Origin of the sequence: Rhodococcus sp. NyZ502, assembly GCF_041464245.1 — a bacterium.
GTDB lineage: Bacteria > Actinomycetota > Actinomycetes > Mycobacteriales > Mycobacteriaceae > Rhodococcus_F > Rhodococcus_F qingshengii.
In genome coordinates, this window is record NZ_CP167155.1 from 1,506,022 (window position 1) to 1,618,933 (window position 112,912).

A 112,912-nucleotide genomic window follows, 5' to 3' on the forward strand; every position below is an offset into this window, starting at 1 on the left:
CTCGGCGGACAGGATCAGGTCGGTGCGGACGGCGCCCGAAACCACTGCTTCTTCGTCGCGAGGATGCTCGTCAGCGGCCTCGTGGTGGTCACCGTGGCCGAAGATTGCACCCCAGATCTTGTGAACCGCTTCGTAGCTGAGGTAACAGCCGCCGACCATCAACAGTGGCGTCAGCAGCCAGGGGAGGAACTGACTCAGCAGCAGAGCGATCGGAAGGATGATCAGCAGCTTGTTGCGCAGCGATCCGATGGCGATGCGCTTGATGATGGGCAACTCGCGTTCGGCTGCGAGCCCACGGACGTACTGCGGCGTGACGGCTGCGTCGTCGATGACCACGCCGGCAGCTTTGGCGGTCGCCTTACCGGTTGCGGCGGCAACGTCGTCGATCGAGGCGGCAGCCATACGAGCCAGGGCTGCGACGTCGTCGAGCAGGGCGAAGAGTCCGCCGGCCATCACAGACCTCCAGTGGAATCAGTGGAAAAAGGTGGCCGGACCGAACCGGTGACGCAGTTACTTGATCGCACGAGGTCTCTATCCATGATCGTCGTAGGTGAGGTCAGGTCACCTGGAACGATACCGGGGGCATCCGTCAGGGACGACCTCGCGAGGTCGGTTGCCCTTCGTCACGAAAGGTCTTCCCGACCCGGTGCTCGCGTGTAAGACTGCACAGAAGATCGATCGAACGGGGCACTATGCGTGAACCAGACACTGCACAGGTCGCCAAGACTTTCGACGCAATGGCGGCGCACTACGACCGACAGATCGGGCGCTTCGAACGCTTTGTGCTCGGTGACGCCCGGAAATGGGCCGTGGACCAGGCGCATGGCCGCGTGGTCGAGATCGCCGTGGGTACCGGACTGAACCTGCCTCTCTACGGAGACGACGTCGATTACGTCATCGGCGTGGACATCTCGACTGCGATGCTCGATCAGGCCAGGCTCAAGGTCTCCGAGGGAGTGAAGACCGAAGTCGACCTACGACTCGGAGACGTGCAAGCACTCGATGTTCCCGACGAGTGCGTGGACACGTTGGTCTCGACCTACGCCTTTTGCACGATCCCCGATCCGGACCGAGTTGCGAACGAAGCATTTCGAGTCCTGGTACCCGGTGGTCGATTCGTCCTCGCCGAGCACGGACCGAGCAAGAACGTTGTTGCTCGTACGTTGATGAAGGTCGTCGAACCGCTTTTTGTTCGGTTCGGTGCCGATCATCTCACCCGTGAACCGGTTGAATACCTCGAAAACGCCGGTTTCCTGATCGACGAGGTGCAGCGCAGCGGCCGGGGCGGAATCGTGTTTCGGGTCGTTGCGCGCAAGCCGGATCCCGAATGGACGGCACTCGGTCACTGATGTCGGAATGCCGTCCATCGGGGATTGCTCAGCCCAGGCGCTCCAGGATGGTCGCGTTGGCCAACCCACCTGCCTCACACATGGTCTGGAGTCCGTAGCGCGCGCCGCGCTGCTCCATCGCGTTGACCAGGGTGGTCATGATCCGCGTTCCGCTGCCGCCCAGTGGGTGGCCGAGCGCGATGGCGCCGCCGTGGACGTTGACCTTGGACAGGTCGACGCCGGTGTCCGCTGCCCACGAGAGGACCACTGGGGCAAAGGCCTCGTTGACCTCGAACAGATCTATGTCCGAGACCGTCAATCCCGCACGGGCCAGGACCTTCTGCGTAGCCGGGATGACCGCGGTGAGCATGTAGAGCGGATCGTCGCCGGCAACTGCGAAGCTGTGCAATCGTGCCTTCGGGGTGAGGCCGAGTTTCGCGGCGATCTCACTGGTCGTGATCATCACCGCCGAACTGCCGTCCGAAAGCGGGCTGCTGTTGCCCGCGGTGATGGACCAGTCGATCTGTGGGAATCGCTGTGCGTAGTAGTCGGATTCGAAGGCGGTCCGTAGGCCGGCCAGGGTCTCGACCGTGGTGCCGGGGCGGATGGCCTCGTCGACCGACAGCTGCGGGAGCGTGGCGAGTTCCTTGGTGAAGTAACCACTCTCGGTTGCCAGCGCGGCTTTCCGATGGCTCGACGCCGAGAACTCGTCGAGTTGGGTGCGGCTCAGTCCCCACTTGGCGGCGATCAATTCGGCGCTGATGCCCTGCGGTACCAGACCGTCCGGATAGCGCTCTTCGAAACCCACGCCGAGTGATTCGCGCCCGATGCTGCTCGAGCCCATAGGGACTCGGCTCATCGACTCGACTCCGGCAGCGACAACGATGTCGTACGCACCGGCAATGACGCCCTGAGCGGCAAAATGAACTGCTTGTTGGCTACTTCCACACTGTCGGTCGACGGTGGTTCCCGGTACCGACTCAGGGTAGCCTGCGGCGAGAAGGGCAGTGCGAGTGACATTCTGGCTCTGTTCACCGACTTGGCTTACCGCTCCACCGATGACGTCGTCGATCAATGCTGCATCGATTCCAGTGCGTTCGACTACCGCCTTGAGGCTGTGGGCGAGGAGGTCGACGGCGTTGATGCCGTGCAGGGCGCCGTTCGCCTTTCCCTTGCCGATCGGAGTGCGAACGGCTTCGACGATAACTGCGTCTCTCATGACAAATTCCTTTCAGGGATGGCGGATTCAGCAGGGACAACCGGGGTGGGTGTGGTCGCAGGCGTCATTCCCAGTGATGCCAGGGCAGACACAAGCGCGACGGCAAAGATCACCCACCAGGCCTGGCGGAAGGTGTCGTAGTCGACAGCAGAGCCGAGAACCGCGATCAGAACGCTCACGCCGAGAACGGTTCCGATCTGTCGGCTCATGCTGACGATTGCGCTACCGGTGGCCGATCTGGCAGGTGCCAGATCCGCCGTGGCCTGCGACAGAATGGTCGGCAGGGCAAGACCGACACCGATCCCGGCGATGATCCAGCCTGGTAGGAGTCCGGTCGCGTAGTTGGGCGTCGTATCAACCGAGACGAGAACGAGTACGGTTCCGACTGCCCACAGAAGGCTGCCGAGTGCGGCGACGCGTCCCGCCGAGTACCTGCGCGTCAGCGATCCGCCGGCGATGGCGAACAGCGGAACGAGAAGTGGACCCGGTGAGACGGCGAAACCGGTTCGCAGAGCCGAGTATCCCCAGGCTTCCTGGAGCCACAGGATGTTCGAGAGAAGACCCGCGGCGAATGCTGCGCTGAACAGGATGGCGGTGACGTTGGACCAGGCAAACGAGCGGATCTTCAGAAGATCCGGAGCAATCAACGGAGTCCGGTGACGAGAGTTGCTCCACCAGAACGAGAGTAGTGTCACGGCGGCCACGGCGAAGGCGATCAGAACGCGATTGTCGGTCCATCCCCAGTCCGGACCCTGGACGAGTGCCAGGGCGAGAGAGCCGATTCCGACGGTGAGGAGGGCAGCGCCGACGAAGTCGATACCGGCATCGGGGTCCTTGTGTGTTGTATCCGGTACGAGTCGGACTGCGAAGTAGAGCAACACGATGCCCACTGGAACATTGATCAGGAAGACCCAGCGCCACGAGGCCTCTACGAGGATGCCGCCCACGACAGGGCCGAATGCAGCTGCTGCAGCGCCGGCGGCTGCCCAGATGCGAACGCCGGATTGACGTTTCGCGGCGGGAAGCGCATTGATCAGAAGCCCGAGGCTGGCCGGGGTGAGCGCAGCGGCGCCGACTGCCTGGACGATACGGAAGGCCACCAGTGCCCACAAGGACGGGCTGAAGGCACAGGCGGCGCTGGCGAGGGTGAACAGTGCGAGGCCGGCGATGAAGGCGCGCTTGTGCCCGATCCTGTCCGCCCAGCGTCCGAGGGGTATCAACAGTGCGGCGTAGACGATCGCGTAGCTGTTGAGGATCCAACTGAACTCGCCGAGCGAGTGACCCGGGTAGCTCTTGGCGATGTCGCCGAAGGCCACGTTGACCACAAAAAGATCGAGGCTGGCGACAAACGGCGCCCCCGACAGTATCGCGAGCAGGGGTCCGGTCCGCACCGGCTGGCTATGAAGTTCCATAGTCAGCAATCTAGACTCTGGCTATGGTTATGGCAAGCCAGGGGGTATGGTGAATTGCATGGACGCTGTACGACTGACCGGAGTGCTCGAAGATCGCGACGCCTGGCGGGCCACGCACTGTTCGATCGGGCGGGCCATGGAAGTGGTCGGCACTCGATCCGCGATGCTCATTCTGCGAGAGGCCTATTACGGCACAACGCGTTTCGACGACTTCGCGTCGCGAGTCGGCATCACCGAGGCGGTTGCGTCGGCGAGGCTGAAAGAACTCACTGAGGCGGGACTGTTCGAGCGTGTGCCGTACAAGGAGCCTGGAAAGCGGACGCGGCACGAGTACGTGCTCACCGAGAAGGGCCGTGACCTGCTGCCGGCGGTTCTCGCGCTGATGCAGTGGGGCGACAAGTATCTGCACGGCGGAAAAGGTGGACCGTTGGAGGTGGCCGACGACGCTACTGGTGAGCGCGTTCGCGTCGAGGTGCGCAGTGAGTCGGGTCGTGAAGTGCCTTTGGGGGAGTTGCGAGTCTCTGTCAACGAATCGCGTCGGCGGTTGCGCGAATAGCGATGCATCTCAACAGCTCTCGAGTGTAGGTCTTCTTGAAGTTGTCCGGTTTGTCTCTGGTTATCGAAAGTATGTTCGATTAAACTTTGAGCATGGACAGTCGGGAAGCGTGGCAGCTGGATGGCGAGGACCTCAAGAGTGAGGTTCTGGGTCTGGTGCGCGCCCGACACGAGTTGCAGTCGCGGATGGTGTTGCTGATCGTGGAGATGTTTTCCCGTGAGGTTCTCGGTGGGAAGGGTTTTCGGGCGATCGCGCAGTGGTTGCATGGTTCGACGAATCTGGAGATCGGTGAGTGCAGTCTGCTGGTCGGGTTGGCGCGGTTGTTGATGCTCGAACCTGTTGTCGCGGATGCGTTTCATCGTGGTGACGTGGATGCGTTGAAGGCGCGGCAGGTGGCGTCGTTTTGTCAGCATCCGCCGAAGAACATGACCCTGGCGGATGTGGACAAGGCCCGAGGGATCTTGTTGTGGTTGGCGTCGAAGAACATTGCTGATTGTGATGCGGTGCGGGCGGCGATTCGGCGGATCGAGAAGCAGTACGGCAAGCGCGAGGACGGCGTCCCGGTCGGCGAGGATTCGGAGCGTAACGAGTTCTACGCGTCGAAAGGCCTGTACGGCAGAGTAACTGTGAAGGGTGATCTGGATGCTGTGAACGGGGCCCGGTTGATGACGTTGTTGTCGAGTCTGTCGGCGCCGACGCCGGAGAAGGACGGCGTCAAAGACACGCGTACGCCGGCATTACGGCGGGCGGACGGGTTTTGCGAATTGTTGCGGCGGTACGAGCGGGCGGGGTTGGGTCCGATCGAAGGCGGGGTGAAACCGCACATCACGGTCACCGCGTCCGCGAAAGACATGACGGATCTGCAGGCTTTGAAAGACCTCCTGCCGTCCACCGAGGAACTGGGTTTCGCGTGGGCGGATTGGGTGGGCCCCATCAGTATCGATACCGCGCGGATGTTGGCGTGCGACTGCACCGTGACGCGGATTTTGTTGGACGAGAATGGTGTTCCGCTCGACTGCGGCAAGGAAGCGAGAACGGCGACGGTTCCGCAGCGGCGGGCGTTGGCGGTTCGTGATGGTGGTTGCGCGTTTCCGGGGTGCGGGACACCGTCGGGGTGGTGCGATGCCCATCATATTGTTCACTGGAACGATGGTGGCCCAAGAGATCTCGACAATCTGATCTTGTTGTGCGGTCATCATCATCGAACGCTGCACCACACCGAATGGCGGGTCGAGATCGGCCCCGACCGAAAAACAGTGTTCTATCCACCGATGTCGATTGATCCGTTCCAGCGGCCCATCGGCGGGAACAGTCCGCCCACCGCGGCGTGAATCGCGACAACTGAAGACGTGAGCACCGGGGCACAACCATGCCCCGGTGCTCGAGCTCGCGTTTGGGAGTCCCCGAGTTTGGGAGTTTTGTGGCAGGGCGTCAGCTCAGTGACTTCTTGAACCCGACATGGGAGGCCACAAATCCGAGTCGCTCGTAGAAGTCGTGAGCTTCCTTGCGAGTTTGATCCGAGGTGAGCTGCGCCAGAAACGCGCCGCGCCGGGCACCTTCTTCGCAGGCCCATCGGATCATCGAACTGCCGATGCCTTTACTTCGGTAGTCCTCGTGGACGCGAACAGCTTCGATCTGCAGTCGCGTGGCACCCATCCGGCTCATACCCGGAATGAAGGTCAATTGCATTGTGCCGATTACCGCGTCGCCGACCAGAACGGTGACGAGAAGTTGAGCCGGATCCTCGTCGATTCGCTTGAACGCGTCCTCGTAGATCGTTCGGGCTTCGGGGTTGGTCGTCTCCCGGGTGCTGCCGATCGGGTCGTCGGCGAGCAAGTCGATCAGTGCCTCCACGTGTCGAATCTCGGCCCGCGTGAGGGTGTACTCCACTCCGCCGGACTGAAATGACGTCGCAATCATCGATGCTCCCCTGAAGAAGAATGAATGTCTGAAATGTCAGACTCTCACGAGTCTCCTCCAGCGCACTCGATCACGTCCAAAAACGCATGAGGGCGTTACCGAGCATGGCGTAGTAGTCGGACACACCGCTCAATTCGAAGATCCAGTAGATCGCGTCGAAGAAGACGACATTGATCTGTGGGACGAACAGGAGCGCAACCAGCAGGAGCAGTCCGTACGGCTTGAACTGGTCGAGTTGGTGCCGTGTATTGGGTGCGAGGTAGGGCTCCAGCGCGTTGTAACCGTCCAGACCCGGGACTGGGAGCAGGTTCAAAACTGTTGCCATGACCTGCAAGAAAGCCAGGAAACTGAGGCCGGCCCAGAACGTCAGATGCTCGGCCGATGAGCCGTACGTACGTATGACGACGAGGAGGATCACGGCGGCGACGGCATTCGTGAACGGACCGGCGAGCGATATTCGGGCCTGCACCTTGGGCGGGAACATCCCGGTGCGCAGGTACACGGCGCCGCCGGGAAGCCCGATGCCGCCCAATGCGATGAACAGCACCGGCAGACCGATCGAGAGCATCGGATGGCTGTACTTGAGCGGGTTGAGCGTCAGGTAGCCACGAGCCTCGACGTCGGTGTCTCCATGACGCCACGCCAGATAGGCATGCGCGAATTCGTGCAAGCAGAGCGTGACCACCCAGCCGGCAACCACGAGGACAAAAACACCCGCGCGGCCCGCGATGGAACCCCACGTCGAGTTCCAAGCGACGATTCCGGCGATGACAGTGATCGCAACTACGCCGAGGAAGACAGGGCTCGGCCGAACCGCCGACCGTGCTGCTCCGGTTCTCACCTGACCAACAACCAAGTCTTGTCGTGCCGGTAGAAGGTCGAACGCTTGAGATCGCGTGGGTTGGCCACCCCGTCGCGAACCAGTCGCGCTGCCGGCGAGCCCAGTTGAATGGCTCGGCCTTCCAGCCAGCGTCGCCCGCTCCAGCGGCTCTTGCGGTCGACTGATGCCTTGATCCCGGGGAGCTTGGGGCTCGGCACTATCCGGATGCCGGGGACTGTGCCGGAGAACAGCTTGTTGTCGTCGACGTAGGCCTCGCCGATCAGTTCGTCTGCATCCGCCGGACCCGTGACAGTTGCTGCACCTACCAGCGCGATTCCAGCGTCGTCGCGAATGAGCGGCACGGTGTGGACTGTGCCTTTCAAGGCCGCGCGCGCAGCTCTTGCACCGGTCGCGAGTTTGTACGCGTCGGTTGCGTCGGACCTGTTCTCGGTGACGTAGGCGAGTTCGACGTTGAGTCGCTCCAATCGCATCAACCGCGTCAATGCCGCGGCAAACGCGCCGTCGTTACCCACGACGATCAAGCGAGGCTCCGTCACGACCTGCAGTTGGGACAGGGCCTCGTCGAAGTCTTGCTTCTCCGGAAGTTCAGGGACGGTGAACGACGTGAGTTCACCCAGGGGGAGTGGAACCGGCGAATCGCCACATTTGAGCACCACAGGGGTCAAAGCCACTCCTAGCTCGATCAAGACTTCTTCACGGGTAGTGGGACCTCGCCACCCTTCCCCGAAATGGCCGTCCGAATCACTGCCGACGATCTTAGTGCGAGTCTCTGTGTCGACTCGCAATCGTGATGGTCACCGGCCAAATTCTGGACCGTCAGGTCTGGTCTGATGCTCTGGGCTAGACTGCTCCTTCGGTCACTGCAACAGTTCGGCGCTGCATCATGTGCGCGGAAGCCAGGCAGTACCAATGCGGCGGGACAACTGCTGCACGTCGACCGTAGGAGACAACGTCATGCCGGCAATCGTCCTGATCGGCGCCCAGTGGGGCGACGAAGGTAAGGGCAAAGCTACAGATCTACTGGGCGAGCAGCTTCAGTGGGTCGTGCGATACCAGGGCGGTAACAACGCCGGACACACCGTGGTTCTGCCGAACGGTGACAAGTTCGCACTGCACCTCATCCCGTCCGGAATCCTCACCCCCGCCGTCAACAACGTCATCGGTAACGGTGTCGTCGTCGACCCGGGTGTGTTGTTGACCGAATTGGCAGGCCTGGAAGAGCGCGGCGTGGACACGTCCCGCCTGCTGCTTTCTGCTGATGCGCACCTGATCATGCCGTACCACGTGGCCATCGACAAGGTCACCGAACGCTTCCTGGGAGCGAAGAAGATCGGCACGACCGGCCGCGGTATCGGCCCGTGCTACCAGGACAAGATCGCCCGTGTCGGTGTTCGTGCCGCGGACGTCCTTGACGAGAAGATCCTGACCCAGAAGGTCGAAGCAGCACTCGAATTCAAGAACCAGGTGCTGGTCAAGATCTACAACCGCAAGGCACTCGACCCGCAGCAGGTCGTCGAAGAAGTACTGACGCAGGCCGAGGGTTTCAAGCACCGCATCTCGGACACGCGCCTGGAACTCAACCTCGCCCTCGAGCGCGGCGAGACCGTTCTGCTCGAAGGTTCGCAGGGCACTCTGCTGGACGTCGACCACGGCACGTACCCGTACGTGACCTCGTCCAACCCCACTTCGGGTGGTGCGGCGGTCGGTTCGGGAATCGGTCCCACCAAGATCACCACAGTGCTCGGCATCCTGAAGGCGTACACGACGCGTGTCGGTTCCGGTCCGTTCCCGACGGAGCTGTTCGACGATCACGGCGCATACCTGGCGAAGCAGGGCGGCGAGGTCGGTGTCACCACCGGACGCGCTCGTCGTACGGGATGGTTCGACGCTGTCATCGCGCGCTACGCGACGCGCGTCAACGGCATCACCGACTACTTCCTCACCAAGCTGGACGTGCTGAGCAGCCTCGACACTGTGCCGATCTGTGTCGCGTACGAGGTGGACGGTGTCCGCCACGACGAAATGCCGATGTCACAGAGCGATATTCACCACGCCAAGCCCATCTACGAAGAGATGCCCGGCTGGTGGGAAGACATCTCGGAGGCTCGCACCTTCGAGGAACTGCCGCAGAATGCGCAGAACTACGTGCTTAGGCTCGAAGAGCTTTCGGGTGCGTTCATCTCCTGCATCGGTGTCGGCCCCGGCCGCGACGAGACGATCGTCCGGCGCGAGATCGTCCGCTAGTTCGTTCCCTCGAAATCCCCGCTCATGCAAGCATGAGCGGGGATTTCGTGTTTCAAGCCAGCTTCGACAAGTGCGCGGTGACGGTCATCCAGTCGGGAAACTTGGTGCTGCCGAACTTGATCCACTCGCCCTCGAATCGATCTGCTCCGTTTGCTCCGCGGTCGTCGACGAGGTAGTCGCCCCGATTGAGGTGTTTGTGGTGCGAGAGGATCAGACGTTTGTACGCGACGCTGCCTTCCTCCATTCCGAGGTGCTCTTGTACCCACAGAACCTTGTCGTGCCAGGCTGTGGCGTTCTTCCACGGCGCTGTCGAGAGGATGTAGGTGTCGAACTGCTGTGCCAGTTGGTGGTAGGCGTCGATAGCGCCGTCGAGAGGATCCATGCGAGAGAAGATGTGCGGCGCTTCGTCGAGGTCGTTCTTGTACTTCTCTCGGACGCCGTCGGTCAGGCGATCGATGCCCGACTGGAAGTTGACCAAGGTGTTGTCGAGATCGACGTAGAGAATCTTTTTGGAAGCCGGCATGGGAACCCTCTCTGGAGACTTTCTGAGTGCGAAAAGAGTCCAGTTTTACGCAACTGGACTGAGATCAGTGAATTCTTCCCCCTGATCACAATCGCACGGGGGTCTGACAGCGTCGTTCTCGCGGTCTGAAGTCTTGTCGTGGAAGATGCCGCCGAGGGGTACTGCCAGGCGAAACTGCTCCAAACGAATGTATGTACCTTCACCTTCGGCGGGCGCGAAGAAGTAGACGAGTGCCACGAAGAGTCCGATGCCGATCAGGGTTGCGAAGGTAGTCATGGACATATGATCAACTCGACTGGTATTGAGTTACATAGCCAAGTTGTCGATACTGGACTGCATGATGACTCGAGTTCTCGGTGCCCGTTCGCTTGCGCGCGATCTGGGATCCTGGCAGGAAGAGTCCGGACGCAGGCCCGCGTACCGTGCGCTTGCCGACGGTATCCGCCTGCTCGTGCACGACGGTCGCGTTCCGCTGGGAGTCGCACTGCCGAGTGAGCGTGAACTTGCGGCGGTACTCGAACTCAGTCGAACCACGATCACGTCGTCGTACTCGGTGCTGCGAGACGAGGGGTACCTGATCAGCCGGCAGGGTTCGCGAAGCACCGTGGCATTACCTGCCGGCGCGCGGCCGAACGGGTTGATGTTCCGCTCCCATCAACCCGGGCCGAGTGGACCCGTCGTCGACCTCAGTTACGCGGCGATGGCAGCTCCCGCCGCTCAGGTCGAACTGGCGTATGCGTCTGCGCTGCAGGAACTTCCGAACTTCCTTCCCACACACGGGATGGAACCGGTCGGGATCGCCGACTTGCGTGACGTGATCGCGCAGCGCTACACGGCGCGGGGTCTTCCCACCACCGCCGAACAGATCATGGTGACCTCGGGTGCGCAGCACGCGCTTCGATTGTTGCTGTCGGTGCTCACCTCACCCGGCGAGCGAGTGCTGGTCGATCATCCGACGTACCCCAATGCGCTGGAAGCGATTCGGCGAAACGGCGCTCGGCCCGTACCGGTTCCGGTCCGACCGGAGTTCGCGGCCGCCGGAGCCTGGGATCTCGACGGGATTCGTAGTGCAGCAAGGCAAACCGCTGCCAGAATGGCATACCTGATCCCCGACTTTCACAACCCGACCGGCCTCTGCATGGACTCTTCCGGCCGCGCCGAGCTTGCGAAGATTGCGCACGAAACGCGAATGACTCTGGTCGTCGACGAGACGATGGTGGATCTGTGGCTCGACGCACCACCGCCGGCGCCGGTCGCCTCACATGGGCGAGGCGCAGCGAAAACCGAAGTGGTGACGCTCGGTTCGACCGCGAAGTCGCTGTGGGGCGGGCTACGTGTCGGTTGGATTCGCGCCGATGCCGCGCTCATCACCCAGTTGGTGGGGGCGCGTGCCGCGGTCGACCTCGGTACTCCCGTCATGGATCAGTTGGCAGCCGCTTACTTGCTCGCCGACGACCGCTCGTTGCTCGAACAGCGTCGCGAAGTTCTGCGAGAACAGCGTGCGGTACTCCTCGGTGCGGTGGCCGAGCATCTGCCGGACTGGCGTCCCACCATCGGTTCCGGCGGAATGTCGGTCTGGATGCGAATGTCCGCGCCCGTCTCGACGGCGTTGGCGGCGGTGGCACCCAACTTCGGCGTACTCCTTGCCGCCGGCCCCCGTTTCGGCGTGGAAGGTGCGTTCGAACGATTCATCCGCGTGCCGTACGCACGTTCTCCCGAGGACCTCATTCGCGGCGTTGCATCCATCGCCGCTGCGTACGACACTCTCGCGACGGATCGCGACACGGCAGACCAACGAATGGTCGTCGTCTGAGAACTGGGTACACACCCTGAAAGTGGTGTGAAACCAGGAGGTAGGGCATGACGGCGGTAGACGGTACAGGCGCAGCGGGAACCAGTGCGGCGGAAGCGCTCGCAGAACGATTGTTCGCGGCCACGCTCGGGGCATCGGAGCTGCAGGCCGTGTATCTGGGCGACCGGTTGGGCTGGTACCGCGCGCTGAGCGATCACGGCCCGCTCACGTCGACGGAGCTGGCGGACCGGACAGGGACCGTCGAAAGATATGCGCGGGAGTGGCTCGAGCAGCAGGCCGTCGCCGGTTATGTGGACGTCAATTCGGATGCCGATCGCCGGTACAGCCTGCCGCAGGCTCACGCCGATGTTCTGGTCGACGACGAGAACCTACTTTTCCTGGCGCCGCTGGCGAGGCTGTTCGTCGCGACGACGTCGTCGATGCCACGTCTACTCGACGCTTATCGTCACGGTGGGGGAGTCACGTGGGAATCGATGGGCCCCGATGCTCGCGAGGGTCAGGCGCTACTGAATCGGCCGATGTATCTTCATCAGCTCTGTCAGCAGTTTCTGCCGGTAGTCACCGACCTGCACGCCACACTTTCGGACGGCGGGCAGGTCGCTGATCTCGGGATGGGGGAGGGCTGGTCGTCGATCGCGCTCGCCCTCGGATACCCGAAGATCGAAGTGCACGGCTTCGACGTCGACGCGGCGTCGGTGAACGCTGCCCGTCGTAACGCTCATGATCGGGGGGTGGACGACCGCGTGCATTTCTCGTTGGTCGACGTCGCCGGACAGGCTCCTGAGGCCGGGCGAGCCGATGCCGGGACCTACGACGCCGTCTTCGCTTTCGAGTGCCTTCACGACGTTCCGGATCCGGTGGGTTTTCTGTCCACGGCTCGGGCGATTGCCCAGCCGGGCGCTCCGGTGATCGTGATGGACGAACGAACGGCGGATGAGTTCGATCCCGAGGCGGGTCCGATCGAGCAATTGCTGTACGGATTTTCGCTGACCTGCTGCTTACCGGACAGTCTTTCGCATCCGGGAAGCATTGCCACCGGGACGGTGATGAGGCACTCGACACTCGAAAGCTATGCCAAGGCGGCAGGTTTCGAGCGGGTGGACGTGCTGCCGATCGAGCACGAGATGTTCAGGTTCTACAGGTTGGGCTGACGCCCCGTGCGCCTTTTTGGTTGCAGTAACTACCAAAAAGGCGCACAGGGGCCGAAGGCCCTAGGTCCAGACCGTATCGATATCCGTCGCCTCACGCGCCGGCGCAGCAGGCGTCGTGGTGGGCGTGCGCGAGAAGCGCGGTGCGGGAGCATGCTGGGTGACGCCGTCCAGTTCGATGAGCGAACCGCGAGCCGCGATGTGTTCGTTGGACGGAGCCTCGGCGAAAGTCAGGACAGGGGAGACGCAGGCGTCGGTGCCGAGGAAGATCTTGGCCCACTCGTCGCGAGTCTTGGACAGGAACTTTTCGGTGAAGAGCTTCTTCATGTCGTCCCACTTGGACGTGTCCATCTGGTGAGGGAGCGTCGCGGGATCGAGTTCGAGGCCCTCGAGCAGCAATGCGTAGAACTGGGGTTCGATGGATCCGACGGCCATGTACTTGCCGTCGGAGGTCTCGTAGGTGTCGTAGAACGGAGCGCCGGTGTCGAGGAGATTGACGCCGCGCTCGTCGGACCAGACGCCGCGACCGCGGAATGCCCACATCATGTGGGAGAGCGCGAGGGTTCCGTCGACCATTGCCGCGTCGACGACCTGGCCCTTACCGGACGTCGAGCGCTCGACGAGAGCCGACAGAATGCCGAAGATCAGGAACATGGAACCGCCGCCGAAATCGCCGACCATGTTGAGCGGCGGGACGGGACGTTCACCCTTGCGTCCGATGGCGTTGAGGACACCGGTCAGTGAGATGTAGTTGATGTCGTGACCGGCGGCGTTGGCGAGCGGTCCTTCCTGTCCCCAGCCCGTCATACGGGCGTAGACGAGGCGCGGATTGCGCTCCGAGACCACGTCGGGTCCGAGTCCCATGCGTTCCATGACGCCGGGGCGGAAACCCTCGATGAGGACGTCGGCGCGGTCCAGGAGATCGAGCACTTTCGCGACGTCGGCCGGGTCCTTCAGGTTGGCCTCGACGATGCGGCGGCCGCGCTTGATCTGGTCGGTTGCGTTCGAGTCCTGCGGAATCTGCCCTGCGCGCTGCACGATGACGATGTCGGCGCCCATGTCCGCCAACAGTGTCGCGGCGTGCGGGCCCGGTCCCAATCCAGCGAATTCCACGATCCGAATGCCCGCGAGCGGGCCCTTCTTCTCCACAGCTTCTGCAGACACACGCACTCCCAATTCAGACGGTGACAACACTTCTGACCCGACGGTAACGTGTCGAATCGATCAGGTGTGCTCCGGGGCACTGTGTCCACCGAGGGAGGCGCCGATCACTAGACGGCGGCACCCTCGAACTGAGCGTTGTAGAGACGGAAGTACGCGCCCGCCGCTGCGATGAGTTCGTCGTGTGTGCCCTGCTCGACGATCTTGCCCGACTCCATCACGACGATCAGATCGGCGTTACGGATGGTGGAGAGCCGGTGCGCGATGATGAAGCTGGTCCGCCCGACGCGCAACGCGGACATTGCTTGCTGCACAAGCTGTTCCGTACGTGTGTCGACTGAGCTGGTCGCCTCGTCGAGAATCAGCAGCGACGGCTCCGACAGGAATGCTCGGGCAATCGTGATGAGCTGCTTCTCGCCGGAGCTGATGTTCGACGCCTCCTCGTCCAGCACGGTGTCGTAACCGTCCGGGAGCGTGTGGATGAAGCGGTCGACGAAGGCAGCGCGTGCGGCTTCGTGAATCTCGTATTCGCTGGCGTCGAGTCGGCCGTATGCGATGTTGTCGCGGATCGTGCCGCCGAAGAGCCAGGTGTCCTGCAGAACCATGCCGACGTGCTTGCGCAAGTCGGAGCGGCGCATCTGCGAGATGTCGACGTCGTCGAGAGTGATTCGGCCGGAGTCGACTTCGTAGAAGCGCATGAGCAGGTTGACCAAGGTGGTCTTGCCGGCACCGGTGGGCCCGACGATGGCGACCATCTGCCCGGGCCGGGCCGTGAGGTACACGTTCTCTATCAACGGCTTGTCCGGCTCGTACCGGAACGAGACGTTCTCGAACTCGATGTGACCGACGTTGCGATGACGTCCGGCGGGCTCGGGGAGAAGCGGCACGTCGATGTCGGGCGACTGCTCGGGTTCGTCGAGAAGCTCGAAGACCCGCTCCGCCGACGCGGCTCCGGACTGCAGGCTGGTCGACATGGACGCGATCTGCGTCAGTGGCTGGCTGAACTGACGCGAATAGACGATGAAGGCCTGAACGTCACCGAGTGACATGTTGCCGCTGGCGACCTTGAGAGCGCCGACCACAGCGAGCAGCACGTAGGTGATGTTTCCGACGAAGTTCATGACCGGCATGATCAGGCTGGAGAGGAACTGTGCGCCGAAGGACGCGTCGAGGAGCTTCTTGTTCTGCTCGGCGAATTCACGCTCGGCTTCGGCCTGATGCCCGTACACGCGTACCAGGTCGCGACCGCTGTAGTTCTCCTCGATCTGCGCGTTGATCTTGCCCGTCTCGGTCCACTGAGCCTTGTACAACACCTGTGCTCGCTTGGCGACCCTGGCAACGAGGAGCACCGATACCGGCACCGCGATCAGTGCGATCAGGGCGAGCATCGGAGAGATGACGAACATCATCGTCAGGACGCCGAGGACGGTGAGCACCGACGTCAGGAGCGAGGTCAACGTCGACGACAGCGTCGACGAGATGTTGTCGATGTCGTTGGTGACGCGGCTGAGGATCTCGCCGCGCGGTGTCTTGTCGAAATACGGAAGGGGGAGACGGTGGAGCTTCGCCTCCACCGAGGCACGCAGGTTGTAGATGGTCTTCTGGACGATGATGTTGAGGAGGAATGCTTCCAACCAGGCAAGCAGCGACGAGAGCAAGTACACGCCGATCGCGAGCATGACGACCTTGCCGATGGCGTCGAAGTTCAGACCCACACCGGGAACGACGTCGGTCGAGTTGGCGACAAGATCGGCGAACGTCGAATTCCCTGATGCCCGGATGGCGTCTGCGGCCTGCTCGCGGGTCAGTCCGGCGTGCAGGCTCTTGCCGATGAACCCGGCGAAGATGAGGTCTGTCGCGTGACCGAGGATTTTCGGCACTGCGACCGACAGCGCGATGCTGGCGATCGTCGCAACGACGACACAGAAGACCGCAAACTTGTGCGGCTGCAGAAGCGAGAGAAGCCGCTTCATCGTCGCCTTGAAGTGGCGAGGTTTGGTGTCAGTCGCGGTCAGCGCGGGCTTCGGCTCTTTGTCGGGGGTCTCGGGGTTACTCGACTTCGCATCCCCGTCCGCGGATTCAGGTTCGCTCGGGATCTTGGCGAACACCACCGTCGGGGCATCGTCGAAGTACTGGCTGTTGGGGCCGCCCCATGTCGGGTCCTGCGGGCTGGTCATGCGCTCATCTCCGCGGGAATCTGGGAAGCCACGATCTCTTGGTACGTCGGACAGTTGGCCAGAAGGAACTGATGGTCGCCGAGGCCGACCGGCGCACCGTCTTCGAGGACCATGATCTGGTCGGCATCGATGATGGATGCGACGCGCTGAGCCACGATGATGACCGTCGAATGAGTCGAAACCGTCCGGAGTTCGCGTCGGACCGCGGCGTCCGTATGCATGTCGAGAGCGGAGAACGAATCGTCGAAGACGAAGATCCGGGGTCTGCGGACCACCGCTCTGGCGATGGCGAGACGTTGTTTTTGTCCGCCCGAGAGATTGCCGCCGCCCTGGGCGATCGGTGACTCGAGACCGTCGGACAGCTCCCGGACGAAGTCGTCTGCCTGGGCGATGGTGAGGGCTGCCCAGATGTCGTCGTCGGTGGCGGTCGGGTTTCCGTAGCGGATATTGCTCGCGATCGTGCCGGCGAACAGATAGGCCTTCTGGGGCACATATCCGAAGTTGGCGAAGAGTTCGTCCTGATCCCAGCCACGGACGTCCAAGCCGTCGACCAAGACGGCGCCGGCCGTGACGTCGAACAGTCGGGGGATGAGTGAGACGAGGGTCGATTTGCCACTACCGGTACTGCCGACGATCGCGGTGACCGTGCCTGGCATGCATCGCATCGAAACATTCGACAGAACCGGCGTTTCTGCTCCTGGATACGTGAATCCGGCTCCACCGAACTCGACCACGCCGTATGGGCTGGTCGGGCGAAGGGGCTGGGCCGGCGCGGGCACGGTCGCCTCGGTGTCGAGTACTTCGGTGATGCGGTCGGCGCACACGGCGGCGCGGGGGATCACGACGGCCAACATGGTCGCCATGACCACCGACATCAGGATCTGCATGACGTAGGCGAGGAAGGCGCTGATCTGTCCGATCTGCATGTCCCCGGTGTCGACCAGATGCGCGCCGAACCACAGGACCGCCACGCTCGACAGGTTGGCGATCAACATGACGGTGGGCAGCAGAACCGCCTGGTACCGGCCGATGAGGAGCGAAGTGTCGGTCAGTTCCTTGTTGGCCTTGTCGAAGCGGATCGTCTCGTCGGGTTCGCGAACGAAGGCGCGAATGACACGCATACCGGTGAGCTGTTCGCGCAGTGATCGATTGATGTTGTCGATGCGCGTCTGCATCGTCCGGAAATGCGGGATCAGCTTGGCCACCACGACCGAGACGGTGATGCCGAGCAGTGGCACCGAAATCGTCAGGAGCCAGGACATCTGCAGGTTCTCGCGCAGAGCCATGACGATGCCGCCGATGCACATAAGTGGGGCGCTGACGAGCATCGAGGACGTCAGCATGACCAGGGCCTGGATCTGCAGGACGTCGTTGGTGTTGCGTGTGATCAGCGTCGGCGCACCGAAACTGTTGAATTCGCGATCCGAGAAACTGCCGACTGCCTTGTAAAAGGCGCCTCGAACGTCGTGGCCGAAGCCCATCGACGATTTTGCAGCCAGATAGGTCGATGCGACCGACGCGATGATCGACGCAAGCGAGACCAGGAGCATGATCCCGCCGGTGGACATGATGAATCCGGTGTCGCCTCGGGCGACGCCGTCGTCGATGATCCGCGCGTTGAGTGTGGGGAGGACCAACGACGCGATGGCCCCGAAGAGTTGCAGTGCGAGGACCCCGGCAAGCAACCAGCGGTACGGCGGCAGGTACGTCTTGAGGAGTTTTGCTAGCACGACGGTTCCCGGTGAGTTGCCTCGGTTGCCGCTCGTTCGCGATTGATCACACGCACACGGTATGACAGATCGCGGTCGAGGTTGGCACCGACTCTGACGATTGCATCCTTTTGTCCTAATTGACTGTGATCTCGAACACACTCGAATTCGAGATTGGATTCAGGTCACAGCACCTGAACTGCAGGTTTACATATTCATCCAATGTGTCACGTTTTCGCTTGGACAGAAACAAACTGGACGTACGTATTTAGCTTGGCTACAAAGACGTGGAGCGAACAAAACGTGCGCCGCGTCATAGATATTCATGCAAGGAGTCACATATGGGATCCCTCGGAAACCTCCTCAAGGCCAACGGTATGGGCTGGGGCATTCTCCAGCTTCTGCCCCTGGTCAACATGCTCAAAACCCTTCAGGGGCTGGACACCGCGAGCTCGAACTCCTGACGTTCGACCTCGAGAAATCTTCCGAAACAACACAGGAGTAGTCGCATGACCTCGATTCAGAATCTCGACGCCTTCCTCAAGAGCGTTCTTGCATTCGTGACCAAGTTGAACGCGGGATCGGCAGACGGCTCGGGTTCGGCCGGTTCGGCCGCCGAGTAGTTCTCGGTCCTCACTTCACCTCAACTGCATTCCGACAAAAGGAGGCCCGACATGGGTTCATTCGAAGACTTCAGCGGCGTCGTCAAGACGTTCATTCCGGTGCTCAAGGACCTGTTCACGGCACTCGGTGGTGGCTCTCTCACCCCTGGGACGGGATCGGCGGCCGATAAGTAAGTCCAGTTTGTCCGAAAGTGTGGCTCGCAGTTGTCTGCGGGTCACACTTTTCGGCTTTTCACTGTGAGCTAAATCACATTATGGGACATTCTAGAGGGTGAATTTGCGCTTTGAACTGCAATTATCCGTAAAGGTGTGACCGAAAGTCCGCATTGATAGCTATTAGGTAGCTAGACAAGTGTGAAAAGCCGGTCTATAAATGCAGGCAGCGCCAAGTAAGTGCGCTACATCACAGCTCGGGATGTTGTTCGGGGGGCGGTTCAGCCATCCGTGCGGCAGAAGTTCCCGAACCATCTCGGCCACCGCCTGCGGCCGGAATGGCGCTGGAACATCACACCACCTCACATACAGGAGAACCTCCTATGTTCGGATCACTCAGCACCCTCGGACCCCTGCTCACCGCGCTCGGAGCTTTCCTCAAGTCCGTTCCCACCGAATCGCTGTCCGGCAAGGGCGAGGGCTCGTCCACCGGTTCACTCTCGGGTCTGTCCAGCGGATCCGCCGAGTAGTCATCCCTTCCGGCAGGTCCATTCGGCTCTGCCGATCGGATTGCATGCAGGTGCCCTCTGTCCACTGTCGTGGCCGGAGGGCACTCGCGTTTGCGGAGATGGTCGCAGCTGCCGTTTTGGCATGTGAACACAGAACTGCGAGTGGCAGCACCTGCGTACGATGGTTCGACGACATCGGCATACGGTCACCGCGACGTCCGGTGCTCCCGAATTCAGAGGTAGCCGACCGCGAGGTGACGCATGGTAGGGACGAGTCGCTTTCTGCGCCTTCTCCTAGTGCTGGCCGTCGTACTTGCGGCATCGTTGATCGGCATCCTCACGCGCCCACCAGGTTTGCTCGCGACATTCTGGTGCGCCAACGCCATTCTGCTGGGAATGATGGTCAGATGGCCGGTCCTGATCGAATGGCGGACGTGGATCGCCGCGGCCGTCGGATACGTCTGCGCTGACCTGATTACGGGCAACTCGCTGTCGCTTGCCCTGCAGCTGAACGGGGCCAACCTCGCCGGAGTGACGCTCGGTGTTCTCGTTCTGTACTACTTGAAGCGCACACCGTTCCGATTGGTCGATTCGCAGTCGCTGGTATGGATGGTCTTCGTTTCGTTCGTCGCGGCGACTGGTACCGCGGCCACGGCCGGCGCCTTGGACCGGCTCTTACGCGGTCAGTCCTTTGCCGACACGTTTTTCCACTGGGGTGCCACCGAGGTCATGGCGTACCTGCTGGTCCTTCCTCTCATTCTCACTCTCACCATCCCATCGAGTCTTGCCGAGTTCCGCAGGAAACTGACCGCCAGAACTGTCGCCGCTCTGAGCGTTCCGCTACTCGCCACTGCAGCCTGCGTGCCGATCGCCCTCAGTATCGAAGGGCCGATTGCGCTGGTCTTGCCGATTCCAGCTCTCCTCTGGTGTGCCACTCGCATCTCGGTTCCGAGCACTGCCTTCGTTTCAGTGGTCTGGTCGGTGTGGTCACTCATGATGGCGGGTAGCGGTCGACTCGACATCGGAGATCAAGCCGCCTCGACGTGGAACGAGGACGTCATCACATCCATAGCGGTCACCCTGATCGCGTTGGGGCCGATAGCGGTTGCCTGTGCGACCGAGGAACGCCGTGCTGCCGAGCGTGAGCTCTTCCTTGCCGTCGAATTCGACCATCTGACCGGGGTCCTCTCGCGCGGTGCGTTCCTCGGCCACGCGGAAGCGGAACTTGCCGACGCGACTCGCACACAATCTCCGGTCGGCCTGCTGATGCTCGACCTGGACCACTTCAAGAGCATCAACGACACGCATGGACATATGACCGGTGACAGCGTTCTCGCGAACTTCGCCGAGCGGGCCGCTGACCGATTGTCGGACGGCGATCTGATCGGAAGGCTCGGCGGCGAGGAGTTCGCCGTTCTGCTTCCGGACTGCAGCTACGCGCGAGCAATCGATGTCGCCGAGGCGGTCCGCGGCGCGCAAGTCGAGTACTCGGCCGAATCAGATGTGACGAGCACCGTCAGCGTCGGCGTCGCGTGGGTCGATCATGCGACGCCGGCGCTGTCGACCCTCATGAGCGTCGCAGACGAGGCTCTGTACGACGCCAAGCGTGCTGGGCGCAACCTCGTGAAAGTGCACCGCGTCGGCAACGACACCGTGCCGCAACGGAATTCCGAGCCGGACACTGCCACCCACACCTATCGCAAACCTGCGCTACCCCGAACGATCCGGCGAGGATTTGGCCGCGAAGGTGTGGTGGACGGCCGATAACCGCGCTGACCTGCATCGGGATTGGCATATAGTCGCACCCATGCAGCTTGATTCGACGCCTTCGCCCCTGCCGACGCTTCCGCTCCGATTCGGAACCCCACTGACCGAGAACTCCATCCGCGTGATGATGTTGGGATCAGGCGAGTTGGGTAAGGAAGTTGTCATCGCGCTGCAGCGTCTGGGCGTCGAAGTGATTGCGGTGGATCGGTATCCCGATGCCCCTGGGCACCAGGTGGCTCATCGTGCTCATACCGTCGACATGACCGATCCGGAAGCACTGCTTGCCGTCATCGAGTTGGAAAAGCCTCACTTCGTGGTTCCCGAGATCGAGGCCATCGCGACGGATGCGCTTGCACTCGTCGAAGAACGCGGGGGTGCGGTGGTCATTCCGACCGCCCGAGCCACCCAGCTCACGATGAACCGTGAGGGAATCCGTCGGCTCGCGGCCGAGGAGTTGGGCCTGCCCACTTCGCCGTACGCTTTCGCGGACTCGCTTGCCGAAGTGCAGGCAGCGACAGACCGAATCGGTTTCCCGTGCGTCATCAAGCCAGTCATGTCCTCGTCGGGGAAGGGACAGTCGACGGTTCGATCCGCCGAAGATCTCGACGCCGCATGGGATTACGCGATGGCCGGAGGTCGTGTGAATCACGGCCGGGTGATCGTCGAAGGCTTTGTCGATTTCGATTACGAGATAACGCAATTGACAGTTCGAGCCGTCGGTGAGAGCGGTCAGGTCGAGACGTCGTTCTGCGAACCGATCGGGCACCTGCAGGAGGCCGGAGACTACATCGAATCGTGGCAGCCGCAGCAGATGTCCGCGGTTGCGCTCGCCTCGGCCCGAGACGTCGCCGAGAAGGTGACCACGGCTCTGGGCGGGCGAGGCATCTTCGGCGTCGAGCTATTCGTGAAGGGCGACGACGTCTTCTTCTCCGAAGTGAGCCCACGGCCGCACGACACCGGATTGGTGACTCTGCGGACGCAGCGACTTTCGGAGTTCGAACTGCATGCCCGCGCGATCCTGGGCTTGCCGGTCGACACGACGCTCACGTCTCCGGGAGCATCGGCAGTGATCTACGGCGGAGTGGAGGCAAAGGGGATCGGATTCGACGGCGTCGCCGAGGCGCTCGCGGTTCCCGAGACGGACCTGCGGCTCTTCGGCAAGCCGGAGAGCTTCACGCGTCGTCGCATGGGTGTTGCAGTGTCGACGGCCGCCGATGTGCCTACTGCACGCGACCGTGCTCGCGAGGCTGCGTCGAAGGTGCGTCCCGTCGGATGAGTCCAGCGGCCGAGGTCCTCGTCGGGCTGGTCATCCTGGTCGGTCTGATCGGTGTCGTCGTTCCGATTCTCCCGGGGACGCTTCTCGTTTTCGGTGCAATTCTGGTGTGGGCGATCATGACCGGTGGTGCCACGGCGTGGACGGTGTTCGCGCTGTCCACGCTGGCACTGGTGGTCACCGGGATCGTGAAGTACACGTGGCCGGGCAAGCGGATGAAGTCCGGGGGAGTGCCCAACCTGTCGGTGGTGGTCGGCGGCGTCGTCGGCATCATCGGGTTCTTCGTGATTCCGGTCGTGGGGTTGTTCCTCGGATTCATCGTTGGAACGTATTTCGCGGAACTAGCGCGGCTGCGCCGTTACGACATCGCTTGGTCGTCGACGCTTCACGCGGTGAAGGCAGTCGGATTGTCCATGCTGGTGGAACTGTTCGGAGCGCTGATCGCGGCGGGGCTGTGGCTGGGAGCCGTTGCGTTCACCTGAGCGCAGCGGTACCAGGAGCGGGCGTTGTCGCACATGACCGCGGGCAGGTCGTCGCCGACAGCGTCGGCGATCACGTCCAGGTCGTGGACCTCGAACGCTCGACGTGCCCGTGTACCGGGTAGATCGGTGCCGAACATCAGCGCAGCGGGATTGACCGCGTGGATCTGGCGCAGCACATCGCTGACGTCGGAGATGGTGGTGCGGCCGAACCCGGTGGCTTTGACGCGCACTCCGCGGTCGACGAGGTTGAGGAGATACGGCAGTCCGCGGGTGGACATTCCCAAGTGGTCGATGCTCACCGCGGGCAATTTGGCGAAGACCGGTTCCAACGACAGCAACAGCGTGGCATCGACGTAGAACTCGGCGTGCCAGCCGACCAGATCGAATGCGCGGTTGGCGAGATCGGCGAGCAGACGCAGGTCGGTGGCGCCGCGGCGCAGGTTGAACCGGACGGCACGTACTCCCAGTGCGTCCAGGGCAACGATGTCTTCATCCGTCGCATCGAGCGGCAAAGCAGTGACGCCCACCCAGCCTTCGCCGAGTTCGGACAAGGCAGCTTTCAGGTATTCCTGGTCATTGCCCTGGTACGACGCGGTCACCACCGCGCCGCCGTCAACGCTGAGGCCCTTCAGCGAGGCAATCCGGGCCCGGTAATCGGCCACGGTGAAGGGCTCAGGCAGGTACCCGTGATTCTCGACCAGCGGGAAGCGCGGGTCGATGATATGCACATGGGCGTCAAACACGGGGTCTATTTTGCCCTGTTGCCCTGGGTCCCTGCACACACCACCGGCCCGATGTGACCTGGGTCGCGTCGGGCCGGTGGAGGGCTTCTGTTCAGTTACTTCCGCGCACTCAGTTCGCGCGGTCGGGCTCGGATGCCTTCAGCATGTCGTGACGCTCGACGACCTTGATGCGCTCACGGCCCTCGGGCTCGCCCAGGCTGCGCTCGTGCGCGTCGAGGCGGTACCAGCCCTGCCAGGTCGTGTACGGAACCTGCTTGCCTTCGAGGAACTCGATGACTGCGTTCTCGTCGGGGTTCGCGGCGCCCGCGAAGTCGACGGAATCCTCGAGAAGATTCGCGACGGTTTCGTTGGCGTCGCCCTTGGTGTGGCCGATGAGGCCGACGGGGCCGCGCTTGATCCAGCCGGTGACGTAGGTGGCCGGCATGAACCGGGCTGCGCCCTCGGCGTTGTCGTCGGCGACGACGCGTCCGGCGTCGTTGGGGACGGTGCCGGCCTGGTCGTCGAACGGCAACTGCGTGATGTTCTGCGAGAGGTAACCGACGGCGCGGTACACGGCCTGGACATCCCAGTCCTTGTACGTGCCGGTGCCCTTGACGTTGCCGGTGCCGTCGAGCTGAGTGCGCTCGGTGCGCAGGCCGACGACCTTGCCGTCTTGACCGAGGATCTCCGTGGGAGATTCGAAGAAGTGCAGGAACAGCTTGTGAGGACGGGCTCCGACGTCGCGAATTGCCCAGTCCTGCAGCGTATTCGCAACCATGTCGACCTGCTTGGAGTTGCGGCGAGCCTGCTCGGAACCCTCGTCGTAGTCGATGTCCTCGGGGTCGACGATGACCTCGATGGTCGGCGAGTGGTCGAGTTCGCGCAGTTCGAGAGGGGTGAACTTGGCCTGGGCCGGGCCGCGGCGTCCGAAGACGTGAACCTCGACGGCCTTGTTGTTCTTGAGGCCCTCGTAGACGTTGGCGGGGATCTCGGTCGGCAGCAGTTCGTCGCCGGTCTTGGCGAGAACGCGGGCGATGTCGAGCGCAACGTTGCCGACGCCGAGGACGGCGACCTTCTCGGCTTCGAGCGGCCACGTACGCGGTACGTCGGGGTGGCCGTCGTACCAGGAGACGAAGTCGGCCGCGCCGTAGCTGCCGTCGAGTTCGATACCCGGGATGCCGAGCGCACGGTCGGCGTTGGCGCCGGTGGAGAAGATGACCGCGTCGTAGAACGACTGCAGGTCGTCGAGGGTGATGTCGGTGCCGTAGTCGATGTTGCCGAGCAGGCGTACCTGAGGCTTGTCGAGCACCTTGTGCAGGGCGGTGATGATGCCCTTGATGCGCGGATGATCAGGCGCGACGCCGTAACGAATCAGGCCGAAGGGCGCGGGCATGCGCTCGAAGAGGTCGATGCTGACGCCGCGGCCGGAAACTGCGGTGTCGGATTTCATGAGGGCGTCGGCGGCGTAGATGCCGGCGGGGCCGGCGCCGACGATCGCGACCCGGAGTGGGCGGTTGGAGTCAGTCATCGTGAGGACAGCTACCTTCTTCGAAGTTCGGACAACATATCGACAAGTATCCAATTTAGCCGAACCTAAGCACAGTGCCTCGGTTGCGGCCGAACGGATCCACACTCTCACTCGATCGGTTGTGGGTAAACCTATTCTTTCCTCCCATTCTCCTGTTGTCTCGGGTATCCGGGGTAGGGGCCTGATCCTTGACGGGCCACAATTTCAAGTTGTGGGGGACTATTGGCGTTATGAGTGACGAGCTGCGCGAATCCGACAACATCGATGGCAAGAAGGCGTCTGCGGGGCCGTTCCTCTTGGCTGTCGCCATCGTCGCCTTGATCCTGGGTGGAATCTTCGTCGCATCGTGGATCTCGCCGGCCGAGGAGAACGTCACCGAGTCGGACCGCGTGAGCCGCTCCGTCACCGACTACGTCGATGCCGAGAATCGGAATGACGCGGAGACGATCAAGACCCTGACCTGCGCGAGCTTCAATTCGAGCAACGGTCCGATGGCCGGCGTCGACGGGACGGTCGAGCTGAAGGGTGTGGACGGGGTCGCGGTCAACGGCGATCGCGCCCGGGCCGACGTGACGATCACCGGTGGCGGAGCGGGCGAGCGAGTCTCGACCTGGGCCCTGACCCGTGACGGCAACCGTTGGGTCGTCTGCAACTGACGGCCCGCTCAGGCGCTCACGGCAGTCTTGTGAAAACATGGACTACGTGAGTTACGCAGGCGATCTGACGCCGGAGCAAGCCTGGGAGCTGCTCCGCGAAAACCCCGACGCCGTGCTGGTCGACGTGCGGACCGATGCGGAGTGGAAGTACGTCGGTGTCCCCGATGTGTCCTCCCTCGGCAAGCAGGCCGCACTGATCGAATGGGTGAGCCACCCGACCGGCGCGCGCAATGACAACTTCGTCGACCAGTTGAAGGAAGCCGGCATCACTGCTGATTCCTCCGGGTCGGAGCGTCCGGTGATTTTCCTGTGTCGATCCGGACAACGTTCCATCGGTGCGGCGGAAGCTGCGACTGCGGCGGGCATCGGCCCGTCGTACAACGTGCTCGACGGGTTCGAAGGCGCATTGGGTGCCGACGGACATCGCGGACTTGTAGGTTGGCGGGCCATCGGCTTGCCATGGAGGCAGCAGTGAGCGGAATTCCCCAGGGTGGCGCATTTCAACGAGCGCTGCCGGACGACGTCGGTCTCGGCACTCTCGGAGTTCGCGGCGGACTGATGCGTACCGGGTTCGAGGAGACTTCCGAAGCGCTGTTCCTCAACTCCGGATTCGTCTACGAGAGTGCAGAAGCCGCCGAACAAGCCTTCACCGGCGAGGTGGATCATTTTGTCTACTCCCGCTACGGCAACCCGACGGTCAAGATGTTCGAAGAGCGCCTGCGTCTCATCGAAGGTGCAGAAGCGTGCTTTGCGACGGCCAGCGGAATGTCGGCAGTCTTCACGGCGTTGGGCGCACTGTTGGCCAACGGCGACCGATTGGTCGCCGCGCGCAGCCTCTTCGGATCCTGCTTCGTGGTGTGCAACGAGATCCTTCCGCGCTGGGGGGTCGAGGTTGTTTTCGTCGACGGTGAGGACAACGCGCAGTGGGAAGAGGCGCTGTCCGTGCCTACCACGGCAGTGTTCTTCGAGACTCCGTCCAACCCGATGCAATCTCTCGTCGACGTTCGACGGGTGTCGGAGCTTGCTCATGCAGCCGGTGCAAAGGTAGTGCTGGACAACGTCTTCGCGACGCCGCTTCTGCAGCGCAGCCTCGATCTGGGTGCCGACGTCGTGGTGTACTCCGGCACCAAGCACATCGACGGTCAGGGCCGCGTGCTTGGTGGCGCGATCCTCGGTACCGAGGAATACATCAGCGGTCCCGTCCGAGAACTGATGCGGCACACCGGTCCTGCGCTCAGTCCATTCAATGCGTGGACTCTGCTCAAGGGCCTGGAGACGATGCCGGTCCGTATTCGGCACTCCGTGGCTTCGGCACTCGAGATCGCCGAATTCCTCGAAGGACACTCCGGCGTCAAGTGGGTCAAGTATCCGTACCTGACGTCGCATCCGCAGCACGAGCTCGCGAAGTCTCAGATGAGCGGTGGCGGAACGGTTGTCACGTTCGAGCTCGATGCGCCTGACGGAGAGGGCAAGAAGCGGGCGTTCGAGGTTCTCAACGGTCTGCGCGTCATCGACATCTCCAACAACTTGGGAGATTCCAAGTCGTTGATCACTCACCCCGCCACGACAACGCACCGGGCCATGGGTCCGGAAGGCCGTGCAGCAGTGGGTCTTACAGACGGCGTTGTCCGTCTGTCCGTCGGTCTCGAAGACACGGCTGATCTGTTGGCTGATCTGAAGCGAGCACTCGGCTGAATCGCTGGAGCGCCTTGCCTCGAACTTCCGACGGCAAGGCGTTCTACGGTGCGGGCGTGAGACCCAGTTGTTTGACGTCGATCGTCAACGCCGTCGTATTCAGTGTGAGACCTGAGCTTGTCGTGTCGGTGGGGTAGATCGTGAACAACACCTGCGCCGTCAGATTGGTGTTGTTCAGGGCCGACGTGACCGCGATGAGGTTCGGCGTCGGTGCTGTGCTGTCGTACAGCAGATTGTTGCTCTGATCCGTGACGTACGTGCGAAGGTCGATGTTGGCGGCCGCGAGCCCGCCGCTCAACTTGGTCTTGTCGACTGTCACGTTCGCTTTCAGACGTGGGCCGGTGGCCATCACCTTCGAATCGCAGAAATACGTGTAGTTGAATCCGGGCTTGAGCCGGTAGGTAGTGATGTCCGGGATATATACGAGTGGATTCGGATTGGTGGGCGCGTTGACGTAGACCTGCGAATACCAGCCCCCGCCGCTCGTGGTCACGCACGCTCCCAGATCCAGGGTCCCGGACTGGACAGCGGCGCTTGTCAGGGTCGCACTGTCGGTCCACTTCGCCAATGTGCCCGAACCGCCGAGCAATACGGCTCCGGCCGCGGCAACTGCCATGGCAGCTTTCGTTGTCTTTCTCATCACGGCACCAGCGCCTTGATCTCGTCCGGCAGTTCGCTCGGGGCAGGAGATTCGGCCCAGACTCCCGTTGACGTGTCGATGACGGTGACTCCGGAAGGGGTGATTACGTATAGCTGATCGGTACCGGTGAGCCAATGCAGGACAGCGTCGCTGTCGACGGTACCTCGATAGACTTCAGTACCTGATGAATTCGACACGGACACAACGGTTCCAGTGGAAGTCGAGAGCTTCTGTGCACTGTGACCGGTCGTGGTCACCGGGGTGCCGACGGGGGCCTCGCTCGGAGTGGTCGTGACTGGTGGCACCGTTGTCGTTGTCGTTGTCGTTGTCGTTGTCGTTGTCGTTGTGGGCGGCGGCGTAGTTGTAGTCTGTGACGAGGTGGTTGTCGACGGTGCAGTTGTGCTGGTGGTTGTCGACGGTGCAGTTGTGCTGGTGGTTGTCACAGCCGGCGCCAATGTCGTGGTGGGCGTGGTGGATGAGGCGGTCGTGGAAGTGACGGCCGTAGTAGGAGTGCTCGGAGCGTCTGCCGCCAGTGCCGGCGCTGCCGATCGACTGAGAGCAGATGTCCCGCTGATCGGACCGCCACACGAGTAGAGCAGGCCGACGAGAATGCTGAATTGGTAGCCGGAGTACGACGGCGTGACCGACGTGCCGCTCAGTCCATGGATTTCGATGTTGTAGGTGCCGACTATGAGCGGGAACGCGACTGTTGTACCGCCCGAGCCGTATCTCATGGAGCCTGTAGTAGACATTGCGGTGTAGTCATTCGATCCCAACAAGGATCCGTTGCTATCGCGGGCAATTAGACGGTATGAGCTTCCGACAGTCGCGGGCCAGGTGATTGTCACCGCGACCGGAACAACGAGCGCAAAATTCACCGCGCAACTGGCTGTGCTTGGCGACGTGGGAAAGGTTGCAGCAGTGCCGAACTGAATGCTTGTTGCCGTGGCTGTGTCGGTGTACCCCGCCTTGGTACCACCGATCTGGGACACACCGACCACCGTGAGACCGACCGTAGCCAAGGCGACGATGGCCTTGAGGGCATGGGAGTCGCCGCGTATGTCCTGACGATCCCGCTGAGGTTCCTCCGCGTCGGAAGCCTCACGTCGACGGAACGCGATGTACAGGAGCCCGCCGACGGCAATCGCACCAAGCACAAGCCCACTCGGTCCGGACAGCCAGACTGCCACGTATCCGAGGCGGTTGATGCTGAAGAAGACGCGATCGGCTTCGGTGATGACGTAGGGATCGGGATCGGCGATCGGATTTGCATCACCACGCAGTTGTGCGACGGCAAGGTTGTTGCCCTGCTGATCTATTGATTCCACACGATGGGTGATGCGCGTGCCTTGGCTGTCGGAGACGCTGACGATGTCACCGACCAGCACTTCCGAAGCAGGCACGGTGCGCGCGAATGCGAGAGCACCGGTATCGATCGTGGGTGACATCGATCCACTCCGAAAGATCAGCGGGGTGATACCGAAAGCCAGACCGGCGATGAAAATGATGATGGATACCAAGCCTGCGAGGGCTCCCAGACTGAGCAGGACTTCCCGTACCCGGTTCGGCATCGAGGCCTTTGCATGTTTTTTCGTGTGTCGAGCCATTGCCATCACACCTTTGCCGTGAAGGTCAGGACGATGTTCGACGTGCTGTTCGTCGGCGGTGTCGGTGTTGTCGGAAGCTGCACCGAGACACATAAATTCTCGGTAGCCCCTACCGCCAGTGGGCGGTCGGGGCTACCGATGGCTTGATTCGCGGTGAGTGTCAGTGCGAGCGAGGACACCACGTTGGTGCCGTCAGTGCACTTGTTGGCAACAGTTCCGTTAGAGGAAACCGTCATTCGTAGAGAAGTCGTCAACGCACCATCACTCGTAGACGTGATGGTGTACTTCAGTGGGACAGTTGCCCCTGTGCCGAGGTTGTTGACCTTGATCAGAGCGGTATTCGAATCACCGGGAATCATTCCGGACTTGCCAAGCTCACTGAAATTCAGGGACTTGGTCAGGGTGGGCTGGGCAATGCTGTTCAACTGCAGATTGATCGACCCGGTCGTGATGTTTCCCGAAGTCGCAGTCGCGGAAGACGTCCAGGCCGCGAGCGTGGTCACACCGCCGACGCCAAGCACCATCCCCAGTGCGAGCAGCGCGCGAAAACGCGTGCTGGTCAACAGGTGACGAATCCGGTGGGCCGGACGGTCAGGGCGCGAGGGCATCGTGCTGGCCTTTCTCGATCTGGGCGGAGTCTGCGGGCGCGAAAGTTGCAGGGTCAGGAGCGAATCGGGCTCGAGCTCGCTCCTTCCGGCCGTCACGGATGCCGCTGATCATCATGTACGACGCGTACAGCAGTAGAGCGGTCACTACGATCACCACGATCACGGTGCGCTGCTCTCCCGTCAGCCAGGTGTTCACGTAACCGAGATAAGGCAGGCTGTACCAGACCTTTCCCCGGATCTGCACCGGCCGCACTTCCTTCTCGTCAGGCTCACCGTTCGCATCGCCCTGGGTGATGAAAGTTCTTTCACCCTTCTGGTTTTCACTTGTGGCGATGATCCGGTGCGTGACGACGGTCGGCTGACCGGATTCCAGTTGGTACGTAATAGGTGTACCGATCCCCAGTTCGGACGGATCGACAGGTTTGACGACTACCAGTGATCCAGGGTTGTACGTCGGGCGCATCGAACCGGTCAGAATCGTGAAGCGCTGTGCTCCGGCAAAGAAGGGAACGACAATGGTTGCGACGATGACTGCCGAAATTGCCAGCAGCAGTGTCCAACTGACGATAGAGGTGATCCACCAGAGTGGGCCGGTGCGATCGGTGCGCTTCGTGGAGTGTTTTGTCATACCGGACCTGCCTGGAAGGTCAAGGTCGTGGTGCTTGTTGCACCTGAGACCGCCCCGACGCCTACCGTGAGTCGCAAGCACAGAATGTACGTACCGCCTGAGACCAGCGGACTCGGCATGTACGCCGGTGAAACCGGGTACTGCAGCGATGCATCCATCGATCCGGACGTCAGTGGGGTCACTGCCGGAGCCGCGGTGTTGACGCCGGCAGGGCAGGCGCCTTCGTTGGCGACTCCGTACGTGGTCAACGTGAATCCCGTAAATGCGGTCGTCGACTGCATTCGCCATTGCAGAGGATCAGTCCCCGAATTCTTGACGGTGAGCGGTGCTTGCACCGTGTTTCCCGGGACAACGGGCGTCGCGGCCGTCGTCAAGTTCGCCAGGGTGTACGCCGCACTGGTTCCGGCAGTTGTACCAACCGTGAGATTGACGCTGGCGGCTGTCGCCGTACCGCCATTCGCGCTCGCCGAATCGGACCACAGCGCGAGCGACTGCTGCGACGATGCGAACACCGCTACAGCAGCCACCGCGACTGCGATCGCTCCCCAGACCTTTTTCCTCATGAAATTACGGGGCCGGTGTCAGTGCTGTCTGAGTGACGACCAACTTCATCGCCGACAAGTTCAGCGACTGGTTCTGCGCGACCTGATTGGCCACCTCGTTGAAGTTCAGCCGGACTCCGACGTGGACGATCGTTCCGTTCTGGGCTTTGGTGATCTGCGAAATCGGGTTGCCGCCAGTGTCCTTGATTGTCGTCACGGGCACGACAGCAGCGGCAAGCTCGGCGCTGTTCGCACCCGGAACGATTCCGGCCGTATCAGCGGTCAGAACAGCCGCGAGACGATCGCCCACTGCGGTCACAGTGACGTCGCAGGTGTATTCGATGCTTTCGGTCGTGACGATGCGGTAGGCCGAAATGTTGGTGATCGCGGTCTTCGTCGGGTTGAGGGAGTTCCAACCCCCGCCGACCGGTGCGCAAGAGCTCAGGTCGAGGGCGCCGGACGTGACGGGCCCGCCGCCACTGACGTCGGCCGAATCGCTCCAGACTGCGAGCGAGCCGGCACCGCCGAGGAGGAGGGCACCGGCCGCCGCAGCAGCGATCGCACCCTTGGTCTGCTTCTTCATGAAAATCTCATTTCATGTCTGGGACCCGAAATGGGGCCATTCAGACATGAGTATCAGACACGGCAAACGATTCGTTACCACTTTTCGAAAAATCAATTTTACGACTGGAGTCCAACTGTCACTCGGTGTCGAAATGATCTTTGACCTGCGTCTAACTACTCGTTTGTAAGTTTGGTGCGAATAAAACCGTTGGTTTGTTCAGTTGGACAAAGCGGACGAGTCGGAACCTGGCAAATCTGCTGTTTTTTACCAGTTAATTACCGAGTTTCGGTTTTGTTTTGCAATTTGAATCAATTGTTTGTGTTGCTACGGAATGGATCGGTTGTTGTTCCCACAAGATCGGCGACCGACTCGAGGACGATGGTCGGGCGGTAGGGATAGAGCTCTACCGACGCGCGGGTCGAGATCCCGGTCATCACCAGAATCGTCTGCAGTCCGGCTTCGAGGCCACAGACGATGTCGGTGTCCATGCGGTCGCCGATCATCAACGTATTGGCGGAATGAGCGCCGATGGACCGCAGGGCTGAGCGCATCATCAAGGCGTTGGGCTTGCCGACGTAGTAGGGATCGCGACCGGTCGCTTTGGTGATGAGTGCCGCGACAGAGCCGGTGGCCGGCAGCGAGCCGTCTCGCGACGGTCCGGTGGCGTCCGGGTTGGTGGCGATGAACCGCGATCCACGCTCGACCAGGCGAATGGCGGTGGTGATTGCCTCGAAGGAGTACGTTCGCGTCTCGCCGAGGACGACGTAGTCGGGGTCGCTGTCCGTCAGGACGTAACCGATGTCGTGCAGGGCAGTGGTCAGGCCCGATTCGCCGACCACGTAGGCGCTGCCGCCCGGCCGCTGGTTGGCCAGGAACGTCGCGGTTGCGAGCGCTGACGTCCAGATCGACTTCTCCGGGATGTCGAGTCCCGAATTGAGCAGGCGTGCTCGCAGGTCACGCGGGGTGCGGATGGAGTTGTTGGTGAGCACCATGTACGGGATGTCGTTCGACGCCAGCTCTGCCAGGAACGTGTCCGCTCCAGGTATCAAGTGCTCCTCGTGGACGAGAACCCCGTCCATGTCCATGAGGTAGGTCCAACCGGTCTGATCTTCTGTACTGGTCATTACTCCAGTATGTGCGGGTGGCGCCCGATGTGGGCGGTCAAGCGAGAAGGCGCCACAGTCCGATCAGGCCGACGACGACAATCGTGTAGCGCAATGCAGTGGGGGACAGGCGCCGTCCGTAGCGGGCACCGAGAACGCCACCACCGAGTGAGCCGACGGCGATCAAACCGGCTGCTGCCCAATTGATCTGATCGAATGCCAGAGTGATGTACATCCCTGCTGCAACGATGTTGACGAGCAGCGACAGCAGGTTCTTCGCGCCGTTCATGCGCTGGAGGGTTTCCGGGAGGATGGCACCCATCACACCGATGAGAAGGATGCCCTGCGCGGCAGTGAAGTATCCGCCGTAAATGCCGACTGCAAAAGTGCCGGCGGTCAGGAGCATCAGCCTCTTGGTGGACAGCGTCGTTTCTTCGGTGGAACGCTTCTTGGCCCACGCCTGGATGCGTGGTTGGAGGAGGACGAGCGCGAGAGCGAGGACCAAGAGCACCGGAACGATGGTCTCGAACAGTTTCTCGGGTAGGTGCATGAGCAACCACGAACCGAGTAGTGCTCCGGCGAGGGACGCCGGAATCTGCCACTTCAGTCGGTCCCACTGTCCGGACAGCTCACGTCGGTAGCCCCAGGTACCCGAAACTCCGCCGGCGACGAGCCCGACCGCGTTGGACATGGTTGCGGTCACGGGCGGCATGCCGAAGGCGACCAGGGTGGGAAACGTGATCAGCGTTCCACTGCCGACCACGGCGTTGATCGCGCCCGCGCCGATACCGGCCAACAAGATGAAGAAAGCGTCGAGTCCACTCACTCCGCAGACGGTACGGCAGAGGAAAAGTCAGTCCGGACGGCGGTCCCGGTCTTCATTCGAACGCTCCATTCAACACGCCGAACGCGGCTTCGGACACCGTTGAAATCAATGCGATTTCAACATCGTAGACACTTCATTTCCCTTGCAGTGCAGGGAAATACAATATTTGACGACTCGACATTTCGCGTCTAGTCTTTGCTCACCATCCAGAGCGACCGAGAGACCTGGCTCGTCGACGTCGCAGCAACCCCCCGAGTGATCGGGAGCGGGTGCTACCGCCAGGACCGATGGAAGGCATCACATGGGTACCACTTCGCACGCTGCGCACAAGCGACGTCACATCGATCTGTGCCGCACCGCTTCGTGTCACTGTCGCTGACCGAACTCTCGTCGTCTTCGCAACTCGAGCGCACCAACTCGAGGACACAGCTGCGTTCCCATTTCCCCGAAAGGTCTATTCGTGATGTCCACTCCGTCAGGTAGCGCGCCGTGAGCGCGCCCACCGATGTCCGCCCCGAAAAGTCGGTGTCCGAGTCGCAACTACCCGACTCGGAGCTTGTCGTCGCTCGCACCTGGCACCCGCTGCGCTGGGTGATCAGTGCGGTCGTGCTGGTCCTGCTTGCTCAGTTCATCCACGGGCTCGTCGTCAACCCCGGCTGGGACTGGCCGACGTTCGCGCAGTACTTCACCGCGAAATCAGTGCTCGCCGCGCTGTGGATGACGATCAAACTGACCCTGTGGGGGACGATCCTCGGATTCGGTCTCGGTGTTTTCCTGGCACTCGGTCGGTTGTCGAAAAACCCGGTCCTGCAGGTGATCGCCTGGACCTACATCTGGGCCTTCCGCTCGATTCCACTCATCGTGCAGCTGCTCTTCTGGTTCAACATCACATACCTGTACCAGACGCTTTCTCTCGGAATACCTTTCGGGCCCGAGTTCTTCACCTTCCAGGTCAGCGGTGTGATCGGCGGATTCACCGCAGCAGTCATCGGTTTGGCGCTGCACCAGGCTGCATACTCGGCCGAGATCATCCGCTCCGGAATCATCTCGGTGGATCACGGTCAGATCGAAGCTGCTCACTCGCTCGGTATTCCGCGCAGTCGCCAGTTCTTCAAGATCGTTCTCCCGCAGGCAATGCGAGCGATCCTCCCCAACGCCGCCAACGAGGTCATCGGACTCTTCAAGGGAACGTCGATCGTCTCCACCATGGCAATCGCCGAACTGTTCTACCAGGTGCAGGTCATCTTCGGCCGCAACGGACGAGTCGTGCCCCTGCTGATGGTCGCCACGATCTGGTACATCATCCTCACGACGTTGCTCTCGATCGGTCAGTACTACGTGGAGCGCCACTATGCACGAGGATCCGCCCGTGCGCTTCCGTTGACTCCGGTACAGAAGGCGCGCAAGAAGTTCGAAGAGATTCGCGATGCGCGTCTCGATATTCCGAGAGGTGCGACCCGATGACCGCAGAACTGGCCGAAGAGACGGTGTATGCCGTCGAAGCGCGCGGAATTCACAAGTCCTTCGGTGCCTTGGAAGTACTTGCCGGCGTTGATCTCCTGGTCCGCAAGGGCGAAGTGACCGTCATTCTCGGTCCGTCGGGTTCCGGTAAATCCACCTTGCTGCGAACCCTCAATCACCTCGAGAAGGTCGACCGCGGAACCGTACGGATCGACGGAGAGCTGATCGGATACCGGCGCAAGGGAAATCGACTCCACGAACTGCGTGACCGCGAGATCCTGAAACAGCGTTCGCACATCGGATTCGTGTTCCAGAACTTCAACCTGTTTCCGCACCTGACCGCGTTGGAAAACGTGGTGGAAGCGCCGCTCTCGGCCCAGAAGCGTGATCGTGACGAGGTGTACCGCGAGGCCCGCGCGCTGCTCGAGCGAGTGGGGGTAGGCGACAAGGCGGACGAGTATCCGCGCCAACTCTCCGGTGGCCAGCAACAGCGCGTCGCGATAGCGCGAGCGCTGGCACTGCGGCCGGCGGTCATTCTCTTCGACGAGCCGACGTCGGCGCTCGACCCGGAACTGGTGGGCGAGGTTCTCGAAGTCCTCGCTCAGCTGGCCCGTGACGGCGCCACCTTGGTGATCGTCACACACGAGGTCGGATTTGCTCGGGAAGTGGCGGACACTGCGGTCTTCATGGACGGCGGCGTCATCGTCGAACAGGGCCCGCCTTCGCAGGTGATCGACAATCCGGTCCACGAACGGACCAAAGCCTTTCTCTCCCGCGTCCTCTGACGCGACCCAGACTCATTCCCGGAAGGAAAAATTGATGTTCTCCACATCCCGTCGCGCGACTTTTCTGATCTCGGCGCTTGCCACCGTCGGATTGCTCAGCGCTGCATGCAGCAGCGCGGACGCCGAGTCCGACGGCGCCCAGGTCACCGCTGCTGCGGGTTACAACCTCACGGCCGATCAGAACCGCATCACCACCGACAAGGTGGATTCCATCGCCGCCGAGCTACCTCAGGACATCCGCGATCGTGGCACGCTGCGCGTCACCGGTAGTGCCGGTTCCGCTCCGCCGCTCCGTTTCTACGCCGACGACGACACCACCCTCATCGGTTCCGAGACCGACTTCGCCTATCTGATCGGTGACGTTCTCGGCTTGAAGGTCGACCTGCAGACAGCAGATTGGGCACAGAACTTCGTCCGGATCGACTCCGGTGAGGCCGACGCCTTCCTCTCCAATGTGACTGTCACAGAAGAGCGTAAGGAGAAGTACGACTTCGCGACCTACCGTCTCGACACCCTCGCCTTCGAAGCCAAGAAGGGTGCCGGAATCTCCATCAAGGAACCCAAGGACGTCGCGGGCAAGAAGATCGCCGTCTCCTCGGGCACCAATCAGGAAGCGCTGCTGGTCAAGTGGAGTGAGCAGAACGTCGCGGCCGGCCTGGCGCCTACCGACATCTCTTACTACCAGAACACCACCGACTACTACCTCCCGCTGCAGTCCGGCCGGATCGACGCCTACTTCGGCCCGAACCCGTCGTCGCAGTTCCACGCCAAGCAGTCGGGGGAGACCGAGGTTGTCGGTGAGTTCTCCGGGGCCGGCGACACCCTGCAGGGGCAGATCGCGGTGCTGGTGAAGAAGGACAACGGCCTGATCAAGGCGATCAACGACGCGATCAACCACACGATCGAGAACGGCACGTACCAGCAGATCCTCGAGCGCTGGAACATCACCAGCGAAGCCGTCGACACGTCCCTGATCAACCCGCCCGGCCTTCCGAAGACCAAGTGAGCTCTCGTCCATGAGTGAGATTCTCGATGTGATCGTCATCGGCGGAGGACTCGTCGGGTCCTCCGCCGCATGGCGGCTCGCGGCACGCGGACGTAGCGTCGTTCAGCTGGAACAGTTCGGGCCGAGTCACAAGCACGGTGCGTCGCACGGTACTTCGCGTATCTACCGGCAGGCGTACGACAATCACCTGTACACAGGTTTGGCGGCCGACGCGCTGCCGCTGTGGCGGGAGTTGGAGACCACGACGGACATCGGGTTCCTGGAACTCACCGGTGCCGTCGATCACGGCCTGCCGCAGGCAGTGCAGTCCAAGGCGAAGATACTTCGCGAGGCGGGCATCAAGGGTGAGATCCTCACCCCTGCCGAGGCGTCCGCCCGTTGGCCGGGGCTGCGATTCGACACCACGGTGCTCCATCACCCCGACGCAGGCCGGTTGCACGCGGACCGCGCCGTGACCGCTCTGAAGGCGGGAGCGGTGTTTGCCGGTGCCGAGGTCCGTCACGATGTTCGGGTGTTGGCACTCGCGCGAGCGTCCCACGGCGTGGACGTGGTGACGGACAGTGGAACGCTCGCAGCTCGTCAGGTCGTGATCGCGGCCGGTGCGTGGACTGCGGACCTGATCGCAGACAGCGGTCTCGGCTCCGAGATCGTATTGCCGACACTGCGCACGACACAGGAACAACCAGCACACTTCGCACCGCTCGATCCCGGAGTCGAGTGGCCGAGTTTCGTTCACCACACCGGCGCAGAATTGGAGACCGCGGGGATCTACGGGCTCGGTTCCGAGGACGGGATCAAGATCGGCGAACACGCGACCGGGCCGGTGGTGACTCCGCAGACCCGTGACTACACCCCTGACGTCGACGGAGAGCGGCGATTGGCCCAGTACGCCGAGTCGTGGTTGCCCGGCGTCGATTCCACCCGTGTCGAGTCGATCACGTGCCTGTACACGAGCACGCCGGACAGTAACTTCGTCATCGACCGAGTCGGCGCCGTCACGGTGGCGGCGGGATTCTCGGGGCACGGGTTCAAGTTCGGTCCGGCCTTGGGTGAACTTGTGGCGGACCTCGTCGACGGAACCACCCTCGCTCCGGAAGTTTTCAGGCTGGGGGAGCGTTGACCAGATTCATGGAGGAAAGTGTTGTGGCACTGGAGCTCGGAACTCGACAGCTCGAGGGTGTCGGAGCGGTAGAGGTCTATTCGGTATCGCAGGACGATCCCTTGGCAGCTCCACTGATCGCGGAGTTGGCACTCGAATACAGTTCGCGTTACGGCGGGACTCGCGAAGCGATGCTCGATGATCTCACGACGTATCCGGCAGAAGAATTTGCCTACCCGCAGGGTGCGCTTCTGGTGCTCACCCACGACGGTCTGCCGATCGCCGGTGGTGCGTTTCGTCAATTCGATTCCACCACTGCCGAACTGAAGAGAATCTGGACGTCGGTCGACTATCGGAAGCGCGGCCTCGGCAAGGCCGTCGTTCGCGAGTTGGAACGAGAGATCGAACTTCGTGGATACAACCGTGTGTTTCTCACGACGGGTCCTCGGCAGCCGGAGGCCGTCGCGCTGTATCTGTCCAGTGGATACACACCGCTTTACGACGCTTCACTCTCGCCCGAAGAGGTGGGCGTCCACCCGTTCGAGAAACAACTTCGGGTGCTCGAAAATGTGACTCGAGCAGCAATTCCTACCGACCGGGTTGACAACACCCGGGTTTGACCTCGTACACTTGCGAACGACCATCCAGAGCGACCGAGAGACCTGGCTCATTGAAGTCGCAGCAACCCCCCGAGTGATCGGGTGCGGGTGCTACCGCCAGGACCGATGGAGGAACACGAAATGAAGGCAGTCGAAGGCGGTTTCGATACCGCCTGGTCGCGTCGTCACGTAGACCTGTGCCGCACCGCGGGATCTTTCTGTACCAACTGACCTCTCGGTCAGTCATTCACACTCAGGCGAGTCGTCGACAAGTCTGTTTTCTCTTCTCTCACAAGTGATTCGTGCTCGATCGCCTTTTTCGTCTCAGGCGACGGGTGCGCTCTTCGGCATGCCTCTTTAGGAGTTCTTGGTGTCTTCGCCCTCATTCGGTGCCCGCAAACGCGCGACCGTAATCGCCGGTATCGGTGCTGTCTCGGTTCTCGGCACCGTCCTCGCCGGCTGCAGCAGCGGGAGTGACAGTGCTGCCGACGCAGGCCCCGCCCAGTCCGGCGGAACCCTTCGCTACGGTCTGTCGCAGGCGCCGACGTGCGCCGATCCGGCCCAGGCCGGCAGTAACCAGACCGTGTATGTCACTCGGACAGTGGTGGATTCGCTTACCGATCAAAATCCCGACACCGGAGAGATCACCCCGTGGCTCGCCAAGAGTTGGGAGATCAGCCCCGACGCCGCTAGCTTCACGTTCGTCCTTCGCGACGACGCCACCTTCAGTGACGGCACACCGGTGACGGCGGATTCGGTGAAGAAGACCTTCGACTCGGTCAAGAACCTGGGACCGAACGCGTCGTTGGCGAAGAGTTACCTGTCCTCGTACACCGGTACCGACGTCGTAGATGCTCACACGGCGAAGATCAATTTCTCCGGACCCAATGTTCAGTTCCTGCAAGCAACTTCGACGCCACAGCTCGGAATCCTCGCCGATTCCACCACCGCGCTGGCATCCGAGCAGCGCTGCCCCGGTGCAGCGGTGATCGCCTCCGGACCGTTCGTGTACACCGACTGGCAGCAGGACAAGAGCGTCAAGATCGCCAAGCGTGCGGGATACAACTGGGCCTCGGATGCGGTCGCGCATCAGGGCGAGGCGTACCTCGACGGCGTCGACTTCACGGTGGTTCCCGAATCCGGTGTGCGGGCGGGCAGCGTGGCCTCCGGCCAGCTCGATGCGGTCAGCGATGCGCTTCCGCAGGATGCGCCGCAAATCGAGGGCGCGGGTGGACGAATCCTCACAAGGCCGAACCCGGGTGTGAGCTTCTTCTTCCAGCCCAACGTCAGTCGCGGCGTTCTCGCTGATCAGGCTGTTCGTCAGGCCATCATTCCCGCGATCAACCGCCAAGAACTCGTCGACACCGTTCTGGATCCGTCGTTCTTCCCGGCCACGAGCCCGCTGGCTCACACCACTCCGCTCTACAGCGACGAATCCAGTGTCGTGACGTACGACGCCGACAAGTCGGCGAAACTCCTCGACGCGGCTGGTTGGAAGACCGGCAGCGACGGTATCCGCGAGAAGGACGGGCAGAAGCTCACTTTCAGCGTCACCTTCAGTCCGGTGTTCTCGGGTAACCAGGCCATCCTCGAGCTCGTGCAGCAGCAGCTCAAGAAGGTCGGCGTCGACCTGCAGCTCAACTTGGTCTCGAACGGTGAATGGACCGAGAAGGGAGTATCGGGTGATTACGATTCGCTGTATTACAACAGCACTCGCGCGGACGCCGACATCTTGCGGGCATCGTTCAGCACCGAAGGCCGCAACCTGAACCGTCGCGGCGCAGATCCGGAGCTCGACAAGGTACTCACAGACCAGCTTGCAGCCACGGACAACGGCCAACGCGGCGAACTGGTATCCACCGCACAGGAATTGATCCTCGACCGTGGACTCTCCATCCCCACCATCGAGCTCTCGCAGGCCATCGGCGCCGGATCGAGTGTGCAGGACCTGAACTTCGAAGCCTCCTCGCGCCTGCAGTTCTACGACGCATGGTTGTCGGGTAAGTAATCATGACTCGATACGCACTCACCCGACTGGGCCAGGCCGCAGTGGTTCTGTGGGCCGCCTTCACCATCTCGTTCGTGATTCTGTTCCTCCTGCCGAGTGATCCCGTCAGCATGGCTGCCGACTCGTCCGGTCAGGGTGTTGCAGTGGATCAGGCTGCGCTCGATCAGCTTCGGGCACGGTACGGCTTGGACCAGTCGGTGTGGGTGCAGTACTGGACGTCGCTGACGAATGCTCTTCGCGGCGATTTCGGTACGTCCATCTCCACCGGTCAGTCGGTGACGGATGCCATCTTCTCGGCGCTGCCGAGCACTCTGGTCTTGGCAACCACCGCTTTGGTTCTGGCCGTGTTGTTCGGAGTGGCGATCGCGTTCTTCGCTACCTACACCCGCAAGCGGTGGCTCGCGAATCTGTTGTTCTCGCTGCCGCCGCTGGGTGTGGCAGTGCCCACTTTCTGGGTGGGCCTGATTCTTCTGCAACTCTTCTCGTTCCGTCTGCACATCTTCCCGGCATTCGGAGACAAGGGATTCGCAACGGTGATTCTTCCGGCGATCACCTTGGCGATCCCGACCGGCGCGGTGATCGCGCAGGTACTCACGACCAGCCTGCAGTCGACGCTGCGTTCGCCGCACGTGGAGACTGCGTATGCCAAGGGCGCCAGCCGCTGGCGCGTGCAGACCCGTCATGCGTTGCGACTGGCGAGCATTCCGGCATTCACCATCGCCGGTGTACTGGTCGGCACGCTGCTGGCGGGCTCGGTGGTTGTGGAAACGGTGTTCTCTCGCGCGGGCGTCGGCCGTCTGACACAGACGTCGGTGATGGCGCAGGACATCCCGGTGGTGCAGGGAGTCGTTGTGTTCGCCTCTCTCGTGTTCGTGCTCGTCAACCTCGCGGTCGACCTCTTCTACCCCTTGATAGATCCACGGATCATCCAGACGAAGAAGAGTCACACCGAAAAGTCGAATACCGAAAGCTCGACCGATCTGGAGCCGGCTCATGTCTGACACATTGATCGAACCCCTACTCCTCGATCCGAGCGTCGAGGCGAAGACACCTGTTGTTTCGCGCCGAAAGTCCACGGCCATCGGCTGGATCCGAAAGCCCGGCTTGGTGATTCCGGTGTTGATCGTGTTGCTTGCCATCGGCTTTGCCGTCGCACCCGGATTCTTTGCCAGCGGCGATCCGTTGTCCGGTGTCCCGGCGGACAAACTGCAGGGCCCGAGCCTGGCTCACTGGTTCGGAACCGACAATCTCGGGCGTGACCTCTACACACGGTTCGTGCACGGTGCCGCGCTGTCCCTGACCGCAACCTTGGTGGCGGTCGGAATCGCACTGGTGGCGGGATCGATAATCGGTTTGCTTGCGGGCTTTGTCGGTGGCGTCGTCGACGCCGTGCTGATGCGCATCGTCGACGTGCTGCTGTCCATTCCGGCGCTGCTGCTCTCGTTGGCACTGGTGACCGCACTCGGCTTCGGCACCATCAACGTCGCCATCGCGGTCGGCGTCAGTATGGTCGCGAACTTTGCGCGAGTGATGCGTGCCGAAGTGATGCGGGTGCGCGGCGCTCAGTACGTCGAGGCCGCGTTCGGTTCGGGTGTGCAGTGGCTCGGTGTCCTGCGTCGGCACGTGCTTCCCAACTCGTACGCGCCCGTGGTCGCGCTGTCCGCAGTCGAGTTCGGGCAGGCAGTTCTTGCAGTGTCGGCACTGAGCTTCTTGGGATTCGGCGCGGTACCGCCTACCCCGGAATGGGGATCGCTGGTATCCGAGGGGCGTAACTTCCTCGCCAATGCCTGGTGGATGACAACACTTCCCGGTCTCGCGATTGTCGCCGTGGTCATCTCGGCACACCGTATCGGCCACGAGATCGAAAGGAACAACCGGCGATGAGCACGACCGAAGAACAGCTGCTTTCCGTCACCGACTTACAGATCGCCTACGGCGCCGAGCCCGCGGTATCCGGTGTGAGCTTCACCGTCGGTCGGGGCGAAGTAGTTGCGGTGGTCGGGGAATCGGGTTCCGGTAAGTCGACCACGGCTCACGCGATATTGGGTCTGCTCGCCGGCAGTGGCCACGTCACCGGCGGGACCGTCGAGTTCGAGGGTGAACAGATCGACTCGTATTCCGACCGTGCGTGGCAGCGAATCCGCGGCGCGCGTATCGGTTTGGTGCCGCAGGATCCGACGACCTCGCTCAACCCGGTGACCCGGATCGGCGACCAGGTTGCAGAAGTCCTGCGGATCCATGGCCTCGCAGACCGCCGCAAAGCCCGGTTGGACGCCGTCGAGGTGCTCGAGCGTGCGGGTATCGACCGGCCGGAAATCCGAGCACGCCAGTACCCACACGAGCTCTCCGGCGGTATGCGGCAACGAGTTCTGATCGGTATCGCGCTTGTCGCGAACCCGGCCCTCGTCATCGCCGACGAGCCGACCAGTGCTCTGGACGTCACGGTTCAACGACGCATCCTCGACCACTTGGACGAGCGAATCGCCGAATCCGGTGCCGCCGTGCTTCTGATCACGCACGACCTGGGTGTGGCCGCAGACCGCGCGGACCGGATCCTGGTGATGCAGGGCGGCATGATCGTCGAATCCGGCCGCACCGCGGATATTCTGGACAACCCGCGAGACGAGTACACGAAGAAACTTCTGAGCTCTGCGCCGAGCCTGTCCTCGGGACCAGTCGTTCGCCCGGTCCGCCAGGACACCAGCCCGCTGCTGACCCTGACGGGAATCACCAAGCACTTCAACGTCGGACGCGGGAGTTCGATCACCGCGGTGAACGAAGTGTCGCTGACTGTTCCGAGGGGTCAGACGGTGTCGTTGGTGGGGGAGTCGGGCTCCGGCAAGTCGACCACCGCACGCATTGCCGTGCGATTGGAGCAGGCGGACACAGGCACCATCACCTTCGACGGCCAGGACATCACGAAGGTCAAGGGCAGCGACCTGCGTGAGCTGCGCCGAAGGGTCCAGCTCGTGTATCAGAACCCCTATGCATCACTCGACCCGAAATTGTCCGTCCAGGACATCGTTGCGGAGCCGCTGCGGGCCTTCAAGGTTGGTGGACGCAGCCAGCAGCAGACTCGTGCGGCAGAGTTGCTCGATCAGGTTGCACTTCCCGAGCAGTTCCTGAGCCGCAAACCGGCCGAACTCTCGGGCGGCCAGCGTCAACGGGTGGCGATCGCTCGTGCGCTCGCGTTGAAGCCGGACCTGCTCGTTCTCGACGAGCCCGTCTCCGCTCTCGATGTCTCGGTGCAAGCGCAGATTCTGGCGCTACTCGACGAGTTGCAGCGAGAACTGGGCTTGACCTATCTCTTCATTTCCCACGATCTGGCGGTTGTTCGCCAGATCAGCGACGTCGTCGGCGTCATGCAGGCCGGGCGATTGCTCGAAATCGGCACTACCACCGAGATTTTCGACAATCCCCGAAACGAGTACACACGCACACTTCTCGACGCGATCCCCGGGCGGGATCATTCGACACGAAAGGCCGAACATGTCCGAGCGTAGTTCCGGAGCATTCCTGGTCGGTCTCGAATTCGAGGGCACCGGAGCTCATCCGTACTCCTGGCGACGCGAGGACTCACGCGCCGAAGATCTGTTCACACCGTCGTACTGGGTGGACCTGGTGACCACCGCGGATCGGGGTGGGGTGGATCTGGCGTTCCTCCCTGACTCGTTCGGACTGCAATCCGAAGGCCGGCACGCAGTGCGCGGGAGATTGGAGGCGGTGGCAACTGCGGCGCGGCTGAGTGCCGTGACCTCGCGCATCGGTCTGATCCCCACTGCGACAGTCACGCACACCGAGCCGTTCCACATTTCCAAGGCCGTCGCGAGTATCGACTACTCGTCTGCTGGGCGGGCCGGTTGGCAGGTCGCGGTGTCCGACACCGCCGAGCAGGCGGCGTTGTTCGGCCGAAAGACAGTGCAGGGTCCTGAGTCTGCGTGGGAGGAAGCGTCCGAGGCTGTCGAGGTGGTCAGTCGGCTGTGGGACAGCTGGGAGGACGACGCCGAGATACGTGACGCTGCGAGCGGACGATTCATCGATCGGGACAAGCTGCACTACATCGACTTCGAGGGAAAGAACTTTTCCGTCAAGGGCCCGTCCATCACGCCGCGCTCCCCGCAGGGGCAGCCGCTGATCGCCGTCGACGCGAGCAGGCCGGAGGCACGCGAGCTCGCTGTTGCGCGCGGAGATCTGATTCGGATCTCGGCAACCGATCTCGCCGAGGCCAAAACTACGGCCAAGCTGGTCCACGCGAGTGCCGCCGCCCTCGGGCGCAGCGTGCGGGTTCTCCTCGACGTCGACGTGCTCCTCGGCGCCGATCGCGGTGCCGCCGACGACGCTTTGGCGGAACTCGAGGAATGGGCGGGAGCGCCGTATGCCCCGCACTCGCTGTTCTATCGCGGTGACAGCGCGGGTTTGACTGCGCTGCTGCGTGAGATCGGTGGGCTCGCCGGGATCGACGGTGTGGTTCTGCGTCCACTGGCGCTGGCCGCCGCCGTGGAGAAGATCGCGACGGACGTAGTGCCAACTCTCAATCCGCGACCGAGTACCGCCCCGACGCTGCGCGAGCGGTTGGGCTTCCAGTTGCCCGTCAATCAGTTCGCGTAGCGCGAGTAGAGAACAGGAACACCGATGACACAGAACAGGATTCGCAAGCAAGTCCATCTGGGCGCTCACTTTCCCGGCGTGAACAACACCACGGTGTGGACCGATCCGGCGTCCAAGAGTCAGATCGAGTTCAGCTCGTTCGAGCATCTCGCCCGCAGTGCCGAACGCGGATTGTTCGACTTCTTCTTCCTCGCAGAGGGTTTGCGCCTACGCGAGCATCAGGGCAAAATTCACGACCTCGACGTAGTCGGTCGCCCGGACACCTTCAGCATTCTCAATGCGGTTGCCGGTGTGACAACGCATCTCGGCCTGGCCGGGACGATCAACACCACATTCAACGAACCGTACGAGTTGGCCAAGCAGTTCTCGACGCTCGATCATCTCTCCGACGGCCGCGCCGCCTGGAACCTGGTCACCTCCTCGGACGCCTTCACCGGCGAGAACTTCCGCCGCGGTGGCTATCTGGAGCATTCCGAGCGGTATGCACGCGCCAACGAGTTGGTCGACGCAGTACGGACGCTGTGGGACAGCTGGAGCGTCGACCGTCCGATCGTCGACCGTGAGCGCGGTGTTTTCGCCACCGACCAGCAGGTCGGCCAGTTCCAGCACTCCGGTAAGCAGTTCGACATCGCCGGACGCTTCGAAGTTCCACGGAGTCCGCAGGGGCACCCAGTTCTGTTGCAGGCCGGTGACTCCGACGAAGGACGCGAGTTCGGCGCGGCCAAGGCCGATGCCATCTTCACCGGGCACGGAACGCTCGAAGCAGGCAAGGCGTTCTACGCCGACGTGAAGGGACGCTTGGCCAAGTACGGACGCACGCACGCAGACCTCAAGATCCTCCCCGCCGCCACCTTCGTCCTCGGTGACAACGCCGCGGACGCACAGGAGAAGGCATATCACATCCGGCGGCAGCAGGTCGGACCCCAGACTGCCATCGCTTTTCTCGAACAGGTTTGGGGCAGAGACCTTTCCCAGTACGACGCCGACGGCCCGTTGCCGAAGGAAGATCCGTCGGACGACGTCAACATCACCCGTGGACGCGTCCGCCACGTCAAGGATCCACGAGCGGTCGCAGATCAGTGGCGTGCCAAGGCCGAGGCCGAAAACCTCAGCATCCGTGAACTCATCATCGAAGTGACTGCCCGCCAACAGTTCGTGGGTAGCGCCGCCGAGGTCGCTGCCGAGATCGACAGCTACGTCCAGGGCGACGCAAGCGACGGATTCATCCTCGTTCCCCACATCACCCCCGCGGGCCTCGACGAGTTCATCGACACCGTCGTACCGGAACTTCAGGACCGCGGCAGTTTCCGGACCGAGTACTCAGGAACCACCCTGCGCAGCCATCTCGGGCTGCGCCACCCGCACGAGCAGGCTGAAGGAGTCCGCGCATCATGACCGTTACCGACACTTCCACCAGTACCTTCACCGGCGATTGGAATGCCTGGCACGCCTCGCGCGACGCCACCTTCGGCGAACCCCTCGGCTGGCTGAGCCTGACTGCGTTGCATTGGCTGGTGGACACCGATTCCACCTTCGCAGACCTACCTGGTGCATGGCGCGCCGACGCGAATGCCGTGGTCGTCACAGCAACGGCGGCAGACGATCTCTCGATCGACGGAGTCGCAGTGGACGGTTCAGCCACTCTGAATCCGATCGAGGGGGCGCCGGGACTGATCGTCAAGCAGGGCGCACGGTTGGTCGAGGTCATCCGCCGCACCGGCGAGGTGGCTCTGCGGATCCACGATTCGTCGGCCCCGGCATTGGCGCAGTTCAGTGGTATCCCGACCTTCGAGCCGAACCCGCAGTGGCGCATCGAGGGTGTCTTCACAGCTTTCGAGGAGGCTCGCACGGTGACGACGGGCGCGGTCGTCGAGCGCCTCGAGCATCATCACGACGCCCTAGGAACCATCAGCTTCGAACACGACGGTGCAACGTATACGCTGATTGCGTTCGCGGGCAAGGACAACGGCTTTCACATCCTGTTCACCGACGCGACCAGTGGTGTGTCCACCTACCCGGCCGCACGCTCGCTGCACGTGAGCGCACCTGAACCCGGTGGCGCGGTAGTCCTCGATTTCAATCGGGCGTCGAACCTGCCCTGCGCGTTCACCGATTACGCGACGTGCCCGGTGGCCCCCGCCGAGAACCGCCTGGCGTTCGCGGTGGAAGCCGGCGAGAAGACACCGGACACCCGCTACGAAAGCGGACCGAGGTGAGCGCGCCGCTGTCCGTACTCGACCTCTCGCCGATCAGTGAGGGCGGAACGGCCCGCCAGGCTTTGCGGAACTCGCTGGACCTCGCTCGTTCTGCCGAAGCGTGGGGATACAAGCGTTACTGGGTCGCCGAACACCACTTCGTCGGCGTTGCCTCTTCGTCGCCAGCAGTGCTTGTCGGGCTGATCGCGGCCGCCACCAACACCATTCGTGTCGGCTCGGCCGCCGTGCTGCTGGGCAACAACACGGCGGCTCAGGTGGTCGAGGCCTTCGGTACCGTCGAAGCGTTGTATCCGGGTCGTATCGATCTCGGTATCGGGCGCAGCGGACAGCGTCGGGTGGAGGCACTTCGCGCCGTCGCTGCCGGAACGCCTGCGCCGGCAGAATCGAAGCGAGAGAACGTCGTACGCGACGGCGTCGTGATCCCGGCAACCTTCGATCCAACCGGTCTTCTCACGTCACCGCGGTTGCAGGCGTCGTTCGAGGCATTGGCGTTTCCGGGCGCGCAGGCGCCCGATTTCAAGCAGCAGGTCGACGACATACGCTCGCTCCTGAACGGTACCTACAGAACCCGCGACGGCATCGAATTGCACGCCAGTCCCGGCGAGAATGCCGACGTCGAACTGTGGGTGTTCGGAAGCAGTGCGGGCCCCAGTGCCGAGCTCGCCGGACGACTCGGATTGCCGTTCGGTGCGAATTACCATGTGGCGCCCTCGAGTACGCTCGATGCCGTCGAGGCATACCGTGCAGCATTCCGACCGTCGGCAGTTCTGTCGGAGCCGTATGTCGTCGTCTCCGCGGATGTTGTTGCTGCGGAAGACGATGCGACGGCGAGAGAGTTGGCGTCTACGTTCGGGCACTGGACGCACAGCATTCGCAGCGGACACGGCGCCATCCCGTACCCCGATCCCGCGACAGCGCTCCCACTTTCCGACGCCGACAAAGCAGTGGTGGAGGATCGGCTGATCACGCAGTTCGTCGGTTCACCGTCTACCGTCGCCGACAGGCTCGACAGTTTGCAGAAGCTCACCGGAGCGGACGAATTGGTAATCACCGGGGTGACCCATCGGCACGAGGATCGTCTGCGCTCGTACGAGCTGCTTGCCAAGGAATGGGGACTACCCGCACTACTGGCAGCGTGAGTTTGCCTTGGTCCATTAGTGTCGAGTGATGTTTTCACCTCGAGATGCCCTTGCGGTTGCTCTTGACGTAGCGCGTGAGGGCATGGAGCTCGGGGAGATGCCGATCGGCGCAGTCGTGTTCGACGACGACCGTGTGCTCGGGCGGGCGTATACGCAAGAACGGGCACTCGGCCGACGGGTAGTCCATGCGGACCTTCAAGCGCTCTTGCAGGCCGACGAGGCTCTCGGATTCACTCGCGCGTCCGGTGAATTGACATTGGCGGTCAATCTCGAACCATGTCTCATGTGTATGGGTGCCGCGATCACGCTCGGCGTGACCCGGGTGTGGTTCGCTCTCGAATCCCCGAACGACGGTGCGGCGGAACTCGTGCAGCTGTGGGCGCCGCCTGTGGAACTTCCGTTTTTCTGTAAGCCGCGTGAAGTCCTCGGCGGCATCCGCCGTGACGAAGCGCGAAATCTGTTCGCTGAATACGCCACCGGCACTGGCCCCGCCGGGATGCGGGACTGGGCGCGCAGTCTCACCTGACGCCATGGCTTGTAAGGAGGGCCGTGAGGCTCACGCCCCGATAGCGCCCGCGATCATCGGCCACGACGCGCGCATGTCGGCTTCGAAGAGCCCCCAGGTGTGGGTGCCTTCGGGTCGGAAGCTGAACGTCGCGGGAATGCCGAGCTGACCGAATCGCCCCTGCAGGGCAGCGGTGCACATGTTGGTGATGCCTTCGAGGACCGCGCCGGGAACGACGCCGGCGGCCATCGCCAGCGAGTTGATTCCGTCCACCGGGCCGGGGAGGCCGTTGCCGGTCGAGATGAACAGCGCTGTGCCACGCAGTTTCTCGGCGTTGATCAACGGGTCGTGCGCCGCCCACTGCGGGCTACCCCACGGCCCCCACATGTTGGCCGCGTTGCCGCCGCCGAGTATCTCGACCATCGAGCGCACCGCGGCCTGGCCGAGCGGGTCGCCGGCGCGCGGACAGCCGCTGTACGAGCCGACTGCGCGGTAGGTGCCCGGCGACTGGATCGCGAGGTCCAGAACCGGTCCGCCGGCCATCGACACACCGCCGAGTGCGTTGACACCGGTCGTGTTGTACCGAGCGTTGACCGCCGCCGGTAGTTCCTTGGTGAGGTACGTCTGCCACTTGTTACGGCCCAGCACCGGATCGTCGGCGTTCCAGTCGGTGTACATGCTGAACTTGCCGCCGACCGGCATGACCACGTTGACGTGTTTGTCGTCGAAGAAGTCACGAACTCCGGTGTTGTTGAACCACGAGATCCCGTCCTCGCCGCCGCCGACACCGGTCAACAGATAGAAGGTCGGGGCCGGGCCTCCTCCGGCCGGCGAAATCACGTCGTTGGCGATCCAGCGGTCCATCGAGGGGGAGTAGACGTCGATGCGACTGACCACGGAATCCGCGCTCGCGGTCGGCGCGCTGAGGCCGAGAAAGCCGGCGGCCATGGCCACCGCCATCGTCAGCCGAACCGTGAAACGACGTGTCTTCATATTTCCCCCCAGGCGCAAGCCGGACAGCGTATTTGTGCCTTCCAACAGTGGCACAATGCGAAGAGGAGTGACGAATGTCCGGGTAACAGTCGTATAAGAAGATGGAGACAATTGCGTGGGATCGCAGTCGCACCACCCCGAATCCGACGTGATTCGGCTGGCCTTCGGGCTGGCCGCGATCACGGCTGGTGCGGCGCGCAGAACCGCTGGTCTCGCACTTGATTCCGTGCAGCGGATCCCTGTCGTCGGTGACGCACTCGACGGCGCGATCACCCAGGTCACCACTCGCGGCACGGAAGCGATGCACTCGACCGTGGAGTTCGCCGACTCGACCTTGCGGACGGTGATCAAAGCTGTCGTCGACGCTGCTCTGTCCGAAGTCGACATCACCAAGATCGTCGTCGACCACGTGGACATCGACAAGATCGCCGAGAACATCGACGTGGACAAGATTGCCGAACGGGTCTCGCTCGAACCGATCATCGACCGGGTCGACGTGGACGAGATCGCAAGCCGCCTCGACGTCAAAGCGGTGATCGATCGCCTCGATCTCGACGGGATAGTCGACACGGTCGACCTCGAACGCCAGGTCAACCGCATCGACCTCGTCAAGATCGCCGACCAGGTCATCGAGGGCGTCGACCTGCCCCAGATGATTCGTGAATCGACCGGTTCACTCTCCACGGAAGCCGTGCACGGAGCTCGAGTGCAGGGCATGCAGGCGGACGACGCTGTCGCCGGCTTCGTCGGGCGACTCTTCGGCCGCGACAACGCACCGTCATCAGATAAACCGTCACCAGAAAAACCGTCGACAGAGACCGATCCGAAGACGAACGCAGGCGAACGCTAGTGGCCCAGGAGAGTTCCGGCCCAGCCGGCATCGTCACCCGTGGACTCGCCGGACTGATCGACCTGGGCGTCGTCCTGCTCCTGATGGGTTCCGTGTACGTGGGCTTCGCCTTCGTCCGACTGCTCTTCTCGCCACAGAGCTTCACTTTCTCGGAACCGGGAATCTTCCTGTCCACGACGGCATTTCTCGGTGTCTCGGTGGCGTATCTGACCGCCTGCTGGGCGACCACCGGTCGGACCGTCGGGTCCCTCGTGATGGGGCTGCGGGTGATCACGTCCGGGCATCGCCTCGTGCGCTGGCCGTTGGCCTTCATCCGTGCGGTGCTCTGCGTGCTCTTCGCCTTCGGATTGCTGTGGTCGGCGGTCGATCGACGACGACGTTCGTTGCAGGACATCGTTCTGCGCACCGAGGTCGTCTACGACTGGCGTCAGGACCCGGATCTGGTGGCACCGCACGGAGGTGAGCACGCATGAGTGAACCGAACCGCCCGGACGAGCGCTTCACCCTTGCCAGCGAGCGCACCTTCCTCGCCTGGATGCGTAGCTCACTCGCCCTGCTGGCCGGAGGCATCGCCGTCGTCCAATTGGTACCGGAATGGAGTACCGGGTGGGTTCGCACGACTCTCGGTCTGACCCTGATCGCACTCGCGGCGGCAGCCGCACTGGTAGGTATGCGACGCTGGCTACAGGTGAAGAAGGCGCTCGAGGACGGAGCGGCGATGCCGGAACCGCACGCATTGTGGCTGTTTGCACTGGCACTGGCCGGGGTTGCCGTCGCAGCCGGCGTGGCAACGGTGGTCACCAGCCTCGCTCGCTGAGATACGCAGAGAAGTCCCAGCGGTGTCTGGATAGTCTGCAAAGAACGTGAAGCATGTCAGAGAAGTAAACGAAACAGACGACAAGGGAGTGCACGGTGGCGCAGGAACTCAAGCTCGGATACAAGGCATCGGCTGAGCAATTCGGCCCTCGCGAACTGGTAGAGCTGGCAGTTCTGGCAGAGCAGCACGGCATGGATTCCGTTGCGGTGAGCGATCATTTCCAGCCGTGGCGCCACAACGGTGGCCACGCACCGTTCTCGCTCGCCTGGATGACCGCCGTCGGTGAGCGCACCGAGCGCGTGCAGATCGGCACGTCCGTGATGACGCCGACGTTCCGCTACAACCCGGCAGTCATCGCTCAGGCGTTCGCGACGATGGGATGTCTCTACCCGGGACGCATCATGCTCGGCGTCGGCAGCGGTGAGGCTCTCAACGAGATCGCCACCGGCTTCCAGGGCGAGTGGCCCGAGTTCAAGGAACGCTTCGCGCGGCTGCGTGAGTCCGTGCGGTTGATGCGTGAGCTGTGGCTGGGCGATCGTGTCGACTTCGAAGGCGAGTACTTCACCACTCGGGGCGCGTCGATCTACGACGTTCCCGAGGGCGGCATTCCCGTGTACATCGCGGCCGGCGGACCCGTTGTCGCCCGGTACGCGGGACGTGCCGGTGACGGCTTCATCTGCACCTCCGGAAAAGGCATGGAGCTCTACACCGAGAAGCTGCTTCCAGCCGTTGCCGAGGGCGCAGCCAAGGCCGAGCGCGACGTCGCCGACATCGACAAGATGATCGAGATCAAGATCAGCTACGACACCGATCCGGAGGCTGCGCTCGAGAACACCCGCTTCTGGGCTCCGCTGTCCCTGACGCCGGAGCAGAAGCACAGCATCGAGGATCCGATCGAAATGGAAGCCGCTGCCGACGCTCTGCCCATCGAGCAGGTGGCCAAGCGCTGGATCGTCGCTTCCGATCCGGACGACGCCGTCGAGCAGGTCAAGGCCTACGTCGATGCCGGTCTCAATCACCTGGTGTTCCACGCACCGGGCCATGATCAGCGCCGGTTCCTCGAACTGTTCGAGCGTGACCTCGCGCCTCGCTTGCGTGCTCTGGGCTGATCCTCGAGATCAACTGAACGGTGTCTGCCACTCGACGTGTGGCAGGCACCGTTCGTCTTTCTCGTAGCCGCCGGTTGTCGGCACGAGCGTGAGCGTGACCACGATCAGTGGCAAGGTGGGCGGCGGCCCACACTAGGCTGTTGGGCATGCCAGAAGCGCCCGCTGCCGTGTCGAGTGTCTACGTTGCCTCTCCTGAAGGTGACACCGGAAAATCCACCATCGCGCTTGGCGTGCTGCAGATGCTGTGCGCGACCGTCGCCCGGGTCGGTGTCTTCCGCCCGATCGCCCGCTCTACCGAGGAAACCGACTATATCCTCGAACTGCTGCTCGAGCACACCACCGCCGATCTCTCCTACGCCGACGCACTCGGCGTCACCTACGAGCAGGTTCACGCCGATCCTGAAGCCGCGCTGGCCGACATCGTCGCGAAGTACCACACCGTGGCCGAGCAGTGCGACGCCGTCGTCATCATCGGAAGTGACTACACCGACGTAGCAAGCCCGAGCGAGCTGAGCTTCAACGCCCGCATCGCCGTGAACCTCGGCGCGCCGGTTCTGCTGGCGGTACGCGGCGCTCGGCGCAGTGTCGAGGAGGTCGCCCAGCTCGCGCATCTATGCGCCGCCGAGTTGGCCGCCAACCACGCTCATCTGCTCGCGGTCGTCGCCAATCGTTGCGATCCCGACAAGCTCGACGAGGTCACCGCAGCGCTGTCCGACATCGGTGTTCCGACGTGGAGCCTGCCGGAGATTCCGTTGCTCGTCTCGCCCACGATGGCCGAGTTGATGGAGGCCACCGGCGGCGAGTTGTATTCGGGTGACCCGGAACTGCTGCACCGCGAAGCGCTGAAGGTGATGGTGGGCGGCATGACCGCCGAGCACATCCTCGAGCGTCTGGTCGAGGGCATGGTCGTCATCGCACCGGGTGACCGCTCGGACGTGCTGCTCGCGTTGCTCAATGCGCATGAGGCGGAGGGATTTCCGTCGCTCGCGGGCATCATCATGAATGGCGGGATCACGCCGCACCCGGCCATCGCGGCGTTGATGGCCGGCCTCAAACAGCGTCTTCCGATTCTCACGACAACCCTCGGCACTTTCGACACCGCAAGCGCCGCAGCCCAAACCCGCGGACGCGTGGCAGTCGGTTCGCAGCGCAAGGTGGACACCGCGTTGAGCTTGATGGAACAGCGCGTCGACGCCGACGTCCTGATGGACCGACTGGCACTGCCGATCCCGTCCGTCGTGACCCCACAGATGTTCGAGTACAAGCTGATCGACCGCGCTCGACGCGATCGCAAGCACATCGTCCTGCCTGAGGGTGACGACGACCGGATCCTGCGCGCGGCCGGCCGGTTGCTGCAGCGCCAGGTTGCCGACCTGACGATCCTCGGTGACGAACCCAGTGTGCGTCGACGCGCAGCGGAACTCGGCGTCGACATCAGTGGCGCGCAGGTACTCGCACCCGCGCAGTCCGAGTACACCGAGCGCTTCGCACAGGAATACACCGCGCTGCGTGCTCACAAGGGCATGACCATCGAGCGGGCCCGCGAGGTGATCGCCGACATCTCGTACTTCGGAACGATGATGGTGCACTTGGGAATTGCCGACGGCATGGTGTCCGGCGCTGCACACACCACCGCTCACACGATTCGACCCTCGTTCGAGATCATCAAGACCGCCCCCGGTGTCTCGACGGTCTCGAGCATCTTCCTGATGTGCCTGGCCGACCGCGTTCTCTCCTACGGTGACTGCGCCGTGGTTCCGGACCCGACGTCGGAGCAGTTGGCGGACATCGCGATCTCGTCCGCACAGACGGCGTCGCAGTTCGGGATCGATCCGCGCATCGCGATGCTCTCTTACTCCACCGGGGATTCGGGCAGCGGAGCCGACGTCGACAAGGTTCGCACCGCGACCGCTTTGGTGCGCGAGCGTCGACCGGATCTGTTGGTGGAAGGGCCCATTCAGTACGACGCCGCCGTCGAGCAGAGTGTCGCCGACAAGAAGATGCCGGATTCGCTGGTGGCGGGCAAAGCAACGGTGTTCGTGTTCCCGGACCTGAACACCGGCAACAACACGTACAAGGCAGTGCAGCGTAGCGCCGGTGCTATCGCCGTCGGGCCGGTTCTGCAGGGACTGAACAAGCCGGTCAACGACCTCTCGCGTGGAGCGTTGGTCCAGGACATCGTCAACACCGTGGCTATCACGGCAATACAGGCACAGGGAGCGCAAGCGTGAGCGACGGCACCGTACTGGTCATCAATTCCGGCTCGTCATCCATCAAATTTCAACTCGTGCATCCGGATACGGCGGAATCGGTGGCGCACGGTCTCATCGAGCGCATCGGTGAGCCCGACGGCCACATCGTCTACAACCACCGCACCGGAGTCGAAGACCGGAGCCTTCCGATCGCCGATCACCGCGCAGGTCTGAAGATGGTGCTCGACATCGTCGCCGAGGTCGGGCGGCCGCTGAGTGAGGCCGGAATCATCGCAGTCGGTCACCGAGTCGTGCACGGTGGTGACATCTTCTATTCGCCGACTCTCATCGACGACGGCGTCGTGAAAGCCATCGCGGATTTGTCGAACCTTGCGCCGCTGCACAATCCGGCCAACGTGATCGGTATCGAGGTGGCGCGCGAAGAACTGCCAGACGTTCCGCACGTAGCAGTGTTCGACACCGCCTTCTTTCACACACTGCCCGCGGCGGCGTCCACCTATGCGATCGATCGGGATGTGGCCAAGGCCAACCAGATTCGCCGGTACGGCTTCCACGGGACCTCACACGAATACGTGTCTGGACGGGTCGCGGAGTTCCTCGGCAAGGATCCGGCCGAGCTGAATCAGATAGTCCTGCACCTCGGAAACGGCGCTTCGGCCTCGGCAATCAAGGGCGGCAAGGCCATCGACACCACGATGGGCCTCACCCCGCTCGAGGGTCTTGTCATGGGCACCCGCAGCGGCGACATCGATCCAGGCATCATCTTGCACCTCAACCGCAACTCGGGAATGAAGGTCGACGAGATCGACGACCTCCTCAACCGGCGCTCCGGTTTGAAGGGACTGTCGGGAGTCAACGATTTCCGTGCCTTGCTCGCACTGATCGAGGGCGGCGACCAAGACGCACAACTTGCGTACGACGTTTACGTGCACATGCTCCGTAAGTACATCGGTGCCTTCATCGTTCAACTCGGTGGCGTCGACGTCATCACCTTCACCGGTGGCGTCGGGGAGAACAACATCGACGTACGACGCGACAGCCTGGCCGGGCTTTCCCGTCTCGGTATCGAGGTCGATCCGGCTCTCAACGAGGCGAAGAGTCGCGACGAGCGTCGTATCTCCGCATCCACGTCAGCCGTCGAGGTGCTGGTGGTCCCCACCAACGAGGAGTTGGCGATCGCCCGCGCGGCGAAGGCTTTGGTGGCCGCACTGTAGGTTTCTGCAGCACTGTAAACCTCGGGGCGTCCGTCAGAAATTGCTGCGCGGACGCACCGCATTCGCCCGGTCCACGAGGGCGTAGCGGTGCGTGCGGGAGGTCGTGGCGCGAGCGAGGGCTCGAAGGCAGGCTTCGGCTCCGGTGCGCAGACCTTGCTCGGTGAAGGGCAGGTCGAGGATGGGTTCGAGTTCGGTGTGCGAGCGATTGCCGTAGCGAATCCAATCGAGTGCCGTGCCCAACACCAGGGTTCGCATCTGCAGGCTTCGGCTCTCTTCAGCAGGTAGCGCCCGAACACGACGGGCGGCTTCCCGCAGAGTCGATTCGTCGAGTTCGGCGATCGGAACGCCGGACAGCATCGTCAGAGCGCTGGACATCCGTGCGACGTTGTAGTGCCGGGAAGACGTGGGTACTTCGTCGAGGGCGGCGATGGCTGCCTTCTTGTTGCCGTGATCGGCGAGTTGTCGGGCGAGCCCGAATGCTGCGCTGACGTAGTTCCGTTCGGTCCGCCAGACGGTGCGGTAGTACTTCTCGGAGAAGCGGCACCATTGGTCCGGGTCGTCGCTCTCCCAGTGCTGGAGAATCAGTTCTGCCGTCGCTGCCAACGCCAGCTTGGGTGCAGCCTCGCCGGGCAGTGCGGTGAGAACTGTCTCGAAGTGACTGAAAGCGGGCTCGAATCGGTCCAGTTGTAACGCAGCAAGTCCTCGATACCACTCGATCTTCCAGTGGTCCCCGATGTTCTGCTGGAGTTCGCCCAGAACTGTCAGTGCGGTTTCCGGATCACCGAGATCGAGATGAGCTTTGGCCTCGGCCAGTCGAACTTCGCCCGAGACGGCGGCCGCCGGTGTGCCCGATGTTCGGTCGATTCCGTTCTCGCGGGCGTGTTTCAACGCATCGAGGGTCTGCGACGGTTCGCTGTGCACCGCCGCCGCCAGCAACGGCGCGCTGGGATCGGTGGGGTCGACCAACGGAATGGGAAGTGCGTGCGCAACTTCGCGCGGATCGAGAGCGGCGTCGTGGCTGACACCGTCCACGTACACATCGGTTTGCCCGACCAGTTCATCGGTGCCGAAAGACGTTCGCTGCCTGCTGAACACGAGCGAGAGTCCGGGATTCTCCTGCCCGGTCTGCTCGGCGAGGATTTCTCGCAGAACGCCGGTGAGTTGTCCCGCGATTTCCTCGGCGGACTGGAATCGCTTCTTCGGATCCGGGTCGGTAGCGCGTAGCAGTAGACGGTGAAAGAACTCGTGGTCGCGCAGTAGTGGCTCGTCCTCGGGTTCGGGAAGGCCGTCGAGGTACCGTCCGTGCTTCGAGGGCATGTCGAGGGTGAGAACCGCGAGTGTTCTTCCAACGGTGAAGATGTCGGAGGCGATGGTCGGACCGGTCTCGATGATCTCGGGTGCTTGATAGCCGGCGGTACCGTACAGGTACCCGTAGTCTTCGATTCCGGACACGGCGCCGAGATCGATCAGCTTCAACTGATCCTCGGTGACCATCACGTTCTCGGGTTTGAGGTCGTTGTAGGCCAGGCCGGTGGAATGCAGATAGCTCAGCGCCGGAAGGATTTCCAGTACGTAGCCGATTGCCTGCTCGATCGGCATGTGCTTGCCGTCCGGGAATTCGGCCAGCACCTCGCGCAATGATCGCCCACCCACGTACTCCATGACGATGTACCCCATGGGTGTGCCGTCCGGGCGCGGATGCTCGACGAAGTTGAAGATCTTGACGATGCTGGGGTTGGCGACCTCGGCGAGGAACTGACGCTCGGCCACCGCAACGGCTTGCGCTTCGGAATCACCGAAATGCAAGAGCCCCTTGAGAACTACCCACCTGTCGCTGACATTGCGATCGATCGCGAGGTAGATCCATCCCAGGCCGCCGTGCGCGATGGGCCCTTGAACCTCGTACTGACCGGACACCAATTCGCCCTCTTCGAGGAGTGGACGGAAGTCGAAAGTGGAACCGCACTTGGGGCAGGTGCCGTGCTGAGTTGCCTTGGTGCTTGCGCTCTTACGACCGACTGGTTCGTTGCATTTCCAACAGAACCGTTTCCGCTCGGGGACGGTCGGGTCACTCATCACCGCAGATGCGGGGTCGATCTGCGGGACGGGGGGAACCTCGACCAGGCCGCCGCCGAGACGTAGCTTTCGCCCCGACCGGCTGCGGCGGGATCGAGTGGAGCGGCCGGTAGGGGAGGAGGATGCGGAGGGCGTGGTACCCCGTATCTGCGCTGAAGTCGGCTCGAGACGCTCGTAGGCGCCGGTGGCTTCGGGCTCGGGCCGCTCGTAGGCGCCGGTGGCTTCGGGTTCGGGACGCATGGAAGCCTGCGTGGCGTCGGGCTCGGGGCCGGTTTCTTCGGTCATGTCAGCCTCAATCCCGGTAGACGGCCGGCGGGGGACCGGGCGAAGGACCGAGGACGCTGAGCCAGCGGTCGTAGATACGGTTCCAGGTCCCGTCGCTCCGGATCCGATCCAGTGTTCCGTTGACGAATCGGACCAAGTCGGGGTTGTCCTTGTTCACTCCGATTCCGTACGGTTCGACGCCCAGTGAGCCACCGACCATCATCAGATACGGGTCTTGCGAGGCGAGGCCCGCGAGGATCGTGTCGTCGGTGCTGATCGCGTCCACCTGCCCCTGCTGGAGGACGACGAGGCAGTCGGACCACATCGGGACGGTGACGACGGTGGCTTCGGGTTGGAGTTGCTGGATTCGAGTGGCCGAGGTCGTTCCCCGGGCAGCGCAGACCCGCTTGCCTGCGAGGTCGTCGATGCCGCGGACGGATGACCCCTGCAAGACCTGAATTCGTTGTTCAGCGGAGAAGTACTGCGTCGAGAAGTCGACCTTCTCGCGCCGCTCGCACGTGATGGTCATGGTCTTGACGACCACGTCGACCATCGATTCCTGGAGTGCGGCGATCCGATCGTCCGACGTCAGGATTCGGTACTCGATCTTCTCCGGGTCACCGAGCAGATCTCGGGCGATTTCGCGGGCGATGTCCACGTCGAAACCCTCGAGGCGCCCGGTGGCCGGATCGCGAAAGCTCATGAGGTTGGAACCGGTGTCCAGGCCCACGATCAGCCGCCCGCGGGCGCGGATGGCGTCGAGGCTCGGCGTGGGTGGCTGCGGAGATGCGTCTGCGGGGGTGGGCCGCAGGCTCGCGGTGAGGTTGGTGCACGACGCGGTAGTCGTCGGTGTCGGGCTGGGAGCGATGGTGGCCTCGGCCGGCAGCGGCGGTTCCGTGTACGACGTGGCGCCTGCGTTGTCCAAGTCTTCGGCTCGATCCGCACCGCAACCGGCGAGCACCAGCATGGCCGCTGCCAGAACCGCGACACATACGGCCGGGCTCTTCCTCCGCATCACCGGTACTCCCGTCACTGATACTCCCGCAGTCGAGGCCAGAATCCGATGAAGATTCCGGCAACTCCGAGAACTGCCAATACAGACATGCCCGGTGCAGAGGCAGCCAACACCCGGGAGGCGTACGAGACGTCGGACCGAAGATTCGTGCGCGAATCCACGATTCCCTGCCAGAGTTCGTGATCGAGCTTTCCGTACTCCGCGGCCGAATCCTGTTCTCCGGCGCCGATGGTGATGGCTGCGGCGGACGTGAAGTCGCCGTTTCCGAGACGGTCGTACATGCGCGTGTGCGCAGCCACCCACTGCTGGCGCGAGTCGAGTGCGGCGGTCAGCACTTCGCTGTTCACTCGGGCGCGTTCGTCGCTTTGCAGGCCCTCGAGGATGTCCCGCAGAGCATCGACCTTGCGGGTGAACGTCACGTTGTCCTCGGCGGTCGAATCCCGCCTCGCCAGCGTGAGGGTTTCCACGGTGCGTGCTTGCTGCGCCATGATTCGTGCCTCGGTCAGTTCGTGCAGTGGCTCGGCCCCGGCGTCGAGCGCGCGCCCGGTGGCCAGTGCGGAGACCAGTCCGACCGTGAGCAGCCACAGCAGAGCTGCAGCGACCGCGAGCGAGGCAAGGATCAACCCGAGATTGAAGCGTCGGCGACTCTTGCGGGAGAAGTACATCTGTGTCGCCACCAGCGCGCACAGCACGAAGACGAACGCCACGATCGGCCACCACGGTGGAGTCTCGAAATCGCGCTGTACTTGTGAGACCAGCGTCTCCTGCGAGGCGTGCAGTTGCTGGGCCATCGGCAGCAGCGAGGTCTGCATCAACTGCGAGGCCTCGCTCAAATATGCTGCCCCGACCGGGTTTCCGACGCGATTGTTCGCCCGTGCAGTTTCGACCAGCCCGGTGTAGACGGAGAGGTCGGTCGAGATGGTGGTCAACGCGCTGTGACCGGCAAGATCGGTCGAGTCGAGACCGGCCGACGCCTGGACGATCTCCGCAGAGGCCTCACCGATCGACTGCGTGTATCGGTCGCGGACTTCGGCGGGTTCGAGGCCGCCGGAGATGAAGGCGGTGGCCGCGGCGGCGTCTGCCAAGGACAACGCACTGTAGAGATTCTGGGCCGAGTTGGCGAGAGGCTCGGTTTCGACGAGGAGGAGGTCGAGGTTCGCCTGGCGGTTCTCGATCGCTGCGGTGGCGAGGAGTCCGGCGATCAAAGTGATCGCGATCAGGATCAGTCCGACGACGGTCAACCGGCCAGGCGTCGAGGACATGAAGGCCTGCAGTTCGCGCCGCAGAAGTGCCTGCTCGTCCTCCGCCGACACTGATGTGGCCTCGGAGGGCGGCAGCGACCGGGGTTCGATGGACGGGACGACACGGTCGACCATCGAGCACCTCACTTCGCTGTAGGCGGGCTACCGAGAAATGATGCCGCCGAGAAATGATTCAGGGCATCTTCGCGAGCATATAAGCATCACCTACACCTGGAGCAGATTGAAACGGTTAGTGTGGGACAACGGCGAGAGCAGGCGGAGCGAGGTAGTCGATGCGTGGTGACGGTGACGGTTGGTCCATCGGATCGGACGGTACTCGGCATTGGGGTAAACACGGAGCCGCAGGACTGCTTCTGCGTGCCCCCGATTCGGACGGATCACCCATGGTCTTGCTGCAGCATCGTGCGGCGTGGAGCCATCAGGGCGGAACGTGGGCACTGCCCGGCGGAGCGCGGGACTCACACGAGAGCACGACGCACGCTGCCGTCCGGGAAGCACACGAAGAAGCAGGTATCGCCGAGGACGCCGTCCGTGTCCGCGGGGAAGTAGTGACGATGCGCGCCGAGAGCGGGTGGACTTACACCACCGTCGTGGCTGACGCGGCGCATCCACTGTCGACGGTTGCCAATGGTGAGAGCACCGAGTTGCGGTGGGTACGCGAAGCCGACGTCGACTCACTGCCGCTGCATCCGGGCTTCGGTTCCTCATGGCCCGACCTCCGGACCGAGCCTGTTGTGGCCGTGGACGGCGATCCGCACACCGTCGTGCTCGAGGACGGCGGATTCGGATGGTTGTCGGGTAGTTCCCACCAAGGCAGTTCCCACCAAGGCAGTGAGCAGTCAGGCAGTGACCAGAACCTGTCCGAGGCGTCGAGTACGCAGTCTTAACAGGGCATATACAGCAGAAGGGCCGGACTCCGCGGGAGTCCGGCCCTTCGGTGTTTCGGTCGTCGACCGAAACGAGGCTCAGCTGAGCGAGTTCAGCGCCGTGATGAAGCTGACCGCGGTGATACCGAGCTTGAGCAGCTCGCTGATCTTGCCGAGGTTCAGGTCTTCGAGCGATTCGGTGCTGAGCGAGCCGGTGTCGAGGGATCCCATTTAGTGCTCCTAGGTTCAGTTAGTAACTGGAGGTAAACTACAACAAACCGAATGGGATGTGACACGCAATCGAAGCAACTGTGAGCAAGATCACTTAATCCGACTTTTCGGACATTCAATCGCACCTAGGAACTGGGAGTTTGTTGTCTGATCGGACAACTTCCGTTCACAATTCGAGTCAGGCGTGCTGACCCGTAACTGTGCGGAAATCGCCCGGCAAACACTTGACGAACGCCAGTTACCGGCTTTCAGCGCCCAGCGACGGCTGCGGCGAGGCGTTGCGCGGCCGCCTGGGGATCCGATGCTTGCGTGATTGCACGCACGACGACGATGCGCGTGGCGCCGGCATCGAGCAGCTCTGGCAGACGTTCCTCGTCGATGCCGCCGATCGCGAACCAGGGCCGCGGCGGTGCGGCGTCGGCGGTCGATCGAACCAGTTCCAAACCGGACGCACTTCGATTCGGTTTGGTCGGTGTCGCCCAGACCGGCCCGGTACAGAAGTAGTCGACGCCCTCTTCGATGGCGGCCAGACTCGCCTGCGCGCGACTGCTCGTCGAACGGCCGATGACTACGTCTTCACCGACAACGGTTCGCGCGTAGGGGACGGGAATGTCGTTCTGGCCGAGGTGGAGGATGTCGGCGCCGGAAGCCATCGCGAGATCCGCGCGATCGTTGACGGCCAACAATGCGCCGTGGCGTCGCGCTGCGGTCGCGAGAATGCCCAGCGCCACCAGTTCGTCCTTGGCCTCGAGCGGGCCGAACTCGCGCTCACCGGCAGAGCCTTTGTCACGCAATTGGATGATGTCGACTCCGCCGGACAATGCTGCCTCGGCGAACTGCGCGAGGTCGCCTTTCTCGCGGCGCGCGTCGGTGCACAGGTACAGCCGTGCTGCTGCCAGGCGCTCGCGCCGGTCGATGTCGTTACTGGGATGTGTGGGGTGCACGGAGCAAACGGTAGCCTCTAGGGAGCAAGGTTCGACACGGGAGTCCTGAAACGTCGTCGTCACTTTTTGTCGTGACTGCGAGGTTCGTAGGGCTGAGAGGGGATCGCGACCAGATCCCGACCGTCAGACCTGACCCGGATCATGCCGGCGCAGGAAGTGGAGGTGGAGTTTCGTGAGTACACACGCTCGTACGGTGTCGGTTGTCGGCGGCGGTGTCATCGGTCTCGCTATCGCGTGGCGAGCAGCCCGCGACGGGTGGGCCGTTCGGTTGTACGACCCGTCCATTGGATCAGGTGCTTCGTGGGTGGCGGGCGGAATGCTTGCCCCGCTTTCCGAAGGCTGGCCGGGTGAAGAAACCGCGTTGACAATCGGTGCAGCGTCCCTGGAACGGTGGCCGACGTTCGGTGAGGAGCTCGGAAAATTCGGGCAATCGGTCTTCACCGCGGACAGCTCGCTGACGGTTGCACTCGACGCTGCCGACGCGCAGGACCTGCAGACCATCGCCGAGTGGGTGAGCTCGCAGGGGCACGAGCTCGAAGTTCTCGGTCGCGCGCGCATCCGTGAACTCGAACCGATGCTGGGCCGGGGCATCCGGTCGGGGTTGATGGCTGTCGGTGAGTCCGCCGTCGACAACAGACTTCTGCTGGCGGCGTTGCAGAAGGCCTGTGCGGAATCCGGCGTCGAATTGATCGCGCGGGCCGTCGACGACCTCGCCGAACTCGATACCGATCAGATAGTGCTCACCGCCGGTATCGCGTCACCCAAGCTGTGGCCCGGGCTACTGGTACGCCCGGTCAAGGGCGAAATCCTTCGCTTGCGCAGTAGGCCTGGAGTCACCCCGGCGCCCAGCCGCACCATCCGCGGAAGCGTCCACGGGCGGCCCGCCTACCTCGTCCCGCGCGGTGACGGAATCGTCGTCGGCGCAACACAATACGAGTCTGGTGAGGACACACAGGTCACGATGGCCGGAGTACGGGACCTGATCAACGACGCCGAGGCACTGATGCCGGCGATCGGCGAATACGAACTGTACGAGTGCGCAGCAGGTCTGCGTCCCATGACGCCGGACAACCTGCCGTTGATCGGGCGCGTGTCCGATCGTGTTGTCGTCTCCACCGGGCACGGCCGCAACGGGGTCCTGCTGACGCCCGTCACCGCCGATGCGACGGTCGCGTTGCTGAACGGCACATCTTTGGTCGAGGTAAAAGGAACCGAACCCGAGCGGTTCGCAGTAGCTAAGGAAAATTCATGAGTGAGCAGGTCCCGATCGGGATCACCGTCAACGGCGAAGATCTCGAGTTCGATCGAGCAGTCACGGTGACCGAACTTCTGACGCACCTCGAGTTGCCGAGCAAAGGCATCGCCGTCGCCGTCGACGGTGCGCTCTTTCCTCGCGGGCGTTGGGACGAATCCGTCGGACGTGGTTGGGAAATCGAGATCCTCACGGCGGTGCAGGGTGGCTGAGCAGGACCTTCTCACTATCGCGGGCCGCAGTTTCGGTTCCCGGCTCATCACGGGGACAGGCGGCGCCGCCAACCTTGCGGTGCTCGAGGAAGCGCTTGTCGCCTCCGGTACCGAACTGACCACCGTCGCGATGCGGCGAGTCGACGCGGCCGGCGGCACCGGCGTTCTGGACCTGCTTCGTCACCTCGGAATCGAACCGTTGCCGAACACCGCCGGGTGTCGAGGCGCCGCCGAAGCGGTCCTGACGGCGCAGTTGGCACGCGAAGCGCTCGAGACGAACTGGGTCAAACTCGAAGTCATCGCCGACGAGCGGACTCTGCTGCCCGACGCAATCGAACTCGTCTCCGCCGCAGAACAATTGGTGGACGACGGATTCACCGTCCTGCCGTACACGACGGACGATCCGGTGCTGGCGCTTCGCCTCGAAGAGGTCGGCTGCGCGGCAGTCATGCCGCTCGGTTCACCCATCGGGACAGGGCTGGGTATCGCGAATCCGCACAACATCGAGATGATCGTCGAGCGCGCCGGTGTGCCCGTCATCCTCGACGCCGGAATCGGAACGGCCAGCGACGCCACCCTTGCCATGGAGTTGGGCTGCGACGCCGTCCTGCTTGCGACAGCGGTGACGCGGGCCAAGAATCCCGCGTTGATGGCGTCGGCGATGCGGCACGCAGTGGTAGCAGGTTTCGAAGCGCGTCACGCCGGCCGGATTCCCAAGCGGTTCTGGGCCCAAGCATCGTCCTGACGGACCATTTCCGGGTGTTTTCTCAGGGTTATGCCCAGATTGTCCGGCTTCGTGTCCTACCTGAGTACCACTCGGAACTAGACCTGTGGCCGATGTGCTGGTCATTGCCGGTAGGGCAAAGTTCTCCTCATGATTGAACTGAGGGGATTGACCAAGGTTTACGGACCGACGAAAGCGGTGGACGATTTGTCGTTCACGGTCAAGCCGGGCATCGTGACGGGCTTCCTGGGCCCGAACGGTGCAGGTAAGTCGACGACGATGCGGATGATCCTGGGTCTGGATCAGCCGACGTCGGGTGCGGCGTTGATCGAGGGCAAGCCGTACCGCGAGCTCAAGACGCCGTTGCGGACTGTCGGTGCGTTGTTGGATGCGAAGTGGGTGCACCCCAATCGCAGTGCGCGTGCACATCTGCAGTGGATGGCTGCTTCGAACGGGATCCCGAAGTCCCGCGTCGACGAGGTGCTCGGGTTGGTCGGATTGTCCGAGGTGGCGGGCAAGAAGGCAGGCGGGTTCTCGCTCGGTATGTCGCAGCGTCTGGGGTTGGCGGGTGCGCTGTTGGGGGATCCGAAGGTGTTGTTGTTCGACGAGCCGGTCAACGGTCTCGATCCGGAGGGCATCGTCTGGATTCGTAAGTTCATGCAGCGGTTGGCGGCCGAGGGCCGCACGGTGCTGGTGTCGAGTCACCTCCTGTCGGAGATGGCGCTCACGGCGGAGCAGTTGGTGGTGATCGGTCGGGGTCGGTTGATTTCGGATTCGACGGTCGCGGAGTTCGTGGATCGTTCGTCGGAGTCGACGGTGCGCGTGCGCAGCCCACAGCTCGATGCGTTGCGCAGTGTGTTGCTCTCGCAGGGGCTGACGGTGCGTGAAGACGGTTCCGGCGTTGCCCCGGCATTGGTGGTCGTGGATTCGACCACCGATGTGATCGGTGGTTTAGCTGGTTCGCAGGGAATCGTGTTGTACGAGTTGGCTTCTCAGCAGGGGTCGCTCGAGGATGCGTTCATGAAGTTGACCGGGGACGATGTCCAGTACCACGCATCCGGTATCGATCCGGGTGTCGGTGCACACCACGCAAATACACAGCAGGCAAACACGCAGCAGGCTATGGGAGGTGCACTGTAATGGCTGTTCTCAGTGCTGAACGTATCAAGATCACCACGACCAAGTCGCCGCTGTGGTGCTCGGTCATCATCGTCGTGCTCGCGCTCGGCTTCGCGGCCATCATGGGCGCGGTTGCCAAGTCGGCTCTGACGTCCTCCGACGTCCAGGGAGCACCGGACCTCGACACCGCCGTTGCCACGGCCGGCATCTCGGGTTTCGGAATCATGGTTCTCATGATCATGGCGGCCCTCGCGGTCACCAGTGAGTACCGCTTCGGGACCATCCGCACCACCTTCCAGGCCGTTCCGAACCGTGCCTCGGTTCTGATCGCCAAAGCCGGCCTCATCGGTGCTTTCGGTGCTGTACTGACATTTGTTCTCGCCTTCGGCGCGTACGCCATGGCCAAGGCCATCGCCGGTACCGAGGCGAGTGCCGGATTGACTCTGTCGAGCGGCAGTGACTGGCGCGCGATCTACGGCATCCCGATCTACGCCTTCCTGTGCGTGATTCTCGCTGTCGGCGTCGGATCGATCATTCGCCAGTCGGCCGGCGCTATTGCGTTGCTCCTGCTCTGGCCGCTGCTCATCGAGAGCCTGTTCGGACTGTTCGGCAGCTTCGGCGAGAAGATCACCCCGTTCCTGCCGTTCGCGAATGCAAACCACTTCCTCAGTGCGAGCAGCGGTGGCGTCGACTTCCACTGGGGACCCTGGGGCAGCCTGATCTACTTCGCGGCCTTCGTTCTGGTGATTTTCGGAGCAAGTATTGTCATCGTGAATCGTCGCGACGCCTGATCTTGTCGCTCCCTCGGTAGGTGTTGTCGGGAGACCTACCGAGAACCAGGAGTGACAGCAGAGTAGGGACCCAGTACGAAAAACCATTCGTACTGGGTCCCTTTCCTGTGCTTCGGCCGATATCCTCCGAAGATGAGACTCTTCGGTGTGGTTGTGGTCGCAATGGCTGGAGCACTCGTGGTGAGTGGATGCTCGTCGGGAAGTGAAGCGGCCGTCCCGACAGACCCGGTTGCATTCTCCGAGACCGTCACCGTCGACGCCGTGACCGGGCATCTGGAGCAACTCGAGAAGATCGCCGCCAACAACGAGGGCAATCGATCGGCCGGTACCCCCGGCTACGACGCCAGTGTCGACTACGTGGCAAACCTGCTCGAAGACAAGGGTTTCGAGGTCAGCACCCTGGAATTCGACTTCAGCTCCTTCGATCCCGGCACCGAATCCCTGAAAGCCGCTGACGGCTCCGATGTTCCGGTGCGGGCGCTGACATATTCCACCTCCACGGGACCGACCGGAATCACGGCGCGTCTGGTGGCGATTCCCGCCGACGAGACCCCCGGTTGCGAGGCCACCGACTACGACGGCCGCGACGTGAACGGTGCCATCGTGCTGGTCACCCGTGGAGTGTGCCCGTTCGGCGACAAGCAGAAGATCGCCGCTGATCGCGGCGCGGCGGCGTTGCTGGTTGCCAACAACGAGGACGCAATGCTGGGCGGGGCTACCTTGGGTGAACCCGAAGACGCCCGCATTCCGACCGGCGGGGTGAGCAAGGCGTCGGGCGAGGCTCTTGCCGCAGCGCCCGGAGACCTCACGCTGATTCTCGACACGTCGACGGAAACGACGAAGTCGCGCAACGTGATTGCACAGACCAAGACCGGCGCGACCGACAACGTGGTTGTCGTTGGCGCCCACCTGGACAGTGTGCCGGAAGGTCCCGGAATCAACGACAACGGAAGCGGCACCGCAGCCGTGCTGGAAACCGCGCTGCAGATGGGAAGCGCACCAAGCATCGAGAATGCCGTGCGTTTCGCTTTCTGGGGAGCGGAAGAAGTGGGATTGGTCGGCTCCACCCGCTACGTCGAGGGTCTGAGCGATCAGGAACGGGCCGACATCGCCCTGTACCTGAATTTCGACATGCTCGGTTCGCCCAACGCCGGATACCTGGCTTACGACGGCGACAACTCGGACGCCGTGGGGGAGGGGCCCGGGCCCGAGGGGTCGGCGGGCATCGAGCGCACCTTCGTCGACTTCCTTGCCGATCGGGGGATTGCGGCGGACGGAACGGACTTCGACGGGCGTTCCGACTACGGCCCGTTCATCGAGATCGGAATCCCGGCGGGCGGAGTGTTCAGCGGCGCGGACGAGCGCAAGACGCCGGCACAGGCCGAGAAGTGGGGCGGAGAAGCGGAGGAGACCTTCGACCCGAACTACCACAGTGCCCAGGACAACCTCGCGAACATCGATCGCGAAGCGCTCGCTGCCAACGCTTCTGCAGTAGCCTTCGGAGTTGCGACGTATGCCCAGGATTTGAGCGGGCCGAACGGAGTTCCCGTCGGCGATGCCCGGACACAGGCCAGAACCGAATGATCGACTGACCGAATGATCGACTGACCGAATGATCGACTGCGCGAGCGACCAGGAGGCCACTGTGCGAGAACGGCGGCAGCACACTGTCTGTAACTCTGAGTTACGCTTGAGTTATGGCTGATCTGTCCCCGGAGAACACCGACACGGCAGGTGCTTCTTCCTCCTCGGTTCGAGGCGTCGTCGACGTCGTCTTGAACTCTGCGGCAGAACTTAACCGTCGGCAGCAGCTCATCGATGCGCTACGACGCCTCAGGCGGGCACTACCCGGTGATCCAGGGTTTGGGGATCCGCTCTCGCTCGCCGGCCCCGGCGGTGCCCGCGCCGTGGCGCGCGTCGCTGACAGATTGCTCGATCAGAAGCCGGCAGCCACTCGCGAAGTGAGCCTCGGAGCACTGCAGGTGTGGCAGGCAGCGCTGGAAAAGATGGGCCGCGGACGTGGCGATCAAGAACTGACCATCGTCTTCACCGATCTGGTGGGCTTCTCCACCTGGTCGCTCGCAGCCGGTGACGGCGCGACGCTGACCCTTCTGCGTGCGGTGGCGCAGGCCGTGGAAACTCCGATCACCGACAACGGCGGACACGTCGTCAAACGGATGGGCGACGGTCTGATGGCAGTGTTCATTCGCCCGGATGCGGCTTTGAAGGCGGTGTTCACCGCGCAGGACGCGCTCGCGGAAGTCGATCTCGACGGATACACCCCGCGCATGCGCGTCGGCCTACACACGGGTACCCCGCGTCAGATCGGTGACGACTGGCTCGGCGTCGACGTGACCATCGCCGCCCGGATGATGGGCTTGGGCGGCGACGGCAACGTCATGATGTCGGCGACAACTCTCGAGGAACTCGAAGCCGGCACCGTGGAGGATCTCGATCTCACGATCCGGCCATGGCGGCGAGGGTTTTTCGCGACCACGCCCAACGGAGTTCCCGTCGACCTGGGAATCTGGCGCGTGCGCCGGAACTAGCGCCCTGGACCTCGAGCGCTAGACCTGGAGCCGCCAGAGCGGGGACACCGGACCGTGTCCCGCGCCGAGGTCGTACGACGCCTCGAGGCACTTGGTCACCCACTCTTTGCCGAACGCCACCGCGTCCGGAACGGAATAGCCGTGTGCGAGAGCGCAAGTGATCGCAGCAGCCAGCGTGTCTCCGCCGCCGTGATCGTTGCCGGTGTCGATCCGGGCACTGCTGAATTCGAGGAAACGGTCGCCGTCGAACAACAGGTCGGTGGACAACTCCGAAGTACGAAGGTGGCCACCCTTGACGATGGACCATTGAGCGCCGAGCGCATGCAGCGCTTCTGCCGCTTGGCGGGCGCTCTTGTCGTCGACGACCTCGATACCGGTGATCAACCGAACCTCGTCGAGGTTCGGAGTGACCACCGTGGCTGCCGGAATCAAGGTGTTGCGGACCGCGTCGAGAGCTTCTTCGTGCAACAGCGGATCGCCGTGCATCGACGCGCACACCGGGTCGACCACGAGCGGAATCGGACGGTCGCGGCCGATCCCAACCTCGGCGGCAACCGCGGCCACCGCTTCGATGATCGTCGTCGACGCGAGCATTCCCGTCTTCGCCGCACCGACGCCGATGTCCGAGACCACGACGCGCACCTGGTCGGCGACGATCTCCGGCGGAATCTCGTGGAATCCGCTGACTCCCACCGAATTCTGGACCGTCACTGCGGCGACGGCCACGCAGGCGTGCACTCCGCACATCGCCATCGTGCGGGAATCGGCTTGAATGCCGGCTCCGCCACCGGAGTCGGTTCCGGCGATGGTCAATGCCCGAATCGGGGTCTGTCCGGCGGGGGTCAGGGGCAGCAGCTTCACGACGACGAGCCTACCGATCGGACCTGGGGAAACGGCAGCTCGGTCCCACCTCTCGCGGGAACGACGGCGCGAACTGCGATTGCGATCCGGTCGTTCCCGGTGCAAAAATTGGTCGAACCCGGGACAGCGTCGTCGGTAGCTGATTCTATGAGTGGCATGGATCACAGTTATGGAGAGCGTGCGAACGCAGCTGTCGCCGATCGCGCAGGTGCACATCGTGCCGTGGAGGTCGCCGCAATGAACGACATCGAAAATTCGAAAACCGGAACCTCACCGGAAGTCACGCTCGTGGACAATCCGTCGCACGAACGATTCGAACTGCTCTCCGACGACGAGTTGGTCGGCATCCTCGGATACCGCGACGAAGACGAGATTTCGGGGAGCGGAGCCGAAGCGGGCGACGTGGTTGCGTACATGCATACCGTCGTCAAAGAGGAGTACGGCGGGCAGGGACTGGCAGCCGTACTCGTGCAGTTCGCAATGGACTGCGCCCGTGAACGTGATTGGTCGGTACGGCCCGTGTGTACCTATGTTCAGCGGTACCTCGGCGAGCATCCCGAGTATCTGGAACTGCTCGTCGAGGACTAGAAGCCCGAGGGTGCAAACAGACGATCAGGCTCCGAGATTCACGATCACCCGAGATTCACGATCACCGGAGCGTGATCGCTGGCGCCCTTGCCTTTTCGCTCGTTTCGATCGATCTCGGCCGCCTCGACGCGTGCTGCGAATGCCGGTGAGCCGAGGATGAAGTCGATTCGCATACCCTGCTTCTTCGGGAAGCGAAGCTGCGTGTAATCCCAGTACGTGTACACGCCGGGACCGGGTGTGTACGGGCGAACTACGTCCGCGAACCCGGACTCGGTGAAGGCGGTGAACGCAGCTCGTTCCGGCTGCGACGTGTGGGTCTTGCCCTCGAAGAAAGCGGGATCCCACACGTCGTCGTCCGTGGGAGCGACGTTCCAGTCGCCGACCAGGGCGATCTGCGCGTCGGGATCCTGCTTGAGCCAGCCCTCCGCGTCGTCGCGCAGCTTGGCCAGCCAATCCAGCTTGTAGGCGTAATGCGGGTCTTCCAGCTCACGGCCGTTGGGGACGTACAGGCTCCACACCCGCACACCGCCGCAGGTGGCACCGATCGCACGTGCCTCGCGGACCGGGTCTGCCTCGGGATCCTTGTCGAATCCGGGCTGATCCTCGAATCCGATCTGCACGTCGTCCAAGCCGACGCGGGAAGCGATGGCGACACCGTTCCACTGGCTCAACCCGACGTGGGCGACCTCGTAGCCGATTTCCTTGAAGCGTTCGTACGGAAACTGCTCGTCCTTGCACTTGGTTTCCTGCATTGCCAGGACGTCGACGTCGGATCGACCGAGCCAGTCGATGATCCTGTCGGTACGGGCACGGACGGAGTTGACGTTCCAGGTAGCGATGCGCACGAGGGCAAGCCTAGCGTCAGCCGCCGACAGGATCGGTGGCGTATCGGTAGCGGTGGTGTTCGACGAATCCGAGCTGCTCGTAGAGCGCGATCGCCGCGAAGTTGTCCGCCGAAACCTGGAGGTACGCGTGCGTCGCACCGTTCTCACGACCCCAGGAGAGTAGATCTCCGCAGATCAGCGACCCGATTCCGTGACGACGGTGTTCAGGGGCGACGTGAATGCCGGTCAGTCCTACCCAGCGTTTGTGGTCGGGTGCCTCGGTGAGCGCAGCGCGCCCGATGGCAAGCGTCGTGTCGGTGTTTCCGATCGCGCCGAAAGTTGCAGTGCCCACGACAGCCGTGAGGACCGCCTCGACGTACGCCGGATCGCCGTGGGTGTCGTACATCGACAGCCAGTTGTGGTCGGGGCGGTCGGCGAACGAGGTGACCGGAGGACCGAGCGGCAGCGTGACATTGCCCAGATCGGCGGCCATCACGATGGTTTCCTTCTCGCTGCTCCACCCGTCCGGAGCGGTGCCGAGTCGATCGGGGAGGAGCAGCAGGGTCGGCAGGCCGCGGTCACCGAACCACTGGCGTATCCGCTCGATGGTGCTCGCGTCGAAGCCTGCAACCGCCCCCGCACCACCGAGCGGCAAAGCCGAATTGGCGCGGCCGGTGACACCGTGACCGGCGCGCAGCAACCAACCGTCGATCCACGCCTGCTCGACCCCCGGCCACGCCGCCGCAGCAGCCGTTTCGAGGTTTCGAATCTCGCCGATGCGAATCGGGCGGGCCGAGAGACTCTTGAGCGCGATCACCTGATCGGCGGAGACCTGGACCAGCCGACCGTCGCCGGCGCGGACGGCGATGGGATCGGCGCCCTCGAGGATGCCGATGACGTCGGTCATGGGATGCGAATAGCCGGGTGGGAGCTTGTATCGCAAAACCACCCGGCTACCGATCGAAATGTTGCCGTTCAGAGCAGAATTCTCAGTCTTCGTAATCGTCGTCGTCGTGACCGAACGGATCGTCGACGGTCCCCGGCGTCCAGGTCAGACCGGGCTTGCCCCAACCGGAACGCTTGATGATCTTCTTGGCAGCGCGCGCGTTGCGGCCGATGAGTACGTCCGTGTAGAGGAAACCGTCGAGATGCCCGGTCTCGTGCTGGAGCATCCGTGCGAAGAATCCGGTGCCCTCGACCTCGATCGGGTTGCCGTCGGCGTCGGTGCCGGTGACCTTCGCCCAATCGGCGCGACCCGTCGGGAACTGCTCGCCGGGAACGGACAGGCAACCCTCGAAGTCTTCGTCCGGGTCGGGCATCGTCTGGGGGATTTCGGACGTCTCGAGTACCGGGTTCACGACGACGCCGCGTCGACGCTCGCTGCTGCGGTCGTCGCCGGGGCAGTCGTAGACGAAGACTCGCAGTGGAACACCGACCTGATTGGCCGCCAGACCGACGCCGTTGGCAGCGTCCATCGTCTCGTACATGTCTGCGATCAGTTCGGCGATCTCGGCCGGGGACTGAGTGACCGGCTCTGTCGCCTTGTGCAGTACCGGGTCGCCGACGATTCGGATGGGGAGGATAGCCATGCGGACAAGGATAGTGCGGCGCGCCCGCGTAGTTATCACGGCCCGCACACTCGATCATGGTTCAATGGTTGCTGAAGAACAGCGATGTAATTCGTTGCTCGGTCGGAACGTGGGCCGCGGGGGAAATTGTGAGTTACCTTCGGGCCAGGGGACCGGGAAACTCACGGCCGCGAGAATTCGGTCGGAAAAAGAACACCGGGCATACGAGTCTCGCTGACGCCGAGCACAGCAGTCGAGGAGTGACATGGACGGCGCAACCGCGCGTAGTCGGAACCAGTCCGAAGGCACTGGCGCCGACGATTCGGTAGTAGATACAGCAGGCATGCACGAGGTGGGCGAAGACGGCCTCACCCGCCGGGAGCACGACATCCTCTCCTTCGAGCGTCAGTGGTGGAAGTACGCCGGTGCGAAGGAAGAAGCCATCAAGGAGTTGTTCGACATGTCGGCAACCCGCTACTACCAGGTTCTCAACGCCTTGGTCGATCGCCCCGAATCCTTGGCGGCTGATCCCATGCTGGTCAAGCGCCTGCGTCGTCTGCGCGCCAGCCGTCAGAAGGCCAGGGCCGCGCGTCGCCTCGGCTTCGAGGTCACCTGAATCACGCGTACATATGATCGGGCTGTCCACGCACTGGCGATAAGGTCGACATCGTGAGTACCCCGAAAGAGCAGCCATCCGGACCTCCGCTTCGCGCAATCGCCATGGTGTTGATCGCGTTGGCGATCGTGTTCATCGGTCTCGGAGCAGCCTCACTGGGTGGATCGAGCGACGGTGGATCGGGCGACGAGAACACCGCAGCAGAGCAGACCGAATCCTCGGCGCCTGCCACGACGAGCGCCCCCGCGCCGGCACCTGCCACTTCCAAGCCGGCAGCGACGACGCAACCCGCTTCGGGCGATACCACCACCACGTCGCGACCCTCGGGAACTGCGACGACCACGACTTCCAGCTCCGCGAGCGGCACCGACACGTCGAATGTCAGCGTTCGAGTTCTCAACAACAGCACCGTCTCCGGTCTGGCAGCAGGCACCGCCGAGGAATTGACGGCAGCAGGTTGGAACGTCGAGGAGACGGGTAACTACAGCGAGGGCACCGTCAGTACGACGACGGTGTATTACGGATCGTCCGCGGCGGAGAAGGCAGCGGCGCAGAAGATCGCGGCTGAACTCGGAGTCTCCGCAGAGCCTCGATTCGCCGGCATCGCGAACGCGTCACCTGGCGTGATCGTGATCGTGACCTCCAACTGACCGGTCGTGAAGGTGGAACTGACCCGTCGGTTCCAGCTACTACACGCGCCGTTATGATCAGAAGCACTTTCTCGCCACCTCAAAGGAGCGGTTCGATGGCCCCCAGCAGCACCCGGCGTATGTCCTGGCGCGTCGTTGCCCCTGTAGTCGCGATTGCCGCTTTCGGCTTGACCGCTTGCAGTAACAGCGAAGAGCCCAGCAGCGTCCCCGGCACGACTCCTCCGGTGTGGACCGGTGCAGCCGATCCCAGCGCGCACGAAAGCGCGGGCGGCCACGGTTCCGAGACGGCTCACGCCGGCGCTTCTGCCGAAACGGTCACCGCAACGCTGAACGGCACCGACGGCGCCAAGGTCGGAACGGTCACGTTCGCGCAGGAAGGTAGCGACGTCAAGGTCACCCTCGACGCCAAGGGCCTCACCCCCGGCTTCCACGGATTCCACGTCCACCAGGTCGCCAAGTGCGAGACCAATTCCGTTGCCCCCAGCGGCGGAGAGCCGGGTAACTTCCTCTCGGCAGGCGGACACTTCCAGGCCGAGGGTCACACGGGCCACCCGGCGAGCGGCGACCTCACTTCGGTTCAGGTCCTCGAAGACGGCACCGCCACGCTGGTCACCACGACCGATGCATTCACCGTCGACGAACTGGTCGCAAACGGTGGAACATCCGTCATGATCCACGCCGGAGCGGACAACTTCGGCAACATCCCGACGCGTTACGCGCCGGCACCGGACCAGCAGACTCTAGACACCGGTGACGCAGGCGGACGCGTTGCTTGCGGTGTCATCACCAAGAGCTGACAACTCACCTGAGTTTTGCATCACTTCCGGCGACTACCACGCAGTAGCCAGCACGGTGTTTTTACCGACACTGTGATTGGATTCTCTGCGTGGTAGTTCCATTTCCAGGTTCGCCGCGCCCGACGCTGGGCGTGGAGTGGGAGATCGCGCTGGTCGATCGCAAGACCAGAGATCTCTCCAACACAGCAGCCGAGGTGTTTTCGGCGGTCGAAGAGCTTGCCGGCTCCGAAACCCCGCACATCACCAAGGAACTACTGCGAAATACCGTCGAACTCGTCACGGGTATTCATTCGACGGTCGGCGAGGCGATGAGTGATCTCGACAGGTCACTGGATCTGCTGCGTCGCGCTGCGAATCCGCTGGGCGTCGACCTCATCAGCGCGGGCACGCACCCGTTCGCGCAATGGTCGACTCAGTTGGTCACCCGGACGCCCGACTACGACGAGCTCATCGAACGCACGCAGTGGTGGGGTCGGCAGATGCTGATCTGGGGCGTGCACGTCCACGTGGGTGTCTCGTCCGCGGACCGCGTTTTCCCCATCATCAACGCACTGCTGCAGCGCTATCCGCATTTGCTGGCGCTGTCGGCATCCTCGCCGATGTGGGCCGGTGTCGACACGGGGTATGCGTCCAATCGAGCATTGATGTTCCAGCAGCTCCCCACCGCAGGTCTTCCGTACCAGTTCGAGAACTGGGCCGAATACGAGTCGTTCATCGACGACCAGATGAAGACCGGTGTGATCACCAAGATCGGTGGCATGCACTGGGACATCCGTCCCGCGCCGAAGTGGGGAACCATCGAGGTCCGGGTCTTCGACGGCGTCTCGACGCGCGCCGAACTGGGTGCCCTCGTTGCTCTGGTCCACTGCCTCATCGTCGATCTGGACCGCAGACTGAGCGCCGGTGAGACTCTGCCGAACATGCAGCCGTGGCACGTCAAGGAAAACAAGTGGCGCGCAGCGAGATACGGACTGGACGCCGAGATCATCCTCGACTCCGACGCAAACGAGTGCCTCGTCACTGACGATCTGGATCGCCTACTCGACGACTTGGCGCCGATCGCGGTCTCGCTCGGCTGCGCGGACGAGTTGGCGTCGGTGGCGGACATTCCCCGTCGCGGCGCGTCCTACCAGCGGCAACGTCGTGTAGCGGAAGCGACGGGCGGCGATCTGGTTGCGGTCGTCGACGCCTTGGTCGCAGAGTTGGGCACCTAGCAGGTTCACAGTGCGAAGGACTGTTTCGCGGACTGGAAATCCGGGCATACCAACCGTTTGTCCAGTGGGTGTCCATATTCAGTTCACACGCCGTTTACTATTGTCCGGTGTTGATAGACAGTTGGTCCCAACGAGGGGGCGCACCCGGACAGTCGGACCGTTCGTGGTCGAGTTCTCACCGACTCCTTCTGATCGGCACAGCAGCATTGACCCTGCTGGTCCTGGGCGTGCAGGCGTTCGCGTCGTACAAGGGCTATCTCGGTCCGGTGGAAAGCCTGTTTGGTGACTACTTCCTCGTTCCCCGCTCCGCGACCATGCCTTGGGTGGGCCTCGCTCTCGCGCTCGTCGGACTGAACAACAAAGAACGCATCTACGCGGTATCCGCGGCCGTCGTGATCGACGTGGTCGTCGGCGCGATCCGCTGGTTCTCGGGTGGACCGCTGACGATGGGCACCGGCGGCACCTGGGTGCTGACGGCCATCGCGGTGTACGCGGTGTGGAAGTTGTCCGGCGAGCGTCGACTCAGCGTTCTGCACGGCGTCGCTCTCGGCGCGTTGCTCATCATCGCCGCCAAGGTTGCCGAGACGTGGCTGGAGATCACCATTCTCGTCGGCACCGACGTGTGGGACGAGTACGTGTTCCTCGCCGACCAGGCTCTCGGGAATCCGTCGTGGGTGATGGGCCAGATCGTCGACGCCATGGGCCCCGTCGGTGCAGCAGCCCTCGACTGGATCTACGTCGAACTGCCGGTCGCGGTGATCGTGGTTGCTCTCTATCAAGTACGTAAGGGATGGCCGTCGCATCACCTGCTGCGCACGTTCCTGCTCATCGGGCTGATCGGCCCGATCTTCTACGTCCTGTTCCCGGTGGTCGGCCCGGTGTTCGCCTTCGGTCCGCGTGGGTTCGGATTCCAGATCGGTGACTACTGGCCGAACATCGTGCCCAACTTCGACTTCGCATCACCGTCGTCGCTGCCGTTCGACGACGCCGCACCGCGAAACTGCATGCCGAGCCTGCACACCGCGTGGGCAGTCGCGCTGTTCATCCACTCGCGCAGCGGACCGTGGTGGATTCGCAGCCTGGGATCGTTCTGGCTCGTTGCGACCCTGACCGCGACGCTCGGCTTCGGATTCCACTACGGCGTCGACCTCATTGCCGGTGCCGTCCTGTGCTTGACCCTCGATGCGGCGCTACGGGATCCGGAGCGCGGCTGGGGGTGGTTCCGAGTGCGTCTGTTGATCGGTGGCTCGGCACTCCTGGCGGGATTGTTGCTCTCGTACCGGTTCGCTGCGGTGCAGATGGCCGAGTACCCGGCGATCTTCGGGCCGCTGCTGATGGCTGTCCTGGTTCTCATGTCGGTGGCGTACTTCGCCACCTTCTTCGCCCGCCCCGGCACTGCTCTTGCGGTGTGGGGCGAGCGCGACGGCGAGTGGGATGCCGCTACAGCAGAGAGTCCGGGTCTTCCAGCTCGTTGATCTTCATGAGGTCGTCCTCTTCGCGCTGTTCGCGGTAGGCGACTCGGCCGACGCTGTGCGCGATCACGGGCGCCGTCAGCAGCGTGAAGATGCCCACCAGGACCAACATCCAGATGTCGACGCTCCCACGAAGCAGGAACACGGCGCCCATCAGGACCAAGATCAGTCCGACCACCTGAGGTTTCGTGGCCGCGTGCATACGACGCAGAGTGTCGGGGAAGCGAACGATTCCCACCGCGGCGGTCAGCGCGAGCAGCGCGCCGAGGAAGATGGAGATGGCCCCGATCGTGTCGAGGATGTTGCCGATCACTGGTCACTCACCCGGAAGCGCGCGACGGACACCGAACCGATGAAGCCGACCAGCGCCAGCGCGACGATCGCGGGAACGATGGTCGTGTCTTTGCTGTACGCGGCCCAGACCGCGAGTCCACACATCGAGACCGCGATGATCGTGTCCAGGGCGACGAGGCGGTCGAGTGAGCTCGGACCGTCGAGCAATCGGAACGTGGTCAGTACGGCGGCGATCAGCAGAATCACTCCGGAAATGATCAAGATCGTGGTGATGAACCCGTTCATGGTTGGTCCTCCTGCCGGGGTGCATCGAATTCGTAGTCGCGCTGGTGCCATGGGCTGGGTTGCCAGTCCGAATCACGTTCGAACGACGCGATGAACAACCGCTCGAGGTCCTCCACCGAGCGATAGAACGCGCTGACGGCTTTCTGCGAGCCGACGTCGAGCACGTGGACGTAGACGATGCGTCGGTTCTGGTCGATCTCGAGAACCATCGTGCCGGGGATCAGGTTGAGAACGTCGATGCACAGGGTGAGAACCAGGTCGGACTTGATCCCGAGTTGGTACCGCAGAACTCCGGTGACCGGCGGCGGCGACGGACGGATCGCCAGCCACGCGACCTGGATACTCGACTGGATCGCGTAGTACACGATCATCCACAACAGACGCAGAATCGACAGCAGATGTACCCGACCCTCGACCGGTACGCGGGGGAGGGGAAGCAGGACCATGATGATCAGGCCGACGGCGAGTCCGCCGAAGATGTTGCCGAAACTGATGTTGCCCCACAACAGGATCCATACGACCATCAGCCACAGCAGGATCCCGACGCGGAGTACCTGTTCGCGTTTCATCGCGGAGCCTCCTCGGTATTCGGGACGTCGGTGTTCGGGGCCTCGGTATTCGGGACATCGGTACTGGGAGCTACAGCAGGGTCGTCTGCAGCGACGGGAGCTTCGTCGACCGGCACGGGCCGGTGGTTGCCGAGAACCGCGTCGATGTAGATGGACCGGTCCTGCAGGTCCTTCGCCGCTCTGTCGCTGATGTCGATGATCCGGCCCGCGAACACCGTCAGTGCCAGACCGACGATGACAAGTCCGACCGTCGGAATCAGCATGAAGAGCGGAATCTTGCCGACATCCTCGCGGTCGACGAACGCGATGTCCTCTTCGGACTCGTCGATCAACGCTGACGGGCTGACGTCGGCGAGGTCACCTTCGGGCGCGTCGGCCCGGGCTCGCCAGAAAGCCTTGGTCCACACGCGGGCGACGGCGTAGAGCGTCAGCAAGCTGGTGATCGTGCCGCCGGCAACGAGGATCCAAGCCAACGCGCTGGCGTCGGCCGCACCGGCCTGAAGGAGCGCGACCTTGCCGATGAAGCCCGAGAACGGCGGGATACCACCGAGATTCAGCGCCGGGATCAGGAAGACGATCGCGAGGATCGGGCTGGCCGCCGCCAGACCGCCGAGACGGCGCAGCGACGACGACCCGGCTTGTCGTTCGATCAGACCCACGACGAGGAAGAGCGTCGTCTGCACGATGATGTGGTGGGCGACGTAGTAGATCGCGCCGGACAGCCCGGACGTCGTGGACAGTGCGATACCGAAGATCATGTAACCGATATGGCTGACCAGTGTGAACGAGAGCAGACGTTTGATGTCGCTCTGCGCGATGGCACCCATGATGCCGACCACCATCGTGAGCAGGCCGCACACCATCAGTACGTTGTCGAGTTCTCCTTGCGGGAACAGCAGTGAGTGTGCGCGGATGATCGCGTACACACCGACCTTGGTGAGCAACCCGGCGAAGACGGCGGTGATCGGTGCGGGCGCGGTCGGATACGAGTCCGGTAGCCACGCGGACAGCGGGAAGACCGCAGCCTTGATGCCGAACGCCACGAGCAGGACAGCGAAGATGGCGGTTCGTGTGCCCGGCGGAATGTTGTCGAAGCGCAGGGCCATGTCGGCCATGTTGAGGGTGCCGGTCGCCGCGTAGGCGAAGGCGATGCCCGCCAGGAAGATCAGCGAGGACACCATCGAGACCATCACGTACGAGACGCCTGCCCGGACGCGGTCGGCGCTGGCACCGAGCGTCAGGAGCACGAAACTCGCGGCGAGCAGAACCTCGAACCCGACGTAGAGGTTGAAGAGGTCACCGGCGAGGAACGCGTTGGAGATACCGGCAGTCAATGCGAGATAGGTCGGCAGGAAGATCGAGACCGGCTGGGCCTCGCTGCCGTCGCGAATACCCTGACCGATCGCGTAGATCATGACCGCGAGCAACACCACCGACGAGACCACGAGCATCATCGCCGAGAGACGGTCGACCACGAGTGTGATGCCGATGGGGGAGTCCCAGCCGCCGACCTGAACGGCCGTCGTACCGTCGCGGTCGGCGAGGTAGAGCAGCAAGCCCGACACCGCGACGACTCCGACGAGCGCGATCAGTGTGATCACGCGCTGGAAACGAGGACGTCGGCCGACGACCAGCGTCGCAGCTGCGGCCAGCATCGGGATCAAGACGGGCAGGGGCGCAAGGGCTCCCATCAGGTTGTCCGAGATGGTCATGCGCCTCCACCTCCCTCGATCTTGGTCTGGCGAGCGTCTTTGCGCCGCTTCTCGGATTCCTTCTTACGAGCAAGGTCGGTGGCCCAGTCGGGTACCGGTTCGTCCTCGAAGTCGCCGTCGTGGAGGTCGTCGTAGCATTCGATGTCCTCGAGGTTGACCAGTTGTTCGAGGGGAATAGGGTTGCCGTCCTTGTCGAATGCGTCGCCGCCGATGCTCGGGGCACCGGTGACCGGGTCGTCGGAGCGGTCGTGGTCGGGAGCGTCGGCAGGCAGGCGACGCTTGAGAACCTTGGTGTCCTCGGGATCGTCCTCGACGGCGTCGGCGGTGTTGATCTTGTAAGACCGGTACGCCAGTGCCAGAACGAAGCCGGCGATACCCATCGTGATCACGATCGCCGTCAGGATCATGCCCTGGGCGAGCGGATCCGCTATTTCCTCGTGGACCGAATCTCGGCCGACGATGGGCGGATTCCCGTCCGATCCACCGACGGTCAGGATCAAGAGGTTGATGGCGTTGCCGAATAGAAGTAGACCGAGCAGCATCCGAGTGATGCTTCGTTCGATCAGCAGGTAGACACCGGCCGACGTGAGGACGCCGATCAGGATCAGCATTCCGATGTTTGCGCTCATGGTGCTTTCACCTCGATTTCTGCGTCGAGGCGGGCGCCGAGACTTCGGAGTACGTCCAGGACCAGGCCGACCACGATGAGGTAGACGCCCAGGTCGAAGAACAGTGCGGTGACCAGTTTGACGTGGCCGATGAGCGGGAGTGTGAACTCGAAGACGGCGGACGAGAGCGCCGGGGCGCCGAGGAACAGCGACACCAGGGCGGTGCCCGCGGCCAGCGCCAAACCGAGGCCGAGAATCTTGCCCGCGTCGATGGGTACGGCTTCACCGAGTTCGTAGCGTCCGCCGGCGAGGTACCGAAGTACCAGCGCCAGGCCCGCCGTCAGGCCTCCGGCGAAACCGCCACCGGGGGCATTGTGACCGGAGAAGAAGAAGTAGATCGACAACACCATGATGGTCGGGAAGATCAACCTCGTGGTGACCTCGAGAACCAGCGAACGGTGTCGAGGATCGATGAGGTCTCCGCCGCGCAACCACGTCGTGTCCGAGTTGGCAGCTGCCTTGTCGACGATGACGGAGGGGGCGTCCGCGACGCGCGGCGCGATACCGAACCGGCGGTTGCGGAAGACGAGGCTGGCGACGCCTGTCGCAGCTACCAGCAGCACCGAGATCTCACCGAGGGTGTCCCATGCGCGGATGTCGACGAGTAGGACGTTGACGACGTTCTTGCCGTTGCCCAGGTCGTAGGCAGCGTCGGGAAGCAGCTCGTAGATCGGACGAGTGTTTCGGGCATTGGTCGCGAAGGCCGCGATGGTGGTGACGGTGATACCGACGGCGATGGCGAGTGCGGCACGCGGCCACTTGAAGCCGATCGCCTTGCTCTCGTCGACTTCGGCGGGGAACTTCCGGAGCACGAGCACGAAGATCACCAGTGTCAGTGTCTCGACGAGGAACTGGGTCAGCGCGAGGTCGGGTGCGCCGTGCAGCGCGAACAACACGCCGCAGCCGTAGCCGGTGAGTCCGACGAGGATGACGCTGGCGAGTCGGTTGCGCATCAGCGTCGCGGCGATGGCGGCCGAGATCATCATCAGCGCGATAGTGAACTGGATGGGTGAATCCCACATCCGAAGGTCGACTCCGCCGCCATCGGTGTCGATGATCAGCAGGAACAGCGGCACAACGACCAGCGTCGCGAGAATCGTCGACTGTGTGCGAGGGAGCGAACCACGCTGAGTGGCACCGGTCAGGCGCATCGAGATGGTGTCCATGCCGCGCAGGGTCGCGTCGTAGATACGGTCGGCGTTGCCGAGCGGCGGGTGCTCGAAGTGCAGTCGGCTGATCTGACGCTGCGCGATGTAGAGCGCGATGCCGCCGGCGATGACGATGCAGGTGAGCAGCAGCGGAGTGTTGAATCCGTGCCACAGCGCGAGGTGGTAGTCGGCGTGCGGTCCGGGGGCCAGCGTGGTGGAGTACGGCGTCAGCAGCTTCTCGAGCTGGGGCGAGAGAATGCCGGCGGCCAGACCGAGAACAGCGAGCAGGCCTGGCGCGAACAGGAACAGCCAACCCGGCTTGTGCATCTTGCTCACGGCTGGGCTCGGCTTGCTCAGGGTCTTACGTCCGAAGGCGCCCCAGATGAAGCGGACGCTGTAGCCGACGGTGAGGATCGAGCCCAACACGATCACCGTGACGACGGCGATGGACGACCAGTGGCCGAGCGCGTTCGTTTCGAGCACCGATTCGAGTGCGGCTTCCTTGCCGACGAATCCGAGTAGCGGTGGCAGACCGGCCATGCTGGCGGCAGCGAGGCTCGCGATGATCGCGAGAGCGGGTGCCGCTTTACCCAGGTGAGCAAGTTTGCGCAGGTCACGGGTGCCGGTCGTGTGATCGATGATGCCAACGACCATGAAGAGTGCGGCCTTGAACATCGCGTGCGCCACGACCATCGTCATGCCGGCCAGGGCGGCGTCACGCGTGCCGATGCCGACCAGGACCATCATGAAGCCGAGTTGGCTGACCGTTCCGAAGGCGAGGACGAGTTTGAGGTCGTACGCGCGCATGGCTCGCCAACCGGCGAGGATCATCGACAGCAGACCCAAACTGATGATGGTGATGCGCCACGGCGGCGAATCGGCGTACCCGGGAGCCAGGCGCGCGACGAGGTAGATACCGGCCTTGACCATTGCAGCAGCGTGAAGATAACCGCTGACAGGGGTTGGCGCGGCCATTGCACCGGGAAGCCAGAAGTGCAGGGGCACGATTGCCGATTTGGAGAGCGCACCGATCAGGATCAGGACGATCGCGACGGACGGGAGCCACCCCGTCGGCGGGTTCGCGACCAGTTCGGACAGGTTGTAGCTGCCGCCGACCTGGCCGAGGATGATCATGCCGACCAACATCGCCAGACCACCCGCGGTGGTGACCAGCAGTGCCTGGGTCGCGGCGCGGCGGCTGGTGGCGCGTTCGGCGTAGTGACCCACGAGCAGGAACGACAGGACCGTCGTCAGTTCCCAGAACACGTAGAGAAGCAGCATGTTGTCGCTGGTCACTAGCCCGAACATGGCACCCGCGAAGGCGACCATCTCGGCGGCGAAGATACCGAGTCGAGGTTCGTCGTCGGTGAAGTAGCGGGCGCAGTAGACCAGGATGAGCGTGCCGACACCCAGGACGAGCACGGCCATGATGGCCGAGAGCGCGTCGAACCTGAAGTCGATGTCCATCGACAGCCCTGGAACCCAGGTGATGTGCAGCGTCTCGACGGTGCCCCATTTGTCGATGACCCAGCCGAGGCCGGCGAGGGGGACTATCGCGAGGGGGAAGAAGCCGTTTCGCCCTAACCTGCGCACCACAAGCGGAGCCAAGAGGGCGGCAACGGCATGGGCAAGCAAGATAGCGAGCAAAAGGCACTCCGTCGTGTTGTCAGCGGGCGGCGGGGTGTCCGAACAAAATCGAACCTATCGGATTAACGAGACAATTCACCTTGTCGGAGAGGTTGTCTTTGCGTACATATTACCGGGCGTGGCAGTTTCGATGTGCAGCGAGTCGATTCGGACATCATCGGCACTCGCTGATACACGTAGGTTGGACGACGTGAATCCGTCGACACCCACCACGATCATCCGTACCGCTGCCCTTGCACACATTCGTGACCGCAAGCTGATCCAGACCCGCTCCGTGGGCAAGACGGCGTTCTACATGGCCGGCGGAAAGATCGACCCGGGGGAGACGCCCGAGCAGGCACTGCACCGCGAAATTCGGGAGGAACTCGACGTCGATCTGGTCGACGGGACGGTCACGTTCCTCGACGTCTTCGAGGCTCACGCTTTCGGACATTCCGCGGACACGGGCCTGCACATGAGTTGTTATCTGGCGGAGATGGCCGGAGACCCGCACCCGACCAGCGAGATCGCCGAGTTCCGCTACTTCACGCTCGCCGAGTACGCAGCGATGGACGAGGTGGCGCCCGGATCGCTCAAAGTGTTCCATCGCCTGGCGTCGATGGATCTGATCGACTGATCGGCGGAGGAACGGATCGATTGATCCGCCCCAATCGGAGACTCACGTAGGCGCAGACGGCCACGATGATCAGCGCCACGGCGTCGAGTATCAGAATGTCGGTCGAGATTTCGAACGGGCCGACCGTCGTGATGCCGTTGAAGGGCTTGTTCTCGTCGAGCGGCGTGTACGCCGTCCATCCGTAGTCGAACTGCGGATAGACGAGCAGGGCCAGCGCCGTCGGGCCGAAGATGACACCGAGTCCGACGAGTGCTCGCGACGCTCCGGTCCGCGGTGGCTCTCGGTACATCGCGCTGGCGATCGCGTATGTGACGACCGCAGCGGTGAAGGCGACAAGAAGATCGCTGATCGTGAGAACGTCACCGATCTTCGGCGACGGCGACGTGGCGTAGCTGACGATCCCGGCGACCGTGACCGTCAGGAGCAATCCGTAGCCGACGACCCGCGAGGGAGCGATCGCGCCGATCGCTGCCGCGGCGACGATGACGAGTCCGATCACGACGGCGGTGGAGGCGGGGGTTTTCGACCATTCCATGGCTTCGGTTGCGGGACGGTTCGCCGAGACCGCCGCCAGAGTTGCGACGGCAGCGGTACACATCAGCAGGATTCGACTGCCGTCGCCCAGCACCCGCGCGCAGATCACCGTGATCACCAGCGCGACGAGTAGTAGAGGCACCGCCGCCGTGACGGTGGTGATCTCGAACCACCAATTCGCAGCGACCCCGAAGAGAGTGAGCACCGCCGCGATAGTCACCGGTCGAACGGCCATCCGTTCCTTGGGGTGGTCCTTGTCGAAGTCGTGGAACCAGAACGCGGCGACGCAGGCGGCGGCCAAAGCGAGCGCGAGCAGTGTTGCCCCCAACACTGGTGGTTGAAACTGGTTGGTGTTGTCGGCGATGTAGTCCGCGTACCGCCGAGGAATAGCGTCTTCGTCGAGGAGTGAATCCGAGACATGCACGGCAACAATCGTTCCCGCGACGGAAGCGGCTCGGACCCGGGGAGCGGCAGCAACCGTGACCGCGCCGACAGCGACTCCCGCACCGACGGGTGAGAGTGCCTCGAAGTTGTGATCGTAGAGCCCGGGCAGTTCGAGTAGGAGTCCACCGAAGACCGTCATGGCCGCGGTCCGCAACCGGCAGCGGGCCATCATCGCGGCTGTCCCGACCGCGACGACAGCCAAGACGCCGGCGCCTATGGTCGAGATGGACCAGAATCGGTCGCCCGTCGAAATCGACGTCGACTGGCTGTTCACGAACGGTGCCAAGGCGACGACGGTGACGACGAATGCCGTCACACCACTCAGCGCGACGAGCAGCGTCCTGCGGGCGATGGGCACTGCTCCAAAATAGTCAATCCGGTACCAGTTGCACCGCAATAGCAGGTCTCAGTCCGGTGACGGTGTGTCAGTCGACTGGCTCCGGTTCGATCCGAGATTCCGTGGTGTCGACGGGTGGATGGGACCGTCGGAGGATCGCTGCACCGCAGAAGCCGATGATCAAGGCGAAGAGGATTGCAGCGCCGACGGTCTGAGGGGTGACGTAGTCGATGGTGATGCCTATTCCGCGTCCGAATAGTCCTCCGTTGGCGCTGACGTGCGCCGGGATGGGAAGTTCCATCAATCGCTGAATGTCTGCCGCTGTCAACTCTGGCGGCGCGGTGAGCTGATCGGTGAGAATGGCGATCGACGAGAAGGTCATTGCGGCAAAGGGAATGGCGAGTCCGAGTGTGGCGTCGACCAGGCTGCCGGGAGCCAGGGCACCGAACAGCAATCCGGCGGCGAGACCCAGCGAGGCGATCTTCAGTGCGATTGACCAGACACCGTGCGCGGAGTCGAAGGGCAGTAGTTCTGACAGCGGTACCGCAACGAGAACGGCGATGGGAACGAGGTTTGGCACCTGCTTGTGCAGTCGCAATCCGACGGCGACCGGCAGGGCTGCGAAAAGCACCAGTACCCAGGGGGACTTCAGGTCTCCCCAGTGGCCGGAACCCTTCGCGATGTCGACGAACAGCGGAGCCGACGCAGCGGCCAGAGCGGTTGCGGCCCAGAGGAACTTGCCACCAGCACCGGAGGTGTCGCCGAGACGGTAGGCGGCGATCCATGTCAACGCGAGCGCAGCGCCCGCTGCCAAGACCATGACGATCCAGGCAGTTGCCTCGGACGCGTACTGCTGGCGATCGATCACGGCGCCGAGCACTCGATGCCCGATCGCCAGCGCGGCGATCACCACGAGCGCTATGCGGATTTCGCCCGCGTCGGGCTTGCGGATCCGGAAGCCGGATTGCGCGGTCACTGCACAGGCGATTGCTGCTGCGGCCGTGGCGCCGATCAGCCACCACGACGGCTCACCTACCGAAGACGTACTCATCCGGCCCGTCCCGCCGGCGAACGTGCGAACCGCGAGGAAGGCGGCAAGCACGCCGAGGAGGGTGGCGTTCTTCGTCGCGGTGCGATCCCAACTGACGGCAACCACACAACCCAGAATCGCACCGGCTGCAACACTTTTGACGATGATCAAGGCGATCAGCAGGTCCAGTGACGCAACCTCGGGCACGACTGCCCGAATGATCGCGATGACGGCGACCCCGACGGTGATCGCGATCCAGGCTGCCCGACGGGAGCCGCGACGCTGTGAGAGTGCGCAGGCAAGCACGGCAACCACGGCGCCGAGCCCGACAGCGGTGGGTCCACTGCTGATCCAGCGATCTACTTCCGACGGAGAGGCCACGATGGCCCAGTCACGGAGAACCGGATTGGTCAGGGCCAGCGCCGCGAGTATCCCGGACAGGAGCGCAGCGACGGTGGTGAGGATCGCTCGAAGATCGAGTGGCATCGGGCCAACCTATCGCGGCGCCGCAACATCGGTCGTGGGCGGCGTGAGTGCCGGAAACCAGATGTCGGTGAGAACGTCTGCTGCGACGTCCGCACCCGCGGTGATCGCGCCCTGTTCCGCCCAGCGAATGAAGAAGCGCTCGACTTGTGTCAGCAGGAGCTCGACCCGGAGTTTCGCCTCGTCGTGTCGGCTCTGCGGCCAGCGTGCCAGGTACGACGGCATAGCGTTGGGCAGTGCTGAGATGCCTTCGCGGGCCAGTGTGCGGAACTCGGGTTCGAGGACCATGGCCTCGTCCCACGCCCGCATCATGTGGTGGTGATCGCGGCACCAGTCGAGAGCGCGGTTGATCCAGCCGGCGAATTCTTCGCGCGAACCGGAATCGAGTACGTGGTCGAGATCCTGGAATATGGCGAGGGTGCTGGATACGACGGTGTTCGAGCCGAGCGCCTTGAGGATGTCGATCTTTCCGGGAAAGTGCAGGTAGAAGGTGGCTCGGCTGCAACCGACCCGGCCGGCGATGTCCTCGACGGTGACAGCCGCGTATCCGCGTTCGGTGAAGAGCGCGCCGGCGGCATCCACGAGGTCTGCGCGGGTTCGCTGCTTCTGCTTCTCTCGCAGCGTCAGTCTGCCGGAGGTATCTGTCATTACCAGGATCCTAGTGCCGCGGGGGCTCTCACGGGTCAGTTGCACGAGACTCTCCGTCTTTCACTTGACAGTCCGTTAGTGAAAGCTACTCTGTGGTGTAGCGCACATTCGACCGATCAGAGGACGCCATGACCATCTCGGACACAACACGCACGCCTGACCTGCCGGCCGGATTCGACGTCACCGATCCTGCTGTCCTCGGGGAGCGGATCCCTTTCGAGGAATTCGCCGAACTGCGTCGCAACGCACCCGTGTGGTGGTGTGAGCAGCCGCCGACGGTCGGTGGATTCCAGGACGAGGGCTACTGGGTGGTCTCGCGTCACGCTGACGTCAAAGAGGTCAGCCAGCGCAGCGATGTGTTCTCGAGCTGGGAGAACACCGCGATCGCGCGTTTCGCCGACGACATGCCACGTGAGGCCGTCGAGATGCTCCGGCATCTTCTGCTCAACAAGGATGCACCGGAGCACACCAAGCTCCGCAAGCTGATTTCGAAGCTGTTCACGCCTCGCGCGATCAACGGCATGCGCGACGAATTGGATCGTCGTGCACGGAGCATCGTCGACACCGCTGTGAGCGAAGGCCCGGGCGACTTCGTGAAGCAGGTTGCCAGCGAGCTGCCGCTCCAGGCGATCGCGGATCTGATCGGTGTACCGCAGGACGATCGGGACAAGCTGTTCAAGTGGTCCAACGAGATGATGGGCTACGACGACCCGGAATACCAGGGTGATCCGGCAGTCGCGTCCACCGAGGTCCTCGGATACGCGTACCAAATGGCAGACGCACGTCGTACCTGCCCGGCAGACGACATCGTCACCACTCTGGTCCAGGCCGACATCGACGGCGACTCCTTGAGCCCGGAGGAGTTCGGGTTCTTCGTGCTCATCCTGGCGGTCGCAGGGAACGAGACCACCCGCAACGCCATCACGCACGGAATGATCGCGTTCCTGGACAACCCCGAGCAGTGGGAGCTGTACAAGAAGGAACGTCCCAAGACGACGGCCGACGAGATCGTCCGTTGGGCGACACCCGTCACCGCCTTCCAGCGCACCGCGCTCGAGGACACGGAATTGGCAGGAGTGTCGATCAAGAAGGGGCAGCGCGTGGTGATGCTGTACAGCTCCGCGAACTTCGACGAGGACGTGTTCGAGAACCCGATGACGTTCGACATCACTCGTAACCCCAATCCGCACTTGGGCTTCGGCGGAACGGGCGCGCACTTCTGCATCGGTGCCAACCTCGCTCGTATGGAGATCGACTTGATGTTCAACGCGATCGCCGACAACGTCCCGGACATCACCAAGATCGGTGATCCGCGCCGTCTGCGCTCGGGTTGGATCAACGGCATCAAGGAGTTCCAGGTCGATTACAAGAGCACAGGCTGCCCGGTCGCTCACTAGAGTCGGTAGGTGAGAGGTACACCCCACGATCTCGAGGAGCCACCGCATGACTTCGATCAACGACAAGGCAACTGCTCTACTGGCGTTGCACCAGCCAGGTAATCCGGTCATTCTCCCGACGGTGTGGGACGCGTGGTCGGCGAATCTTGCGGTGGCTGCCGGTTTTGCAGCCCTGACGGTAGGCAGTCATCCGGTTTCCGATTCCATCGGCAAGCCGGACAACGAGGGCATCACCTTCGACGAACTTCTGCACCGGATCAAGCAGATCACCGGTGCGGTCGACGCCCCGATCTCGGTGGACATCGAGGGTGGTTACGGGCTCGAGCCGGCAGTTCTCATCGACGGGTTGATCGATGCCGGCGCTGTCGGACTCAACATCGAGGACACCGTTCACAGTGAAGGCGGACGCTTGCGCGAGGCGCAGGAGCACGCCGACTTCGTGGGTGGGCTTCGTCAGGCCGCCGACGCAGCCGGAGTTCACGTTGTCGTCAACGCGCGCACCGACCTGTTCGTGAAGCAGGTCGGTGACGAGTCCGATCGCGTCGATCGCGCCATCGCACGCCTCAAGCTGGCGGCCGACGCCGGCGCCGACGTTCTCTACCCCGTCGGGCGCCATGACGACGCGACCCAGCGCCGCCTGACGTCCGAGCTCCCACTTCCGATCAATGCGATCGGAATCCCGGACCAGGACGACCCGGCAAGTTTCGGTCCGCTCGGAGTGGCACGTGTGAGCTTCGGTCCGTTCTTCCAGATGGCATTGGCCAACCGTGCGAACGAGATCTTGGGACGCTGGAAGTAAGAATGCAGACACTGATGTCGCCCGGCCCGCTTCTCGACGATGGCGGACATTTGGTCGAGACGGGTTGGGCCCCATCGGAGATTCGCAAGTATCGACGCTCTGCGATCGCCGCTCCGAAGTTCCGGATCAAGGAGTGGGACTACTACTGCGTTCTTACTGCGGATTACGGCATCGCGTTGACCGTCGCCGACAATGGGTACATGGGCTTGCTCGGAGTCTCCTGGCTCGATTTCCGAACACCACACGAGATTACCGAAAACGTGATGCTGCCGTTCCCGATGGGAAGGCTCGGCCTGCCCGAAAGCGCGGACGACGGTGATGTGGTGGTGTCGAAAGGTAAAGCTCGCTTCGAGTTTCGCCATGTGGACGGTGGGCGCCACCTGATCGTCGACTACCCGGCTTTCGACGGTGGACGAGGTCTTCATGCCGATTTGTTCCTGGCGAGTCCTGCCGATGACCGGATGGTGATCGCCACACCGTTTCCGAAGGCGTCCCGTTCGTTTTACTACAACCAGAAGATCAACTGCCTGCCCGCTGCCGGGACCGTGCGAATCGGGAGCGACGACTTCACATTTCGCTCGGAGGACTCGTTCGGCGTTCTCGATTGGGGCAGGGGAGTCTGGACTTACGACAACACCTGGTACTGGGGTTCTGCATCCGGACTGGTGAACGGCGAGCGGTTCGGATTCAACATCGGTTACGGCTTCGGCGATACTACGGCGGCCAGCGAGAACATCGTGTTTGTCGGAGGGCGGGCACACAAACTGGACAGGATCGACTTCGGCATCCCGCAGGGAACGTACGACGGCGCTCCGTGGAACTTCTCGAGCAACGATGGTCGCTTCGAGATGACTTTCGAGCCGATCATCGACCGTGCCGCGACTTTCGACGTCGGGGTGCTGCGTTCGATTCAGCATCAGGTGTTCGGAAAGTTCTCCGGCACAGTGATCCTCGACGACGGTACCTCCGTGGTGGTTCGAGATCTCCTCGGATTTGCCGAGGAGGTTCGGAACCGCTGGTAGGCCGTACGTCTCCGCGAAGATGACGGAACGCAGCATGAGCACCGGGGCATGATCGTGCCCCGGTGCTCGCGTCTCGAGTTGTTTCACTTCAGGCTGCTGTTGGTGGGCTGTTCCCGCCGATCGGCTGCTGATACGGATCGATCGACATCGGTGGATAGAACACTGTTTTCCGATCCGGCCCGATCTCCACCCGCCACTCCGTGTGGTGCATCGTCCGATGATGATGACCGCACAACAAGATCAGATTGTCGAGATCCGTTGGGCCGCCATCGTTCCAGTGAACAATATGGTGAGCATCGCACCACCCCGACGGCGTCCCGCACCCTGGAAACGCACACCCGCCATCCCGAACCGCCAACGCCCGCCGCTGCGGCACCGTCGCTGTTCTCGCTTCCTTACCGCACTCGAGCGGAACACCATTCTCATCCAACAAAATCCGCGTCACGGTGCAGTCGCACGCCAACATCCGCGCGGTATCGATACTGATCGGACCTACCCAATCCGTCCACGCGAACCCCAACTCCTCAGTGGACGGCAGGAGGTCTTTCAGAACTTTAAGGTCCGTCATATCTTTTGCCGACGCGGTCACGGTGATGTGCGGTTTCACTCCGCCTTCGATCGGACCCAACCCCGCCCGCTCGTACCGCCGCAGTAATTCGCAAAACCCATCCGCCCGCCGCAGCGCCGGGGTGCGGGTGTCTTTGACGCCGTCCTTCTCCGGTGTCGGAGCCGACAGGCTCGACAATAACGTGATCAACCGGGCCCCGTTCACAGCATCTAGGTCGCCCTTCACAGTTACTCTGCCGTACAGGCCTTTCGACGCGTAGAACTCGTTACGTTCGGAATCCTCACCCACCGGAACCCCGTCCTCGCGTTTGCCGTACTGCTTCTCGATCCGCCGGATCGCCGCCCGCACCGCATCACAATCAGCGATGTTCTTCGACGCCAGGCCAAGCAGGATCCCGCGGGCCTTGTCCACATCCGCCAGGGTCATGTTCTTCGGCGGATGCTGACAAAACGACGCCACCTGACGGGCTTTCAACGCATCCACGTCACCGCGATGAAACGCATCGCCCACCACGGGTTCGAGCATCAACAACCGCGCCAACCCGACCAGCAGACTGCACTCACCGATCTCCAGATTCGTCGAACCATGCAACCACTGCGCGATCGCCCGAAAACCCTTCCCGCCGAGAACCTCCCGGGAAAACATCTCCACGATCAGCAACACCATCCGCGACTGCAGCTCGTGCCGGACGCGCACCAGAGCCAGAACCTCACTCTTGAGGTCCTCGCCATCCAGCTGCCACGCATCCCGACTGTCCATGCCCAAAGTTTAATCGAACAGACTTTCGAACACAAGACTTGTATCTCGAAAACTGTTCCTATGCAATAATTTTCGACAATTCCGATTTTTGGGACTTTTCGGATCTTCATTCGATTTGCGGCAGGCAATCTCGACTACCTCATTGCATGGACTCTGCTGACGCCGAGCACTCGGCATACATTCCGGCTTCATGTTGACGTGGACGAGGGCACTTGGACGCGTGGCCGCGCATGGGCTCTGTCGATTGCATTGGTTGCCTTGCCGTACTACCGCGACACGAACGAGCAGATCACGGCCTGGGCGAAACATGCGATCGCTCAGGTCGTTGACGACATCCGCACTGAACCCTGAGACCACCTGCGCCGTCTCCGGTTTCACAACAATCCTTGGAACTCGAGCAGAGAAGGTTATCGGCCTTTGTCCACGGCGTTCGGCGACCGATCAGCCGATCGCGCTCAGGTCCCCGTACACCGTCCGGCCCTCCAGGACGGTGGCGAGCACCGTGATGTCGGCCAGCTCGGCCGGCTCGACGTCGAGGGGATTTGCCGACAGCACAACAAGATCCGCGTAGGCACCGGGAAAGATGGACCCGATGTGATCTTCGCTGAACAGCTGCCACGCGGCGTTGGCCGTATGGGCGCGCACGGCGGCGTCCACGGGGATCCGTTCCTGGGGTGCCACGACGCGGCCGCTGGGCGAAAGTCTGGTGACGGCGTCCTGCATATTCCGTAGCGGATTGGCGGGGGTGACGGGACCGTCGTTGTGGAAGGTGAACCGTTGCCCGGCCGCGAGTGCAGATCCTGCTGCGGCCCAGACGGATCCGTATTCGGGGCCGAACAGGTCATCCACCAGAACGTCACCCCAGTAGTGCAAGTGGTCGATGAAGATGCTGACCGTGACGCCCAGTTCCGCTGCGCGGGCGAACTGATCCGGACGCATCGCGCCGACATGTTCGAGGCGCAACCGGTGATCGGGCCGGGGGTGCTCCTTCAGAAGCTGCTCCCACGCGTCGAGAACCATGGTGATCGCGTCGTCGCCGTGGGCGTGGCACGCCATCTGCCACCCCTTGGCGAAGTAAGCGGAACTGATGTCGTGGATCTGTTCGCCGGTGTAGTTGGCATGCCCGTGCGTGCAGGCGATCCCGAGCGCACGGGTGGCTTCGGTATCGAGATACGGGAAACTGGTGGCGATGTTGCCGACCCACGGCGAACCGTCGGACCAGACCTTGATGCCGATCTGGCGCACCAGGTCGTTTCCGTCGCCCGGTGACGCCTCGGTAGTGCGCGCGTCGTTGGACATCTCGTAGAGCCGCAGGCGGGTGGTGAGGAGTCCGGCGTCGGCTATCGCTGCCAGGGCGGGCCGCATCTTGGGGTCGAACGACAATTCGGCGATGGTGGTGATTCCCGCGGCGTTCAGCCGGGCGCATTCGGCCGCCACCAGTGCGGGGAAGTCGTCACCGATGGTGACTGCGTGGCCCGCGACTGCGAACACCGCAGGCATTTCGTACGCGGCTCCGTCGAGTGCGCCCGTCGCGTCGTGGCCGTACGATCCGCCGATCGGATCGGGGGTATCGCGGGTGATGCCGGCCTGCACTGCTGCCGCCGTGTTGAAATACGCGACGTGTCCCGAGTTGTGCATGATCACGAGGGGGTACTCCGGCGCTATGGAGTCCAGCCAGTCGATGGTCGGATCGGGTAGGCCCTTCTGCAGCAACGGGTCCCAACCGTTCAGAGAAGCGCCGGCAGCACCTCGCGAACGAACAGTGTCGACGACGGCAGCAACTACGGCATCCGCCTCGGCGATCGTGACAGGCCGGATGTCGACGACGTCAGGCCCGAGAACGATGGCTTCTTCCAGGGGGTGACCGTGCGGTTCGATGAACCCCGGCAGAACAGCGGCACCTCCGACGTCGACGACGCGGGTATCCGGCCCCACCAGTTTCTCGACGTCCGTGCGCGCGCCGACGGCTGTGATCCGGCCGCCCGTCACGGCGAGCGCCTGGGCGCGTGGTGATTCCTCGTGCATGGTCACGATGTCGCCGTACAGAACCAGATCAGCAGCCATGGTCAGTCCTTATCGGTTGTCCGCGTACGCCTGTAGGTGTGCCACCTGCTCGGGATCGAGTGAGGGACGTACCTTCTCACGGGCGGTTGCCACGTCCGCGGCCGTCACGTCGGCCGCGTCCATGCTCCGACGCATGGCGGCGAGTGCAGCCTCACGCAGGAGAGCCGAGCAGTCTGCTGCCGAGTATCCCTCGAGATCGACGGCCAGAATGTCCAAATCGACATCTTCGGCGAGCGGTACCGACTTGCCGGAAGCACGCAGAATCGCTTTGCGGGCCTCCGCATCCGGCGGCGGTACGAATACGAGACGTTCGAGTCTGCCGGGGCGCAAGAGAGCCGGGTCGATCAGATCCGGTCGATTGGTGGCGCCCAACACCACGACGTCGCGTAGCGGTTCGACGCCGTCGAGTTCGGTCAGCAACGCGGCTACGACGCGATCCGACACCCCGGAGTCGGAACTTTGACCACGACGCGGGGCAAGGGCGTCGATTTCGTCGAGGAAGATCAACGAGGGCGCCGAATCGCGTGCGCGCTGGAACAACTCGCGTACGGCCTTTTCGGAGGCGCCGACCCACTTGTCCATCAGCTCCGCACCTTTGACGGCGTGGACGCTGAGGTGACCTGAGCTGGCAAGGGCACGAACGAGATACGTCTTACCGCAGCCGGGAGGGCCGTAGAGGAGCACGCCGCGGGGTGGGTCGACACCGAGGCGTGCGAAGGAGTCGGGGTGCTGTAGCGGCCACAGCACCGCTTCGGTGAGGGCCTGTTTGGTTTCGACCATGTCGCCGACGTCGTCGAGGGTGACGCTGCCGATCGACAGTTCTTCGGTACTCGAACGAGACAGTGGCCGAATCACTTCGAGGGCACCGACAAGATCTTCCTGCGTGATCTCCGGAGAATCACCGGATTTGGACGCCCGCGTCGCCGCTCGCAAGGCAGCTTCACGGCAGAGCGCCGCGAGGTCGGCGACCACGAATCCCGGTGCGCGCGAGGCGATGGCGTCGAGTTCGAGGGTTCCGGTGGGCACGCGGCGGAGCAGGAGTTCGAGCAATGCCTTTCGAGTTGCGCCGTCCGGCAGGGTAAGTGCGAGTTCTCGATCGCAGAGATCCTGGCCGCGAAGGCGCGCGTCGACGGTCTCCGGATGGGCGGAGGTCGCGACGAATGCCACGCCCGGGGTTGCGACGGCGCTGCGCAGTTGTTCGAGGATCAGTGCGGACACCGGTTCCGCGGTGGCCGGAAGCAGAGCGTCGATGTCACTGATCAGCAGTACACCACCGCCGCGCACGGCAGCAACGGCGTCGACGATTCGCTGCAGGCGGGTATTCGCCTCGGTGGCACCGACTCCCGGGCCGTCGAGTTCGACCAGTTTGCGCGAGGACAGGACCGAGCGGGCCAACGTGGCTTTGCCTACGCCGGCGGGGCCCGTGATGAGGACGCCGAGGTGCGGGGAGGCGCCGAGCGTACGGAGCAGTTCTGGTTCGTCGAGTGCCAGGCCGAGCCACTCGGTCAGCTTGGCTGCCTGCGCTTGCGCGCCGACGAGGTGATCCAGCGGAACCGACGGTGCAGGCTCGATCGCGACGGCGGCCGGACTGGAAACAAGCGCACTCGGTGTCAGTGTGCCCGCCGAGCCGGAACCCCAGTTGACTGCCGAATTCGGCTGGACGCTGACCGGACCACCGGCAGGTTCGACGACCGTGACGGTGAGCAGTTCGGATGTCCACGCGACGCCGAAGGTACGGGAAAGCGCTTGGGTGGCTTCGGAAGTGCTCGTACCCGGACCGAGATCGCGGGGGAGGAGCGAGACCGTGTCGCCGACGCTGACGACCTTGCCCAGAAGAGCTTGTCGCAGAACCGTCGAGCTGATCGAATTTGTCGCCATGGACGAGCCGGTGACGGAGACGGATCGCGCTCCGTACACCGTCACCGGACCGACCACGACGGAAGAGTTCTCGGTCAGGCCGACGTTCGACATGGTGACGTCGTCGAGAAGGATCGTGCCTGCCGGGGTTCCGGTGGGTGCACGGCCCGCGACGGTCGCGGTGCCGCGGGCTCCCATGAGTGCGATGGCATCCCATTCGCGGATGCCCAACGCCGCCAACGCTTCGGGGTGCAAGCGCACGACCCCGCGGCGTAGGTCGGCGGCAGAGGTGTTGAGTCGAACGGTGAGGGCGAGTTCCGGCGAAGTCACCTCTCGAGAGTACGTCGTGGACTAGCGGGGTCGCCGCAATCCGAGACGAGCGGCCGAGCGGCGGCCACCGACGTTGGGTTGGCGTCGGATCGCGCGGCGTTCGGAAGGCTTGATGTCCCAGGTTTCGGGACGTGCTGCCACCCACCGCTTCGAGTGCACGGCAAACGGGATGTGCACCAGGTAGATCGCGATGAGAACGATCAGCAGGATGTACGGGTAGGTGATGAGTGCGGCTGCAGCCAACGTCACCAGGACGAGCAGGCCGGCCGCCATGTGCGGCGGCACGGATACCGACTTCATCGCCAGCGTCGGGATGCGGCTGACGATCAGTGCAGCCGAGAAGAGCGTCCACACGATGACGACGAAGTGCGAAGACCACCAGCCGTCACCCCACTGAGCCGTCGCGGCCAGGGGAGTGAGGGCGATGAGTGCGCCGGCCGGAGCCGGAACGCCGACGAAGTACTCACGTGCATACGCGGGGACGTCGTCGTCGTCGAGCAGGGTGTTGAAACGTGCGAGTCGCAACACGATGCTGACCGCGTAGATCAACGCGATGATCCAGCCGATGCTGGTGCCGTCCAGCAAGGTCACGTACAGGACCAGGGCCGGGGCGACGCCGAAGGAGATGGAGTCGGCCAGTGAGTCGAGTTCGGCGCCGATCTTGCTGGTGGCGTCGAGCAGTCGCGCGATGCGGCCGTCGAGTGAATCGAGGACGGCAGCTGCGCCGATCATCGCGAGCGAGGTACCGGGTTGTCCGTCGAGAGCGAATTTGACGGCGGACAGCCCGGCGCACAGCGCCAGGATGGTGATGACGGACGGCAGCAACCGCACCGCCTGGGTGCGTTTGGGCATCTTCGCGCCGGGTTGGGCTGCTCCCGGCTTCTTCACGGCTGACTTCATCTTCGGCGTCTTCACGGCAGTTGCGCGATAACTGTTTCAGCACCGATCGTGCGTTGTCCCGGCTCGACCAGGAGTGTGGTTCCGGCGGGGAAATAGGTGTCGACGCGTGAGCCGAAACGGATCAGTCCGTACGTGTCGCCGATCGGCAGGACGTCACCGACACCGGCGTAGCAGACGATGCGGCGTGCAAGCAGTCCCGCGATCTGGACAACCGCAACGTCGTGACCATCGGCGGTTTCGATCAGCATGCTGTTGCGCTCGTTGACCTCGCTGGCGTCGGCGAGATCTGCAGAGAGGAACTTGCCTGCCTGGTGAACGACCTCTTTGACCGTTCCACCGACAGGGCTGCGCTGGACATGCACGTCGAGAACCGACAGGAAGATGCTGACGCGCGGGCGCGGCTCGCTTCCGAGATTGAGCTCGGCGGGCGGAACGGCGTTGTCGACCAACGCCACCTCGCCGTCGGCGGGTGCGACGACGACGCCGATGCGGTTGGGCGGCACCCGGTGCGGGTGACGGAAGAACGTGGCGCATGCGGCGGCGGTGGTCAGACCGGCTCGGCGCACCCACTTACGGTTGCGGCCCAGAGCTGCAACTCCCAGCGGGGCCAGCACGAACGGCAGGCCGGCGGGATGAAGTGGCGGAATCGCATGGCGAACCAGATCGACGATATGTCCGATCCCGGTGGGTTGCGGGGTTCCGGGGGGTGTGGGTCGGCGTGCCACAGGCTCCTCTAACTACTCGGTAGGTCTTCTGCTGGTCGCACTGACAGTACGGGGTGGTAGAGCATCCATAGATTACGTGAACGCCTTCTCTCCTACAGGCTGTAGTGGCATCAAGTACGAGTAGTACCCGACACAGTCGCCGGTGCGTATCGCCAGCGGGAGCGTCGCACCGCTTACTCGGATCACCAGTTGCCGCCCCGGTTGGGCTGCGGCGGCGTCGCGCAGTCGCTGCCGGTCGACCAGTACTCGGAACTTCTCACGGGGATCCGTTCCGCCCGGATCCACCCGGGCACCACCGTCTTCGCCGACGCTGACGACGGCACTGTCCTCGGTGCCGTTGAGCAGGGCGGCAAGGTGGTCGCCGCTCAGTTCGACGGCGTTGTGGTGCTCGCGCAGGATTCGGTGATCGGGGAACTCTCCGTCCTCGATCAGGGGGCTGGACACCTCACCTCCCGGATACGACGCAGTCACCGTGCGCGCGGAGAAAGTCAGCGTCACGACGCCGGCGACGTCGCGCAACAATCGCGCGAAGGTGACGGGAACGACAGCGGACACCGTCAGAGCGGAGTGAACTGTCACCTCGGCGACCGCGAGCCGGAACTGATCAGTGGTGACAAACGCAGCGACGCCGTCGTGAATGTCGAGGTGGACGCCGCGAAGTATCGGGAACTCCGATTCCTCGTTCACGGCGAACAGCACGGCGTCGAGTGCGCGTCGTAGATCCCACGAGTCGATGTCCACGCCGCCGGAGATAGGTAGCGCGTCGATCAGGCGGTGGATTCGTCCCAGTTCGGCCCGGGCGTCGGCGAGACCGTCCTCGAGGTTGCGCAGATGGGCGTCGAGGCACGAATGGGGTTCCGGTCCGGTCAGGACGGCCATCATGTCGCGGATCGGAACACCGACGCGCCGCATACCGGCGATCACGCGTGCGTCGCGGAGTTGGTCGTCGGTGTACCAGCGGTAACCGGTGTGCGGATCGACGGAATGCGGGACGAGCACGCCTTCCTTGTCGTAGAACCGCAGCGCGCTGATCGGGAGCGCCGACGCCCTGGACATCTCGCCGATCGTCAAGAGGGCGGAACTAGTGGTCACGGATCAATTCTGCCCGCAGTCGCTCGATAGCGCCCCTGATCATCCGGCCGTAACCGTCGTCGGCGAGTGTGCCGACCGACGCCTCGGCCTTCGTCAGATGCTCGACGGCCTCGGCGTCGCGTCCGAGTTTGCGGTAGTCGGCAGCCAGGTTGAGGTGCAGCGATGGATAGAAACCGGCGACCTGCAGCGATGCGTGGTGTTCCTGGGCTCGCGCGTCGGTCAACGAATCTGCAGCGTCGAGGGCGCGCAGGTCCCAGCAGAGCTCTTGAGCCGGATCGTCTTGAACGTCGGCCATGTAGTGCGCGAGGGAGACGATGTGGAGCGCATCGGGGGCGGCGCTGATCTCTTCCCACACCTTCTCGAACGCAGAGCGAGCCCCGGCTCGATCGCCGGAGCTCGCCAATTCTTGTGCCTGCGCTATCTGTGTCATCACGGGATCCATGGAACGGATCCTGATGCCTCGACCAGGTCGAGGGTCAAGCAGAGGTGCGTGCAGCCGCCTCGGCCTCGCTCTTCACACGCTTCAAGGTGGCATTCATGCCTTCAACGAGCTCGACCTCGAAGTCGGCGTTTCCGCCCAGGACGGTCTTGACGAGGAACTGCGAGACCTTCGACGTTCCGGTGGGAGCCTCGCGACGCTCGGTCACTTTGGTGCCGGTAGCGGTCGGCTCGAGTTCGTAGGACCAGATCGTGCGGTTCTCCGCGATGCGGAACGCCACCGACTTGTTGGGCTCGAAGCGAACGACCTTCGACGACGTCGGCCAGACCAGCAGGCCCTTGCGGTTGACGTTGATCGTCTTGGCACCCTCACGGACGGTCCCGCCGATTACCTTCATCACCTTGCACTGGGGGCTCCATTCGCCCATGCGCTGCAGGTCGGCGACGATTGCCCACACGTCCTGCGGTGATGCGTCGATGTCGATGCTTGCTTCGAGGGTGTTGGACACAGTCTCTCCAGTCGAGTTGATGCTACGTAAAGTTACAAACACTTTTGTCGATCGTAAGCGATCCGTCAATGGACCATGTGTGTCAGGTCACTGTACGGCCGTCCAACAGGGTCGTGCGGGAACACGCGCGGTGGTAGCGGACAATGGTTCGCGCACGTATGACGATCCATCCGACTGGAGTACCGAGAAGTGAACAGCGACGCAGCGACGCAGGATGGCCTCAAGCGAGGGCTGACAGCGCGCCATATCCGCTTCATCGCCCTCGGATCAGCCATCGGAACCGGACTGTTCTACGGCAGCGCCGAGGCCATCAAACGAGCCGGCCCGTCGGTGCTCCTGGCCTACCTGATCGGCGGTATCGCGGTCTACCTGGTGTTGCGAGCGCTCGGCGAGATGGCGGTCCGTAACCCGGTTTCCGGTTCGTTCAGCGAGTACGCGAACAAGCACCTCGGACCACTCGCCGGTTTCATGACCGGGTGGACGTACACGTTCGAGATGGTGATCGTGTGCCTCGCCGACGTCACCGCCTTCGGCCTTTACATGCAGTTCTGGTTCCCGGACGTACCGAGATGGATCTGGGTTCTGGCTGTCGTCTTCTTCATCGGCGCGATAAACCTGTTGAGCGTCAAGGTCTTCGGCGAACTGGAATTCTGGTTCACGCTCGTGAAGATCACCGCCATCATCGCGATGATCGCCGGGGGCATCGCGATCATCGTGTTCGGATTCGGCGTTCACGACACCGATGCCGGAATCAGCCACCTCTGGTCGGACGGCGGGTTCTTCGCGACGGGCTTCGGCGGATTCGTCGCGTGCTTTGCGATCGTGATGTTCGCGTTCGGCGGCACCGAGATCATCGGTATCACCGCGGGCGAAGCCGAGGATCCGGCGCAGACCATCAGGAAAGCCGTCAACACGGTCCCGGTGCGCATCATTCTCTTCTACATCTGCACCCTGGCTGTCATCATGGCGATCATTCCGTGGCAGACCATCAACTCCGACAACAGCCCGTTCGTCCAGATCTTCGAGAATCTCGGATTGGGAACGGCCGCTTCGATCCTCAACATCGTCGTCATCACCGCAGCCCTGTCGGCCATCAACAGCGACGTTTTCGGTGCGGGTCGCATGATGTTCGGAATGTCGCATGCCGGCCAGGCCCCGCAGGTGATGAAGAGAGTCTCCGCCAACGGTGTTCCGTGGATGACCGTTGTCATCATGACCGTTGCCCTGTTGGTGGGAGTACTGCTCAACTACCTGATCCCGGACCAGGTGTTCCTCGTCATCGCCTCGCTGGCGACCTTCGCCACCATTTTCGTCTGGATCATGATCCTGCTCTCGCAGTTCCGTTCCCGCGCTCAGATGAGTGCAGACGAAACAGCGGCACTGAAGTTTCCAGTGCCGCTGTGGCCGTACGGTCAGATCTTCGCGATCGTGTTCCTGGCTTTTGTCATCGTGTTGCTCGGCGTCATCGTCGATACCCGAGTTGCCTTGCTCGTCGGTGCCGGATGGCTGGTTCTGCTGACGGGCGCGTACTACAAGTGGGTGAAACCGGCTGTCAGCGCAGCGGATCGAAGCGGCGCATGACGGTCGGCGTCTGAGCGCCGGTCATCGAGTCGGCCACCATCTTTCCGGTCAACGGACCCAGGGCGATTCCCCACATTCCGTGACCACCGGCGACGTGCACGCGCGGCGAGCGCGTGGCGCCGATCAACGGCAAACCGTCGGTAGTGCACGGCCGTGAGCCCACCCACTCCTCTTCCCGTGCAGTCCAGTCGATGCCGCTGAGCATCGGCTTGGCTGCATCGATGATCGCCTGCACCCGGCGCGGATCCAGCGGCGCGTCGGGGCTGCGGAATTCCATCATTCCGGCCACGCGGAAGCGATCGTGCAACGGCGTGCACGCAACGCGCTGGGTGGGGAAATACACAGGGTTCTTGGGGAGGTGCTCAGGCTTGACACTGAAGCTGTATCCGCGTCCGGCCTGCACCAGTTTGCGCACACCGAACGGTGCGGCGAGCTTGTTCAAGCGGGCACCACTCGAGATGACTACGGAGTCACCGTCGCGTGAATCACCCTGTGCACTGCGAACACTGACTCCGCCGACCCGATCGTCGATCTGCGTGACCTCGAAACCGCTGACGATTTCTCCACCGCGTTCACGAACCGCGTCCGCCAACGAGTTCACGAACAACGGGGGATCGATGAAACGCTGATTACGCAGACGCAAACCGGCTTTCACACCCTGGCCGAGTGAAGGCTCGAGCGAATGAATCGCGTCGTAGTCGAGGAGGTCGAAGTCGACCTCGCCGCCCGCGGCCTCGACGTGATGGAACTCGTCCACCAAAGTCTGTCGGTCCTTCTCGGATGCAAACGCGGCGAGGAAAGGATCGGCCAGGCGGGTCAGCTCTTTGACGCCACCGTCGGCGAGTTCGTCATACGCGCCCAAGGCTGTTCGGTTGACCTCGGTGTAGACCGACATCGCTTCCTGCCACTTCGACGGCGTGCAGTGGCGCGCGAACCCGACCAGGAACCGAATCAGCTTCAGATCGGTGGTCAGTGGCACGTACACCGGGGACGACGGGCTGAGCATCGCGCGCAAGCCGTATTGGAGCACTGCGGGTTCGGGCAGCGGAAGCGTCAATGCGGGGGCAAGCCAACCGGCGTTGCCCCAGCTCGCGTCGGCTGCGACCCCGTCGCGATCGACGACGGTGACCTCGACTCCACGTTCCTGCAAGAACCAGGCCGTCGACAATCCGACAACGCCCGCACCGACCACGACCACACGATCGGGGCTCTGACGAGTTCCCATGACGCACTCCTTCTACAGACTCTGCTCGAACCGAGACGCCGGTCACATCCGGCTCTTCTCTCAAGCATGAATCGCGGGGGCGGCAAAAGGACTGGCCGTTCGGCCATCGTCGGAGCTACCTCGTTGTGGATTCGCACAACGCACCGCCGCGCCTGCTCAGCGAGCGAGTTTGAACTGCAGCATCAGAATCAAGCGGGTGTCGGCGTCGGTCAGGTCGACGCCGCACATTTCCTTGCCTCGACGCAGGCGGTTGCGGAGCGTGTTGGGGTGAACATGCAGTGCGGCAGAAGAATTCGCCACGTCACCGCCGTGCTCGAGAAAGGCCTTTGCCGTCGCGACCAGATCGCTGCCGTGCTGAGAGTCGTGACGTTCGAGGCTTCCGAGTGGTGTGGAGTCGCCGAGTCCGTCGATGATGTCGGCGACGTGCAGGGCGAGAACGGAGGCCAACGTGTCCCTCATTCCCGCGACGGTTCCGCCGGACCGGCCATGACGAAGCGCTCCGAGAACATGGTCGGTGTCCGAGCGCGAAAGATGTGATTCGCTTGCAGACTTCACTGTCCGACCGACGGCCACTGCCAGGAATTCGCGGCCACGGGCGCGGGTGAGGAAGTCGGCGGACAATCGGCGAGCGTTGGTCTCGTCGGTCGCGATGACAAGGTAGATGGTCTCGGACAGTTGAGCGGCAACGGCGTCGACGGCCAGAGTGTCGAGGTACAAGCTCAAGGACGCGACCAACCCCGCCGGCAGTGGTCCCGCAACGGTTCCGACGGCGACGACGGTGAGCGGGCCTGCCAACCGCAAGTCGTCTGCGGCGCGGAATGCGGGTTCGCCACCGCCGATCAGAGCTTGGACGCGCTGGGATTGGCGACGGCGTGTGCTGTCGACCCGGTCACGCTCCGAGGCGATTCTCTCGGCCACGACAGATACCGCGGATCGAAGTATCGATTCCTGTGTGGGCGTCGGTGTTCCGGCGAGTGCGACCCAGATCGAGCCGACGGGGTGATCGTTCTCGCGAACTGCGATGACCAGGCGCGGCGTGATCGCAGGGTCTTCGAGATCAACGTAGATTGGGTCGCTCTCTCGGTGGAGACGATCGAATACTCCTGCATCGGAGAGTAATTGGCGGAATCGGCTGGGTACCTGCCGGCCGAGGATCGTGCCGATGCGGGCTTCGTCCACGGCCTGCTCGCCGCCGGAGTACGCGAGGACAGTCGAGTTCTCGTCCTCGATCGTGACGGGAGCGCCGAGCAATTCGGCCAGAGAACCGGCAACGGAGAATAGGTCGTCGTCGCGCAGGTCCATGGGTGGGAGCCTACTGAGCGATCGACGGATTTCGGGTTCCGACGCCTCGGCAGGACCTCGATGGCGAATATAGGCTGGTGCAATGGCCGACATCGAAGGTGTTCTGTTCGATATCGACGGAGTCCTGCTCACGTCCTGGCAGCCGATCGAGGGAGCAGGGGAAGCCGTACGCGAAGTTCGGCGGCGGGGATTGGCCTGTGGGTTTCTGACCAACACCACTTCGCGCAGTTCGTCGCTCATCGCGCAGGGGTTGTGCGACGCCGGTATCGAGGTCGAGGCGAGCCAGATAGTTACTGCCGCCAGGCTCACAGGGGAGTACGTGCGGGCGACGTATCCGGACGCGCGGGCGTGGGTCCTCAATCACGGTGACGTGTCTGCCGATCTCGAGGGAATCGAATTCGACGACGCCGATCCTGAGGTCGTGATTCTCGGCGGTGCCGGCCCGGAGTTCACTCACGAGGCGCTGAGCCGAGTGCTCGAACTTCTGCTCGCCGGTGTGCCCGTCGTCGCGATGCACCGCGGGATGATGTGGGAGACCGTAGACGGCCTTCGGATCGACACCGGAACGTACTTGCCGGGCTTCGAGGAAGTGGCAGGTGTAAATATCGCCGCAGTGGGTAAACCGTCTCTCACGGGGTTCCTGACAGCCACGGAGCTGATGCATGTCGAACCTGAGGCGACGGTGATGGTCGGCGACGACCTGATCGGGGACGTCCTCTCCTCACAACGAGTCGGCTTGACCGGAGTTCTGGTGCGCACAGGCAAGTTTCGGCAAACAGTGCTCGATCTGTCGGTTCAGAAGCCTGATCATGTCATCGATTCGGTCGCGGATCTTCCGGCCCTTCTCGGGGTCGTCCTCGAGGCTTGACCAGGCGGGGGTGACGGACTTCACTCGAGCGGGTACTCTCGCGCCCGAATCCAATGAACTTGTTCCACGAAGGAGTTTTCTATGCCCTTGATCTCGTCAGTCTGGTTCCGTCGCTCATCCTCTCGAGTCAGCGGAATTTCCAGTAGTCGGTTGGGGGGCCGCCTGGCGAGAACAGGGGCTGTGATGACTGTAGGTATGGGGCTCGCCGCCGGGCTGGCGCTGACCGGTGCGGGAGCTGCTTCGGCAGCCCCCGTCACGTGTGTCTCGCCGCCGTCGGCCAATGACATCCAGGTCTCCGAGACCGCGAGCTGCGGCGCGCAGTCCGTCGGAGCCGGCCGTTCGCAGGCCGGTGCTGCCGAGAGCGGTACCGCTGTGAGCGTCGCCGCCGACAACGGCTACTCCAATTCATATGCAAACGGCTTCGGAACCGCGCTGGGGGCTTCTCGCGGTAACGGTCAGGCGCAGGCATTTGCGCTCGGCGGCGGTATCGCGCGGGCCGGGGCGGCTGACGGCAACGTCACCTTCGCCATCGCTGGTTACGGAGCGGGCGCTACGGCCGATGCCAACGGCGTCGACTGCGTCGGAGTGCTCTCGTTTGCGGTCAATTTGAGTAACGGACAGTTCTGCATCGCGGGCTGAGGCTCAACCTTGCACTCGGCACGCTCGAGTGCTAAAAATGCAGTTGGCACTCGCGAACCGTGAGTGCCAGGTCGAGGCAGTGAGACCGGGAACCATAGACACCCCCGGTCGTCCGTCGCGGGCACTGACTAGACCACAGGCGTAGATGGGTGACCAGGCAAATCGGTCGCCCGTGTAATGAGGTGACTGGTCAAACGGTCGCCTTGTGCCGATGAGGTGACCCGACGAGCGGTCACCTTGTGTGTCACCCCCTATCCGGAGGATCACTTCGCAATGGCAAAGATCATCGCGTTCGACGAAGAGGCACGTCGTGGCCTCGAGCGAGGCCTCAACGCCCTCGCCGACGCTGTCAAGGTGACGTTGGGCCCCAAGGGTCGCAACGTCGTTCTCGAAAAGAAGTGGGGCGCCCCCACGATCACCAACGATGGTGTTTCCATCGCCAAGGAGATCGAACTCGACGACCCGTACGAGAAGATCGGCGCCGAGCTCGTCAAGGAGGTCGCCAAGAAGACTGACGACGTCGCTGGCGACGGCACCACCACCGCTACCGTTCTCGCACAGGCTCTGGTCCGTGAAGGCCTGCGCAACGTCGCAGCCGGCGCGAACCCGCTCGGCCTCAAGCGCGGCATCGAGAAGGCTGTCGAGGCTGTCACAGCTCGCCTGCTCGAGACCGCCAAGGAGATCGACACCAAGGAGCAGATCGCTGCTACCGCCGGTATTTCCGCCGGCGACCCGTCCATCGGTGAGCTCATCGCCGAGGCTATGGACAAGGTCGGCAAGGAAGGCGTCATCACGGTCGAGGAGTCCAACACCTTCGGCCTGCAGCTCGAGCTCACCGAGGGCATGCGCTTCGACAAGGGCTACATCTCGGCGTACTTCGCCACCGATGCAGAGCGTCAGGAAGCCGTCCTCGAAGACGCGTACATCCTGCTCGTCAGCTCCAAGATCTCCACGGTCAAGGACCTGCTGCCCCTGCTGGAGAAGGTCATCCAGTCCGGCAAGCCGCTCCTGATCATCGCCGAGGACGTCGAGGGCGAAGCTCTCTCCACCCTCGTGGTCAACAAGATCCGTGGCACCTTCAAGTCTGTTGCCGTCAAGGCTCCCGGCTTCGGTGACCGTCGTAAGGCTCAGCTCGCCGACATCGCCATCCTCACCGGTGGCGAGGTCATCAGCGAAGAGGTCGGACTCTCCTTGGAGACCGCAGGCCTCGAGCTCCTCGGCCAGGCACGCAAGGTCGTCATCACCAAGGACGAGACCACCATCGTCGAGGGTGCCGGCGACGCCGACGCAATCGCCGGTCGTGTCAGCCAGATCCGCGCCGAGATCGAGAACAGCGACTCGGATTACGACCGTGAGAAGCTGCAGGAACGTCTGGCCAAGCTGGCCGGCGGCGTTGCAGTCATCAAGGCCGGCGCTGCTACCGAGGTCGAGCTCAAGGAGCGCAAGCACCGCATCGAAGATGCAGTGCGTAACGCAAAGGCAGCCGTCGAAGAGGGCATCGTCGCCGGTGGTGGCGTTGCACTTCTCCAGGCAGCTCCCGCACTGGACGACCTCAAGCTCGAAGGTGACGAGGCAACCGGCGCGAACATCGTTCGCGTTGCACTGTCCGCTCCGCTCAAGCAGATCGCATTCAACGCAGGCCTCGAGCCCGGCGTTGTTGCGGACAAGGTCTCCAACCTGCCCGCAGGTCACGGCCTCAACGCTGCGACCAACGAGTACGGCGACCTGCTCGCTGCAGGCATCAACGACCCGGTCAAGGTCACCCGCTCGGCACTGCAGAACGCAGCGTCCATCGCGGCTTTGTTCCTGACGACCGAAGCCGTTGTCGCTGACAAGCCCGAGAAGGCCGGAGCGCCTGCAGGCGATCCGACCGGCGGCATGGGCGGCATGGACTTCTGAGTCCATCTCCACGTAGCTCCTAGAGCCCGGCCCACCGTTTGGTGGGCCGGGCTTTTGCTTGTGCGGAGGTATTTGCGGGCATTTTTGTCCACTACTGCGACGCGATCGCGGTTTCCCGTTGCGCGCTCGATGCTGTGTGCGTTTACGCCCGCGCTTACGCCCGGTTGTGTCGGCGTCTTCGGACCACTGTGATGATTTCGTCCGCCACAGCGTCGAGATGGGCCATCGCGGTGGCGGCGGAGTAACGCAACACCATCCATCCGTCGAGAACGAGTGCGTTCTGACGCCGTCGATCGTTGTTGAAAGTTGCGGGGTCGGTATGGAATTCGCGCCCGTCGATCTCCACGATCACCCGGGCTCGCGTGTCGACCAGATCGCCGAAGTAGGGTCCGACCCGAGCGTTGATCTCCAGGTGAACGTTGCGCGCAGTCAGTGCACGGGCGACTGCTCGCTCCGGTTCCGAACGAGTGAGCGGGCAACAGGTGCGGAGTTGTTCGCGTACGGCGGGGATCCCGTGCCTGCCGCGGCTCGCATCACACAGTTGGGCTATCGACTTCCACGGCACTCGGGTCGATACCGCCGCGTCGAAGAAGGCCTCGAGTGCGGGCCGTGGCAACGTGGTCGCGACGTCGATGAAGCACTGCTCGATCGGCACGATCGGTAAACCCATCCACTCATCCGACGAGACTCCTGTTCGTCGGTGAAGCCGTACCCACTGCGGACTGGCTGCTCGGACGCTGGGAGCCACGGTGGCCTCGACGAAGAGTGGTTCCTCCGGCAGGAGATCCCACAGCCAGGCTGCGCTGGTATGGCTGAGGACGGCCTCAGGCTTCCACAGTGTGACCGCGACGCAACGCTCGAAGTATCCAGGTTCTTCGGTGGAGTACACCGACGGCAGGATTCGATGGAGTCGCCCTGACCGCGTGGATCGGGAGATCGAACTGCGCGAAGTGCCCTGCTCGAGCAACTGGTTTCTTGTGACAACTTCCACGTATGCACTGTGGCGGCAAGAGCCTGACGACGCGGATTCAGAAGCCACTTTGTGGATGGCCGCGTGTGTGTGGACAACCTCATGGCGTAACAGGTGTATCGAGAAGGTGGGGAACGAGAAGCTTCATCTATCCGAATGTTGAAGGATGTTTGATATTTTCCGTCCCGATTGTTCGCCTCCGCTAACCTGTGAAGTGCGGATACGTCTAGTTCTTTTGGTGGATAATTCTGTCCTGAATACCCTCAAGTACTAAGCCTTTCGGACGACGTAAATTCCGGTTGCTATTCCATTTTGCTCGATTTTCAGGCGTCTTGGACGCTAGACCTGCGAATATGGAACAGGTTTCAGATCCATCTGAAATTCTTGGGCAAAAAGCACCCAAACCGGATCCTATTGCACTACCTTGATGTCAGTCACAGCCGCGGAAAGTGGGCACCAGCCCCGGAGGATCTCGGCTTCATCGTTCGACTGGGATTCTTTAATTGCTGCTCGGACCGGTTCTTTGTGGGCTGCATCAAGCATTCCAATGTAAATGTTCCGTGAGTATTCGCGGCCAATCGAAAGCGTGGGATTCAATATGATCGTCATGTTCCTGCAGACAACGGCGGCATTGTTCACCGACCTGCTGGGTAACGTCTGGTCCGGTTCGCTCATGCCGGGAATCGACGGGGTCACCGGATCGTTGGTTTCGGCAATCGACCTCAGTTGACGGCACCTGCAAGTTCTTCTTCCAATGTTTTTGATGACAGGAGCGAATGATGGATCTGGGATCGATTGCGGACGTTCTCGAGGGCGAGGCCGGGGGGTTGATCAAAAACATTCTCGGGATGGCTTTGTTTACCCCGTTTATCGCCTCGGTTGACTTCGGCTGGTTCCCGAACGTCGACTGAGAAGTGAATTGCTTTAGCCAGTGAACGAAATCAATCTCAAGGAGTGTGAAATACGGTGGACACAGCTAGTTTGATAGGTGCGCTCGCAAGCGTTGACGTCGGATCCCTCGTGGATCCACTGTTCTACTTGGTCAAGGTCGTTGACGGAATCTTCGTGTCGATCACCGGAAGCCTCAACATGGGCGGTGCGCTCGGTGAGGCTGCGGCGGGCAGCGTCCAATCGGTCCTCGGCTCCGTAGCCGGCCTGTAAAAGGAGAAGGAGAAAAGATGTTCGATCTCTTCCTGGACTACCTGTCCAAGATCGTCGATTTCGGATCGGTCGATCTCGTGGGCACGTTTGTGAAGTATTTGAACGCGCTGTCGTCTTCCCCCACGCCATAGAAAGAACGGAATCGGTCATGCTGCAAACTTATTTAACCGGAATGATCACGTGGGTATCGAACATGCTTGGTCTCACTTCCACTGGAAGCAAGATCATCAAGGATCCTCCACAAAAGCCGTGATCACTCCAGCGACTGCATCATATTGTTCGGTTGTCGAGGACAGCATCGTAGCGGAGCAGTCAGGCGAACCTGCACAACCTGCACTTGCTTGAAACTTTGGTCCCCGTAGCCCTCTGGCTTCGGGGACCATCGGTTTTGCAATCACTGGCCTCATAGTCACAAGCTTTGCACTCAGGCGAATGTGCGGGCAACCAGCCGCGATACAAGGAGTTCAATGGGCGCGTCCAACACGTCAGGCGCAAGGATGGCGCAGCTGAACCCACGCGATGCTGAATTCATCTATCACGAGGGCGCTGGTCACCTGAACCATCTGATCGCTGTGTACTTCTTCGAGACATCGTTGCACCCAAGCGCGGAATTCACGGCAGAACAGGCAGTGGACTGGGTTACCGCACGCCTCGGATGTGATCGCATGTTCACTCAACGAGTCCAACGGACTCCGTTGGGACTGGACCATCCCTACTGGGTGACAGACCCTGACTTCGACGTCCGAAAGCACGTGTACGTCAACAAGATCAACGACACAGGATGGGCAGCGCTGCAAAAGCCGTTGAGCGCGTTGTTGACCACGAAGATGGACCTGCGCCGTCCGCCGTGGGAACTGCACTTCTTCGTAGGTTTGGAGGGACTTGAAGAATTGCCGGGCCGACTGACGGCGGTGGTGCTCAAGTCTCACCACAGTGCAGCTGACGGTATCGCCATCAGGACGTTGGGCGAGGCTATCTTTTCGGGCAAGGTGCAGCAGGCTGGGTCCGAACCGTCTGTGCCGTTTGTGCGAGCGAGGATATTCACCAAGTCGCTACTGGGGTTTCCCGGCCGAATATATCGCTTCGCAAGGCAGGTACCAGGCAACCGACGCGCTCAGAGAGATGCTGACGCTGCGAAGAAGGCAGGAGAATGGGTGGAGAGCCTCAACGAGAGGCCTGCAATTCGATTCAACGGCAAGGTGAGTGGAGCTGCCTCACTCGAACCGATGACAATGTCCGGGGAGCAGGTCCGTGAGATCAAGGATTCGGTGCCCGGTGCCACTGTCAACGACGTTCTACTCGCCGTTGTCGGAGGCGCTCTGACGCGCTACCTCACGGAAAAGGATGAAAGGCCAAGCGATTCCTTGATCGCGATGGTTCCTCGCTCGGTGCGTAAGGTCGAAGCGTGGGAGTCGGCGAATCAGTTGGTGGCTCTGCTGGTGGATATGCACACCCAGGTCGAGTCCCCATTGGAGAGGTTGGCGCTCATTTCGAGTTCGGCACGGTCGGAGAAGGCGCGCACGTCCCATCCCGCGGTCAGGCGTGCCGGGGCCGCAGTCGAGACCACGCCCGCGCCTTTGATGAGATTGATGGCGTATGCGCGCAAGCAGAACGATCACAGCCTCGATCGACCGCGTTACCAGCACACGATGGTGAGTAACATTCCACTCTCGGTCGAAGGGTTGACGCTTGCCGGCGCCCCGGGCGCGGCTGTGCTTGCAGTGCAAGCACCCATCGACGGGGATGGGCTACGGCATTTCATGGTCGCCGCAGCAGGTGGGGGACTGACCCTCAACGTCATCGCGGATACCGCGACCATGCCCGATCTCCACCATTACATCGAACTACTGCGAGCAAGTTTCGATGACTTGGCAGCGGCAGCCGCGATGCAGACTGC

Annotated in this window: 115 protein-coding genes and 3 riboswitches (2 of these 118 running past the window's edge); of the genes, 64 read left to right on the plus strand and 51 right to left on the minus strand. The window is 62.9% G+C overall.

Translation table 11 applies throughout. The annotated features are described in order from the left end of the window. Positions 1-453: the start of a DUF808 domain-containing protein gene (locus ACBG85_RS07075; protein WP_030535980.1), read on the minus strand. Its footprint begins 489 nt before the window's first position; 453 of the gene's 942 nt are visible here — the first part of the coding sequence; its start codon is at positions 451-453; its stop codon lies beyond the left edge, outside the window. A gap of 239 nt (positions 454-692) precedes the next feature. On the opposite strand from ACBG85_RS07075, the gene ACBG85_RS07080 reads away from it, so the two are divergent. Continuing rightward, positions 693-1,349: a class I SAM-dependent methyltransferase gene (locus ACBG85_RS07080; protein WP_042452162.1), complete on the plus strand. Its 657-nt coding sequence runs from the start codon at positions 693-695 to the stop codon at positions 1,347-1,349. A 28-nt stretch (positions 1,350-1,377) separates the two neighbouring features. Here ACBG85_RS07080 and ACBG85_RS07085 read toward each other — a convergent pair whose 3' ends face one another. Both ACBG85_RS07085 and ACBG85_RS07090 read right to left on the minus strand, forming a co-directional pair. After that, on the minus strand, positions 1,378-2,547 hold the full coding sequence (locus ACBG85_RS07085) for a thiolase family protein (RefSeq protein ID WP_042452159.1): 1,170 nt from the start codon (positions 2,545-2,547) through the stop codon (positions 1,378-1,380). Further along, on the minus strand, positions 2,544-3,959 hold the full coding sequence (locus ACBG85_RS07090; RefSeq protein WP_125050443.1) for an MFS transporter: 1,416 nt from the start codon (positions 3,957-3,959) through the stop codon (positions 2,544-2,546). The genes ACBG85_RS07085 and ACBG85_RS07090 overlap by 4 nt, the downstream gene beginning before the upstream one ends. A gap of 58 nt (positions 3,960-4,017) precedes the next feature. Between ACBG85_RS07090 and ACBG85_RS07095 the strand changes: the two genes are divergently transcribed. Then, positions 4,018-4,515, plus strand: a complete 498-nt coding sequence (locus ACBG85_RS07095; RefSeq protein ID WP_003944415.1) for a helix-turn-helix domain-containing protein — start codon at positions 4,018-4,020, stop codon at positions 4,513-4,515. A 92-nt stretch (positions 4,516-4,607) separates the two neighbouring features. After that, complete coding sequence (locus ACBG85_RS07100) at positions 4,608-5,846, plus strand: HNH endonuclease signature motif containing protein (RefSeq protein ID WP_192712073.1); 1,239 nt, start codon at positions 4,608-4,610, stop codon at positions 5,844-5,846. Positions 5,847-5,946: 100 nt separating this feature from the next. On the opposite strand, the gene ACBG85_RS07105 is transcribed toward ACBG85_RS07100, so the two are convergent. The 3 genes from ACBG85_RS07105 to ACBG85_RS07115 form a co-directional block, all read right to left on the minus strand. After that, positions 5,947-6,435 (minus strand): GNAT family N-acetyltransferase, encoded by a 489-nt coding sequence (locus tag ACBG85_RS07105; RefSeq protein WP_007726792.1) that lies wholly within the window; start codon positions 6,433-6,435, stop codon positions 5,947-5,949. Positions 6,436-6,505: 70 nt separating this feature from the next. Further along, on the minus strand, positions 6,506-7,276 hold the full coding sequence (locus tag ACBG85_RS07110) for a site-2 protease family protein (RefSeq protein WP_003944319.1): 771 nt from the start codon (positions 7,274-7,276) through the stop codon (positions 6,506-6,508). Continuing rightward, on the minus strand, positions 7,273-7,947 hold the full coding sequence (locus ACBG85_RS07115) for a hypothetical protein (protein WP_080726714.1): 675 nt from the start codon (positions 7,945-7,947) through the stop codon (positions 7,273-7,275). The genes ACBG85_RS07110 and ACBG85_RS07115 overlap by 4 nt, the downstream gene beginning before the upstream one ends. Positions 7,948-8,230: 283 nt before the next feature. Between ACBG85_RS07115 and ACBG85_RS07120 the strand changes: the two genes are divergently transcribed. Then, positions 8,231-9,520, plus strand: a complete 1,290-nt coding sequence (locus ACBG85_RS07120; protein WP_003944351.1) for an adenylosuccinate synthase — start codon at positions 8,231-8,233, stop codon at positions 9,518-9,520. A gap of 52 nt (positions 9,521-9,572) precedes the next feature. Here the strand turns inward: ACBG85_RS07120 and ACBG85_RS07125 are convergent, their stop codons facing one another. Together ACBG85_RS07125 and ACBG85_RS07130 are read right to left on the minus strand one after the other, a co-directional pair. Continuing rightward, on the minus strand, positions 9,573-10,043 hold the full coding sequence (locus ACBG85_RS07125) for a hypothetical protein (protein WP_065454891.1): 471 nt from the start codon (positions 10,041-10,043) through the stop codon (positions 9,573-9,575). A 45-nt stretch (positions 10,044-10,088) separates the two neighbouring features. Next, positions 10,089-10,319 carry a hypothetical protein gene (locus ACBG85_RS07130; RefSeq protein ID WP_116058196.1) on the minus strand — a complete coding sequence of 77 codons (231 nt, stop codon included), beginning with the start codon at positions 10,317-10,319 and terminating at the stop codon, positions 10,089-10,091. A 61-nt stretch (positions 10,320-10,380) separates the two neighbouring features. Between ACBG85_RS07130 and ACBG85_RS07135 the strand changes: the two genes are divergently transcribed. Beyond that, entirely contained in the window at positions 10,381-11,856 is a 1,476-nt protein-coding gene (locus tag ACBG85_RS07135; RefSeq protein WP_019749471.1) for a PLP-dependent aminotransferase family protein, read from the plus strand. A gap of 47 nt (positions 11,857-11,903) precedes the next feature. Further along, the gene (locus ACBG85_RS07140) at positions 11,904-13,007 is read left to right on the plus strand and encodes a bifunctional 2-polyprenyl-6-hydroxyphenol methylase/3-demethylubiquinol 3-O-methyltransferase UbiG (protein ID WP_003944389.1); all 1,104 of its coding nucleotides are present in this window, start codon (positions 11,904-11,906) and stop codon (positions 13,005-13,007) included. A 60-nt stretch (positions 13,008-13,067) separates the two neighbouring features. Here ACBG85_RS07140 and ACBG85_RS07145 read toward each other — a convergent pair whose 3' ends face one another. The 3 genes from ACBG85_RS07145 to ACBG85_RS07155 all read right to left on the minus strand — a co-directional run bounded on the left by ACBG85_RS07145 (position 13,068) and on the right by ACBG85_RS07155 (position 18,072). Next, the gene (locus ACBG85_RS07145) at positions 13,068-14,168 is read right to left on the minus strand and encodes a CaiB/BaiF CoA-transferase family protein (protein WP_234552035.1); all 1,101 of its coding nucleotides are present in this window, start codon (positions 14,166-14,168) and stop codon (positions 13,068-13,070) included. A 107-nt stretch (positions 14,169-14,275) separates the two neighbouring features. Beyond that, the gene (locus ACBG85_RS07150; RefSeq protein ID WP_372026708.1) at positions 14,276-16,342 is read right to left on the minus strand and encodes an ABC transporter ATP-binding protein; all 2,067 of its coding nucleotides are present in this window, start codon (positions 16,340-16,342) and stop codon (positions 14,276-14,278) included. Then, on the minus strand, positions 16,339-18,072 hold the full coding sequence (locus ACBG85_RS07155; RefSeq protein WP_064074658.1) for an ABC transporter ATP-binding protein: 1,734 nt from the start codon (positions 18,070-18,072) through the stop codon (positions 16,339-16,341). Before ACBG85_RS07155 ends, ACBG85_RS07150 begins: the two co-directional genes overlap by 4 nt. A gap of 320 nt (positions 18,073-18,392) precedes the next feature. On the opposite strand from ACBG85_RS07155, the gene ACBG85_RS07160 reads away from it, so the two are divergent. The 6 genes from ACBG85_RS07160 to ACBG85_RS07185 all read left to right on the plus strand — a co-directional run bounded on the left by ACBG85_RS07160 (position 18,393) and on the right by ACBG85_RS07185 (position 22,858). Beyond that, positions 18,393-18,515, plus strand: coding sequence for a hypothetical protein (locus ACBG85_RS07160; protein WP_003944443.1), 123 nt, complete (start codon positions 18,393-18,395; stop codon positions 18,513-18,515). A 210-nt stretch (positions 18,516-18,725) separates the two neighbouring features. Further along, positions 18,726-18,848 (plus strand): hypothetical protein, encoded by a 123-nt coding sequence (locus ACBG85_RS07165; RefSeq protein WP_019749478.1) that lies wholly within the window; start codon positions 18,726-18,728, stop codon positions 18,846-18,848. 362 nt (positions 18,849-19,210) lie between these two features. Next, complete coding sequence (locus tag ACBG85_RS07170) at positions 19,211-19,357, plus strand: hypothetical protein (protein WP_007726811.1); 147 nt, start codon at positions 19,211-19,213, stop codon at positions 19,355-19,357. A gap of 240 nt (positions 19,358-19,597) precedes the next feature. Continuing rightward, positions 19,598-21,103, plus strand: coding sequence for a GGDEF domain-containing protein (locus ACBG85_RS07175; RefSeq protein WP_223304638.1), 1,506 nt, complete (start codon positions 19,598-19,600; stop codon positions 21,101-21,103). A gap of 40 nt (positions 21,104-21,143) precedes the next feature. Beyond that, positions 21,144-22,379, plus strand: coding sequence for a formate-dependent phosphoribosylglycinamide formyltransferase (purT, locus tag ACBG85_RS07180; RefSeq protein WP_003944342.1), 1,236 nt, complete (start codon positions 21,144-21,146; stop codon positions 22,377-22,379). After that, entirely contained in the window at positions 22,376-22,858 is a 483-nt protein-coding gene (locus tag ACBG85_RS07185; RefSeq protein WP_007726816.1) for a DUF456 domain-containing protein, read from the plus strand. Before purT ends, ACBG85_RS07185 begins: the two co-directional genes overlap by 4 nt. Here the strand turns inward: ACBG85_RS07185 and ACBG85_RS07190 are convergent. Together ACBG85_RS07190 and ACBG85_RS07195 are read right to left on the minus strand one after the other, a co-directional pair. Then, a complete protein-coding gene (locus ACBG85_RS07190) occupies positions 22,762-23,601 on the minus strand; it encodes an amidohydrolase family protein (RefSeq protein WP_223304639.1) in 840 nt (279 codons plus the stop codon). The genes ACBG85_RS07185 and ACBG85_RS07190 overlap by 97 nt on opposite strands. A 109-nt stretch (positions 23,602-23,710) precedes the next feature. Continuing rightward, the gene (locus tag ACBG85_RS07195) at positions 23,711-25,108 is read right to left on the minus strand and encodes an FAD-dependent oxidoreductase (protein ID WP_372026715.1); all 1,398 of its coding nucleotides are present in this window, start codon (positions 25,106-25,108) and stop codon (positions 23,711-23,713) included. A gap of 230 nt (positions 25,109-25,338) precedes the next feature. On the opposite strand from ACBG85_RS07195, the gene ACBG85_RS07200 reads away from it, so the two are divergent. The 3 genes from ACBG85_RS07200 to ACBG85_RS07210 are packed head-to-tail and all read left to right on the plus strand — an operon-like array spanning position 25,339 to position 27,459. Beyond that, positions 25,339-25,764, plus strand: coding sequence for a hypothetical protein (locus tag ACBG85_RS07200; protein WP_007726820.1), 426 nt, complete (start codon positions 25,339-25,341; stop codon positions 25,762-25,764). A 46-nt stretch (positions 25,765-25,810) separates the two neighbouring features. Then, a complete protein-coding gene (locus ACBG85_RS07205; protein WP_007726822.1) occupies positions 25,811-26,239 on the plus strand; it encodes a rhodanese-like domain-containing protein in 429 nt (142 codons plus the stop codon). After that, positions 26,236-27,459 carry an O-succinylhomoserine sulfhydrylase gene (locus tag ACBG85_RS07210; RefSeq protein ID WP_172403504.1) on the plus strand — a complete coding sequence of 408 codons (1,224 nt, stop codon included), beginning with the start codon at positions 26,236-26,238 and terminating at the stop codon, positions 27,457-27,459. Before ACBG85_RS07205 ends, ACBG85_RS07210 begins: the two co-directional genes overlap by 4 nt. 43 nt (positions 27,460-27,502) lie before the next feature. Here the strand turns inward: ACBG85_RS07210 and ACBG85_RS07215 are convergent, their stop codons facing one another. The 8 genes from ACBG85_RS07215 to ACBG85_RS07250 form a co-directional block, all read right to left on the minus strand. Next, positions 27,503-28,099 (minus strand): alternate-type signal peptide domain-containing protein, encoded by a 597-nt coding sequence (locus ACBG85_RS07215; RefSeq protein WP_047269470.1) that lies wholly within the window; start codon positions 28,097-28,099, stop codon positions 27,503-27,505. Continuing rightward, positions 28,099-29,670 carry a signal peptidase I gene (locus ACBG85_RS07220; protein ID WP_372026719.1) on the minus strand — a complete coding sequence of 524 codons (1,572 nt, stop codon included), beginning with the start codon at positions 29,668-29,670 and terminating at the stop codon, positions 28,099-28,101. The genes ACBG85_RS07215 and ACBG85_RS07220 overlap by 1 nt, the downstream gene beginning before the upstream one ends. Positions 29,671-29,711: 41 nt before the next feature. Continuing rightward, a complete protein-coding gene (locus tag ACBG85_RS07225; protein WP_372026721.1) occupies positions 29,712-30,314 on the minus strand; it encodes a SipW-dependent-type signal peptide-containing protein in 603 nt (200 codons plus the stop codon). Then, a complete protein-coding gene (locus ACBG85_RS07230; protein ID WP_269612301.1) occupies positions 30,298-30,942 on the minus strand; it encodes a signal peptidase I in 645 nt (214 codons plus the stop codon). The genes ACBG85_RS07225 and ACBG85_RS07230 overlap by 17 nt, the downstream gene beginning before the upstream one ends. Next, entirely contained in the window at positions 30,939-31,505 is a 567-nt protein-coding gene (locus tag ACBG85_RS07235; protein WP_064688843.1) for a hypothetical protein, read from the minus strand. Before ACBG85_RS07235 ends, ACBG85_RS07230 begins: the two co-directional genes overlap by 4 nt. Before the next feature lie 4 nt (positions 31,506-31,509). Then, positions 31,510-32,067 carry an alternate-type signal peptide domain-containing protein gene (locus ACBG85_RS07240; protein WP_047269467.1) on the minus strand — a complete coding sequence of 186 codons (558 nt, stop codon included), beginning with the start codon at positions 32,065-32,067 and terminating at the stop codon, positions 31,510-31,512. 290 nt (positions 32,068-32,357) lie between these two features. Continuing rightward, the gene (locus tag ACBG85_RS07245) at positions 32,358-33,173 is read right to left on the minus strand and encodes an HAD-IIA family hydrolase (protein ID WP_003944345.1); all 816 of its coding nucleotides are present in this window, start codon (positions 33,171-33,173) and stop codon (positions 32,358-32,360) included. Positions 33,174-33,210: 37 nt separating this feature from the next. Then, on the minus strand, positions 33,211-33,978 hold the full coding sequence (locus tag ACBG85_RS07250) for a sulfite exporter TauE/SafE family protein (RefSeq protein ID WP_003944404.1): 768 nt from the start codon (positions 33,976-33,978) through the stop codon (positions 33,211-33,213). Positions 33,979-34,177: 199 nt separating this feature from the next. Continuing rightward, positions 34,178-34,272, plus strand: a riboswitch (SAM riboswitch). Between the two features lie 7 nt (positions 34,273-34,279). Between ACBG85_RS07250 and ACBG85_RS07255 the strand changes: the two genes are divergently transcribed. From ACBG85_RS07255 to ACBG85_RS07330, 16 genes are all read left to right on the plus strand, one after another. After that, the gene (locus ACBG85_RS07255) at positions 34,280-34,357 is read left to right on the plus strand and encodes a putative leader peptide (protein WP_350318888.1); all 78 of its coding nucleotides are present in this window, start codon (positions 34,280-34,282) and stop codon (positions 34,355-34,357) included. Between the two features lie 110 nt (positions 34,358-34,467). Continuing rightward, a complete protein-coding gene (locus ACBG85_RS07260; protein WP_003944440.1) occupies positions 34,468-35,442 on the plus strand; it encodes an amino acid ABC transporter permease in 975 nt (324 codons plus the stop codon). Next, positions 35,439-36,224 carry an amino acid ABC transporter ATP-binding protein gene (locus ACBG85_RS07265; protein ID WP_050655070.1) on the plus strand — a complete coding sequence of 262 codons (786 nt, stop codon included), beginning with the start codon at positions 35,439-35,441 and terminating at the stop codon, positions 36,222-36,224. The genes ACBG85_RS07260 and ACBG85_RS07265 overlap by 4 nt, the downstream gene beginning before the upstream one ends. 34 nt (positions 36,225-36,258) lie before the next feature. Further along, positions 36,259-37,230, plus strand: a complete 972-nt coding sequence (locus ACBG85_RS07270) for an ABC transporter substrate-binding protein (RefSeq protein ID WP_007726832.1) — start codon at positions 36,259-36,261, stop codon at positions 37,228-37,230. 10 nt (positions 37,231-37,240) lie between these two features. Beyond that, positions 37,241-38,350, plus strand: coding sequence for an FAD-dependent oxidoreductase (locus ACBG85_RS07275; protein ID WP_064688841.1), 1,110 nt, complete (start codon positions 37,241-37,243; stop codon positions 38,348-38,350). An 8-nt stretch (positions 38,351-38,358) separates the two neighbouring features. Then, positions 38,359-38,949: a GNAT family N-acetyltransferase gene (locus tag ACBG85_RS07280; protein WP_042925869.1), complete on the plus strand. Its 591-nt coding sequence runs from the start codon at positions 38,359-38,361 to the stop codon at positions 38,947-38,949. A 17-nt stretch (positions 38,950-38,966) separates the two neighbouring features. After that, positions 38,967-39,061: riboswitch (SAM riboswitch) on the plus strand. Positions 39,062-39,069: 8 nt separating this feature from the next. Beyond that, on the plus strand, positions 39,070-39,159 hold the full coding sequence (locus ACBG85_RS07285) for a putative leader peptide (RefSeq protein ID WP_310504006.1): 90 nt from the start codon (positions 39,070-39,072) through the stop codon (positions 39,157-39,159). Between the two features lie 139 nt (positions 39,160-39,298). Then, positions 39,299-40,936 carry an ABC transporter substrate-binding protein gene (locus ACBG85_RS07290; RefSeq protein ID WP_003944291.1) on the plus strand — a complete coding sequence of 546 codons (1,638 nt, stop codon included), beginning with the start codon at positions 39,299-39,301 and terminating at the stop codon, positions 40,934-40,936. A 2-nt stretch (positions 40,937-40,938) separates the two neighbouring features. Next, complete coding sequence (locus tag ACBG85_RS07295) at positions 40,939-41,937, plus strand: ABC transporter permease (protein WP_210378170.1); 999 nt, start codon at positions 40,939-40,941, stop codon at positions 41,935-41,937. Next, positions 41,930-42,820: an ABC transporter permease gene (locus ACBG85_RS07300; RefSeq protein ID WP_372026728.1), complete on the plus strand. Its 891-nt coding sequence runs from the start codon at positions 41,930-41,932 to the stop codon at positions 42,818-42,820. Before ACBG85_RS07295 ends, ACBG85_RS07300 begins: the two co-directional genes overlap by 8 nt. Next, positions 42,817-44,439, plus strand: a complete 1,623-nt coding sequence (locus ACBG85_RS07305; protein ID WP_221741426.1) for an ABC transporter ATP-binding protein — start codon at positions 42,817-42,819, stop codon at positions 44,437-44,439. The genes ACBG85_RS07300 and ACBG85_RS07305 overlap by 4 nt, the downstream gene beginning before the upstream one ends. After that, positions 44,426-45,544, plus strand: a complete 1,119-nt coding sequence (locus ACBG85_RS07310) for an LLM class flavin-dependent oxidoreductase (RefSeq protein ID WP_063314817.1) — start codon at positions 44,426-44,428, stop codon at positions 45,542-45,544. Before ACBG85_RS07305 ends, ACBG85_RS07310 begins: the two co-directional genes overlap by 14 nt. 24 nt (positions 45,545-45,568) lie before the next feature. Beyond that, positions 45,569-46,939 (plus strand): NtaA/DmoA family FMN-dependent monooxygenase, encoded by a 1,371-nt coding sequence (locus ACBG85_RS07315; RefSeq protein ID WP_042925886.1) that lies wholly within the window; start codon positions 45,569-45,571, stop codon positions 46,937-46,939. After that, positions 46,936-47,760, plus strand: a complete 825-nt coding sequence (locus ACBG85_RS07320) for a DUF1684 domain-containing protein (protein ID WP_065454902.1) — start codon at positions 46,936-46,938, stop codon at positions 47,758-47,760. The genes ACBG85_RS07315 and ACBG85_RS07320 overlap by 4 nt, the downstream gene beginning before the upstream one ends. Then, a complete protein-coding gene (locus tag ACBG85_RS07325; protein WP_372026732.1) occupies positions 47,757-48,899 on the plus strand; it encodes an LLM class flavin-dependent oxidoreductase in 1,143 nt (380 codons plus the stop codon). The genes ACBG85_RS07320 and ACBG85_RS07325 overlap by 4 nt, the downstream gene beginning before the upstream one ends. Before the next feature lie 28 nt (positions 48,900-48,927). Next, a complete protein-coding gene (locus tag ACBG85_RS07330; RefSeq protein ID WP_076948810.1) occupies positions 48,928-49,425 on the plus strand; it encodes a nucleoside deaminase in 498 nt (165 codons plus the stop codon). Positions 49,426-49,455: 30 nt separating this feature from the next. On the opposite strand, the gene ACBG85_RS07335 is transcribed toward ACBG85_RS07330, so the two are convergent. Then, positions 49,456-50,397, minus strand: a complete 942-nt coding sequence (locus ACBG85_RS07335; protein WP_003944347.1) for an alpha/beta hydrolase family protein — start codon at positions 50,395-50,397, stop codon at positions 49,456-49,458. Between the two features lie 115 nt (positions 50,398-50,512). Between ACBG85_RS07335 and ACBG85_RS07340 the strand changes: the two genes are divergently transcribed. From ACBG85_RS07340 to ACBG85_RS07365, 6 genes are all read left to right on the plus strand, one after another. Continuing rightward, positions 50,513-51,247: a hypothetical protein gene (locus ACBG85_RS07340; RefSeq protein ID WP_003944326.1), complete on the plus strand. Its 735-nt coding sequence runs from the start codon at positions 50,513-50,515 to the stop codon at positions 51,245-51,247. Further along, the gene (locus ACBG85_RS07345) at positions 51,247-51,720 is read left to right on the plus strand and encodes an RDD family protein (RefSeq protein ID WP_003944375.1); all 474 of its coding nucleotides are present in this window, start codon (positions 51,247-51,249) and stop codon (positions 51,718-51,720) included. The genes ACBG85_RS07340 and ACBG85_RS07345 overlap by 1 nt, the downstream gene beginning before the upstream one ends. Continuing rightward, the gene (locus ACBG85_RS07350; RefSeq protein WP_003944317.1) at positions 51,717-52,064 is read left to right on the plus strand and encodes a YidH family protein; all 348 of its coding nucleotides are present in this window, start codon (positions 51,717-51,719) and stop codon (positions 52,062-52,064) included. Before ACBG85_RS07345 ends, ACBG85_RS07350 begins: the two co-directional genes overlap by 4 nt. 95 nt (positions 52,065-52,159) lie before the next feature. Further along, complete coding sequence (gene fgd, locus ACBG85_RS07355) at positions 52,160-53,173, plus strand: glucose-6-phosphate dehydrogenase (coenzyme-F420) (protein ID WP_003944371.1); 1,014 nt, start codon at positions 52,160-52,162, stop codon at positions 53,171-53,173. A gap of 146 nt (positions 53,174-53,319) precedes the next feature. Then, a complete protein-coding gene (gene pta / locus ACBG85_RS07360; RefSeq protein ID WP_042452123.1) occupies positions 53,320-55,404 on the plus strand; it encodes a phosphate acetyltransferase in 2,085 nt (694 codons plus the stop codon). After that, complete coding sequence (locus tag ACBG85_RS07365) at positions 55,401-56,600, plus strand: acetate kinase (RefSeq protein WP_054782160.1); 1,200 nt, start codon at positions 55,401-55,403, stop codon at positions 56,598-56,600. The genes pta and ACBG85_RS07365 overlap by 4 nt, the downstream gene beginning before the upstream one ends. 33 nt (positions 56,601-56,633) lie before the next feature. Here the strand turns inward: ACBG85_RS07365 and ACBG85_RS07370 are convergent, their stop codons facing one another. From ACBG85_RS07370 to ACBG85_RS07380, 3 genes are read right to left on the minus strand one after another with little or no spacing between them, the layout of a single operon-like run. After that, positions 56,634-58,961 (minus strand): serine/threonine-protein kinase, encoded by a 2,328-nt coding sequence (locus ACBG85_RS07370; RefSeq protein ID WP_058228018.1) that lies wholly within the window; start codon positions 58,959-58,961, stop codon positions 56,634-56,636. A 7-nt stretch (positions 58,962-58,968) separates the two neighbouring features. After that, a complete protein-coding gene (locus ACBG85_RS07375; RefSeq protein WP_003944406.1) occupies positions 58,969-59,955 on the minus strand; it encodes a glutamate ABC transporter substrate-binding protein in 987 nt (328 codons plus the stop codon). A 14-nt stretch (positions 59,956-59,969) separates the two neighbouring features. Then, a complete protein-coding gene (locus tag ACBG85_RS07380) occupies positions 59,970-61,331 on the minus strand; it encodes a hypothetical protein (RefSeq protein WP_042452116.1) in 1,362 nt (453 codons plus the stop codon). 158 nt (positions 61,332-61,489) lie between these two features. On the opposite strand from ACBG85_RS07380, the gene ACBG85_RS07385 reads away from it, so the two are divergent. Continuing rightward, a complete protein-coding gene (locus ACBG85_RS07385; protein WP_063314811.1) occupies positions 61,490-62,104 on the plus strand; it encodes an NUDIX hydrolase in 615 nt (204 codons plus the stop codon). Between the two features lie 78 nt (positions 62,105-62,182). On the opposite strand, the gene ACBG85_RS07390 is transcribed toward ACBG85_RS07385, so the two are convergent. Together ACBG85_RS07390 and thiE are read right to left on the minus strand one after the other, a co-directional pair. Next, a complete protein-coding gene (locus tag ACBG85_RS07390; protein ID WP_003944354.1) occupies positions 62,183-62,314 on the minus strand; it encodes a hypothetical protein in 132 nt (43 codons plus the stop codon). Positions 62,315-62,562: 248 nt separating this feature from the next. Beyond that, the gene (gene thiE, locus ACBG85_RS07395; protein ID WP_003944422.1) at positions 62,563-63,258 is read right to left on the minus strand and encodes a thiamine phosphate synthase; all 696 of its coding nucleotides are present in this window, start codon (positions 63,256-63,258) and stop codon (positions 62,563-62,565) included. Positions 63,259-63,284: 26 nt separating this feature from the next. Then, positions 63,285-63,431: riboswitch (TPP riboswitch) on the plus strand. Between thiE and thiO the strand changes: the two genes are divergently transcribed. The 7 genes from thiO (at position 63,431) to ACBG85_RS07430 (ending at position 69,905) form a co-directional block, all read left to right on the plus strand. Further along, positions 63,431-64,510, plus strand: coding sequence for a glycine oxidase ThiO (gene thiO / locus ACBG85_RS07400; RefSeq protein ID WP_372026742.1), 1,080 nt, complete (start codon positions 63,431-63,433; stop codon positions 64,508-64,510). Its footprint overlaps the riboswitch before it by 1 nt. Next, the gene (gene thiS / locus ACBG85_RS07405) at positions 64,507-64,722 is read left to right on the plus strand and encodes a sulfur carrier protein ThiS (RefSeq protein WP_003944402.1); all 216 of its coding nucleotides are present in this window, start codon (positions 64,507-64,509) and stop codon (positions 64,720-64,722) included. The genes thiO and thiS overlap by 4 nt, the downstream gene beginning before the upstream one ends. Beyond that, positions 64,715-65,467: a thiazole synthase gene (locus ACBG85_RS07410; RefSeq protein ID WP_372026745.1), complete on the plus strand. Its 753-nt coding sequence runs from the start codon at positions 64,715-64,717 to the stop codon at positions 65,465-65,467. The genes thiS and ACBG85_RS07410 overlap by 8 nt, the downstream gene beginning before the upstream one ends. Positions 65,468-65,596: 129 nt before the next feature. Continuing rightward, on the plus strand, positions 65,597-66,586 hold the full coding sequence (locus tag ACBG85_RS07415) for an ABC transporter ATP-binding protein (RefSeq protein ID WP_058038516.1): 990 nt from the start codon (positions 65,597-65,599) through the stop codon (positions 66,584-66,586). After that, on the plus strand, positions 66,586-67,356 hold the full coding sequence (locus tag ACBG85_RS07420) for an ABC transporter permease (RefSeq protein WP_047268852.1): 771 nt from the start codon (positions 66,586-66,588) through the stop codon (positions 67,354-67,356). The genes ACBG85_RS07415 and ACBG85_RS07420 overlap by 1 nt, the downstream gene beginning before the upstream one ends. Before the next feature lie 132 nt (positions 67,357-67,488). Beyond that, complete coding sequence (locus tag ACBG85_RS07425; RefSeq protein ID WP_372026748.1) at positions 67,489-68,940, plus strand: M20/M25/M40 family metallo-hydrolase; 1,452 nt, start codon at positions 67,489-67,491, stop codon at positions 68,938-68,940. Positions 68,941-69,053: 113 nt separating this feature from the next. Further along, a complete protein-coding gene (locus tag ACBG85_RS07430; RefSeq protein WP_372026751.1) occupies positions 69,054-69,905 on the plus strand; it encodes an adenylate/guanylate cyclase domain-containing protein in 852 nt (283 codons plus the stop codon). Between the two features lie 18 nt (positions 69,906-69,923). On the opposite strand, the gene thiD is transcribed toward ACBG85_RS07430, so the two are convergent. Next, entirely contained in the window at positions 69,924-70,766 is an 843-nt protein-coding gene (thiD, locus tag ACBG85_RS07435; protein WP_003945044.1) for a bifunctional hydroxymethylpyrimidine kinase/phosphomethylpyrimidine kinase, read from the minus strand. A gap of 237 nt (positions 70,767-71,003) precedes the next feature. Between thiD and ACBG85_RS07440 the strand changes: the two genes are divergently transcribed. Continuing rightward, a complete protein-coding gene (locus ACBG85_RS07440) occupies positions 71,004-71,354 on the plus strand; it encodes a GNAT family N-acetyltransferase (protein ID WP_042453439.1) in 351 nt (116 codons plus the stop codon). A gap of 44 nt (positions 71,355-71,398) precedes the next feature. Here ACBG85_RS07440 and ACBG85_RS07445 read toward each other — a convergent pair whose 3' ends face one another. The 3 genes from ACBG85_RS07445 to ACBG85_RS07455 are packed head-to-tail and all read right to left on the minus strand — an operon-like array spanning position 71,399 to position 73,767. Next, complete coding sequence (locus tag ACBG85_RS07445) at positions 71,399-72,199, minus strand: exodeoxyribonuclease III (protein WP_042926198.1); 801 nt, start codon at positions 72,197-72,199, stop codon at positions 71,399-71,401. A 16-nt stretch (positions 72,200-72,215) separates the two neighbouring features. After that, entirely contained in the window at positions 72,216-73,127 is a 912-nt protein-coding gene (locus tag ACBG85_RS07450) for an N-acetyltransferase (protein WP_081557539.1), read from the minus strand. A gap of 40 nt (positions 73,128-73,167) precedes the next feature. Further along, positions 73,168-73,767, minus strand: coding sequence for a peptide deformylase (locus ACBG85_RS07455; protein ID WP_003945053.1), 600 nt, complete (start codon positions 73,765-73,767; stop codon positions 73,168-73,170). Positions 73,768-74,011: 244 nt separating this feature from the next. Between ACBG85_RS07455 and ACBG85_RS07460 the strand changes: the two genes are divergently transcribed. The 5 genes from ACBG85_RS07460 to ACBG85_RS07480 all read left to right on the plus strand — a co-directional run bounded on the left by ACBG85_RS07460 (position 74,012) and on the right by ACBG85_RS07480 (position 78,498). After that, the gene (locus ACBG85_RS07460; RefSeq protein ID WP_007730120.1) at positions 74,012-74,362 is read left to right on the plus strand and encodes a DUF3263 domain-containing protein; all 351 of its coding nucleotides are present in this window, start codon (positions 74,012-74,014) and stop codon (positions 74,360-74,362) included. 53 nt (positions 74,363-74,415) lie between these two features. Then, positions 74,416-75,012: a LytR C-terminal domain-containing protein gene (locus ACBG85_RS07465; protein ID WP_003945058.1), complete on the plus strand. Its 597-nt coding sequence runs from the start codon at positions 74,416-74,418 to the stop codon at positions 75,010-75,012. A gap of 95 nt (positions 75,013-75,107) precedes the next feature. Then, positions 75,108-75,809, plus strand: a complete 702-nt coding sequence (locus ACBG85_RS07470; RefSeq protein WP_007730117.1) for a superoxide dismutase family protein — start codon at positions 75,108-75,110, stop codon at positions 75,807-75,809. An 89-nt stretch (positions 75,810-75,898) separates the two neighbouring features. Then, positions 75,899-77,023 (plus strand): glutamate--cysteine ligase, encoded by a 1,125-nt coding sequence (locus tag ACBG85_RS07475; protein ID WP_003945034.1) that lies wholly within the window; start codon positions 75,899-75,901, stop codon positions 77,021-77,023. 107 nt (positions 77,024-77,130) lie between these two features. Continuing rightward, positions 77,131-78,498 (plus strand): DUF5933 domain-containing protein, encoded by a 1,368-nt coding sequence (locus ACBG85_RS07480; RefSeq protein WP_372026757.1) that lies wholly within the window; start codon positions 77,131-77,133, stop codon positions 78,496-78,498. Here ACBG85_RS07480 and mnhG read toward each other — a convergent pair. Genes mnhG through ACBG85_RS07510 form a run of 6 tightly spaced genes read right to left on the minus strand, consistent with a single transcriptional unit; the run spans position 78,464 to position 84,818 of the window. Then, positions 78,464-78,808, minus strand: a complete 345-nt coding sequence (gene mnhG, locus ACBG85_RS07485; RefSeq protein WP_003945045.1) for a monovalent cation/H(+) antiporter subunit G — start codon at positions 78,806-78,808, stop codon at positions 78,464-78,466. The genes ACBG85_RS07480 and mnhG overlap by 35 nt on opposite strands. Then, positions 78,805-79,074 carry a monovalent cation/H+ antiporter complex subunit F gene (locus ACBG85_RS07490; protein WP_003945061.1) on the minus strand — a complete coding sequence of 90 codons (270 nt, stop codon included), beginning with the start codon at positions 79,072-79,074 and terminating at the stop codon, positions 78,805-78,807. The genes mnhG and ACBG85_RS07490 overlap by 4 nt, the downstream gene beginning before the upstream one ends. Continuing rightward, on the minus strand, positions 79,071-79,643 hold the full coding sequence (locus ACBG85_RS07495) for a Na+/H+ antiporter subunit E (RefSeq protein ID WP_003945063.1): 573 nt from the start codon (positions 79,641-79,643) through the stop codon (positions 79,071-79,073). The genes ACBG85_RS07490 and ACBG85_RS07495 overlap by 4 nt, the downstream gene beginning before the upstream one ends. Next, complete coding sequence (locus ACBG85_RS07500) at positions 79,640-81,355, minus strand: Na+/H+ antiporter subunit D (RefSeq protein ID WP_054827818.1); 1,716 nt, start codon at positions 81,353-81,355, stop codon at positions 79,640-79,642. Before ACBG85_RS07500 ends, ACBG85_RS07495 begins: the two co-directional genes overlap by 4 nt. Beyond that, positions 81,352-81,984 carry a Na(+)/H(+) antiporter subunit C gene (locus ACBG85_RS07505; RefSeq protein WP_003945054.1) on the minus strand — a complete coding sequence of 211 codons (633 nt, stop codon included), beginning with the start codon at positions 81,982-81,984 and terminating at the stop codon, positions 81,352-81,354. The genes ACBG85_RS07500 and ACBG85_RS07505 overlap by 4 nt, the downstream gene beginning before the upstream one ends. Next, positions 81,981-84,818 (minus strand): Na+/H+ antiporter subunit A, encoded by a 2,838-nt coding sequence (locus tag ACBG85_RS07510; RefSeq protein ID WP_047268846.1) that lies wholly within the window; start codon positions 84,816-84,818, stop codon positions 81,981-81,983. The genes ACBG85_RS07505 and ACBG85_RS07510 overlap by 4 nt, the downstream gene beginning before the upstream one ends. 181 nt (positions 84,819-84,999) lie before the next feature. Between ACBG85_RS07510 and ACBG85_RS07515 the strand changes: the two genes are divergently transcribed. Then, positions 85,000-85,434 (plus strand): NUDIX domain-containing protein, encoded by a 435-nt coding sequence (locus ACBG85_RS07515; RefSeq protein ID WP_207624522.1) that lies wholly within the window; start codon positions 85,000-85,002, stop codon positions 85,432-85,434. Here ACBG85_RS07515 and ACBG85_RS07520 read toward each other — a convergent pair. The 3 genes from ACBG85_RS07520 to ACBG85_RS07530 all read right to left on the minus strand — a co-directional run bounded on the left by ACBG85_RS07520 (position 85,391) and on the right by ACBG85_RS07530 (position 88,910). Then, on the minus strand, positions 85,391-86,770 hold the full coding sequence (locus ACBG85_RS07520; protein WP_223304380.1) for a hypothetical protein: 1,380 nt from the start codon (positions 86,768-86,770) through the stop codon (positions 85,391-85,393). The two genes, ACBG85_RS07515 and ACBG85_RS07520, sit on opposite strands and share 44 nt — an antisense overlap. Before the next feature lie 67 nt (positions 86,771-86,837). Then, a complete protein-coding gene (locus ACBG85_RS07525; RefSeq protein WP_372026762.1) occupies positions 86,838-88,265 on the minus strand; it encodes a hypothetical protein in 1,428 nt (475 codons plus the stop codon). Positions 88,266-88,274: 9 nt separating this feature from the next. Further along, positions 88,275-88,910, minus strand: a complete 636-nt coding sequence (locus ACBG85_RS07530) for a TetR/AcrR family transcriptional regulator (RefSeq protein WP_042926208.1) — start codon at positions 88,908-88,910, stop codon at positions 88,275-88,277. A gap of 128 nt (positions 88,911-89,038) precedes the next feature. On the opposite strand from ACBG85_RS07530, the gene ACBG85_RS07535 reads away from it, so the two are divergent. From ACBG85_RS07535 to ACBG85_RS07545, 3 genes are read left to right on the plus strand one after another with little or no spacing between them, the layout of a single operon-like run. Continuing rightward, the gene (locus tag ACBG85_RS07535) at positions 89,039-90,307 is read left to right on the plus strand and encodes a cytochrome P450 (protein WP_003945041.1); all 1,269 of its coding nucleotides are present in this window, start codon (positions 89,039-89,041) and stop codon (positions 90,305-90,307) included. Between the two features lie 46 nt (positions 90,308-90,353). After that, on the plus strand, positions 90,354-91,106 hold the full coding sequence (locus tag ACBG85_RS07540; protein WP_007730096.1) for an isocitrate lyase/phosphoenolpyruvate mutase family protein: 753 nt from the start codon (positions 90,354-90,356) through the stop codon (positions 91,104-91,106). A 2-nt stretch (positions 91,107-91,108) separates the two neighbouring features. After that, positions 91,109-92,128, plus strand: a complete 1,020-nt coding sequence (locus ACBG85_RS07545) for a DUF2804 domain-containing protein (RefSeq protein ID WP_073512162.1) — start codon at positions 91,109-91,111, stop codon at positions 92,126-92,128. 88 nt (positions 92,129-92,216) lie between these two features. Here the strand turns inward: ACBG85_RS07545 and ACBG85_RS07550 are convergent, their stop codons facing one another. Beyond that, on the minus strand, positions 92,217-93,455 hold the full coding sequence (locus ACBG85_RS07550; RefSeq protein ID WP_372026770.1) for a DUF222 domain-containing protein: 1,239 nt from the start codon (positions 93,453-93,455) through the stop codon (positions 92,217-92,219). A gap of 198 nt (positions 93,456-93,653) precedes the next feature. Here ACBG85_RS07550 and ACBG85_RS07555 point away from each other — a divergent pair, with 198 nt between their 5' ends. Next, entirely contained in the window at positions 93,654-93,806 is a 153-nt protein-coding gene (locus ACBG85_RS07555) for a hypothetical protein (RefSeq protein ID WP_047268844.1), read from the plus strand. A 90-nt stretch (positions 93,807-93,896) separates the two neighbouring features. Here the strand turns inward: ACBG85_RS07555 and ACBG85_RS07560 are convergent, their stop codons facing one another. The 7 genes from ACBG85_RS07560 to ACBG85_RS07590 all read right to left on the minus strand — a co-directional run bounded on the left by ACBG85_RS07560 (position 93,897) and on the right by ACBG85_RS07590 (position 101,370). After that, positions 93,897-95,519 carry an amidohydrolase gene (locus ACBG85_RS07560; protein ID WP_372026774.1) on the minus strand — a complete coding sequence of 541 codons (1,623 nt, stop codon included), beginning with the start codon at positions 95,517-95,519 and terminating at the stop codon, positions 93,897-93,899. A gap of 9 nt (positions 95,520-95,528) precedes the next feature. Further along, positions 95,529-97,706 carry an AAA family ATPase gene (locus tag ACBG85_RS07565; protein WP_372026780.1) on the minus strand — a complete coding sequence of 726 codons (2,178 nt, stop codon included), beginning with the start codon at positions 97,704-97,706 and terminating at the stop codon, positions 95,529-95,531. A gap of 21 nt (positions 97,707-97,727) precedes the next feature. After that, positions 97,728-98,558, minus strand: coding sequence for a phosphatidylcholine/phosphatidylserine synthase (locus ACBG85_RS07570; RefSeq protein ID WP_029254795.1), 831 nt, complete (start codon positions 98,556-98,558; stop codon positions 97,728-97,730). A 59-nt stretch (positions 98,559-98,617) separates the two neighbouring features. Next, positions 98,618-99,331, minus strand: coding sequence for a phosphatidylserine decarboxylase (locus ACBG85_RS07575; protein ID WP_003941540.1), 714 nt, complete (start codon positions 99,329-99,331; stop codon positions 98,618-98,620). A gap of 72 nt (positions 99,332-99,403) precedes the next feature. Beyond that, positions 99,404-100,423 carry a MerR family DNA-binding transcriptional regulator gene (locus tag ACBG85_RS07580; protein WP_042450437.1) on the minus strand — a complete coding sequence of 340 codons (1,020 nt, stop codon included), beginning with the start codon at positions 100,421-100,423 and terminating at the stop codon, positions 99,404-99,406. Continuing rightward, the gene (locus ACBG85_RS07585) at positions 100,413-100,865 is read right to left on the minus strand and encodes a hypothetical protein (RefSeq protein ID WP_007733713.1); all 453 of its coding nucleotides are present in this window, start codon (positions 100,863-100,865) and stop codon (positions 100,413-100,415) included. Before ACBG85_RS07585 ends, ACBG85_RS07580 begins: the two co-directional genes overlap by 11 nt. A gap of 34 nt (positions 100,866-100,899) precedes the next feature. Beyond that, the gene (locus ACBG85_RS07590; protein WP_003941500.1) at positions 100,900-101,370 is read right to left on the minus strand and encodes an SRPBCC family protein; all 471 of its coding nucleotides are present in this window, start codon (positions 101,368-101,370) and stop codon (positions 100,900-100,902) included. A gap of 189 nt (positions 101,371-101,559) precedes the next feature. Between ACBG85_RS07590 and ACBG85_RS07595 the strand changes: the two genes are divergently transcribed. Continuing rightward, positions 101,560-102,951, plus strand: coding sequence for an amino acid permease (locus ACBG85_RS07595; protein ID WP_165639224.1), 1,392 nt, complete (start codon positions 101,560-101,562; stop codon positions 102,949-102,951). Here ACBG85_RS07595 and ACBG85_RS07600 read toward each other — a convergent pair. Both ACBG85_RS07600 and ACBG85_RS07605 read right to left on the minus strand, forming a co-directional pair. Next, positions 102,923-104,176 carry an FAD-binding oxidoreductase gene (locus tag ACBG85_RS07600; RefSeq protein WP_042450433.1) on the minus strand — a complete coding sequence of 418 codons (1,254 nt, stop codon included), beginning with the start codon at positions 104,174-104,176 and terminating at the stop codon, positions 102,923-102,925. The genes ACBG85_RS07595 and ACBG85_RS07600 overlap by 29 nt on opposite strands. A gap of 156 nt (positions 104,177-104,332) precedes the next feature. Next, positions 104,333-105,478 (minus strand): CdaR family transcriptional regulator, encoded by a 1,146-nt coding sequence (locus tag ACBG85_RS07605; protein WP_003941492.1) that lies wholly within the window; start codon positions 105,476-105,478, stop codon positions 104,333-104,335. A gap of 82 nt (positions 105,479-105,560) precedes the next feature. Between ACBG85_RS07605 and ACBG85_RS07610 the strand changes: the two genes are divergently transcribed. The 3 genes from ACBG85_RS07610 to groL all read left to right on the plus strand — a co-directional run bounded on the left by ACBG85_RS07610 (position 105,561) and on the right by groL (position 108,884). Further along, positions 105,561-106,346: an HAD-IIA family hydrolase gene (locus ACBG85_RS07610; protein WP_020906711.1), complete on the plus strand. Its 786-nt coding sequence runs from the start codon at positions 105,561-105,563 to the stop codon at positions 106,344-106,346. Positions 106,347-106,427: 81 nt separating this feature from the next. Continuing rightward, on the plus strand, positions 106,428-106,985 hold the full coding sequence (locus tag ACBG85_RS07615; protein ID WP_019744475.1) for a DUF6764 family protein: 558 nt from the start codon (positions 106,428-106,430) through the stop codon (positions 106,983-106,985). Positions 106,986-107,258: 273 nt separating this feature from the next. Then, a complete protein-coding gene (gene groL, locus ACBG85_RS07620) occupies positions 107,259-108,884 on the plus strand; it encodes a chaperonin GroEL (protein ID WP_003941476.1) in 1,626 nt (541 codons plus the stop codon). 154 nt (positions 108,885-109,038) lie between these two features. Here groL and ACBG85_RS07625 read toward each other — a convergent pair whose 3' ends face one another. Beyond that, positions 109,039-109,875: a DUF559 domain-containing protein gene (locus tag ACBG85_RS07625; protein ID WP_054781533.1), complete on the minus strand. Its 837-nt coding sequence runs from the start codon at positions 109,873-109,875 to the stop codon at positions 109,039-109,041. A 586-nt stretch (positions 109,876-110,461) separates the two neighbouring features. Here ACBG85_RS07625 and ACBG85_RS07630 point away from each other — a divergent pair. The 4 genes from ACBG85_RS07630 to ACBG85_RS07645 all read left to right on the plus strand — a co-directional run. Beyond that, positions 110,462-110,584 carry a hypothetical protein gene (locus ACBG85_RS07630; RefSeq protein ID WP_257217655.1) on the plus strand — a complete coding sequence of 41 codons (123 nt, stop codon included), beginning with the start codon at positions 110,462-110,464 and terminating at the stop codon, positions 110,582-110,584. Between the two features lie 46 nt (positions 110,585-110,630). Continuing rightward, positions 110,631-110,765, plus strand: a complete 135-nt coding sequence (locus ACBG85_RS07635) for a hypothetical protein (RefSeq protein ID WP_257232983.1) — start codon at positions 110,631-110,633, stop codon at positions 110,763-110,765. A gap of 55 nt (positions 110,766-110,820) precedes the next feature. Beyond that, positions 110,821-111,015, plus strand: a complete 195-nt coding sequence (locus ACBG85_RS07640) for a hypothetical protein (protein WP_031331808.1) — start codon at positions 110,821-110,823, stop codon at positions 111,013-111,015. Between the two features lie 467 nt (positions 111,016-111,482). Next, a protein-coding gene (locus ACBG85_RS07645) for a wax ester/triacylglycerol synthase domain-containing protein (protein WP_058038503.1) crosses the window boundary here: on the plus strand, positions 111,483-112,912 show its 5' portion. 31 nt of this gene lie beyond the right edge of the window; 1,430 of the gene's 1,461 nt are visible here — the first part of the coding sequence; it begins with the start codon at positions 111,483-111,485; its stop codon lies beyond the right edge, outside the window.

Coding starts and splice junctions, on each gene's coding strand:
- ACBG85_RS07550 (WP_372026770.1), bottom strand. CDS start 93,455: ATGGACAGTCGGGATGCGTGGCAGCTGGATGGCGAGGACCTCAAGAGT.
- ACBG85_RS07540 (WP_007730096.1), top strand. CDS start 90,354: ATGACTTCGATCAACGACAAGGCAACTGCTCTACTGGCGTTGCACCAG.
- ACBG85_RS07600 (WP_042450433.1), bottom strand. CDS start 104,176: ATGGGAACTCGTCAGAGCCCCGATCGTGTGGTCGTGGTCGGTGCGGGC.
- ACBG85_RS07140 (WP_003944389.1), top strand. CDS start 11,904: ATGACGGCGGTAGACGGTACAGGCGCAGCGGGAACCAGTGCGGCGGAA.
- purT (WP_003944342.1), top strand. CDS start 21,144: ATGCAGCTTGATTCGACGCCTTCGCCCCTGCCGACGCTTCCGCTCCGA.
- ACBG85_RS07415 (WP_058038516.1), top strand. CDS start 65,597: ATGATTGAACTGAGGGGATTGACCAAGGTTTACGGACCGACGAAAGCG.
- ACBG85_RS07500 (WP_054827818.1), bottom strand. CDS start 81,355: ATGACCATCTCGGACAACCTGATGGGAGCCCTTGCGCCCCTGCCCGTC.
- ACBG85_RS07460 (WP_007730120.1), top strand. CDS start 74,012: ATGGACGGCGCAACCGCGCGTAGTCGGAACCAGTCCGAAGGCACTGGC.
- ACBG85_RS07545 (WP_073512162.1), top strand. CDS start 91,109: ATGCAGACACTGATGTCGCCCGGCCCGCTTCTCGACGATGGCGGACAT.
- ACBG85_RS07160 (WP_003944443.1), top strand. CDS start 18,393: ATGGGATCCCTCGGAAACCTCCTCAAGGCCAACGGTATGGGCTGGGGC.
- ACBG85_RS07490 (WP_003945061.1), bottom strand. CDS start 79,074: ATGAACGGGTTCATCACCACGATCTTGATCATTTCCGGAGTGATTCTG.
- ACBG85_RS07635 (WP_257232983.1), top strand. CDS start 110,631: ATGATGGATCTGGGATCGATTGCGGACGTTCTCGAGGGCGAGGCCGGG.
- ACBG85_RS07305 (WP_221741426.1), top strand. CDS start 42,817: ATGAGCACGACCGAAGAACAGCTGCTTTCCGTCACCGACTTACAGATC.
- ACBG85_RS07200 (WP_007726820.1), top strand. CDS start 25,339: ATGAGTGACGAGCTGCGCGAATCCGACAACATCGATGGCAAGAAGGCG.
- ACBG85_RS07455 (WP_003945053.1), bottom strand. CDS start 73,767: ATGGCTATCCTCCCCATCCGAATCGTCGGCGACCCGGTACTGCACAAG.
- ACBG85_RS07560 (WP_372026774.1), bottom strand. CDS start 95,519: ATGGCTGCTGATCTGGTTCTGTACGGCGACATCGTGACCATGCACGAG.
- groL (WP_003941476.1), top strand. CDS start 107,259: ATGGCAAAGATCATCGCGTTCGACGAAGAGGCACGTCGTGGCCTCGAG.
- ACBG85_RS07315 (WP_042925886.1), top strand. CDS start 45,569: ATGACACAGAACAGGATTCGCAAGCAAGTCCATCTGGGCGCTCACTTT.
- ACBG85_RS07100 (WP_192712073.1), top strand. CDS start 4,608: ATGGACAGTCGGGAAGCGTGGCAGCTGGATGGCGAGGACCTCAAGAGT.
- ACBG85_RS07280 (WP_042925869.1), top strand. CDS start 38,359: ATGGAGGAAAGTGTTGTGGCACTGGAGCTCGGAACTCGACAGCTCGAG.
- ACBG85_RS07095 (WP_003944415.1), top strand. CDS start 4,018: ATGGACGCTGTACGACTGACCGGAGTGCTCGAAGATCGCGACGCCTGG.
- ACBG85_RS07185 (WP_007726816.1), top strand. CDS start 22,376: ATGAGTCCAGCGGCCGAGGTCCTCGTCGGGCTGGTCATCCTGGTCGGT.
- ACBG85_RS07385 (WP_063314811.1), top strand. CDS start 61,490: ATGCGTGGTGACGGTGACGGTTGGTCCATCGGATCGGACGGTACTCGG.
- ACBG85_RS07370 (WP_058228018.1), bottom strand. CDS start 58,961: ATGACCGAAGAAACCGGCCCCGAGCCCGACGCCACGCAGGCTTCCATG.
- ACBG85_RS07255 (WP_350318888.1), top strand. CDS start 34,280: ATGGGTACCACTTCGCACGCTGCGCACAAGCGACGTCACATCGATCTG.
- ACBG85_RS07375 (WP_003944406.1), bottom strand. CDS start 59,955: ATGCGGAGGAAGAGCCCGGCCGTATGTGTCGCGGTTCTGGCAGCGGCC.
- ACBG85_RS07245 (WP_003944345.1), bottom strand. CDS start 33,173: ATGACCAGTACAGAAGATCAGACCGGTTGGACCTACCTCATGGACATG.
- ACBG85_RS07505 (WP_003945054.1), bottom strand. CDS start 81,984: ATGAGCGCAAACATCGGAATGCTGATCCTGATCGGCGTCCTCACGTCG.
- ACBG85_RS07175 (WP_223304638.1), top strand. CDS start 19,598: ATGGTAGGGACGAGTCGCTTTCTGCGCCTTCTCCTAGTGCTGGCCGTC.
- ACBG85_RS07170 (WP_007726811.1), top strand. CDS start 19,211: ATGTTCGGATCACTCAGCACCCTCGGACCCCTGCTCACCGCGCTCGGA.
- ACBG85_RS07380 (WP_042452116.1), bottom strand. CDS start 61,331: ATGGTCGACCGTGTCGTCCCGTCCATCGAACCCCGGTCGCTGCCGCCC.
- ACBG85_RS07535 (WP_003945041.1), top strand. CDS start 89,039: ATGACCATCTCGGACACAACACGCACGCCTGACCTGCCGGCCGGATTC.
- ACBG85_RS07225 (WP_372026721.1), bottom strand. CDS start 30,314: ATGCCCTCGCGCCCTGACCGTCCGGCCCACCGGATTCGTCACCTGTTG.
- ACBG85_RS07090 (WP_125050443.1), bottom strand. CDS start 3,959: ATGGAACTTCATAGCCAGCCGGTGCGGACCGGACCCCTGCTCGCGATA.
- ACBG85_RS07275 (WP_064688841.1), top strand. CDS start 37,241: ATGAGTGAGATTCTCGATGTGATCGTCATCGGCGGAGGACTCGTCGGG.
- thiS (WP_003944402.1), top strand. CDS start 64,507: ATGAGTGAGCAGGTCCCGATCGGGATCACCGTCAACGGCGAAGATCTC.
- ACBG85_RS07230 (WP_269612301.1), bottom strand. CDS start 30,942: ATGACAAAACACTCCACGAAGCGCACCGATCGCACCGGCCCACTCTGG.
- ACBG85_RS07495 (WP_003945063.1), bottom strand. CDS start 79,643: ATGAAACGCGAACAGGTACTCCGCGTCGGGATCCTGCTGTGGCTGATG.
- ACBG85_RS07195 (WP_372026715.1), bottom strand. CDS start 25,108: ATGACTGACTCCAACCGCCCACTCCGGGTCGCGATCGTCGGCGCCGGC.
- ACBG85_RS07080 (WP_042452162.1), top strand. CDS start 693: ATGCGTGAACCAGACACTGCACAGGTCGCCAAGACTTTCGACGCAATG.
- ACBG85_RS07470 (WP_007730117.1), top strand. CDS start 75,108: ATGGCCCCCAGCAGCACCCGGCGTATGTCCTGGCGCGTCGTTGCCCCT.
- ACBG85_RS07330 (WP_076948810.1), top strand. CDS start 48,928: ATGTTTTCACCTCGAGATGCCCTTGCGGTTGCTCTTGACGTAGCGCGT.
- ACBG85_RS07610 (WP_020906711.1), top strand. CDS start 105,561: ATGGCCGACATCGAAGGTGTTCTGTTCGATATCGACGGAGTCCTGCTC.
- ACBG85_RS07240 (WP_047269467.1), bottom strand. CDS start 32,067: ATGAAGAAGCAGACCAAGGGTGCGATCGCTGCTGCGGCGGCCGGTGCC.
- ACBG85_RS07285 (WP_310504006.1), top strand. CDS start 39,070: ATGAAGGCAGTCGAAGGCGGTTTCGATACCGCCTGGTCGCGTCGTCAC.
- pta (WP_042452123.1), top strand. CDS start 53,320: ATGCCAGAAGCGCCCGCTGCCGTGTCGAGTGTCTACGTTGCCTCTCCT.
- ACBG85_RS07105 (WP_007726792.1), bottom strand. CDS start 6,435: ATGATTGCGACGTCATTTCAGTCCGGCGGAGTGGAGTACACCCTCACG.
- ACBG85_RS07440 (WP_042453439.1), top strand. CDS start 71,004: ATGAACGACATCGAAAATTCGAAAACCGGAACCTCACCGGAAGTCACG.
- ACBG85_RS07220 (WP_372026719.1), bottom strand. CDS start 29,670: ATGCCGAACCGGGTACGGGAAGTCCTGCTCAGTCTGGGAGCCCTCGCA.
- ACBG85_RS07615 (WP_019744475.1), top strand. CDS start 106,428: ATGCCCTTGATCTCGTCAGTCTGGTTCCGTCGCTCATCCTCTCGAGTC.
- ACBG85_RS07265 (WP_050655070.1), top strand. CDS start 35,439: ATGACCGCAGAACTGGCCGAAGAGACGGTGTATGCCGTCGAAGCGCGC.
- ACBG85_RS07420 (WP_047268852.1), top strand. CDS start 66,586: ATGGCTGTTCTCAGTGCTGAACGTATCAAGATCACCACGACCAAGTCG.
- ACBG85_RS07235 (WP_064688843.1), bottom strand. CDS start 31,505: ATGAGGAAAAAGGTCTGGGGAGCGATCGCAGTCGCGGTGGCTGCTGTA.
- ACBG85_RS07270 (WP_007726832.1), top strand. CDS start 36,259: ATGTTCTCCACATCCCGTCGCGCGACTTTTCTGATCTCGGCGCTTGCC.
- ACBG85_RS07350 (WP_003944317.1), top strand. CDS start 51,717: ATGAGTGAACCGAACCGCCCGGACGAGCGCTTCACCCTTGCCAGCGAG.
- ACBG85_RS07130 (WP_116058196.1), bottom strand. CDS start 10,319: ATGACTACCTTCGCAACCCTGATCGGCATCGGACTCTTCGTGGCACTC.
- ACBG85_RS07570 (WP_029254795.1), bottom strand. CDS start 98,558: ATGCCCAAACGCACCCAGGCGGTGCGGTTGCTGCCGTCCGTCATCACC.
- ACBG85_RS07585 (WP_007733713.1), bottom strand. CDS start 100,865: ATGGATCCCGTGATGACACAGATAGCGCAGGCACAAGAATTGGCGAGC.
- ACBG85_RS07430 (WP_372026751.1), top strand. CDS start 69,054: ATGGCTGATCTGTCCCCGGAGAACACCGACACGGCAGGTGCTTCTTCC.
- ACBG85_RS07300 (WP_372026728.1), top strand. CDS start 41,930: ATGTCTGACACATTGATCGAACCCCTACTCCTCGATCCGAGCGTCGAG.
- ACBG85_RS07630 (WP_257217655.1), top strand. CDS start 110,462: ATGTTCCTGCAGACAACGGCGGCATTGTTCACCGACCTGCTGGGTAAC.
- ACBG85_RS07320 (WP_065454902.1), top strand. CDS start 46,936: ATGACCGTTACCGACACTTCCACCAGTACCTTCACCGGCGATTGGAAT.
- ACBG85_RS07120 (WP_003944351.1), top strand. CDS start 8,231: ATGCCGGCAATCGTCCTGATCGGCGCCCAGTGGGGCGACGAAGGTAAG.
- ACBG85_RS07150 (WP_372026708.1), bottom strand. CDS start 16,342: ATGACCAGCCCGCAGGACCCGACATGGGGCGGCCCCAACAGCCAGTAC.
- ACBG85_RS07310 (WP_063314817.1), top strand. CDS start 44,426: ATGTCCGAGCGTAGTTCCGGAGCATTCCTGGTCGGTCTCGAATTCGAG.
- ACBG85_RS07390 (WP_003944354.1), bottom strand. CDS start 62,314: ATGGGATCCCTCGACACCGGCTCGCTCAGCACCGAATCGCTCGAAGAC.
- ACBG85_RS07295 (WP_210378170.1), top strand. CDS start 40,939: ATGACTCGATACGCACTCACCCGACTGGGCCAGGCCGCAGTGGTTCTG.
- ACBG85_RS07165 (WP_019749478.1), top strand. CDS start 18,726: ATGGGTTCATTCGAAGACTTCAGCGGCGTCGTCAAGACGTTCATTCCG.
- ACBG85_RS07135 (WP_019749471.1), top strand. CDS start 10,381: ATGATGACTCGAGTTCTCGGTGCCCGTTCGCTTGCGCGCGATCTGGGA.
- ACBG85_RS07425 (WP_372026748.1), top strand. CDS start 67,489: ATGAGACTCTTCGGTGTGGTTGTGGTCGCAATGGCTGGAGCACTCGTG.
- ACBG85_RS07085 (WP_042452159.1), bottom strand. CDS start 2,547: ATGAGAGACGCAGTTATCGTCGAAGCCGTTCGCACTCCGATCGGCAAG.
- ACBG85_RS07525 (WP_372026762.1), bottom strand. CDS start 88,265: ATGCCACTCGATCTTCGAGCGATCCTCACCACCGTCGCTGCGCTCCTG.
- ACBG85_RS07605 (WP_003941492.1), bottom strand. CDS start 105,478: ATGGACCTGCGCGACGACGACCTATTCTCCGTTGCCGGTTCTCTGGCC.
- ACBG85_RS07125 (WP_065454891.1), bottom strand. CDS start 10,043: ATGCCGGCTTCCAAAAAGATTCTCTACGTCGATCTCGACAACACCTTG.
- ACBG85_RS07530 (WP_042926208.1), bottom strand. CDS start 88,910: ATGACAGATACCTCCGGCAGACTGACGCTGCGAGAGAAGCAGAAGCAG.
- ACBG85_RS07215 (WP_047269470.1), bottom strand. CDS start 28,099: ATGAGAAAGACAACGAAAGCTGCCATGGCAGTTGCCGCGGCCGGAGCC.
- ACBG85_RS07335 (WP_003944347.1), bottom strand. CDS start 50,397: ATGAAGACACGTCGTTTCACGGTTCGGCTGACGATGGCGGTGGCCATG.